Annotated in this window: 101 protein-coding genes and 1 pseudogene (2 of these 102 only partly in view); 41 read left to right on the top strand and 61 right to left on the bottom strand. The window is 67.8% G+C overall.

Translation table 11 applies throughout. The features are described from left to right. From BSY19_RS07515 to BSY19_RS07485, 8 genes are all read right to left on the bottom strand, one after another. Window positions 1-413, bottom strand: partial view of a hypothetical protein gene (locus BSY19_RS07515; protein ID WP_150129528.1) — the 5' portion only. It extends 934 nt beyond the left edge of the window; 413 of the gene's 1,347 nt are visible here — the first part of the coding sequence; the start codon lies at window positions 411-413; its stop codon lies beyond the left edge, outside the window. A 102-nt stretch (window positions 414-515) separates the two neighbouring features. Then, window positions 516-3,857: a DUF499 domain-containing protein gene (locus BSY19_RS07510; protein ID WP_069053609.1), complete on the bottom strand. Its 3,342-nt coding sequence runs from the start codon at window positions 3,855-3,857 to the stop codon at window positions 516-518. A gap of 23 nt (window positions 3,858-3,880) precedes the next feature. Beyond that, window positions 3,881-6,778, bottom strand: coding sequence for a DUF1156 domain-containing protein (locus tag BSY19_RS07505; RefSeq protein WP_069053608.1), 2,898 nt, complete (start codon window positions 6,776-6,778; stop codon window positions 3,881-3,883). Further along, complete coding sequence (locus BSY19_RS27460) at window positions 6,775-7,641, bottom strand: ASCH domain-containing protein (protein ID WP_150129527.1); 867 nt, start codon at window positions 7,639-7,641, stop codon at window positions 6,775-6,777. Before BSY19_RS27460 ends, BSY19_RS07505 begins: the two co-directional genes overlap by 4 nt. Before the next feature lie 38 nt (window positions 7,642-7,679). Continuing rightward, window positions 7,680-11,186: a helicase-related protein gene (locus tag BSY19_RS07500; RefSeq protein WP_069053607.1), complete on the bottom strand. Its 3,507-nt coding sequence runs from the start codon at window positions 11,184-11,186 to the stop codon at window positions 7,680-7,682. Window positions 11,187-11,474: 288 nt separating this feature from the next. Then, entirely contained in the window at window positions 11,475-12,848 is a 1,374-nt protein-coding gene (locus BSY19_RS07495; protein WP_069053606.1) for an acetate and sugar kinases/Hsc70/actin family protein, read from the bottom strand. A 3-nt stretch (window positions 12,849-12,851) separates the two neighbouring features. After that, window positions 12,852-15,839: an SNF2-related protein gene (locus tag BSY19_RS07490; protein ID WP_069053605.1), complete on the bottom strand. Its 2,988-nt coding sequence runs from the start codon at window positions 15,837-15,839 to the stop codon at window positions 12,852-12,854. Between the two features lie 327 nt (window positions 15,840-16,166). Continuing rightward, complete coding sequence (locus BSY19_RS07485; protein WP_069053604.1) at window positions 16,167-17,531, bottom strand: tyrosine-type recombinase/integrase; 1,365 nt, start codon at window positions 17,529-17,531, stop codon at window positions 16,167-16,169. A gap of 488 nt (window positions 17,532-18,019) precedes the next feature. Here BSY19_RS07485 and BSY19_RS27910 point away from each other — a divergent pair, with 488 nt between their 5' ends. The 12 genes from BSY19_RS27910 (at window position 18,020) to BSY19_RS07425 (ending at window position 30,680) form a co-directional block, all read left to right on the top strand. Further along, window positions 18,020-18,178 carry a hypothetical protein gene (locus BSY19_RS27910; protein ID WP_210184411.1) on the top strand — a complete coding sequence of 53 codons (159 nt, stop codon included), beginning with the start codon at window positions 18,020-18,022 and terminating at the stop codon, window positions 18,176-18,178. Window positions 18,179-18,209: 31 nt separating this feature from the next. Continuing rightward, a complete protein-coding gene (locus BSY19_RS07475) occupies window positions 18,210-18,896 on the top strand; it encodes an ankyrin repeat domain-containing protein (protein WP_150129526.1) in 687 nt (228 codons plus the stop codon). A gap of 326 nt (window positions 18,897-19,222) precedes the next feature. Beyond that, complete coding sequence (locus tag BSY19_RS07470; RefSeq protein WP_236840486.1) at window positions 19,223-20,719, top strand: Gfo/Idh/MocA family protein; 1,497 nt, start codon at window positions 19,223-19,225, stop codon at window positions 20,717-20,719. 891 nt (window positions 20,720-21,610) lie between these two features. Next, the gene (locus tag BSY19_RS07465; protein ID WP_083247464.1) at window positions 21,611-23,242 is read left to right on the top strand and encodes an ABC transporter substrate-binding protein; all 1,632 of its coding nucleotides are present in this window, start codon (window positions 21,611-21,613) and stop codon (window positions 23,240-23,242) included. Between the two features lie 99 nt (window positions 23,243-23,341). After that, window positions 23,342-24,766, top strand: a complete 1,425-nt coding sequence (locus BSY19_RS07460) for an Asp-tRNA(Asn)/Glu-tRNA(Gln) amidotransferase GatCAB subunit A (protein WP_069053602.1) — start codon at window positions 23,342-23,344, stop codon at window positions 24,764-24,766. A gap of 37 nt (window positions 24,767-24,803) precedes the next feature. Further along, the gene (locus tag BSY19_RS07455) at window positions 24,804-24,995 is read left to right on the top strand and encodes a hypothetical protein (RefSeq protein ID WP_069053601.1); all 192 of its coding nucleotides are present in this window, start codon (window positions 24,804-24,806) and stop codon (window positions 24,993-24,995) included. An 8-nt stretch (window positions 24,996-25,003) separates the two neighbouring features. Further along, entirely contained in the window at window positions 25,004-26,422 is a 1,419-nt protein-coding gene (locus BSY19_RS07450; protein ID WP_069053600.1) for an amidase, read from the top strand. 33 nt (window positions 26,423-26,455) lie between these two features. Continuing rightward, entirely contained in the window at window positions 26,456-26,644 is a 189-nt protein-coding gene (locus BSY19_RS07445; protein WP_069053599.1) for a hypothetical protein, read from the top strand. A 1-nt stretch (window position 26,645) separates the two neighbouring features. Continuing rightward, window positions 26,646-28,052 carry an amidase gene (locus tag BSY19_RS07440; protein WP_069053598.1) on the top strand — a complete coding sequence of 469 codons (1,407 nt, stop codon included), beginning with the start codon at window positions 26,646-26,648 and terminating at the stop codon, window positions 28,050-28,052. 69 nt (window positions 28,053-28,121) lie between these two features. Then, window positions 28,122-29,000, top strand: coding sequence for a DMT family transporter (locus BSY19_RS07435; protein WP_069053597.1), 879 nt, complete (start codon window positions 28,122-28,124; stop codon window positions 28,998-29,000). A gap of 70 nt (window positions 29,001-29,070) precedes the next feature. Next, window positions 29,071-29,271 carry a hypothetical protein gene (locus BSY19_RS07430; protein WP_069053596.1) on the top strand — a complete coding sequence of 67 codons (201 nt, stop codon included), beginning with the start codon at window positions 29,071-29,073 and terminating at the stop codon, window positions 29,269-29,271. Beyond that, the gene (locus tag BSY19_RS07425; RefSeq protein WP_069053595.1) at window positions 29,271-30,680 is read left to right on the top strand and encodes an amidase; all 1,410 of its coding nucleotides are present in this window, start codon (window positions 29,271-29,273) and stop codon (window positions 30,678-30,680) included. Before BSY19_RS07430 ends, BSY19_RS07425 begins: the two co-directional genes overlap by 1 nt. A gap of 48 nt (window positions 30,681-30,728) precedes the next feature. Here the strand turns inward: BSY19_RS07425 and BSY19_RS07420 are convergent, their stop codons facing one another. The 11 genes from BSY19_RS07420 to BSY19_RS07370 all read right to left on the bottom strand — a co-directional run bounded on the left by BSY19_RS07420 (window position 30,729) and on the right by BSY19_RS07370 (window position 42,391). Next, a complete protein-coding gene (locus BSY19_RS07420; protein WP_069053594.1) occupies window positions 30,729-31,430 on the bottom strand; it encodes a GntR family transcriptional regulator in 702 nt (233 codons plus the stop codon). Window positions 31,431-31,650: 220 nt separating this feature from the next. After that, on the bottom strand, window positions 31,651-32,805 hold the full coding sequence (locus tag BSY19_RS07415) for an AbrB family transcriptional regulator (protein WP_210184410.1): 1,155 nt from the start codon (window positions 32,803-32,805) through the stop codon (window positions 31,651-31,653). Beyond that, complete coding sequence (locus BSY19_RS07410) at window positions 32,802-33,716, bottom strand: DMT family transporter (protein WP_069053593.1); 915 nt, start codon at window positions 33,714-33,716, stop codon at window positions 32,802-32,804. Before BSY19_RS07410 ends, BSY19_RS07415 begins: the two co-directional genes overlap by 4 nt. Before the next feature lie 2 nt (window positions 33,717-33,718). Further along, a complete protein-coding gene (locus BSY19_RS07405; RefSeq protein WP_069053592.1) occupies window positions 33,719-34,720 on the bottom strand; it encodes an asparaginase in 1,002 nt (333 codons plus the stop codon). 33 nt (window positions 34,721-34,753) lie between these two features. Further along, the gene (locus BSY19_RS07400) at window positions 34,754-35,464 is read right to left on the bottom strand and encodes an isochorismatase family protein (RefSeq protein WP_069053591.1); all 711 of its coding nucleotides are present in this window, start codon (window positions 35,462-35,464) and stop codon (window positions 34,754-34,756) included. Window positions 35,465-35,486: 22 nt separating this feature from the next. Next, on the bottom strand, window positions 35,487-36,521 hold the full coding sequence (locus tag BSY19_RS07395) for an ABC transporter ATP-binding protein (protein WP_069053590.1): 1,035 nt from the start codon (window positions 36,519-36,521) through the stop codon (window positions 35,487-35,489). Window positions 36,522-36,531: 10 nt separating this feature from the next. Beyond that, on the bottom strand, window positions 36,532-37,581 hold the full coding sequence (locus BSY19_RS07390; RefSeq protein ID WP_236840556.1) for an ABC transporter ATP-binding protein: 1,050 nt from the start codon (window positions 37,579-37,581) through the stop codon (window positions 36,532-36,534). 119 nt (window positions 37,582-37,700) lie between these two features. Then, window positions 37,701-38,603 (bottom strand): ABC transporter permease, encoded by a 903-nt coding sequence (locus tag BSY19_RS07385; protein ID WP_069053589.1) that lies wholly within the window; start codon window positions 38,601-38,603, stop codon window positions 37,701-37,703. 10 nt (window positions 38,604-38,613) lie between these two features. Beyond that, entirely contained in the window at window positions 38,614-39,570 is a 957-nt protein-coding gene (locus BSY19_RS07380) for an ABC transporter permease (RefSeq protein ID WP_069053588.1), read from the bottom strand. 93 nt (window positions 39,571-39,663) lie between these two features. After that, window positions 39,664-41,280 carry an ABC transporter substrate-binding protein gene (locus tag BSY19_RS07375; protein WP_083247460.1) on the bottom strand — a complete coding sequence of 539 codons (1,617 nt, stop codon included), beginning with the start codon at window positions 41,278-41,280 and terminating at the stop codon, window positions 39,664-39,666. Window positions 41,281-41,683: 403 nt separating this feature from the next. Further along, complete coding sequence (locus BSY19_RS07370; RefSeq protein ID WP_069053587.1) at window positions 41,684-42,391, bottom strand: isochorismatase family protein; 708 nt, start codon at window positions 42,389-42,391, stop codon at window positions 41,684-41,686. 383 nt (window positions 42,392-42,774) lie between these two features. Between BSY19_RS07370 and BSY19_RS07365 the strand changes: the two genes are divergently transcribed. From BSY19_RS07365 to BSY19_RS07345, 5 genes are read left to right on the top strand one after another with little or no spacing between them, the layout of a single operon-like run. Then, entirely contained in the window at window positions 42,775-42,984 is a 210-nt protein-coding gene (locus tag BSY19_RS07365) for a hypothetical protein (RefSeq protein ID WP_069053586.1), read from the top strand. A 1-nt stretch (window position 42,985) separates the two neighbouring features. Further along, window positions 42,986-44,419: an amidase gene (locus BSY19_RS07360; protein ID WP_069053585.1), complete on the top strand. Its 1,434-nt coding sequence runs from the start codon at window positions 42,986-42,988 to the stop codon at window positions 44,417-44,419. Window positions 44,420-44,456: 37 nt separating this feature from the next. Then, complete coding sequence (locus BSY19_RS07355; protein ID WP_069053584.1) at window positions 44,457-45,563, top strand: DMT family transporter; 1,107 nt, start codon at window positions 44,457-44,459, stop codon at window positions 45,561-45,563. Window positions 45,564-45,594: 31 nt separating this feature from the next. After that, the gene (locus BSY19_RS07350) at window positions 45,595-46,548 is read left to right on the top strand and encodes an acetamidase/formamidase family protein (RefSeq protein WP_069053583.1); all 954 of its coding nucleotides are present in this window, start codon (window positions 45,595-45,597) and stop codon (window positions 46,546-46,548) included. Window position 46,549: 1 nt separating this feature from the next. Then, complete coding sequence (locus BSY19_RS07345) at window positions 46,550-47,329, top strand: SDR family NAD(P)-dependent oxidoreductase (protein ID WP_069053582.1); 780 nt, start codon at window positions 46,550-46,552, stop codon at window positions 47,327-47,329. A 24-nt stretch (window positions 47,330-47,353) separates the two neighbouring features. On the opposite strand, the gene BSY19_RS07340 is transcribed toward BSY19_RS07345, so the two are convergent. From BSY19_RS07340 to BSY19_RS07330, 3 genes are all read right to left on the bottom strand, one after another. Then, window positions 47,354-48,265 (bottom strand): aminoglycoside phosphotransferase family protein, encoded by a 912-nt coding sequence (locus BSY19_RS07340; RefSeq protein ID WP_069053581.1) that lies wholly within the window; start codon window positions 48,263-48,265, stop codon window positions 47,354-47,356. 61 nt (window positions 48,266-48,326) lie between these two features. Then, window positions 48,327-49,760 carry an amidase gene (locus BSY19_RS07335; protein WP_069053580.1) on the bottom strand — a complete coding sequence of 478 codons (1,434 nt, stop codon included), beginning with the start codon at window positions 49,758-49,760 and terminating at the stop codon, window positions 48,327-48,329. Then, window positions 49,757-49,963 carry a hypothetical protein gene (locus BSY19_RS07330; protein WP_083247459.1) on the bottom strand — a complete coding sequence of 69 codons (207 nt, stop codon included), beginning with the start codon at window positions 49,961-49,963 and terminating at the stop codon, window positions 49,757-49,759. The genes BSY19_RS07335 and BSY19_RS07330 overlap by 4 nt, the downstream gene beginning before the upstream one ends. A gap of 211 nt (window positions 49,964-50,174) precedes the next feature. Here BSY19_RS07330 and BSY19_RS07325 point away from each other — a divergent pair, with 211 nt between their 5' ends. Next, entirely contained in the window at window positions 50,175-51,077 is a 903-nt protein-coding gene (locus BSY19_RS07325; RefSeq protein ID WP_069053578.1) for an MBL fold metallo-hydrolase, read from the top strand. A 21-nt stretch (window positions 51,078-51,098) separates the two neighbouring features. Here the strand turns inward: BSY19_RS07325 and BSY19_RS07320 are convergent, their stop codons facing one another. The 9 genes from BSY19_RS07320 to soxY form a co-directional block, all read right to left on the bottom strand. Next, the gene (locus tag BSY19_RS07320) at window positions 51,099-51,488 is read right to left on the bottom strand and encodes a c-type cytochrome (protein WP_069053577.1); all 390 of its coding nucleotides are present in this window, start codon (window positions 51,486-51,488) and stop codon (window positions 51,099-51,101) included. A 93-nt stretch (window positions 51,489-51,581) separates the two neighbouring features. After that, window positions 51,582-52,859 (bottom strand): NAD(P)/FAD-dependent oxidoreductase, encoded by a 1,278-nt coding sequence (locus tag BSY19_RS07315; protein ID WP_069053576.1) that lies wholly within the window; start codon window positions 52,857-52,859, stop codon window positions 51,582-51,584. 67 nt (window positions 52,860-52,926) lie between these two features. Then, complete coding sequence (locus tag BSY19_RS07310; RefSeq protein ID WP_069053575.1) at window positions 52,927-53,451, bottom strand: DsrE family protein; 525 nt, start codon at window positions 53,449-53,451, stop codon at window positions 52,927-52,929. Between the two features lie 35 nt (window positions 53,452-53,486). Further along, on the bottom strand, window positions 53,487-53,816 hold the full coding sequence (locus BSY19_RS07305; RefSeq protein WP_083247458.1) for a c-type cytochrome: 330 nt from the start codon (window positions 53,814-53,816) through the stop codon (window positions 53,487-53,489). Continuing rightward, entirely contained in the window at window positions 53,816-54,571 is a 756-nt protein-coding gene (locus BSY19_RS07300) for a c-type cytochrome (RefSeq protein ID WP_069053573.1), read from the bottom strand. The genes BSY19_RS07305 and BSY19_RS07300 overlap by 1 nt, the downstream gene beginning before the upstream one ends. Continuing rightward, the gene (gene soxC, locus BSY19_RS07295; protein ID WP_069053572.1) at window positions 54,555-55,832 is read right to left on the bottom strand and encodes a sulfite dehydrogenase; all 1,278 of its coding nucleotides are present in this window, start codon (window positions 55,830-55,832) and stop codon (window positions 54,555-54,557) included. The genes BSY19_RS07300 and soxC overlap by 17 nt, the downstream gene beginning before the upstream one ends. A gap of 46 nt (window positions 55,833-55,878) precedes the next feature. Further along, window positions 55,879-57,576: a thiosulfohydrolase SoxB gene (gene soxB, locus BSY19_RS07290; RefSeq protein ID WP_069053571.1), complete on the bottom strand. Its 1,698-nt coding sequence runs from the start codon at window positions 57,574-57,576 to the stop codon at window positions 55,879-55,881. Between the two features lie 105 nt (window positions 57,577-57,681). After that, complete coding sequence (gene soxZ / locus BSY19_RS07285) at window positions 57,682-58,011, bottom strand: thiosulfate oxidation carrier complex protein SoxZ (RefSeq protein WP_069053570.1); 330 nt, start codon at window positions 58,009-58,011, stop codon at window positions 57,682-57,684. A gap of 51 nt (window positions 58,012-58,062) precedes the next feature. Continuing rightward, on the bottom strand, window positions 58,063-58,527 hold the full coding sequence (gene soxY, locus BSY19_RS07280; protein WP_069053569.1) for a thiosulfate oxidation carrier protein SoxY: 465 nt from the start codon (window positions 58,525-58,527) through the stop codon (window positions 58,063-58,065). Between the two features lie 175 nt (window positions 58,528-58,702). Between soxY and soxA the strand changes: the two genes are divergently transcribed. Both soxA and soxX read left to right on the top strand, forming a co-directional pair. After that, entirely contained in the window at window positions 58,703-59,536 is an 834-nt protein-coding gene (gene soxA / locus BSY19_RS07275) for a sulfur oxidation c-type cytochrome SoxA (RefSeq protein ID WP_083247457.1), read from the top strand. A gap of 13 nt (window positions 59,537-59,549) precedes the next feature. After that, window positions 59,550-60,164 carry a sulfur oxidation c-type cytochrome SoxX gene (gene soxX, locus BSY19_RS07270; protein ID WP_069053568.1) on the top strand — a complete coding sequence of 205 codons (615 nt, stop codon included), beginning with the start codon at window positions 59,550-59,552 and terminating at the stop codon, window positions 60,162-60,164. Window positions 60,165-60,169: 5 nt separating this feature from the next. On the opposite strand, the gene BSY19_RS07265 is transcribed toward soxX, so the two are convergent. Further along, window positions 60,170-60,739: a SoxW family protein gene (locus BSY19_RS07265; protein WP_069053567.1), complete on the bottom strand. Its 570-nt coding sequence runs from the start codon at window positions 60,737-60,739 to the stop codon at window positions 60,170-60,172. 76 nt (window positions 60,740-60,815) lie between these two features. Here BSY19_RS07265 and BSY19_RS07260 point away from each other — a divergent pair, with 76 nt between their 5' ends. Genes BSY19_RS07260 through BSY19_RS07250 form a run of 3 tightly spaced genes read left to right on the top strand, consistent with a single transcriptional unit; the run spans window position 60,816 to window position 62,709 of the window. Next, window positions 60,816-61,223, top strand: a complete 408-nt coding sequence (locus BSY19_RS07260) for a thioredoxin domain-containing protein (protein WP_069053566.1) — start codon at window positions 60,816-60,818, stop codon at window positions 61,221-61,223. 2 nt (window positions 61,224-61,225) lie between these two features. Beyond that, window positions 61,226-61,603 (top strand): ArsR/SmtB family transcription factor, encoded by a 378-nt coding sequence (locus BSY19_RS07255; RefSeq protein ID WP_069053565.1) that lies wholly within the window; start codon window positions 61,226-61,228, stop codon window positions 61,601-61,603. Between the two features lie 35 nt (window positions 61,604-61,638). Next, window positions 61,639-62,709, top strand: coding sequence for a YeeE/YedE family protein (locus tag BSY19_RS07250; RefSeq protein ID WP_069053564.1), 1,071 nt, complete (start codon window positions 61,639-61,641; stop codon window positions 62,707-62,709). Window positions 62,710-62,721: 12 nt separating this feature from the next. Here BSY19_RS07250 and purU read toward each other — a convergent pair whose 3' ends face one another. The 6 genes from purU to BSY19_RS07220 form a co-directional block, all read right to left on the bottom strand. After that, on the bottom strand, window positions 62,722-63,585 hold the full coding sequence (purU, locus tag BSY19_RS07245) for a formyltetrahydrofolate deformylase (RefSeq protein WP_069053563.1): 864 nt from the start codon (window positions 63,583-63,585) through the stop codon (window positions 62,722-62,724). Between the two features lie 278 nt (window positions 63,586-63,863). Continuing rightward, on the bottom strand, window positions 63,864-64,679 hold the full coding sequence (locus BSY19_RS07240) for an ABC transporter permease (protein WP_069053562.1): 816 nt from the start codon (window positions 64,677-64,679) through the stop codon (window positions 63,864-63,866). Continuing rightward, window positions 64,676-65,581, bottom strand: a complete 906-nt coding sequence (locus BSY19_RS07235) for an ABC transporter permease (protein ID WP_069053561.1) — start codon at window positions 65,579-65,581, stop codon at window positions 64,676-64,678. The genes BSY19_RS07240 and BSY19_RS07235 overlap by 4 nt, the downstream gene beginning before the upstream one ends. Then, window positions 65,578-66,669, bottom strand: coding sequence for an ABC transporter ATP-binding protein (locus tag BSY19_RS07230; protein WP_210184409.1), 1,092 nt, complete (start codon window positions 66,667-66,669; stop codon window positions 65,578-65,580). The genes BSY19_RS07235 and BSY19_RS07230 overlap by 4 nt, the downstream gene beginning before the upstream one ends. After that, the gene (locus BSY19_RS07225) at window positions 66,666-67,709 is read right to left on the bottom strand and encodes an ABC transporter substrate-binding protein (protein WP_069053560.1); all 1,044 of its coding nucleotides are present in this window, start codon (window positions 67,707-67,709) and stop codon (window positions 66,666-66,668) included. The genes BSY19_RS07230 and BSY19_RS07225 overlap by 4 nt, the downstream gene beginning before the upstream one ends. Window positions 67,710-67,851: 142 nt before the next feature. Further along, window positions 67,852-68,667: a DeoR/GlpR family DNA-binding transcription regulator gene (locus tag BSY19_RS07220; protein ID WP_069053559.1), complete on the bottom strand. Its 816-nt coding sequence runs from the start codon at window positions 68,665-68,667 to the stop codon at window positions 67,852-67,854. 111 nt (window positions 68,668-68,778) lie between these two features. Here BSY19_RS07220 and BSY19_RS07215 point away from each other — a divergent pair, with 111 nt between their 5' ends. The 4 genes from BSY19_RS07215 to BSY19_RS07200 all read left to right on the top strand — a co-directional run bounded on the left by BSY19_RS07215 (window position 68,779) and on the right by BSY19_RS07200 (window position 72,277). Then, the gene (locus BSY19_RS07215; protein ID WP_083247456.1) at window positions 68,779-69,912 is read left to right on the top strand and encodes an SIS domain-containing protein; all 1,134 of its coding nucleotides are present in this window, start codon (window positions 68,779-68,781) and stop codon (window positions 69,910-69,912) included. Beyond that, window positions 69,909-70,964 carry a carbohydrate kinase family protein gene (locus tag BSY19_RS07210; RefSeq protein ID WP_069053558.1) on the top strand — a complete coding sequence of 352 codons (1,056 nt, stop codon included), beginning with the start codon at window positions 69,909-69,911 and terminating at the stop codon, window positions 70,962-70,964. Before BSY19_RS07215 ends, BSY19_RS07210 begins: the two co-directional genes overlap by 4 nt. Window positions 70,965-71,008: 44 nt before the next feature. After that, window positions 71,009-71,794 carry a BtpA/SgcQ family protein gene (locus tag BSY19_RS07205; RefSeq protein ID WP_069053557.1) on the top strand — a complete coding sequence of 262 codons (786 nt, stop codon included), beginning with the start codon at window positions 71,009-71,011 and terminating at the stop codon, window positions 71,792-71,794. A 153-nt stretch (window positions 71,795-71,947) separates the two neighbouring features. Then, window positions 71,948-72,277 carry a hypothetical protein gene (locus tag BSY19_RS07200; RefSeq protein ID WP_150129524.1) on the top strand — a complete coding sequence of 110 codons (330 nt, stop codon included), beginning with the start codon at window positions 71,948-71,950 and terminating at the stop codon, window positions 72,275-72,277. A 128-nt stretch (window positions 72,278-72,405) separates the two neighbouring features. Here BSY19_RS07200 and BSY19_RS07195 read toward each other — a convergent pair whose 3' ends face one another. The 4 genes from BSY19_RS07195 to BSY19_RS07180 all read right to left on the bottom strand — a co-directional run bounded on the left by BSY19_RS07195 (window position 72,406) and on the right by BSY19_RS07180 (window position 76,921). After that, on the bottom strand, window positions 72,406-73,155 hold the full coding sequence (locus BSY19_RS07195; RefSeq protein WP_069053555.1) for an amino acid ABC transporter ATP-binding protein: 750 nt from the start codon (window positions 73,153-73,155) through the stop codon (window positions 72,406-72,408). Next, entirely contained in the window at window positions 73,152-74,525 is a 1,374-nt protein-coding gene (locus BSY19_RS07190) for an amino acid ABC transporter permease (protein WP_069053554.1), read from the bottom strand. The genes BSY19_RS07195 and BSY19_RS07190 overlap by 4 nt, the downstream gene beginning before the upstream one ends. Window positions 74,526-74,528: 3 nt before the next feature. Next, window positions 74,529-75,728, bottom strand: coding sequence for an amino acid ABC transporter permease (locus BSY19_RS07185; protein ID WP_083247455.1), 1,200 nt, complete (start codon window positions 75,726-75,728; stop codon window positions 74,529-74,531). 158 nt (window positions 75,729-75,886) lie between these two features. Next, a complete protein-coding gene (locus BSY19_RS07180) occupies window positions 75,887-76,921 on the bottom strand; it encodes an amino acid ABC transporter substrate-binding protein (RefSeq protein ID WP_069056918.1) in 1,035 nt (344 codons plus the stop codon). Window positions 76,922-77,184: 263 nt separating this feature from the next. On the opposite strand from BSY19_RS07180, the gene BSY19_RS07175 reads away from it, so the two are divergent. Together BSY19_RS07175 and BSY19_RS07170 are read left to right on the top strand one after the other, a co-directional pair. Beyond that, complete coding sequence (locus tag BSY19_RS07175; protein WP_069053553.1) at window positions 77,185-77,886, top strand: SDR family oxidoreductase; 702 nt, start codon at window positions 77,185-77,187, stop codon at window positions 77,884-77,886. Between the two features lie 62 nt (window positions 77,887-77,948). After that, window positions 77,949-78,173, top strand: a complete 225-nt coding sequence (locus BSY19_RS07170; protein ID WP_069053552.1) for a DUF2798 domain-containing protein — start codon at window positions 77,949-77,951, stop codon at window positions 78,171-78,173. 9 nt (window positions 78,174-78,182) lie between these two features. Here BSY19_RS07170 and BSY19_RS07165 read toward each other — a convergent pair whose 3' ends face one another. The 5 genes from BSY19_RS07165 to BSY19_RS07145 all read right to left on the bottom strand — a co-directional run bounded on the left by BSY19_RS07165 (window position 78,183) and on the right by BSY19_RS07145 (window position 83,911). Further along, the gene (locus BSY19_RS07165) at window positions 78,183-78,677 is read right to left on the bottom strand and encodes a YHS domain-containing (seleno)protein (protein ID WP_083247453.1); all 495 of its coding nucleotides are present in this window, start codon (window positions 78,675-78,677) and stop codon (window positions 78,183-78,185) included. Between the two features lie 18 nt (window positions 78,678-78,695). Beyond that, on the bottom strand, window positions 78,696-80,078 hold the full coding sequence (locus BSY19_RS07160) for a tetratricopeptide repeat protein (protein ID WP_069053551.1): 1,383 nt from the start codon (window positions 80,076-80,078) through the stop codon (window positions 78,696-78,698). A gap of 77 nt (window positions 80,079-80,155) precedes the next feature. Further along, entirely contained in the window at window positions 80,156-81,343 is a 1,188-nt protein-coding gene (locus BSY19_RS07155) for an OpgC family protein (protein WP_069053550.1), read from the bottom strand. Further along, window positions 81,343-82,986: a thiamine pyrophosphate-binding protein gene (locus BSY19_RS07150; RefSeq protein ID WP_236840485.1), complete on the bottom strand. Its 1,644-nt coding sequence runs from the start codon at window positions 82,984-82,986 to the stop codon at window positions 81,343-81,345. Before BSY19_RS07150 ends, BSY19_RS07155 begins: the two co-directional genes overlap by 1 nt. A gap of 73 nt (window positions 82,987-83,059) precedes the next feature. Beyond that, window positions 83,060-83,911 carry a CE1 family esterase gene (locus tag BSY19_RS07145; RefSeq protein ID WP_069053549.1) on the bottom strand — a complete coding sequence of 284 codons (852 nt, stop codon included), beginning with the start codon at window positions 83,909-83,911 and terminating at the stop codon, window positions 83,060-83,062. Between the two features lie 159 nt (window positions 83,912-84,070). Between BSY19_RS07145 and BSY19_RS07140 the strand changes: the two genes are divergently transcribed. Together BSY19_RS07140 and BSY19_RS07135 are read left to right on the top strand one after the other, a co-directional pair. Further along, window positions 84,071-84,643 (top strand): sigma-70 family RNA polymerase sigma factor, encoded by a 573-nt coding sequence (locus tag BSY19_RS07140; RefSeq protein ID WP_236840484.1) that lies wholly within the window; start codon window positions 84,071-84,073, stop codon window positions 84,641-84,643. Between the two features lie 88 nt (window positions 84,644-84,731). Then, window positions 84,732-85,373 (top strand): NrsF family protein, encoded by a 642-nt coding sequence (locus tag BSY19_RS07135; protein WP_069053548.1) that lies wholly within the window; start codon window positions 84,732-84,734, stop codon window positions 85,371-85,373. A 10-nt stretch (window positions 85,374-85,383) separates the two neighbouring features. On the opposite strand, the gene BSY19_RS07130 is transcribed toward BSY19_RS07135, so the two are convergent. Next, window positions 85,384-86,166 (bottom strand): class I SAM-dependent methyltransferase, encoded by a 783-nt coding sequence (locus BSY19_RS07130; RefSeq protein WP_069053547.1) that lies wholly within the window; start codon window positions 86,164-86,166, stop codon window positions 85,384-85,386. A gap of 257 nt (window positions 86,167-86,423) precedes the next feature. On the opposite strand from BSY19_RS07130, the gene BSY19_RS07125 reads away from it, so the two are divergent. From BSY19_RS07125 to BSY19_RS07115, 3 genes are read left to right on the top strand one after another with little or no spacing between them, the layout of a single operon-like run. Further along, window positions 86,424-87,512, top strand: a complete 1,089-nt coding sequence (locus BSY19_RS07125; RefSeq protein ID WP_236840555.1) for an ABC transporter substrate-binding protein — start codon at window positions 86,424-86,426, stop codon at window positions 87,510-87,512. Next, the gene (locus BSY19_RS07120) at window positions 87,509-88,573 is read left to right on the top strand and encodes a FecCD family ABC transporter permease (RefSeq protein ID WP_236840483.1); all 1,065 of its coding nucleotides are present in this window, start codon (window positions 87,509-87,511) and stop codon (window positions 88,571-88,573) included. Before BSY19_RS07125 ends, BSY19_RS07120 begins: the two co-directional genes overlap by 4 nt. Before the next feature lie 7 nt (window positions 88,574-88,580). Then, window positions 88,581-89,357 (top strand): ABC transporter ATP-binding protein, encoded by a 777-nt coding sequence (locus BSY19_RS07115; RefSeq protein ID WP_069053545.1) that lies wholly within the window; start codon window positions 88,581-88,583, stop codon window positions 89,355-89,357. A gap of 15 nt (window positions 89,358-89,372) precedes the next feature. On the opposite strand, the gene BSY19_RS07110 is transcribed toward BSY19_RS07115, so the two are convergent. The 5 genes and pseudogenes from BSY19_RS07110 to BSY19_RS07090 form a co-directional block, all read right to left on the bottom strand. Beyond that, window positions 89,373-89,777, bottom strand: coding sequence for a DUF983 domain-containing protein (locus BSY19_RS07110; protein ID WP_069053544.1), 405 nt, complete (start codon window positions 89,775-89,777; stop codon window positions 89,373-89,375). A gap of 193 nt (window positions 89,778-89,970) precedes the next feature. Further along, window positions 89,971-91,367 (bottom strand): annotated as a pseudogene (gene lpdA / locus BSY19_RS07105) (dihydrolipoyl dehydrogenase). An 18-nt stretch (window positions 91,368-91,385) separates the two neighbouring features. After that, a complete protein-coding gene (locus BSY19_RS07100) occupies window positions 91,386-92,705 on the bottom strand; it encodes a dihydrolipoamide acetyltransferase family protein (RefSeq protein ID WP_069053543.1) in 1,320 nt (439 codons plus the stop codon). Continuing rightward, on the bottom strand, window positions 92,705-93,721 hold the full coding sequence (locus tag BSY19_RS07095; protein WP_069053542.1) for an alpha-ketoacid dehydrogenase subunit beta: 1,017 nt from the start codon (window positions 93,719-93,721) through the stop codon (window positions 92,705-92,707). The genes BSY19_RS07100 and BSY19_RS07095 overlap by 1 nt, the downstream gene beginning before the upstream one ends. A 4-nt stretch (window positions 93,722-93,725) precedes the next feature. Then, window positions 93,726-94,955 carry a 3-methyl-2-oxobutanoate dehydrogenase (2-methylpropanoyl-transferring) subunit alpha gene (locus tag BSY19_RS07090; RefSeq protein ID WP_069053541.1) on the bottom strand — a complete coding sequence of 410 codons (1,230 nt, stop codon included), beginning with the start codon at window positions 94,953-94,955 and terminating at the stop codon, window positions 93,726-93,728. A gap of 226 nt (window positions 94,956-95,181) precedes the next feature. On the opposite strand from BSY19_RS07090, the gene BSY19_RS07085 reads away from it, so the two are divergent. Further along, complete coding sequence (locus tag BSY19_RS07085; protein ID WP_069053540.1) at window positions 95,182-95,682, top strand: Lrp/AsnC family transcriptional regulator; 501 nt, start codon at window positions 95,182-95,184, stop codon at window positions 95,680-95,682. A 173-nt stretch (window positions 95,683-95,855) separates the two neighbouring features. On the opposite strand, the gene phnN is transcribed toward BSY19_RS07085, so the two are convergent. Further along, a complete protein-coding gene (gene phnN / locus BSY19_RS07080) occupies window positions 95,856-97,910 on the bottom strand; it encodes a phosphonate metabolism protein/1,5-bisphosphokinase (PRPP-forming) PhnN (protein ID WP_069053539.1) in 2,055 nt (684 codons plus the stop codon). A gap of 16 nt (window positions 97,911-97,926) precedes the next feature. Further along, entirely contained in the window at window positions 97,927-98,760 is an 834-nt protein-coding gene (gene nadC, locus BSY19_RS07075) for a carboxylating nicotinate-nucleotide diphosphorylase (protein WP_069053538.1), read from the bottom strand. 449 nt (window positions 98,761-99,209) lie between these two features. Between nadC and BSY19_RS07070 the strand changes: the two genes are divergently transcribed. Further along, complete coding sequence (locus tag BSY19_RS07070) at window positions 99,210-100,193, top strand: TAXI family TRAP transporter solute-binding subunit (RefSeq protein ID WP_069053537.1); 984 nt, start codon at window positions 99,210-99,212, stop codon at window positions 100,191-100,193. 49 nt (window positions 100,194-100,242) lie between these two features. Beyond that, entirely contained in the window at window positions 100,243-102,159 is a 1,917-nt protein-coding gene (locus BSY19_RS07065) for a TRAP transporter permease (RefSeq protein ID WP_083247451.1), read from the top strand. Window positions 102,160-102,167: 8 nt separating this feature from the next. Here BSY19_RS07065 and BSY19_RS07060 read toward each other — a convergent pair whose 3' ends face one another. The 5 genes from BSY19_RS07060 to BSY19_RS07040 form a co-directional block, all read right to left on the bottom strand. After that, window positions 102,168-103,316, bottom strand: coding sequence for a formylglycine-generating enzyme family protein (locus tag BSY19_RS07060; RefSeq protein WP_069053536.1), 1,149 nt, complete (start codon window positions 103,314-103,316; stop codon window positions 102,168-102,170). Then, window positions 103,313-104,503 carry an OmpA family protein gene (locus tag BSY19_RS07055; protein ID WP_150129522.1) on the bottom strand — a complete coding sequence of 397 codons (1,191 nt, stop codon included), beginning with the start codon at window positions 104,501-104,503 and terminating at the stop codon, window positions 103,313-103,315. The genes BSY19_RS07060 and BSY19_RS07055 overlap by 4 nt, the downstream gene beginning before the upstream one ends. Before the next feature lie 210 nt (window positions 104,504-104,713). Continuing rightward, on the bottom strand, window positions 104,714-106,639 hold the full coding sequence (locus BSY19_RS07050; protein WP_069053535.1) for an adenylate/guanylate cyclase domain-containing protein: 1,926 nt from the start codon (window positions 106,637-106,639) through the stop codon (window positions 104,714-104,716). Next, entirely contained in the window at window positions 106,632-107,330 is a 699-nt protein-coding gene (locus BSY19_RS07045) for a Crp/Fnr family transcriptional regulator (RefSeq protein ID WP_069053534.1), read from the bottom strand. Before BSY19_RS07045 ends, BSY19_RS07050 begins: the two co-directional genes overlap by 8 nt. 3 nt (window positions 107,331-107,333) lie before the next feature. Further along, the gene (locus tag BSY19_RS07040; protein WP_083247448.1) at window positions 107,334-107,996 is read right to left on the bottom strand and encodes a FecR family protein; all 663 of its coding nucleotides are present in this window, start codon (window positions 107,994-107,996) and stop codon (window positions 107,334-107,336) included. 243 nt (window positions 107,997-108,239) lie between these two features. Here BSY19_RS07040 and BSY19_RS07035 point away from each other — a divergent pair, with 243 nt between their 5' ends. The 4 genes from BSY19_RS07035 to BSY19_RS07020 all read left to right on the top strand — a co-directional run bounded on the left by BSY19_RS07035 (window position 108,240) and on the right by BSY19_RS07020 (window position 111,623). After that, window positions 108,240-109,070 (top strand): alpha/beta fold hydrolase, encoded by an 831-nt coding sequence (locus BSY19_RS07035; RefSeq protein WP_069053532.1) that lies wholly within the window; start codon window positions 108,240-108,242, stop codon window positions 109,068-109,070. A 117-nt stretch (window positions 109,071-109,187) separates the two neighbouring features. Continuing rightward, window positions 109,188-109,580: a c-type cytochrome gene (locus tag BSY19_RS07030; RefSeq protein WP_069053531.1), complete on the top strand. Its 393-nt coding sequence runs from the start codon at window positions 109,188-109,190 to the stop codon at window positions 109,578-109,580. 136 nt (window positions 109,581-109,716) lie between these two features. Then, window positions 109,717-111,006: an ArgE/DapE family deacylase gene (locus tag BSY19_RS07025; protein ID WP_069053530.1), complete on the top strand. Its 1,290-nt coding sequence runs from the start codon at window positions 109,717-109,719 to the stop codon at window positions 111,004-111,006. 173 nt (window positions 111,007-111,179) lie between these two features. Then, window positions 111,180-111,623, top strand: coding sequence for an NUDIX hydrolase (locus BSY19_RS07020; protein ID WP_069053529.1), 444 nt, complete (start codon window positions 111,180-111,182; stop codon window positions 111,621-111,623). 19 nt (window positions 111,624-111,642) lie between these two features. On the opposite strand, the gene BSY19_RS07015 is transcribed toward BSY19_RS07020, so the two are convergent. Further along, a protein-coding gene (locus BSY19_RS07015) for a Na/Pi cotransporter family protein (RefSeq protein ID WP_069053528.1) crosses the window boundary here: on the bottom strand, window positions 111,643-112,105 show its final stretch. 1,262 nt of this gene lie beyond the right edge of the window; 463 of the gene's 1,725 nt are visible here — the last part of the coding sequence; the start codon falls outside the window, past its right edge; its stop codon occupies window positions 111,643-111,645.

Genomic DNA, 112,105 nt, shown 5'->3' with positions numbered 1-112,105 from the left:
GCGTCGATCGCATTCGAGACAGGCATCAAGTAATCGGGATCAAGATCCCTCACCTCTTCGAGCTTCTCAGCCATTTTCAAGCGCCGAAGGTTGGCGGGAGCGAAATGAAACAGGTCGAAGCCTGAGCGACCCGGCGCCTTAAGCTGGTCGCTGTAAAGCCAGTGCACGCATTCCAGCCGGTACTTGTCCCAATTTTCCCGAACTGTCTCCGCCGTCCGGTAGGCTACCCAGGCGACAGCCATCGGCAGCGTCCAGAATTGCTCCTGCATGGGATCAAAATCATTCGGATCGGGCCGGTACTCGATGGCACGCAGTCCAAGGCGCGCAGCTTCAGCTTCGGCTTCCGCAGGCGACAGCGTTCCCGCGATCACGCATGCGATCAAATCATCCCGCTTGGCGGGGCCGCTCGGCATCGTTCGCCCCTATGCGTGACGCATTGATGAGCGTGCTCGCTTCCATGAATATGCCGCGGTCCAAAAACGCTGCAGCACGAGAAAGCTTGGCGCTCTCACTGTTTAGCTTTCGAAGCCGGTTGATTCAGCTTTGAATTTCAGCTGTCGGGCATTGTCGCGAACAATGCTCACCTCGCCCTCGGCAAACCCGTCGTTGGCTTCTGCCTCGATCTCAAGTGTGAGCTTCACTTTCGCCCCTTGGGTGCGCTGCAGCTCCATGACGACGGCATTGAGGATCGCGTCGAACGATTTCACAGGGCGCACCATATCGAGCTCCACCGAACCGTAGAAACGTCGTGGTTTCGCCGGCGGCGTCGGTCCGGGTTGGTCTGGTGGATGCTGATCCGATTGCGGCTGCTGGCCGGGAGGTGCCTCCGTTTCCGGCCGCGGCGCTGGGGCGCGATCCTGTTTGATCTGCTCTTGCGCTTCAGCTTCTCGAACGATCATGGCGGTCGGCGACGCGAATTCGGGCGGGCTCTTCGCCCAAAGCAGTTTTGAATACCTACCCGCGGCCTCATCGAAGCCGTCTGCATAACCAAACTGCGGATCAAGCTTGCCAACCGCGTCGCGGATGGAGCCTTCCAGGACCACTTTGTCGCGGACCTTCGGCAGATACACATAAGCCGCGAACCAGTCTGCGATCTCGGCGATCGTCAGATGCGGCCGATCATCCGGCCAGATCGGCCTGAGCGAATGCCACAGCCGCTCGGTGCCCAGCTTCTCAAGGACGATGCCATCCGCCTTCGCCTTGTCGTAAACGACGACCGGGATCGCCGCACGATCTCGGGACGAGATCAGGCTATGTTCGAGGTCAAACGGCTTACCCGCAGTTTCGCTCTTCACCGGATAAAGGATGTGGCTCCAGGCTGTGCGGATTGCCTTCGACGCCGACTCTCGATTCGTTTTTGCCTTATCTTTTGCGTCCGCCGCCTGGGCCTGTGTCATCTGCTGTTGAAGCCGACTGTCCTTGTCGATTAACGACCACGCCATGGCCTTGCGCATCACCTCGCGGGCGGTGGCGAGATTTGCTTCATCCGGCGCCACGAACACGAGCGTATTGCGCAGCCGGCGTTGCGAGGCCCGGCAGCGCATCAGCGCTTCGGATACGGCATCGGTCGCGGGCGACTTTGCCGTGCCTTTTCCAGCATGCGCCAGCGCGGGGCTCAGGATCACGAGGGACAGCGATTGCGCCTCATCGATGGTGACCGGATCGTCCGGCGCGGCGAAGACGCGATAGAAGCCGCCCTTGCTGCCCGCGTCCTCGCGAAGCACGTCCGCGATTGCCGCATCGACCTCGTGATCGGGCAGTGCCTTGGCGCGGTCGTCAGCGAGCCGGTTCAGCGTCGGCTGGGTAGAGAACCAATAGCGCCCGGCCTCTTCATAGAGATAAGTGGCCTTTTCGGTGAGCTCACGCAGTGCTTCACCGAAGATCGCCAATTGATCGCCGGGTTCGGCGCAGGCCAGGCGCAGGCCCTGGCCGGTGAGCCCAGCATTCGGTTGTCCCACCAGCGGCGCCGAGCAGATGAAGACGGCCCGTGCAGCACGGGTCGCGGCCCGCAATTGCGAGATTCGTCGCGAGGGGTTCGCTTCCATCCGGTTCGGCAGCGATCCTTCGCCATCAACTTCCTTATCGACCACAGATCCGAATGCCGGGTCGAGAGGATAGAGGACGCTCACCCGCACGCGCTCATGAGCGACAGGCACACGCGCAGGCGTGATCAAAGGATCGCGGATCTGGCCGTGCCACAGCACGCCGACAACGTTCGCCATGAAGCGCAACACGCCGCGCGTCCGCTGGAATTTCTCGAGGCTCGCCCAATCCTTCGAGAGCCGATCGAACAGTTCGGGATGAATCGGATAGGACAGGCGCAGCAGTTCGAGGTAGCGCGCTTCCTTTACTTCGGGCGGGAATTCGGCAGAATTCTTTTTGTAGAGATCGTGGAAAGCTTTGACGGTTTCGTCGCGCGCCTTCTCGCCTTCGGCATCGAGCGGCTGAAACAGGCGCCGTCGGATGATCTCGTAGGTTTCATCACCGGAGGCGGGTAGCCAGGCTGATTGTATGCGGCCGAAGATTTTCTCAAGCCGCAGCAGCGCTGCTTCGCCGCGCGGGCCTCCGGCCTCTGCGTGACTTTCCGGCAGCGAGCCGACGATCAGAATGCCCGGCACCATCTTTGCCGCTTCGGTGAGCGACTGGATGAACGACAGGAAAGCCTCGAAGCGGTCGTCGTCGAGCTGGCGGGCGAACATCGTCAGTTCGTCGAGCAGGATCACGCTCGGCCCGGCGAGCTTGAACACTTCAACCATCAGTTCGGAGCCGGGGCTTGTGCGCGCGGCCTCCGCCTCCGCAACGAGTTTCAATCCGGCATCGCCCGCAACCCGCCAGGCGATATAGCCCCAAAGCGTGTTGACGCGCGGCCCATCCTTCAGGTTCAGCGAAACGTCCGCGCCTTTCGACGAACCGACGAATACGGCCATCTTCGGCTTCGGCAGAGACGACACCCCCGCCCGATCGAGGATTTCGCCGAGGCCCGGCAAGCCGCGCGGATCGCCGCCATCGCGCAGATGCTTCACCAGATGGAAGATTGCGAGCATCGTGTGCGTCTTGCCGCCACCGAAGGCGGTTTGCAGGCCGATCACGGGATCGCCGCCACCGCCGCCGAGGCGTTGGGCGGCGGTCGTCAGAACGCGCTTCAAGCCTTCGGTGAGGAAGGTGATGCTGTAGAATGAGTTGGGCGTCGCGTAGCCTTCGCCGGCGTAACCAGCATCGACCGCGAATAGATCGGCCGCGAACTCCGATTCCTTGAACCGGTTGGCGATGACGTCGGGATGGGGCAGCGCAACCTCGATCCAAGGCTTTAACGCCTTGCCCTGCGCTTCATTCCCACTCAGATCCAGCTGCGCCGATGGTTTCGGCTCTTCAACAAGCTTCGGCTCGCTGGGGGTAGCGGGATCGATCTTGCCAGCCTCAATGCCGGTCGAGCGCTGTGCCGCGTAGACCGCCTTGATCTGATCGATGGTCTCGGAGGGCGCCTTGAGCAGTATCGCGGTTTCCGCGATCGCCCAGAGAAAAGTCAGCGCCTCTGGATCGCTCAGCGGCAGGTTCAGGTGCGATGTTGCATTGCGTGCCTCGAAGACGGTCGAGACGAGACGGCGCGCCTTGTGAACGGTCTTGCGATCAAAACGGGCGCCAAAAACCTCGTTCCAGTTGTCCAAGATGGTCTTGCAGAGGCCGTAGACGTCGAGCGCATCGTTGGGGCCTTGGCCGGCGGATCGGCTGGCATAGTGCAGCCAGCGCAGGCCATGCTTGGCCTTCATATTGGCCTCGACAAAACCGTCGAGGACCGGTCTGAAGACAAAGTCCAGCGTGTCGCGCACCCGCTTGGTGCCTTCGATCTCGTGCGACATGCGTCCCTCGACCTCCGCTTTGCTCACAGCAACGTGCCTTGGACAGGTTCGCTCGAAACCGCCGCCGCAGCGTTAGACGCCAGATCCTCGAGCTTCGGCCACTCCTGGGCGAGTTCGTTATAGATCAGCGCCTCGGCGGCCCAACCCTTCTGCGTGGCGATTTCGAACAAGCGATAAGCGAGCGCCCGGGCCTCTGCAGCCTTCGGCCCCATTTCGGCAACCAGCCGGCCGGCTGCGGTGCTGCCGCCATCCTCGGCGTTCAAGACGCGGGCGGTGTGTTGAGCGCATTCCCAGACGGTGAGGGATTTGTCGCTTGCCGGCGTCCAGCCTCTCGGCAGTTCGTCGCGCGGCGTCAGGGCCGTCTTGCCCTTCAAATCCTTGAACACGCCGGACTCAAAGAGCGCGTTCGTGCCGATGTTCTTCGCGTTGGCAAGGGTTATCAACTCGCCAGAAGCGCGTGCGTCGAAGCCAAAGGTTGCAAACCAGGCAAGCGCGACCTGCGTTTCCGCGTCGAAGGCGGCGTCGAGCTCCTGGTCGATCTCTTCCCAGACGCGGTTGATGAGCGACAACGCCGTCTTCACAGCCATCGCGCTATCGTCGTCTTCTAGAACCTTCGCGTGGCGCGAGAACACACCCATACCGGGGCCGATGACCGATTGCTGCATGTCCACCGGGCCAACACCGGCTTTCCTGATTTTGTCGATTGCGCTAGGCAGTTCGCGCTTCAACTCTCTAATGAATTCAGACTTGATGACGGTTTTGGCGTCATTTGGTCGCTTGCGACAGACTAGGACAACCGAAGACGCAAGCGCGTTTGCGTCCATACTCACCATTCGAGTAGCCATTTCGGTTCGGAGGGGCCAAGTGCCGTCGATAGAAAAACCAGCATCGACTACAGCTTGCAGAAAGGTCGCCCAGCCTGCCGAAGTAACTCCTTCTCGCGTGGCTTCAGCTTGTTTAAACGCATAGTAAAGTGTTTGTGGTTCTGAATCGGAAGCCGACTGGCTGAGTTTCGCGAGCGCTCTACTCATGCCCGTTAAAAAAAACGCCTCCGCTCCGGCCTTTCCACCATGGCGATATGTGCTTGCTATTAGTTCTTCTTCTTTTGGTGTTGTTAGCCTACGAACGGCCTCTGGATGAACTGATTTAAGCGATCTCCGCAGCCAAACGTAAAAGAAATCTGATAGGTCAGCGTATCCGATATTGTCGTAATAAGGAGGGTCTGTTGAAAAGACAAAATTATCGGAGGGATATGTCGCTGCAGCGGCATCCATTACGACGATTGAACCGGGGGTCGTGTTTGTCGAAATAAGGGCATTCACGACCATCTCGTAGCCGGAATCGAAGCTTCCGGTGGCTTCGCCCATTAGGTTTGTCTCCGCGAAGCTCCAGATCATCGCTAGTCCCTGCAAACCGAACGCGTGCTGAGCTTTTGGGCCGACCGGGTTCCATCGTGTGAGGGAGTTTCCTCCCATAACGGATCGGTCGACTGCCAGCGCTAGATAGGTTGCAATTGCATCAGCATATGCATGCGTCCCGAGGCCCCCGTCTTGTAAGCGCGCCTCGGCATCACCGAGTCCAGCTGCGGATGCATCCGCTAGGACCTTCTCTCGAGCATGAGATACCAAGTCACAAAACGTTGTGAGAATGATCAGCTGGCGTGGTGTGAAGTAATCTGCAAATGTAACAAATGAGTAGCGCCGCCCTTGGGCATTGCTCGCGAATGTACCGCGGCACTCCTGCCGAGGGAGATCCAATTCGTCACCATCTGCTGCAAGTTTTTGGGCAGCGTTTTCTGCTGCTCGCTCATGCTCTAGATTTGGAGACAAAAAGTGTCTGGTTCGATTTCCCTCCGCAACTAGCGCCATCAGACGCGTATTCATGCGGCCGGCCTGTGCTTCGGCGTCGATGTATTCGCCGGTCATGGTTGCACCGGTTAGAACGCATCGGAAGGTTGCGCGAGCGGATTTCGTGCCCTCGGCAAGCGCCTTTTCATCGAGCTTGGAGAGAGCCCCCGTTCTTGCCTCGAAGCGCCAACCATCGGGCGCGTTGGCGTCAATGACGGGTGCGACCCAAGATTTCTTCCCTTCCTTGGTTGAAAGCATGAATGACGAGACAAGCGGCACCATAGCACCTTTGGCCGCCGGATCGGGCGAGCGAACGGTGCGCGCCCAAAGCCAGGCGATGACCGTCGCTTCAGAGCCATCGGGGAGTTTCGCTTTTGGATAAAGATGGCCGATGCGCGTTGCGGCCTCATCGCGCATCCACTGCCCGTAGTATCGCACATCCTCGGCAAGACCCTGCGCGCCCTTCCCGTTCCAAGTGCCGCCACGCGCAATCTCAGAGCGGGATTTCGGATTGACCGGAGGCTTGCCGGCGAACTTGGGCGGGATTTCCACCAGCGCCTTACCTATCAGCACCGCGACGGGGTTCAGATCCGACCCATAGGCGCGTAGGCCAAGCCGCTGTGCTTCGAGCGGGATTGATCCGCCGCCCGAGAAGGGGTCATAGACCGGCGGCGCCTTGGTTTGCAGGTAATCGAGGGTCGCCTTGCCGTCACCCCTGGAAGGTGGCTCTTCGCCGAGGCCCCAGGCGACAGAGCGTGCGATCTCCCATCGGGCGGCGTTCAGGATCGTTTCGTTGTTCGAGGCTTCCCACGGCACCATGTCCTCGATGATGCGATGCAGCCGGCGGCGTTCGATATCCTGCGCTTCCTCAGTCGGGAAGCGATCCGGCCAGCTTGAGGGATCGTCCACCAGCTGAGCGAACAGGACCGCGCGGCAAGCTGCCAACGGGCGGCGCGCCCACCAGAGATGCAGCGTCGAAGGGTGACCGTGCCGGATCGACTTTTCCCGCGCCGAGGCGACGTTGATGGCTTCGAGCGGGATCGACACCTCGATGAGTTTCTTGCGAAGGGTCATAACGGGCTCGCTGCCTTCTTCAAGGTGACGTGAAATGATTGAGGTCCTCTGCGTTCGATCATCACCAGGTCACCCGCCTCGGCACCGGTCGCCTTGAAGAACTTTGCAATCGATGTTCGGTCACGGAAAAGCCGATGATTGCTTTTGCCAGGGCGGCCTAGACGATCCGGGCCGGTAATATCCGTGCGGACGGTGCCGACGCCTTCGATGGCTAAATCGAGGAGCAAAGAAGCAATCTGACCCTTGTCGCTGCCACCGACCGCCGCCGCGGGAAAAAACTCCAGGATCGAGCGTAGATAAAAATGGCCGCTGTTGAGGTTTCCTTGAGTGAGCGAGACGCACGCCCAATCCCCGTCAATTCGACTGTCGGGGGTCTCTCTAGTTCGAGAAAGCGGTACCCTTGGCATTTCAGTTCGTGGGCGCAGCGGCACAAGCGGAGCATCAACCGTGGTGACTGGCACGGTCTGACTCTTCGTTTCACTTGGCTGTTGATCCCGAACAGCCCTGCCAACGTCCTCGTCGAGAATGACCCGGCTCTGCGCGCCAGATTTATGGCGATAGGCAACGGGACGGGTCAGAGGTCGCGCGCCCGCCAGAACCCATGGAACCGTATATCCTTCTGTGATCGCCCAAGTCTGTCGCTCGCCTCGGATGCCGTGGAGATGTTCTGTTGCGGCGTAGTCCTCGGGATCGATGGCCGGCAATGATGCAACAAGCTCAGCAACACCGACAACGTGGCCGGACCCCTTCCTGATGAGCCCGACGAGGCCACGGTCGTGATTGGCGGATTTCCGCATTTCCCAGGTTTTTTGGCCGGAAAGGATCATGGAAATCCATGGTTCGTCGATAATGATGGCCTTCACGCCGTCTCCGCACTCAAAAGCAAATGATTCGCGCTGCCCTAGCCGGGCGCGCGGCCGAGGGATAGCAGGTCCGCAACGTTAAAAACCACTGCGGTCTCTGCGAACCCCAATTCTCTTTTGAAAAACTGGCGGACATAGACCGGCTCGCGCACGAAGCCCTCGTCGATCTGAACCACGGCGAGAATGAAGGCCTCAGCGACATTAAGCGACGCGAGCAATTCGTTCTTGGTCAGGATGACGTCCCGTCCATCCGCGTGCCGACCTTTGACCTCGATAAAGCGCAGATGGCCGGTGCGGACATCGCGGCTCTCGATGTCCCAGCCCCTCTTTTCGGCCGACACGTCCCGGGGCTCGTGGCCAAGCGCCCGCTCGGCCGCGAAGACCGCTTCCATCGCCATCCGCTCGGAGACGGCGCGCTGGATCGGGTCTTCGGCAAACCCAGTCGGCTTGCTCGTTGGCTGCGACGGGGCTTTTGCCTTAAGTAGCCCAGCGGGGATCACCAGCGCCGCGCCCTTCAAGACCGGCGGGAGGGCAGAGATCTGGCGTTCTCGGTCCAGTTCGGATTGGCGCCGGTGCAGCCGCTCCACGAGACGCGCCGCTGTCGCTTCCGCGTTCTGGGCGTTGATGCGCTGTTCCTTGCCCGCGCGCTCCTCTTCGCGAAGCCGGGCGGCGCGGGCATCCCAATAATTGATTTCGCGATTGAGGCGGGCGCGCACCTCGCGCTCCACCTTATCGATCTCCGCGATCCGGCGCGTGCGGACCTCGTTCAGATGATCGGGCACCAGCGATCGCACTGCATATCCGAGAGCTTGCGCCTCGACATTCCCGGAAAGCCAAGGCGCAACGATCGTATCGGCTACCGCCACGCGCTCCTCCGGCGTGATTGGCCGGCAATCGAGATAGGGCGCGGGACCGCCATCCGCTGCCGAACCGTCTTCCTTCAAGAACAAGAACTGAAGGCGCTGGGAAATCGCGCGCGGTTCGCCGGAGCGGCCGGTACGCGCATCGCGGATCGCGTGTTCGAGATAGACCAAAAGCTTTGGATCAAGGCTCTCGTCGGTATCGTCTACGAGCACGCCGCCCTGATTGAGCAGCGGCTGGAAGCGTTCGAGGATCACATCGACCAGCGCTTCCAGAAGAGGATGCCCCGGCGCCACCAGTTCGGCCTGCGGCTGGCCGATGATCAGGGATTTCTCGAAGGTGATGCGAGCATAGCGATCCAACACTGGATCGGCGCGCCCAATCAACCGGTCGCGCTCCTTCAGGATCGAGGGCGTGCGCAGGATCTCGAAACGACCCTTTTCGCGCTCGGCTATCCGCCCGCCGAGCATCGTAAAAGCTTCGCGGAAGAACGCGCCGATGAAATGCGGTTGCAGACGGCGGGCGGCGGCGCGCTCCATCTGTTCGCGGATATCGGCGACCGAACTCGGGTTCATGCCCTCGGAGGTCAGCTTGCGTTCGGCGACCAGCTTCTCGATCGTTTCGACATCAACCGCGCCATCGACCTTGCGGAACAGCTCGGCCTTCTTTTCCGGTCGGTCGCCATAGCGGATCGCATCGACGAGCAGATCGCGCAGCGCGTGGCCTTCGAACAATTCGCCAAGCACGTCATAAACCTTGCCGCCGAGCGCCGTACGGGCCTCTTCCAGCTTTTCCAACAGCCGACGATAGACCTCGCCTTCGCGCGTGTTCGCCGCGCAAAGATTCCAAAGATGGCAAACTTCGGTCTGGCCGATGCGATGGATGCGGCCGAAGCGCTGTTCAAGACGGTTCGGGTTCCAGGGCAGATCGTAGTTCACCATCAGATGCGCGCCGCGCTGAAGGTTCACGCCTTCGCCCGCAGCATCATTGGCGATCATCACCCGCACCCGCGGATCGGAATTAAAGGCGGCTATGGCCCCACGCCGTGCTTCGCGCGCGACGCCGCCGTGGATCACGACCACGGCCGACGGATCACCAACCAGCGCGCCGATCTTCTGTTGCAGATATTCGAGCGTGTCCTTCGGCTCGGTGAAAATAAGCACCTTGCGCCGGAGGCCGGTCTTCGCATCGAGCATCAATGGCTCGTCGAGGATCGATTCAAGCTCGCGCCATTTGGCGTCCTGGCCGGACAGCTTCAGACGAAGCGCGCGGTCTTCGAGATCTTTGAGGATCAGGATTTCGGCTTCGAGTTCCGCAAGCGTGGCCGCGGCGGTTGCCTGATCGACAATCTGCTCCTCGGCGTCTTCCGCTTCCGCGCCCGGCACTTCGTCGAGATCGTCGGGATCGTAGCTGGGCAAAGCCGGCGCGTGCGTTAGCGGCGCCGAACCCGTCTGGCGCATCAGCCGCTCTTCGCGCAGCCGGTCTTCAAGACGCCGCCGCCGCCTTTCGAGCGAGCGATGGATTGCGGCCGGAGAAGAGGCAAGGCGCCGCTGAAGGATTTGCAACGCGAACCCGACGTTGGATCGGCGCTTGTCGTCGCCTGAACGATCCGCGCGGTTCATCTCCTCGCGCACATAGGTCGTCACAGCCTGATAGAGATCGGCTTCGACCGGCGACAGAGCGAAGCTTGCGGTATAAGCGCGACGCTCGGGAAAGAGCGGCGTTCCGTCGAAGCGATAGAGTTCTTCTTTCGTGAGCCGCCGCATCATGTCTGACACGTCTGCCTTGTGGACGCCTTCGCGAAAGCGGCCCTCGAAGCGGTCGGCATCGAGCAGGCCCATAAACAGCTGGAAGTCGGCTTCCTTGCCGTTGTGCGGCGTCGCCGACATCAGAAGGAAATTTCGCGTGCGCGTTCCCAGCAGCTTGCCGAGCCTGTGGCGTTGGGTTTCCTTCACTTCGCCGCCGAAATAGGATGCGGCCATGCGATGGGCCTCATCGCAGATGATGAGGTCCCAATCGCCGGCCGCCTCCAGCTTCGCTTTCAAGTCGTCGGATCGCGCTGCCATATCGAGGCGCATGATCAGCCGGCTCTTCTCGACGAAGGGATTACCGGTAACGGATGCCTCGATCTGATCACGGGTGATAAGATCGAAATGCAGGCCGAATTTCTCGGCCATTTCCTCCTGCCATTGTTCGACCAGGCTTCCCGGAGCGACGATCAGGCAGCGCTCAAGATCGCCTCGGATCAGAAGCTCTTTGATCAGGAGGCCGGCCATTACGGTCTTTCCCGCGCCGGGATCGTCCGCCAGCAGGAATCGGAGGGGCTGACGCGGCAACATCTCGCCGTAGACGGCCGTGATTTGGTGCGGCAACGCCTCGATCTGCGACGCGCTTACAGCAAGATATGGATCGAAAAGATGGGCGAGACGAATTCGATAGGCTTCCGACGCCAGCCTCAACAGAGCCGCATCCGCATCGAAGGCATAGGTCTGGCCGGTGGCAATGAACTCGAAGGCGGCCTCTTCGCCTCTGTAGACCAGTCTCTCGCCGATCTGCCCATCGACCCGAAATACCAAATTGACGGCGTCCGGTCCAAATCGAGAGACAGAGACAACTTCAGCTATGCCCCCGGCCCCGAGGCCCTTGAGCCTTGTGCCAGGCTTCATGTCGTCAAAAGCGCCCATGCGATCTACTCCACAGGTTAGATCAGCGAAATGACGCGAGAAAGCAATCGACGGGCAACGTCCACTCCGCCTCAATCACGCTGGAACCCGGTTTCACGCGCAATGTCTCCAACGTCGGCCTTTCGGCACCGGCGATCGCGCTCTCAAAGCCCGAGGACCTCGAAAAGGCACTGCCGCTGATCAAGCGCAGCTACTAGGCTTCGTGATGAGCGCCTCCGCTTCGGGTAGTCGCGCCAATAGTGCTGAAGCGAGGTCTTCTCTTGGCCTTCCCCAACCGGCACGAGAGCCTCATACCGCGTCTTTTGAAGCAGGCGAATCGATGACTTGCCGCCGATCTGGTGGAGGCTCGGCGTTTGGGACGTCGCTAGGCAGCACATATCTGTGGCGCAGTTCCAGGTCGCGGCTGCTAAGCCCGTATGCCACTACAAAGCGTGGATAGTCATCCTCGCTCGAGTCTGGTGGCCGCGGGACGATCCGGATCCGAAACGCGCCGACTAGGCGCTGGTGCATGTCAACGGCTTCGAACGCTTTGGCATACCAATGCGATGCCGCTCCGCCACCGGCCAGCATCACCGGAACGGTCGCATAGGCGCCCTTCCGCATATGCCGATCTAGGTCGGAGGCCCCCAGAGCGACGAAGTCGAGCACCGAGGTCTTCATGGCGGCCCTTGCAATGACCTTGTGCAAGACAAGACCCACCTCCCGCTCTGCGGCAGCTAGGGTCCTATTGTCGGAGGGCGTGAGCATTCCAGAAATGAGGAGCTGCTCCGCCGCCTCAACACCGCTACTCCCAGCGAGCCGCTGGGCAATCGCTACAGTCCCGAGAGGGGCGACCTCCGCTGAGAGAATGGTAACCTGCGGTGTCGGGCTGCGCGCCAGGCGAAACACCGTCCCGTCAAGGGTACCTCCGCCAATGTCGAGAAACGCATAGAGGCCCTCCGGTGCATCCCGGCGCGACGCGATGTGCGAAATGGCTGCCACGAGCTCAGGGGCGACTGAGATCGGCGACTCGCCCCGCTCGATCCGAGTTGGCGCAACGTTACGATAACTCTCCACGAGCTCGCCAAGGGGGCGGGGCGTTGGCTTTTCGCGTTTCCATTCCCAGGCTACCGCGCAAACCTCTTCGAACACCGCCAGATAATGGCTGTCATAGGCCTTAACCGGCACACCGACCTGGGCAGAGGCCTGCAGTGCGCCCCCTTTAGGCAAAAGATTAGCCTCGCCGCATGCTTGCTCCGCGAGACGAAGCACACCTGCGAGATACAGGGCAGCAAGAGCTTTGATCTGATCATACTGTCTTGGTGTGCCTTCGCCGAAAGCGATCTCTCCGCTGCCTGCGAGGCGCATCTTCAGGTATTTGACCCAAGTGGCGTCTGCCGGAGCCCGTAGGTCTGGGGGGTAGGCGCACCCGTCGGCGATGGCTATGCGTGAGGGCAGAAGGCGCTGGCCTGTCGACCCGAGCGCCAGCGTCGTGCGCCTGTCGAGATGCGGCAAATGCGCCGAGACCTTTGTAAACCGGGTGCCAAAGTCGATGCCGAAATGGACTGCGACTAACCTGTTGGGCGCTTCGTCTTTCACTCGCTCGGAGGGATTGGTGGCCTTCAGGTCACCCGTGATAGCACGACGGAGCGCACCGAGCCGATCTTTCCAACTCCCCGACATGCGTTAGCCTTCCACGATGACAAGGCCACCGGCGACAGATCGCCGGGTGGTGCTCGCCTTTGCCGCTTCTTCGAGCTTAGCAAGACGCTGGTCGCGGTCGGCTTCAAGTTTCGCTATCAAGCCTTGGGTCATTTGAGCTGCGCGGCGCCGACGCTCGTCGTCCGAGCGACGCTGGCTTTCGTGCCGTTGCCGCAGCTCTGAAAGTCGCGCTGCAGAACGATCCTGAACCAGGATGCGTCCCTGCTCGAGCCGCCGGGCATTTTCCAGCCGGAAAGCATGCATCTCCGAAAGAAAGAGATCCTCTAGCTCGCGCTCGCAGCTCAGGAAGGCTTCGGTGAGGGTGGGCTTCAAATCGTCAAATTCCGAGAGATCCGCCCGCTTTCCTTGCCGGACGGCAAAGTCGACAAGCCTATCGCCGACGATTGGGTTTAGTCGTTCACCGGTCTCCACGTTCATGACGAAGACCTGCTGACGGATGTCCTGGCGGACGCCCTGGAGCCGCCAATGATCGACTGCGAAGACATACACGCCGGATGGCGCGTCGGTGAAACTGCTCGGTAGCACGATGGCTGCTACAGGCTGCGCGGGTATCGCTTGACCGGTTGCAAGGGAGCGGGCGAAGCCGATAAGCGGATGGGTGATGTCGAGGGTTTCCGGACGCGGATGCCGCTTGATCCGCAGACTCGGCTCGAAGACGACGGCAACCTCGGCGCCAGGCATCTGGAAGCGAGTGCCTCGTTGAGGGCGGGTATGCTCCACGAAGCGGGCGAAGGCGGCGCCGGCGGCTGGACTGAGGGTGATGCGAAAGAGGTTCTTCTCATCCGCATCTTCCTCGAACCGCGATCCCGGATAGGCCTCCAGGAGGACGTCAAGAAGAAAGTCGCGCAAGTCGTCAGGCCGTATCCATCGGCCGGCCTCCCGCCCGGCCTGGATCGAGGATAGAATAAAGTCCATGCTGCCGGCGAGTTCCGGCGCTTGGTCCTCAAGGTGGGCGACCTCCAGCCGGTGCTGCGCGGCGGCCAGCGCGTTCTGCTCAAGGCGCTCCGCCATTTGGCTATCAGAGAGGCCGTCGCGAAAATACTCGATCACGAGATCATCAACCGTCTCGCCCAGAATTTCTTCTATGTCACCAATCGACTCCTCGAAGATCCTGATCCGGTTATAGAGCCGATCGAGGATAGCCTCCTCAATCGTGTCCTCAATTACGAGGCTGACCACCGTGATCTTGTCCGACTTCTGGCCAAGCCGGTCGATACGGCCGATGCGCTGTTCGACCCTCATCGGGTTCCATGGCAGGTCGTAGTTCACGACGACGCGCGAAAACTGCAGATCGATGCCCTCGCTGCCAACCTCGGAGGATAGGAGGATGCTTGGTCCGTTCGGATCAGCGAAGCGTGCGAGTTCCTCATCCTTGGCCTCGCCCATGCCTCCCAGAATCAGTGCAGTCGCGAATCCGCCCTCCCTCAGACGTTTCTCAAGGTAGCGCAGCGTCCCGCGGAAGAAGGAGAAGACGACAAGTTTATCGTTCGGATGGAGCGTAAGCCATCCTTCGATAAAGCGCTGAAAAACCGCGAATTTTGTGTCCTGCGCCTCCATTGACTGCGGAGTACCGACCGGGGCCGGAAGCGTGCGAACCTGAAGGGGGACGATTTCGTCGGGGTCGAGTGGTAGGTCCAACTCTTCGGCGAGTAGACTCGCGGCGCCGGATCCGTCGCGCCAGGCCGCCAAGGTGGCGGCGATCGAGCTGGCAAGCTGGCGCTGCCGGGCGATGAGGACCAGCGTGTTCACAGTGTCCGAGCCGTAGGCTTGGCGACGCAGCGCATCAGTTACGCTATCGTAAATCGCGCGCTCAGCTGCATTCAAGCGAACCTTCAAGATTCTGGGCTCGCGGATCACGCGGTTCTGGATGACATCCCGCTTACGGGTGCGGGTGAGCACTCCAGACAAAAGAGACCGCTCCTCGAGTTCCCGAGCGATCCGCGTCCGCTCCTCATAGCTCGTGAGGTCGGGTGGTGTCTCGCGCCATCCGCCGACAAGCGGGTCGGAGCGGAAGAACCGGCTCTGAGCCATGTCGGATAGCGCTCGAACGAACGCTGGCTGGTCGCACGGTGAGCATCGTAAAGCGTTGAGCGCTCGAGTCACTGCTGAGTTTGCACGCCGCAGGCTCTCGAACGATTCGAGACTCACGAATCGGTCGGGGTCGACGAGCCGCAACAGGTTGAACAGGTTCTCGCTGCCGATCTGAATCGGTGTGGCAGTCAGGAGGACAAGGTGTCCGGCCGCGGCCGCTAGCATCTGCCCAATCTGGTGGTTGGCCGTGTTGGGATTGCGCAGGTAATGTGCTTCATCGACGACGACAAGGTCGAATGGTGCGAACTCGGCACCAGCCTCGTGATCTAGCAGGAAAGCGCCAAGATCGGCGCGAACAGATCGCCGTTCTTCAGACTCCGCCTCGGCGCGACGAGAGCGAATGCTCTCGATTCCAGCAATCGCGCAGAACGCCCGCGTCGGATCTGACGATGCCTCGCGCGCAAGTCCAAGCAGATCACGCGCGCCGACGATTTTTGCGTCGAGAGCGAAGCGCTCGCGCAGCTCCCCCTGCCACTTGTTTCGCAGCGCTGCGGGGCAGACCACAAGGAGGCGACGGGCGCCCACGCGTGCTTGCAACTCGCGCCAGATGTAGAGAGCCTCGATCGTTTTCCCGAGGCCGACTTCGTCGGCAATGAGGATGCGTCCTAAAGTGGAAGCGAGAAATGTGAGGACGGGCTTGAACTGATGCGGGTAAAATGTCGCGTTCCCGGCGCCCATAGAGTACATGACGTCAGTGAGTTCACCTCGGATTTTTTCCGACACCAGCGTTCGAGCAATAGCGCGCGGCTCCGAGAAGCGACCCGCGGCGAAGGCATCATTGCGCTGCTCGTTTATTGGGGTGAGTTCCAGCTCGGCAAGCGGCACCGGCTCCTCCTCGCCGCTCGGATAGAGCACATACACGTACGTAGCCCCGTGATGCCTTCGTGTCCGGCCCGTACTGGTCCCGACCCGCGCTGGATTGTAGATTGAGCGTACCGGGACGCCGGCAGTTTCGACGTTCACCATGTGTGTGCGATCCCCCCGTGTCAGGTTACACTATTGAGTGTTTTTGCCGCACGACACAGTATCAATTCGGCTCAATGTGGCCGTCCAGCGGCTCTTTCACGAGTATGGCGCGAACGGTTCGAACACTTGGCAGAAGCGGTGCCCATCCTGCGGCCGCAGCGCGTCTGAAATGAGCTGCTGACGGACGCCAGAGGCAAGGCGCGGCCGATATCTACGCTTGCTCTATCTCTTGAGGGCAACGATGTTCGATGGCGCCGCGGCATCCGAGCCGAGGGCCGCAGCCAGCGCGCTGCCGATCGCGTCGGCAGCGCGGCGCATGGGATCGGCGTCGAAGTGGCTGTAGCGGTTTGTCGTTTTCACATCCGCATGCCCGAGCAGGCGGCCGACGATCGTCAGGCCCATGCCTGCGGCGGCACCGTGACTGGCATAGGTGTGCCGCAGATCGTGGATGCGGACGCCCTGAAGGCCGGCCGCGCGCAGAACCATCGCCCAGGGACGCTTCAGGTCACTGCGCGCCTTCTTGACGTCGTCACCGGCGATCACGAAATCGCAGCCCTCGATGCGCGGTACGGTCGCCAGCACTTCCAAGGCAGGTGCAGCCAGAACGATGGTCTTCGCTCCCGTCTTGGAATCCGGCAGATGCAGCAGGCCGCGTTCCTGATCGACATGCTGCCATTTCAGATCGAGGATTTCGCGCAGCCGGCACCCTGTCAGGATCAGCAGTCGGATGGCTGCGGCAGCATGCGGGCCGAGCGTCGAACGGCGATCATCCGCGCTTTTCGGCAGGTGCTTTGCGCCCGCTTCTTCGAGCCTCGTCTGCCAGGCGATCCCGGTGCTTTCGGCCTCGCGCAGAGTTGCACCGATACGTTCCAGCTCCGCGATCGACAGAAACCGTGCGCCTTGATTGTCGGCATATTTCGCAACGCCATGAGCGGGATTGTCAGAACGCATGCCGAGCCGGATCGAATAGCTGAAGATGCCGCCGAGCAGGCGGACGGTCCGCGTCGCTGTGCCCTTGCCGCCGGTCACGATCGCCCGCCCGTGCCGCTTCGTCTTGACGTCGACCGCCGTCTTGCCACCGGCGACATCGCGCAGGAACCGCTCGATGTCGACCCGGCTCACATCGCGCACCAGCTTCTTGCCCAAAAGCGGCTTGATGTGCCGCAGGATCCGGCCGCGATCTGACACTAGAGTCGACGCCTTCTTGGGCGCGCCGCGCCTGCTGATGATGTTCCCCCGTTCCGCATCCTCCAGATAGAGATCGCAAAGCTCGGCGACCGTCTTCGCCGCCTTCGCTTCCACCTTGAGAGCAGCGGGGTCCTGGCCGGCGTGAACCTTGGCGAGGATATTTTTTGCCAGAGCCCTCGCTTCGTCCGGCGTCAGCGCACCGGCCTTGCCAAGCGTCATGCGCCGTTTCGAGACGCCCCGCCCGCCAGCGCCGGGCCGGTACTCCACGATCCACGTCATGACGCCGGACGGCATCACCTTCAGGCCGAACCCCTTCAGATCGGTGTCGTACCAGAAGCCGATTGTGCTTCCCGGCTCAATGGTATCGACAGCGCGTTTCGTCAGCTTGATCGCCGGCATGGCTGCCCGCCCCTCACATTTCGAATAGCCACCGAATAGCCACGGGAGAAACATTAAGAGAAGACGCGAGACATCACAAGAAATCGAACCGTCATATTTTCAGTGTGTTATGAGGTTCCAGAAACCACTACCTTTGCGCAGAAAGCTCCGGCCATTGCCCTCCGAAGGCAAAGGTCACACGTTCGAATCGTGTCGGGCGCGCCAATTAACTCCCCGAAATGTCGAGGCTTCTTGTTGTCCTGCTCGAGCGGGAAGCGGATCTTCTGAGCCGGATGGCCGCCGGATAGCGCCCGCTCGCCGTTTCGTGGCGCTGCTGTGGCCCACTCTGCCCAGATGACAGGAGCCCCCTGCAGCGGCCGCGGCCTGATGGGGCGCCCGCGACCACCGCGCGGCGGCAGATGCGGGATGACCTCCCGGAATCCTGGGGGTGAGTGGCCTTGGGCGGTCATTGGAGGTGCACGCCATGGGGCAGGCTGACGGTCGCCTTGATGACCATGACACGGGCACGGCTGAGTGCGACCGGCGTGTTCGTGATGACGGATGCCGACAGCGTCTGCGAACACGGGTCGGCCTTCGCGCACGCCAACCTGCTCGAAAAGGTCCGTATCCAAGCGAAGTTCCCTTGCGGCAGCATCGCAAGCGCCTGATACCTTCGAGTGCCCCACAGGAGACGCCGAGATGATGCGCTGTTTGACCGCCGTGCTGGCGCTGGGCTTGGTGCTGGTCCTCGCCGCCCTGCCGACGTCGGCGCAGACGCCGCCTTCCGCTGCCGACATCGCAGCCTATGACGGCCTGCACGCAGCCGCCTGGACAGGCGATGTCGCCGCCATCGAGAGACTGGTGGCGGCCGGGGCTGCCGTCGACAGACGCGACGGCCAGGGCCGGACCGCCCTTCATATCGCGGCCCATGCCCGGCAGCGCGAGGCGATGCGGACACTGGTGAGGCTAGGGGCCGATCCGCGCGCCCTTGAGGCCCAGCGCTACGACACGGTCACGATCGCCGCCGTGGCAGACGATGCCGAAACGATGCGCGTGGCTCTGGCGATCGGCGCGGATCCCCGGGCGATCACCAGCCCCTATGACGGCACGGCGCTGATTGCCGCCGCTCATCTCGGCCACGACGAGATCGTCAGGATGCTGATCGACGCGGGAGCTCCGCTCGACCATGTCAACAACCTCGCCTGGACCGCGCTGATCGAGGCCGTCATCCTCGGCGATGGGGGCAAACGGCATGAACGCACCGTGAGCCATCTCGTGGCAGCCGGAGCCAGGCGGGACATCGGCGACCGCAACGGCGTCACGCCCCTCGAGATGGCGCGCCAGCGCGGCTATGGCGCGATGGTTCGCATTCTGGAAAGCCGATAGTGGCCGTCACCCACGCTTGCCGAAGGATCAGCCGGCAAACCGGCGCTGTGTGCGGTGTCCGGTGTCAATCACGCAATCGACTTCCGGTCTTGGCGCCAGGCTGATGGGGAGATGCGAGGGCCTGGCCGGCCGCCCCTGGTCGAGCCTTCCTGGTGGTCACGGAGCAATCGGCTCCTTGCAAAGCCATTCAGCGTAGAGGGCGGCTCGGGCGGTCGCGGCCTCGCCTTGATCAGACCGATCGACAATTGCCGACCAGACGACCGAAAACGGCGGGCGTGCCGCATTCGCCCCCTTCTGCGGCGCGTCGGGCGCGCTCGGCATCCGCGATGTCCGGCTCCGGCCGCATTGCGGCGACCCTCGCGTTCAACGCGGCCAGTTCATCTTCGATGCGGCGCAGACGGGCGTGGTCGATGGCGGCAGCATCGTCCTCCAGAGCGGCCAGCGCCTCGCCGCAGGCTCTTGTCGAAAGCCTCCGCCGGCACGAACCGGCGCAGCAGGTTGATGCGTCGCGCCAGCGGTGGAACAGCAGGCTCGCGTTGACGCCGCCGAAGCCGAAGCCGTTCGCCAGGCGATCCCGTGTGTGCTCGTTCCGGCAGAGGGCCAGATGCTCTTTGACAGCCGAGGCGTGCCGATTCCGGGAGGCTGCGAAACCTCTCGATCTGTCGAAGGCTTCAAACCGCGCGATCGAAGCGTGGTCGCGGCGAGCGGCATCTCATCGCCAGTGCGTTGATGCCCGGGCGGGGGCGACGGGGCAGAGGCAGCAGCCTTCTGCTCGTGTGGCGTCCCGAAACCTGCTACCGCCCTTCCCGGCTCAAGGCTGGGACTCTCAGGCGATGCATGACGACACTCTCTCGATCGGGATCATTGGCGCCGGCATCATGGGCGAGCGGCTGCTGAGCGCCATTCTCGATCAGTCTCCCCCGTTGGTGAAGGTCAGCGGTGTCTGGGATCCGGCGCCATCGGCGATGGAGCGCATGGCCACGACATTCCCGCAGGTTCCGCGGCTGACTGACGCCGCCGCGATCATCGCCGCCAGCGACTGCGTCTACATCGCTTCGCCACCGGCGTCCCATCTCGATCATGCCCGCGCCACGATTGCCGCCGGCAAGAGCGTTTTCTGCGAGAAACCTCTGGCGGTCGACGTCGACGAGGCGCGGGCCTTCGTCGAATCCGCCGCAGGCCGAGGGGCCGTCAACTTTCCCTTCGCCTCCTCGCTTGCGGTCGCAACATTTGTGGACTGGATCGCGCAGGGCGCCGTCGGCAAGACCTCGCGCGTGACGATCGAGGTTGCCTTCGCGACCTGGCCGCGCTCCTGGCAGGCCGATGCCGCCGCCTGGCTGGACGGGCGGCAACAGGGCGGCTTCACCCGCGAGGTCGTGTCGCATTTCCTCTACCTGAGCCGTCGGCTGCTGGGCCCGCTGCACGGTCTCTCCGCACGCGCGGCCTTCCCCGAGACCGGCACATCGGAGCGCGCGATCGAAGCCAGGCTGATGGCCGGCGACATCCCGGTCGACCTGACTGGCAGCGTCGGCACAACGGCGAAGGACGACCACAACATCTGGATGCTGGAAGGCGACCGGGGTGCGGTGCGGCTCTGCGACTGGTCGGTCGCCGAGCGCCGCCGGCCCGACGGCACATGGGAACGCGCCGCCGACGCGCTGTCGCAGGTGGAGGCGCGCCCGATCGCGCTCCGGCGCCAGATCGAGGGGGTGGTTCGGCTCACGCGTGGCCAGCCACACCACCTCGCGACCCTCGATGAAGCCTTGAATGTTCAGGAGATCGTCGAGGCCATCCTCGCAGGTGGCGCGACCGCGGCAGAGTGACGTCGCCTCCAGCATGGGTTCAGCGCCGAGTCCGTTTGCTGCGGTTGTGCTGTGCCCCGGCGATGGCCTCCCGATGAGGCCGGAGACCGACGCGAAGGAAGGACCGGACCCTGAAGCGGGCCAGGTTCAGCGAAGAGCAGAACCGGCTCGGCTTCATCTCCGTTTTCCCGCGACGGAGCCTCCTTCAAGCCAAGGGCGCACCAGGGTACCGTCAAAATCATATCGAGACTTCAGATAGATAGGCGTTCTCAGCTTGATCCCGGCTGGCGCGCCATTCCGCGATGGGTTCGCGGATTCCTTCCTCGATTGCCTGAACGCGCCTCGAAGCCCTGCGCCGGGATCGGCCTGCACGGCGGCACGGCTCGCGCGGCGCCCGATCAGCGGGCCTGCCCAAAATCAACTCATGCGACCGAAATTGTATCCATTTTAGGTCAACAGCGGCATCCGAACGCATTCCGCGCGCCGTAGCAGATCCCGCGCCCCTCCAGACCGATTCTGCAGGGCCGTCATGACGGGAGCGGGCAACCGGCCAGGACATCGAGGCATGCCGGCTTCTGCTGGAAAGACGACGCCAAACCGCTCGAAATCTGCAGAAGTACCACGCCAGGGCGCTCAGGAATGATCCGGAGCCCTTCGTTGGGTCCCGAACCAGCACGGGAGGACAGCGTGGCTTCGAGAAAACACGACATAATCCAGCATCGGCGCACCCGCGCGAGCCATGGATGCAATTCTGCGGCACCCACTCTGCGGCGCGCTGTTTCACCGAGTTTTTCTCGGCCGCGCATGGGGCGCTCTCGCTTTATTGCATACAATCAAGCCGCCTTGGCACGCGCATTGCAGAGCCCGGATCAGGCCGCCTCGCGGCTCATCCATCCTGCCCGGAGGTTTCGCATGCGGTTCCCGGCTTCCATCCCAACGCTCCGTTCCCACCTCGCCTGCCGGGTGTCGGCGGCACTTTCCGCGCTCGCCATCGGCGCCACGCTCACGCTGGCGCCCTCCGCCCCGGCGCTCGCCCAGGAAAAGGTCCTGCGCGTCGCGATGACCGCCGGCGACATTCCCGACTGGACCGGCCATCCCGACCAGGGCGCGGAAGGCCAGCGCTTCGTCGGCTTCTCGCTCTATGACAGCTTCCTGAACTGGGACCTGACGCGCTCGGACCGCGAGGCGGTGCCGACCGCGGGGCTCGCCTCGAAATGGTATCCCGATCCCACCAACAACAAGCGCTGGATCTTCGAGCTGCGGCGCGACGTGAAGTTCCACGATGGCTGCCCCTGGAACGCGGAAGCCGCGCTCTGGAACATCGCGCGCATCACCGACGACAAGGTGCCGCAGTTCAATCCCGTCCATTTCGCGCGCAACCGCTCGCGCACGGTCAACGTCGCCGGCGCCGTCAAGATCGACGACTACACCATCGCCGTCGACACCAAGGTCCCGGAGTCGGTCTTCCCCTACAACATGGCCGTCTGGTTTGTGATCTCGAAATGCGCGCTGGAGAAGGCGGGCTATGACTACAAGGTCTTTGCGCTCTCGCCGCAGGGGTCGGGTCCCTACAAGTTCGGCTCGGTCGTGCCGCGCGAGCGGCTCGAGCTGGTGCGCAACGCAGATTACTGGAACCCGGCCCGCACGCCCAAGCACGACCGGATGGTGCTGATCCCGATGCCGGAGGCGACGACGCGGGCCGCGGCTCTGCTCTCGGGCCAGGTCGATTTCATCGAGGCCCCCTCGCCCGACACGCTGCCGCGGCTGAAGGCAGCGGGCATGCGCGTGACGACGCTGACCTATCCGCACAACTGGCACTACCAGTTCAATTTCCAGCGCGGCGCCTTCAAGGACATCAAGGTCCGCCAGGCGGCCAACCATGCGATGGACCGCAAGGAGATGGTCGAGATGCTCGGCGGCATCGCCGAGGCGAGCGAGGCGCTGTTCACCCCGTACCAGGCGATCTACGGCAAGCCGAAGACCTATCCCTACGATCCCAAGAAGGCGACCGCGCTGCTCAAGGAGGCCGGCTGCTACCCCTGCGCCATCACGGTCGGCATCTCGACCTCCGGCTCGGGCCAGATGCAGCCGCTGCCGATGAACGAGCTGGTCAAGGCGCAGCTCGAAGCGGTCGGCTTCCGGGTCAAGTTCGAGGTGCTCGACTGGAACGCCCTGCTCGACCTGTTCTTCAAGGGCTGGGAGCGCGCGCCGACCTATGACGCGATCAATATCTCGCTCGGCTCGGTCGACCCCGTCTCCGGCATGATCAGCCATTTCTCGACCGCGCGACGGGCCCCCGGCGGGCTGAACTGGGGCTGGTTCGAGAACAAGGAGTTCGACGAGCTGGCTGAGAAGGCGATGAACACCTTCGAGCCGGAGAAGTCGCTCGCCATGTTCACGCGGCTGCACGAGATCGTCAGCGAGCAGGCCGGCCGGCTCTTCATCGTCCACGACCTGAACCCGCGGGCGATGTCGCCCAAGGTCAAGGGCTTCGTGCCGGCCCAGAGCTGGATGCAGGACTTCGTGACGATCAGCCTCGACTGATCGTCACCGGCGCGGGGGCGGTCTCCTCCCCGGCCCGCCCCCGCCGCCACCCCTTTGCTCGATCCCGCCGCCCGTCGGCGCCGTCAGGAGGCCCATGCCATGTCCGCTCCGCTGCATTTCATGACCGTCTCAGAACTGGCCAAGGGGATCGCGGCCAGGAGCGTCTCCCCGGTCGAGCTGACGAAGGCGCTGATCGCCCGCGTCGCGGCGCTCGACGGGATGACCCATGCCTTCATCGAGGTGACCGCCGACCTCGCCCTCGCCCAGGCCAAGAAGGCGGAAGCCGAGGTCATGGCCGGGATCAGCCGCGGGCCGCTGCATGGCGTCCCCGTCGGGCTGAAGGACATCATCGACCTCAAGGGCGTGCGCACCACCGCCCATTCGCACCAGCTCATCGACAACTGGGCGACCGACGACGCCTTCGTCACGCAGAAACTGAAGGCGGCGGGCGCCGTCATCCTCGGCAAGCTCGCGACCCATGAATTCGCCATGGGCGGGCCGTCCTTCGACCTGCCCTTCCCGCCGGCGCGAAACCCCTGGAACCTCGCGCATTTCACCGGCGGCTCGTCCTCAGGTTCAGGCGCCGCGGTGGCGGCGGGTTATGTGCCGGCGGCGCTCGGCACCGACACCGGCGGCTCGATCCGCCTGCCGGCCGCCTTCTGCGGCATCGTCGGGATGAAGCCGACCTATGGGCTGGTCTCGCGGCGCGGCGTGCTGCCGCTCTCGCAGAGCCTCGACCATATCGGCCCGATGACCTGGACGGTCGAAGACAACGCCCTCCTCATGAAGGTTCTCGCCGGCCATGACCGGCTCGACCCCGCCAGCGCCGACCGGCCCGATCCGACGCCCGAGGCGCTGCTGGGCGCCGGCGTGAAGGGCCTGCGCGTCGGCTATATCCCCTCGCTCGGGGCGCAGGCGGAGGCCACGGACGAGGTGCAAGGCGCGGTCGCCGGGGTGGCCACGACGCTGGCGAATCTCGGCGCCACGGTCGAGGAGGTGACGCTGCCGCCGCTGGCCGATTTCGCCGCCTGCGGGATGATGATCCTGCTCTCCGAAGCTTTCGCCATCCATGAGCCCAACATCCAGGCGAGGCCGGATCTCTATGGCGAGATCCTGCGCGACCGGCTGCTGCTGGCCGGGCTGATCGACGCCAGCGACTATGTCCAGGCGTTGCGGATGCGCACGGAACTGGTCGCGGCTGTCGCGAAGACGATGGCGCGCTTCGACATCATCGTCTGCGCGGCGACCGCGACGCCCGCCCCGGTCATCACCGAGATCCCGAAATTCGGCCTGTTCAGCAAGCCGCCGCTGACCATCCCCTTCAACGTCACCGGCATGCCCTCGCTGACGATGTGCTGCGGCTTCTCGGCCTCCGGCCTGCCGCTCTCGGTCCAGATCGCCGGCCATGCCTTCGGCGAGGCGACGATCTACCGCGCGGCACAGGCCTATGAGGCCGCGACCGCCTGGCGGGAACGGCGGCCTGCCCTGGAGGCCGCCGCGCCGATGAGCCTCGCCGCCGAATAACCGACCCTCTCCTTTCAGCCGCGTCCCGGAGGCCGCCATGACCGACACGCCCGCCACGCCGATCCCGATCGAGGCCAAGCTCGCCGAATACGGCCTGAAAGTCGGCCCGGAGACGCTGGAGTTCCTGAAAGGAGCGGCCGCCGATCTCGAAGCCGCCGCCCGCAACATCCGCGTCAAGCGCAGCTATCTGCAGGAGCCGGTCCACGCGCTCCGGCTCTGGACCAAATGAGGGCCGCCATGACCGCGCTGCACGATTTGACCATCGCCGAGGCCGCTCCGCTGCTGAAGGCGAAGAAACTCTCCCCGGTCGAACTGACCGCGTCCTACCTTTCCCGGATCGACGCCTTCGACGGGCAGCTCAACGCCTATCTCCGCGTGCTGCCCGAGCAGGCCATGGCGGCCGCGCGCAAGGCGGAGGGCGAGATCATGAAGGGCGGCTACAAGGGGCCGCTGCATGGCGTGCCGATCGGGCTGAAGGACATCTACAACACCAAGGGCATCGCCACGACCGGCCATTCCGCTCTCTACAAGGACCATGTTCCGGAGGAGGACGCGACGACGACGCGGCTTCTGGCGGAGGCCGGCACCATCCTGCTCGGCAAGCTCTCGACCTGGGAGTTCGCGATCGGCGGCACCTCCTTCGACCTGCCCTGGCCGCCGGCAAAGAACCCGTGGAACCTCGCCCATGATCCGGCCGGCTCCTCCTCAGGCTCGGGCGCGGCGATCGCGGCCGGGCTCGCCATGGGCTCGATGGGCACCGACACCGGCGGCTCGATCCGCGGGCCGGCCGCCTGGTGTGGGATTTCCGGCCTGAAGCCGACCTATGGGCTGGTCAGCCGCCGGGGCATCCTGCCGCTCTCCTTCAGCCTCGACCATGGCGGGCCGATGTGCTGGACCAGCGAGGATTGCGCGCTGATGATGGAGGTGCTGGCGCAGCACGACCCGCTCGACCCCGGCAGCGCCGACGTCGCCAAGCCCGATTTCGCCGGCTCCCTCCAGAAGGACGTGAAGGGGCTGCGCATCGGCGTCATCCGGCATTTCTTCGAGAGCGACGCCGAGACCGACCCCGAGATCAAGGCCGGCATCGAGGCGGCGCTGGTGACCTTCCGGGAGCTGGGCTGCGAGGTGGTGGACGTGACGCTCTCGCCGCTGTCGGCCTATGGCGACGCGGCGACGCTGATCTCGCGCTCGGAGGCCTTCGCCTTCCATGAGGAGACGCTGAAGGCGACGCCGGAACTCTATGGCGAACTCGCCCGCCAGCGCATCATGATGGGCGCCTTCGTGCGGGCCTGCGACTATGTCAACGCGCTGCGCGAGCGCGGCCGCCTGATCGCCGAGATCGCGACCGTGTTCGAAACGGTCGACGTGCTGATCTGTCCGACCATGCCAGGCGTCGCACCCAAGCTCGGCGACCTCGGCAACATGATGTCGCGGGCGCGGCCCTCCTTCACCCGCGTCTTCAACCTGACCGGCTCGCCGGCGCTGTCGGTCTGTTCCGGATTCTCGGCGGCGGGGCTGCCCTTGGCCATGCAGATCGTCGGGCGGCCCTTCCAGGACGATCTCGTGCTGCGCGTCGGCAGCGCCTTCGAGAAGGCCACCGCCTTTCGCGACCTGCGCCCGGCACCATGGGCGCAGCAGGCGCTCGCCGCCGAGTGACCCGGTGCCTATCCCCCATTCGTGGAGACGATCATGAGCGAGACCATCTCGACCGAAGCCTTCCAGGTGCTGCTCGACCGGGCCGGCATCCGCGTCAAGCCCGAGCATATGGACGAGATGCGCAGCGCCTACATGCTGCTGCAGGCGATGCGGGAGCGTGTGCGCAAGCCCCGCGGCTACGATGCCGAGCCGGCTCATATTTTTTCACCGGCGGGCCGCTGAGATGACCGGCGATCTCACGCTGCTGACCATCCGCGAGGCCTCGACGCTGATCGCGGAGCGCAAGCTCTCGCCGGTCGAGCTGACGAAGGCCTGCATCGCGCGAACCGAGGCGCTCGACGCGACCTTGAGCACCTATGTCGCCTTCACGCCGGAGCTGGCGCTGGAGGCGGCAGAGGCGGCCGAAGTCGAGATCGGGACAAGCGGGCCGCGCGGCCCGATGCACGGCATCCCGGTCGGGCTGAAGGACATCTACGACACGGCCGGCGTGGCGACGACGGCCCATTCCAACCTGCTGAAGAGTCGCGTGCCGACCGAGGACGCCTTTACCGTGACGAAGCTGCGCGAGAGCGGCGCGGTCATCACCGGCAAGCTCGGGACTTTCGAATTCGCGATCGGCGGCCCCTCCTTCGACCTTTTCACGCTGCCCGCCCGCAACCCCTGGGACCCGGCGCGCACGACAGGCGGCTCCTCGTCCGGCTCGGGCGCGGCAGTCGCGGCCGGGATGGTGCTGGGCGCGACCGGCTCGGACACCGGCGGCTCGATCCGCAGCCCGTCCTCGCTGTGCGGGCTGGCCGGCATCAAGCCGACCTATGGGCTGCTCTCGCGCCGGGGCATCCTGCCGCTGTCGCAATCGCTCGATCATGCCGGGCCGATGTGCTGGACGGTCGAGGATGCGGCGCTGATGCTGCAGGCGATGGCGGGTCATGACCCGCTCGATCCGGCCTGTGCCGATGTGGCCGTCCCAGACTTCACCGAAAAGCTCGACGAAACGGTGAAGGGCAAGACCATCGGCGTGATCCGCCATTTCCACGAGACCGACCATCAGGCGGCGCCGCCCGTGCTGGCGGCGATCGAGCAGGCGATCGCGGTCTACAGATCGCTCGGCTGCGTCATCAAGGAGGTGACGCTGCCGCCGCTGATGGATTTCGCCGCGGTGGGGCTGATCATCATGTCGTCGGAAGCCTTCGCGATCCACGAGGCGGATCTGCGGGCGACGCCGGAGCTCTATGGCGAGATCGCGCGCGACCGGATCAGCATGGGCGGGCTTTTGACCGGCGGCGATTATGTCCAGGCGCTGCGGCGCCGGCAGGAGCTCTGCGCCGCGGTGGCGGAGGCGATGATCGGCATCGACGTGCTGCTGACGGCCGGTTCGCCCTTCCCGGCGCAGCCGATCGACAAGGTGCCGAAATGGCTGATGTACCAGAAGCCCTCGATCACCATGCCCTTCAACGTGACCGGCCTGCCGGCGCTGGCGCTCTGCGCCGGCTACGAGCCGGGAACGGGGCTGCCGGTCGCGATCCAGCTCGTCGGGCACCCCTTCGCCGAGACGACCGTGTTCCAGCTCGGCCACGCCTATGAGCAGGCGACCCAGTGGCGTGCGACCCGGCCGGCCCTGCTCGCCGCCTGATCCTTTGCCGGGCGGCCCGCCGGGGCCGCCCGTCTCCCCCTGCCAGCTCTCCGAGGAACCCGCCCCGCCATGGCCGAGGCCCGCAACACCGTCCAGGCCGGCATCCTCTGGATGATCCTGAGCACGGCCTTCCTGGCGGGTGGCAATTCGCTGGTCCGGCAGATCGCGACCGAGCTGCATCCGTTCCAGATCAGCTTCCTGGCCAATCTGATCATGCTCGTCTTCGTCTGGCCGCAGCTGCGGTCCGAAGCGGGCCTTCCGGACCGGCGCGAGAAGCGCCGGCTCTACGCGATCATGACCGCCGTCGGCTGCGTCTCGAACCTGACCTGGTTTTACGCGCTCGCCCATGTGCCGCTGGCCAAGGCCACGGCGATGACCTTCGCCGCGCCGATCATCGTGACGGCTCTGGCCGGGGTCCTGCTTGGCGAGAGCGTCTCGCGCAGCCGCTGGGCGGCCGTGCTGGTCGGCTTCGTGGGCGTGATGGTGATCTCGCGGCCGGGCTTCGTCGCGCTCGACGCCGGCACGATCGCGCTGATGATCTCGACCCTGTCGATGGCGTCGAGCTATCTGATCTCGAAGCGGCTGACGCAGATCGAGAGCACCAGCCGCATCGTCGCCGTCACCACCCTGATCCCGGTGGTCACCGGCCTGATCCCCGCCGTGCTCTACTGGCGGACGCCGTCCTTCGACATCATGCTGTTCCTGGTGGTGATGGCGGTGGCGATGTTCGTCGGCCGGCTGACGCTGTTCCTGGCCTTGCGCAATGCGCCGGCCTCGACCGTGATGCCCTTCGACTTCGCCCGCCTGCCCTTCATCGCGCTGTTCGCCTGGCTCGCCTACCAGGAGATTCCCGACCGCTGGGCGCTGGTCGGCGCCGCGATCGTGATGGGCGCGACCGTCTTCATCTTCCAGGACGAGCACCGCAAGCGTCGCCAGGTTCCGCTCTAGCCGGAGCCCGGCCCTTCGCCGCCCGCAGGCCTGCGGGCATTCGACCCGCGCCACAGGAGAACCGCCAGCCATGCCGACACCGATCGCATCCGAAGCCGAGATGAGCGCCTTCCTGGCGCGCGCCGGCTTCACCCTGACGCCCGAGCAGGTCGCCGAATATGCCGAGGCCTATGGCTACATCGTCGAGATGTCCGCCCGGATCCGCGGCGAGCGCAGCTACATGGCCGAGCCGGCCCATGTCTTCAGCTTCCCGACCGAGGAGAGCGCCTGATGAGCACGGACATCCTGACCATCAGCGAGGCCGCCGCCCTGATCAAAGCCGGCAAGCTCTCCCCGGTCGAGCTGACCGAGATGTGCCTGGCCCGCATCAAGGCCTTCGAGCCGGAGCTGCACGCCTTCGTCACCGTGACCGAGGACCGCGCCCGGGCCGACGCCAAGAAGGCGGAGGCCGAGATCAAGGCCTCGGGCCCGACATCGCCGCTGCACGGCATCCCGATCGGTCTCAAGGACATCATCGACACCAAGGGCATCCTGACGACCTGCCAGTCCGCCCACAACATCGGCAATATCCCCGAGACCGACGCGACCTGCGCCGCGGCGCTCGATGCCGCCGGCACCGTGCTGGTGGGCAAGCTGACCACGCATGAATTCGCCGATGGCGGCCCGTCCTTCGACCTGCCCTGGCCGCCCTCGCGCAATCCGTGGAATACGCAGCGCTTCACCGCGGGATCCTCGAGCGGCACGGGGGCGGCGGTTGCGGCCGGCCTCGTGCTCGGCGGGCTCGGCACCGATACGGGCGGCTCGATCCGCGGCCCGGCGGCGCTGTGCGGCATCGTCGGCCTCAAGCCGACCTATGGGCTGGTCAGCCGCGCCGGCGTCGCGCCGGCCGCCTATTCGCTCGACCATATCGGCCCGATGGCCTGGACGACGCAGGACTGCGCGCTGATGCTGCAGGCGCTGGCCGGTCACGACCCCGCCGATCCCGCCAGTGCCAACAGGCCGGTGCCCGACTACACCGCCGGGCTCGGCAAGGGGGCCAAGGGGCTGAAAGTGGGTGTGCTCAGCCGCTGGCACGAGACCGACAGGCCGGTCGCTCCCGCGGTCAAGGCCGGCATCGACGCCGCGATTTCGACCTATGAGAGCCTCGGCGCGGAGATCGTCGAGATCAAGCTCTCGGCCATGCAGGAGTACAATGCGGCCGGCTTCTTCATCTCGACGGTCGAGCGCGGCGCGGCCTATGAGCGGATGATGCTGAAGAACCCGGAGAAGTTCGGGCAGCGCTATCGCGACCGCCTGGTCTTCGCCGCGCTCTGCACCGGCATGGACTATGTCCAGGCGCTGCGGCGCCGGCGCGAGCTGATCGCGGAAATGGCGGCGGCGATGGCCGGCGTCGACGTGGTGCTCACCGCCGGCAATCCCGACGAGGCGCCGCCGATCGACCAGGTGCCGCGCTGGGACAATCTCGACAAGCCGAACTTCACCATGGCCTTCAACCTGACGGGGATGCCGGCGATCTGCGTCCCCTCGGGCTTCGGCCCCAATGGCCTGCCGGTTTCGATCCAGCTCGCGGCGCGGCCCTTCGGCGAGGCGGTTCTGCTGCAGGCGGCGCATGCCTTCGAGCAGGCCACGCCCTGGCGGCAGCGGCGGCCGGCCATGCTCGGCCTGGCCGAAGCCGCCTGAGGCGGCTCCCGCGCGGCACGGCCCCGGCCGTGCCGCGACAGCGGCAGGTCAGGCGGCGCGCGCCTTCGTGCCGGCGGCCGGCTTGCGGGTATCCATCTTGCGCCAGTGCTCGATGATGCGCTGGCCCGAGCGATAGACATGCTCCTCGGCGATGCTCTCGGCCCGCACGACCTGCCCGCCGGTGATGGCAGCGAAGATCTGGCTGTGGTCGTCATGGGCGCGCGCCAGCGTTTCCAGGTCGAACCAGCGGAACTTGAGCTGGTTGAGCAGCGGAATAGCGCGGGACTTGCGCAGCATCATCGCGAGATGCGAGTTGCCCGAGGCTTCGATCAGCGTGTTGTGGAAGCGGTCGTTGAGATCGCGCCAGAGATCGGAGACCTCGTCGGTCCAGCTCTCGACTGTCTGCAGTTCCTCACTCTCCGCCAGCACCTTGTGCAGGAGCCCGCGGTGGACGTCCGACAGGCCCTGCTGCGCCACCAGCCGCGCGCAAAGGCCCTCGAGGTTGGCGCGCACGACATAGATGCCCTCAATGTCCTTGGCGGCGAAGGTCTTCACCGCGTAGCCGCTGTTGGGGCGATACTCGAGCAACCCTTCGGCCGCCAGCGTCGAGAGGGCGGCCCGGATCGGCGTGCGCGACACGGCCAGCGCGTCGGCGAGATCGACCTCGTTCAGGCGCGTGCCGCCGGCATAGTCGCCTCCGAGCACGGCTTCCCTGAGCTTGTTGGTGACGGAGACGCCGCGTGTCGCCATGATTGAGTCGTCCTGTCGGAGAGGCGGATGAAGAAGGGGCCCTGCCCGCGGCCCGAGGCTGATCATGCCAGCGGCAGAATCATCTCGATCGTGTACAGCTGGCAGGCAGTTAGGGGCCCGCGACCCGGTCGTCAACGTGATTCAGGGCGCGTTGACGGGAAAGTGTGCATGATAGGCGCTTCAGCGCTTCATTGTATGCAATCTAAACAGCCGTAACGCTTCATTCGGCCGGCATCCCGCGCGGCGCAGGGGACCTGGCCTGCCCCCGGCCGAAACGAGCGATCACCGCATAGACCGGCGCGGCGGCCACCATCACCACAAAGATGCGGATGATGTGGTGGGCGGCGACGAAGGCGACCTCGGCATGGACGGCGAGCGCGATCAGGCTCATCTCGGCGAGCCCGCCCGGGGAGTAGGCGAGGATCAGCGTCATCGCGCGGAAACCGGTGAGCCAGGAGACTAGCGCGGCACAGGCGCCGGTCCAGAACAGCAGGATCGCGGTCGAGCCCAGCGAGAGCAGGATGATGCGCCCGACGGTGCGCGGCGCCGTGCCGGCGAAGCGACAGCCGATGACGACGCCGAGGATCAGCTGGGCCGCATTGACGATCTCGAAGGGTGGCTTGAAGTCGCTCCAGCCCGCGAGATGGACGGCGGCGCTGACCAGCATCGGTCCGAGCAGATATTTCGCGGGCAGGTTCAGCCTGTGGCCGAGGAGGCAGCCGGCCAGCCCGCAGCCGAGCAGCCAGACCTCGGCCGTCGCGGGCGTGGCGAAGACGGAGACGGCGCCAGCCATCCGGTTCAGCGAGACGCCCTCGAGCCACTGGATGGCGAAGGGCAGCGTCATGACGATGAGCAGGATGCGGACCGAATGGACGAGCGCGATGACCTGGCCGTCGCCGCCGCGCTCCTCGCCGATGCTGATCATCTCGACCAGCCCGCCCGGCATGCCGGCGAAATAGGCGGTGGTGCGGTCATAGCCGCCAATGGCGCGGAAATACCAGACCACCGAGCCGCCGCAGAGCGCGATGAAGGCGACGAGCCCGAGCGTGGCCGGCCACCATTGCGGGATGCGCGCCATGAGATCGGGGCTGAAGGCGGCGCCGAGCATGACGCCGATCACCATCGTCATGGGCGGGCGGATCACCGGCGGCGCGGCGACCGGCGCGCGCAGCAGCGCCGCGAGCGTGCAGAACACCATCGGGCCCATCATCCAGGGCAAGGGCAGCGACAGCCGCTGGAACAGCAGGCCGCCCGCCACACCGAGCGCCAGCGCCAGGGCGAAGCGGGGATAGGGGAAGCGGGAGGGTCGCATGGCGGCAAAGCCGGCCCGGACGTCCCGCATCCAGGCTGCGACGGGCGATGTCAGGAGCTTCATGGCGCTTCTTCGAGCCTGACCGGGGCGGGCACCGGCTTGGGGGCCAGATAGACCAGCGCGCTCGCGACGATCACGATCGCCGAGCCGCCGAGGACGAGCAGCGTCGGCACGTCGCCGAACCAGACGAAGCCGACGATCAGCGCCCAGAGCATCTTGGTGTAGGAGAGCGGCGCGATCGTCGCCACCGGCGCATGGAAGAGCGCCCGCGTGGTCAAATACTGGCAGGCGCCCGAGGCCAGGCCGTTGCCGATCAGCAGCGCCCATTGCGCCGGCGTCGGCTGGACCCAGTTGAAGGGCAGGCTCGGGAGGACGAGCAGCGCCGAGCCGGCCAGGGTCCAGAAGGCGATCGACAGCGAGGTTTCGTTGCGCGAGAGGCTGCGCTGCTGGATCAGCGAGAGCGCGCTGAAGACCGTGCCGATGACCGACATGGTCAGCCCGAACAGGCTGCCGCCGCCGCTCGGCTTGACCATCAGCAGCACGCCCCCGAGCCCGAGCAGCAGTGCGAGCCAGCCCAGTCGCGTCACCTTCTCGCCGAGCAGCGGCGCCGAGAGCAGCAGCACGAGGACCGGCTGGAGGAAGGAGATCGCGGTCGCGTCGGCCAGAGGCATGTGGCGATAGGCCACGAAGATGAAGAGCAGCACGGCGGTGAACTGCACGGCCTGCAGCGCCATGCCGGGACGGTTGTGGACTTTCAGCGCGGCAAAGCCCCCGAGCCCGCGCGCCATCAGCAGCAGGGTGACGAGCGCGAAGCCGTTGCGGAAGAAGACGATCTGGTTGACCGCGAAGGTCTCCGCCAGCGCCTTGACGACACCGTTCAGGATCGAGAACAGCGCCAGCCCGACGAGCATCATCACGACGCCGCGTCGCGCGTCGCGCTCCTCCCCCGCCGGCGCCTTCAGGATCACGGTCATCGTCAATAGGTCAGGAAGATGCGTTCGATCTCGGCCGGCTCGGCGCTGACCGTCAGCGCCAGCGCGAGCAGCAGCCGCGCCTTCTGCGGCGTGAGATTGTCGGTGATCAGGAAGCCGCCCTCGCGCAGGCGCTTGCCCTTGAAGGTGCGGCCCGAGCCGGCGCGGGTCGACTGCATCACGACAATGCCGTCCGCAGCGGCCTGTTTCAGCACCTCGAAATCGGCCGGGCCGGCGAAGCCCGGCGCGAAGCCCGCCGAGACGATGCCCTTCGCACCGGCCGCGACGAAGGCGCGCGCCGCCGTGCCGTCCGAGCCGGTATAGGCCAGCACGATGTCGACGCGCGGCAGGGCGTCGAGGGCGCGGATGTCGAACTCCGTGTCGGGCGCCGCCTTCCGCAGCGGCTTGCGGTAGAACACGACGGCATCGCCATCGGCATGGCCGAGCACGCCGAAATCGGGCGAGCGGAAGGTCTGCAGCCTGAAGGTCGAGGTCTTGGATACATCGCGGGCGGCGTGGATCTCGTCGTTCAGCAGGACGAGAACGCCGAGCCCGCGCGCCTGCGGGCAGGCCGCGGTGCGGATCGCATTGGCGAGGTTCATCCCCGCATCGGTCGACAGCGCGCTCGCCGGGCGCTGCGAGCCGACGACGACGACCGGCACCGCCACCTTCACCGTCAGGCTGAGGAAATAGGCCGTCTCCTCCAGCGAGGCGGTGCCGTGCAGGATGACGATGCCGGCGAGGTCGGGATGCTCGGCGACCAGCCGGTCGCAGGTCAGGACGAGCGTCTTCCAGTCCTCGAAGAAGATGTTGGGGCTCGGCACCGCCTTGAACGGAACAGCGATGATCTCGGCGAGCTGAGCGACGTCGGGAAACATCGCCACCAGCGCGTCGGCATGGAGCATCCGTTCATTAGCGCCGTAGTCGAGGATGTCGAAGGGGCCGGTGCCGATGGAACAGATCGTGCCGCCGGTCCCAATGACCGCGACCTTGGGCAAAGCAGGCATATCTCTCTCTGGGTGTCGGGCGCGCGCGCCGGGTTACTCGGCCGCCTCGCGGAAGCGGGCGTTCGTCTCAAGACAGCCGATCAGCATCTGCGTGTCCATGATGTCGCCGAAGGTGAGGTAGAAGGCGATCAGCGAGGCGTTGTGCTCGGCATCGGAATTGGCGGCGTTGCCGTCGGTGACCATGATCGTCCTGAAGTTCAGCATCATGGCGTCGCGGGCGGTCGATTCGCAGCAGACATTGGTCACCGTGCCGGTGATGATCAGCGTGTCATAGCCCTGCGCCCGCAGCCGCGCCTCGAGATCGGACGAGCCCTGGATGAAGGCGCTGAAACGCGTCTTCTGGACGATCTCGTCCTCCGGCCTGACCTCGAGATCGGCCCAGAGCTCGTGGCCGAGCTTGCCTTCCGACATGGATTCGACGCGGGCGCCGCGCCGCTCCGGCCGCGTCAGATCCTCGTGGAAATGCGACCAGGAGGTCAGGCAGGCCTCGTCATGGGTGTTCTTGATCCAGAACACCTTGCCGCCGGTCCGGCGCACGGCGTCGGCGATGAGGTTGACGTTGGGCACGATCTCGCGGGCCGTGTCGCAGAGCGCATGGGCGACGCCCGGCATCATGAAGCCGTTCTGGAGATCGACCACGATCAGCGCCGTGCGGGCGGGATCGAGATCGGCATAAACATGCTCGACGCCGCGGCGGGCGACGACATGCTCGGTGACATAGGCGGGAATCTCGACCTTGTGCATGGCGGGCTCTCTCGTGCGAGTTTCAGGAGGACAGGGCGGGCGAGCCGACCTTGAAGCAGCAGACCGTGCGGTCGGGCGCGGGCGATGTTTCCGGCGGGCTCGCTGCGCGGCAGGCCTCGTCGGCGAATTTACAGCGCGGTGCGAAGGCGCAGCCCGGCGGCAGGCGGCGCATGTCGGGCGGCGAGCCGGGGATCGCCTCGATGTCGACGCCGCGGGCGCTGCCATGGACGGACGAGGCGAGCATGCCGCGGGTATAGGGGTGCTGCGGGTTCATCAGCACGTCGCGCACCGGACCGGATTCGACGACGCGGCCGGCATACATCACCGCGACACGGTCGGCGATCTGGGCGGCGACGCCGAGATCATGGGTGACGAAGATCACGCTCATGCCCATGTCGCGCTGGAGCTTGCGCAGCAGCACCAGCACCTGGATCTGCACGGTCGCGTCGAGCGCGGTCGTCGGCTCGTCGGCCAGCAGGAGCTGCGGCCGGCAGGACAGCGCCATCGCGATCATCGCGCGCTGGCGCAGGCCGCCGGAGAGCTCGTGCGGATAGGCCTTCAGGCGCCGCTCCGGCGAGGGCACCTTGACGAATTCGAGCAATTCCAGCCCGCGCTTCAGCCCGTCGGCATAGGAGCAGCCCTCGTGCTTGACGACCGTCTCGGCGATCTGGTGACCGATCGTGTAGACGGGGTCGAGCGCCGTCATCGGCTCCTGGAAGATCATCGAGATCGTCGAGCCGCGGATCTGCGTCAGCTCCTTGTCGCTGAGCGCCATGATGTCGTGCTCGCCGACGCGCATCCGCCCGCCGATCTTCGTGCGGCCCTTGGGCAGAAGCCGCATCAAGGCGCGCATCGTCACGGATTTGCCGGAGCCGGACTCACCGATGATGCAGAGCACCTCGCCCGGCTGAATGGCGAAGGAGACGCCGTTGACGGCAGCGACCGTCGCCTCGCGGCTGACGAATTTGACCGAGAGATCCTCGACCTCAACCAGCGGCCTGACCGCGGCGAGGGCGACGGGACCGGGAACGGTGGAGGGCGCTGTGGCTGTCGTCATCGGTTCATCCTCACGCGGTGGCGGCCAGCGGGGCGGCGCCGGCCTTCGGCCTGGCGACCAGCACCGGCGCCTTGCCAGCGAGGCTGTGGCCCGAGCCGGGGTTCTGGACGTGGCAGGCGGCGACATGGATGTCGGCGGCGACGGCGCCCTCGAGCCGGGGCGAGGTTTCCGCGCAGACGCTTTCGGCCATCGGGCAGCGGGTGCGGAAGCGGCAGCCCGACGGCGGGTTGATCGGGTTGGGCGGATCGCCGGTCAGCGGCGCCTCATGGACGCGCTCGGCCGGATCGAAGGAGAGCCGCGAGGCCAGGAGCGCACGGGTGTAGGGGTGCTTGGGATGCTCGTAGATCGCATCCACCGGCCCGATCTCGACGATCTCGCCGAGATACATCACCAGCACGCGGTCGGAGATGTACTGCACCACGTCGAGATCGTGGCTGATGAAGACATAGGTGAGGTTGAAGTGGCGCTTGAGCTGGCGCAGCAGGTTCAGGACCTGCGCCTCGACCGATTTGTCGAGCGCCGAGACCGCCTCGTCGAGGATCAGGAGCCGCGGTTCGAGCGCGAGCGCCCGGGCGATGTTGACGCGCTGCTTCTGGCCGCCGGAGAGCTCGTGCGGATAGCGCTGGGCGAAGAGATCGGGCTTGAGGCCGACCTTGGTGAGGAGTTCGCGGGCGATCTCCTTGGCCTTGGCGGGGGGAATGCCATGGACGCGCGGGCCGTAGGCGATCGATTCCTCGACCGGCAGGCGCGGGTTGAGCGAGGAGTAGCTGTCCTGGAACACCATCTGCATGGCGCGCCGGAACTCCTTCATCGTCAGGCCGCGGACGCCACCGATTGACTCGCCGTCGAACAGCACCTCGCCTGCGTCATAGGGAATGAGGTGCATCAGGAGCCGCGCCAGGGTGGACTTGCCGCAGCCGGACTCGCCGACGACGCCGAGCGTCTCGCCCTTGAGCACGGTGAAGGAGACGCCGTCGACGGCCCTGACATGCCCCTGCGTGCGGTTGAGCATCCCTCCCTTGATCGCGAAATGCTTCTTCAGGTCGGAGACGATCAGCATCGGCTGGGAGGGGCCGCCGCGATCGCGGAGGTCTCCCTCCGGGACCGAGGACAGCTGCGGCGGGCGGGCGGTCGGCGCGGGAGTCGTGGACATGGGAGTCGTGGACATGGCGGCCCCTTTCACAGTCTGACGTCCATCGCCTGGCGCAGCCCGTCGCTGACCATGTTGAAGGCGAGTGAGGTGACGAAGATCATCACGCCCGGCAGCGCGCAGACGATCGGGTTGACGTAGATCGACTGGCGCAGGGTCGAGAGCATCAGCCCCCAGTCGGGATGCGGCGGCTCGACGCCGAGGCCGAGGAAGGACAGCCCCGAGGCGATCAGGATCGAGACCGAAACCAGGCCCGAGGCGTAGATGAAGATCGGGCCCAGCACGTTGCCGAGGATGTGGGTGGCGATGATCGAGCGGGTCGAGCCACCCGATGCCCGCGCCGCCTCGACGAAATCGAGCCCGCGCACCTGGGTCGTCGCCGTCTCGGCAATGCGGCAGAGCGGCGGGATGAAGACCAGCGTCAGCGCCACCATGCCGTTCATCATGCCGCCGCCCATGGCGCCGGAGATCGCGACCGCCAGCAGGATCGAGGGGAAGGCGTAGAAGACGTCCATGGTCCGCATGATCGCCATGTTCAGCTTGCCGCCGATGAAGCCGGCGAGGACGCCGAGGAAGCCGCCGATCAGCGTGGCGAAGACCACCGGCACCACGCCCATCAGCAGCGACATGCGCCCGCCATGGATCAGGCGCGAGAGGATGTCGCGGCCGAGCTCGTCGGTGCCGAGATGGAAGTCGCGGAAGCCGACCGGGCGCAGCCGGAAGGCCATCGAGGTCTTGTAGGGGTCCTTCGGCGCGATCCAGGGCGCGAACACGGCCAGCGCCACGATCAGGACGATGACGAGCGCGAAGGCGAGCGTGACGTAGTCGTAGCGCAGGCGGTAGCCGACATTCTGCCAGTAGCCGCGGACCTTGGTGGCCGGGGCCTGTTCCTCTGCGGTGAGGATTCGGGTCGCCGTGGTGAAATCGGTCATGGCCGCCTCCTCAGGAGCGCTTGATGCGCGGGTCGACCGCGGTCTGGAACAGGTCGACGACGAGGTTGGTGAAGACGAAGACGAGGGCGAGGATCAGGATCGTGCCCTGCAGGACCGGGATGTCGCGTGTCAGGATCGCCTTGTTGAGCAGGAAGCCCGTGCCCGGCCAGTTGAAGATGGTCTCGACCAGGATCGAGCCGCCCATCAGGTAGCCGAACTGCAGCCCCATCACGGCCAGGATCTGCGGCATGGCGTTCTTCAGCGCGTGCCGGATGACCGCGAGCTCGCCGAGGCCCTTGGCGCGCAGCGTGTTGACGAAGTCGTTGCCGAGCACCTCCGAGACGGCGGAGCGCGTGGTGCGGGTGATCATGCCGACCGGCACCATGCAGAGCGTGATGATCGGCAGGATCACATGCTTGAAGTGGGACCATTCGAAGAGGTTGAAAGTCTCCGAGCCGCGCGGGCCCATGCCGGTCGCCGGCAGCCAGTTCAGCTCGACCGCGAAGATGATGACCAGCACGATGCCGAGCCAGTAATTCGGGATCGAGACGCCGACGATCGACAGGGCGGTGACGCCGCGATCAACCGCGCTGCCCCGGTAATAGGCCGCCAGCGTGCCGAGCACGAAGGCGATGCTGAAGGCCAGCATCACCGCGCCGAAGGAGAGAAAGATGGTGTTGCCCAGCGCCCGCAGCACCTCGTCGATCACCGGCCGGTTGGACTGGATCGAGACCCCGAGATCACCGACGACGGCGCGCGTCAGCCAGGTCCAGTACTGGACCGGCAGCGGCCGGTCGAAGCCGTAGGTCTTCATGATGAGGTCGACGACCTCCTGGCTGGCATCGGCCGGGAGCAGCATCTGGACGGGGTTGCCGGGCGCCAGGAAGACGAGCGCGAAGCAGAAGACCGTGACGCCGATGGCGATCGGGATCGCGTAGACGATGCGCCTTGCGATGTAGTGCCACATGGAGGTCTCCTTCGGTCGGCTCGGGTCCTGGATCGCTTTGGGCTCGGAGGGGGATGCGGCCCCGACGGGCCGCATCCCGAAGGCAAGGCCGCGTCAGTTCGTGGTGCCGACGGTGATCGGCGTCAGGTCCTGGAACCAGCTCTGGGCCTGGACGAAGCCCTTGACCTTGGGCGAGAGCGCCCGCGGGTTCAGGTCATGGGTGACGAAGAGCATGGCGGCGTCCGCGTTCATGATCTCGTGGACGCGGGTGATCATCGCGTCGCGCTTCGTCTGATCGAAGGTGTTGTAGATCTCCGTGATCAGCTTCTCGATCTCGGGGTTCTCGTAATGGCCCCAGTTGCCGCCGGCCGGCGCCCACTGCTTGCGCATGGCGAAGCGGAAGATGCCGGAGAAGGGATCCTGCGTGGCGCGGCTGACATTGACGGCGTGATAGGCGGGGAACTTCTCGCGGCCCTTGAAGGTGACGTCGAGCAGGGCGTTCCAGTCCATCACCTCGAGCTTGACCTTGAACCCGACCGCCTCGAGCTGCGACTTGACCAGCTCGTTCATCGGCAGCGGCTGCATCTGGCCCGAGCCGGAGGTCGAGATCGCCAGCGTGACCTCGCAAGGAAAGCACTTCGCCTCCTTGAGCAGCGCAGTCGCCTTCTTCTGGTCGAGCTTGTAGAGCACCGGCTTGCCGAAATAGGGCGAGCTCGGCGGCACGGTCGCGTAGCCCTCCTGGGCCAGGCCGTTCAGCATCTCGACCATCTCGCCGCGGTCCATCGCGTAGTTCGCCGCCTGGCGCACGCGCTTGTCCTTGAAGGGGCCGTCGACGAAATTGAACTGGTAGTGCCAGTTGTGCGGGTAGGGCAGCGTGATGACCTGCATGCCCGAAGATTTCAGCCGCGCGATCGTGTCGGGCGAGGGCGCCTCGATGAAATCGACCTGGCCGGAGAGGAGCGCGGCGGCGCGCGTCGTCGCCTCCGGCATCGGCTGCAGCACCAGCCGGTCGTGCTTGGGGATGCGCTTGGGGTTCCAGTAGGTCTCGTTGCGGGTCATCTCCAGCCGTTCGCGCGGGACCAGGCCGGCGAAGCGATAGGGCCCCGTGCCCGAGGGCATCTGGGCGTATTTCTCGTAGGAGCCCGCCTTCTCGAACTGTGCCTTCGAGATCATCATCCAGAAGCTCATCTGGATGTAGAAGAGCGAGTCAGGCTCCTTGGTGATGATCGCGACGGTGTGGTCGTCGATCTTCTCGGCACGGTCGATGTTGACGGTGCGGGTGCGCATCGCCGCGAACTGCTTGGCGTTGAAATGCGGAACCTTCTCGTCGGTGATGCGCGAGATGTTCCAGAGCACGACGTCGGCGTTGAAGTCCGACCCGTCATGGAACTTCACGTCCTTGCGGAGGGTGAAGATCCAGCGCTTGCTGTCCTTGGGGTCGATCTCCCATTTCGTGGCGAGACCCGGCGTCAGCGAGGCCTCGACATCCGAGCGCGAGAGATCCCAGAGAATGAGCGAGTCGTAGAGCGTATAGCCGACGAAACGGTAGCCCTCGAAGCCCTGGTCCGGCTGGCCGGTGACGTCCGGGATGTCGCCCGCCGTCATCGCGACGCGCAGCGTCGTCTGGGCCTGGGCAGGATTGGCAGCCGCGAGCGCTGCCGCGACCACGAGCGAAAAGCCGGCCACGAGGCCAGCGGCGCGATTCCGAGATTTCAGGGCGGTATGAGGCATGCAGGCTCCCTCCGGGATGCGATGAGGTCGTGAGCGGCGTCTCGGATGAATTTTGCAAGGGCCGTGCCAAGCCGGCTCGATTGTGTCCAATCTTCCCATCAGCCTGATCCGGCATTCCACGCCCACCTGACGTGCGGACCTTGGGAGGCGCTGATTTTGGGCGCTGCAACGTCGTTTCAGTGGAAATCGCGAAATCGGGGCGCCGCCACCCAAAGTCGGCGAGGCCTTATTGCACACAATTTCGCCAAGACGGCCCGTGTTCGGGCAATGTCCGCCAGCTTGGCGCTCGCGCCATGCTGCGCTGCACAATGTTTCGCCGCCTCGGCCCGGCGAAGGGGCCGCGCGGCCCGACGAAAGACCGCGCCCTGAAGGGCGCGGCTGGCTCGACAGGCCGCCTCGGCTGTCACTCGGCCGCCTGCAGCACCGTGGCGCCGGCGCCGATCGTCGCGATGACCTCGTCGGTCGACTGGACGTCGCCGAAGAGGGCCAGGATGTTGCCGAGCGTCGCGTTGTGCTCCTCGTCGGTGCGGCAGGCATTGGCGTCGGACACGAAGACGACCTTGTAGTTCAGCATCATCGCGTCGCGCGCGGTCGACTCGCAGCAGACATTGGTGGCGGTGCCGACGATGATCAGCGTATCGACGCCCCGCTCCTGCAATTGCGCATGAAGCGTCGACGAGCCCTCGACGAAGGCGCCGAAGCGTTGCTTCTCGACCGCCCAATCCCCGGGCAGGACCTCCAGCTCCGGATAGATCGCATGGCCGAAGCTGCCGCGCGCGAAGGCGGCGATCATGCGCTGCTTGAAGTCGCCCTTGGTGAAGTTGTCGAACCAGACGCACCAGTCGGCCTGGGTCTCCTCCGTGATCGTGTTCTGGATGTAGACGACGAGGCCGCCGGCGGCCCTGAGCGCCTGCCCGATCCGGTTGACGTTGGGCACGATCTCGCGGGCAAAGGGGATTTCGGCCGGCTGACCCGGCGCCATGAAGCCGTTCTGGAGATCGACCACGATGAGTGCGGTGCGGGCCGGGTCGAGCGCCTCGAACAGCCTGACCTTGCCGCGCCGCTCGACGACGCGCTGGAGAACGTAGTCCGGGATCGCGATGGTGTGCATGGGACGCTCCTGATCGACGGGATGAGGGTCGCGCCGGCTCAGGCCCCGCCTCGGGCCGCGCCGGCGATAGCCCCAGCGCCGCAGCAAAGCCCATGCCAAGATCGATTGATTGTATTCAATGCAGCATTGCCGTCAAAATGGACGCCTCACTCCAGCAAGAGGCGGAAGCGTCGAGACGAGCGGCTTTCGCGCCGAATAAGCCGAGACAGACCCGCCGCTTTATTGGACTCTTGCGCGATTCGCTCTCACGGAATCCCGCAGACCAGCAGGAGAACCGCCGCCGCCTGCGCGCAAGGCGCCAAGCTCTATTGGATACAATGACATGAGAATGGCATGGCGGTTGCATCGACCGGGCCGACAAAAGCGGACCAGGGGACAGGGCGATGAGCGAGACGAGCGCGGCTGATCTGAAGCGCGAACTGGAGGTGCTGCTGCGGCGCGCCGAAGTGGCGGTCCCGGCGGACCGGATGGACGCCGTCCTGGCCGGCTATGGCGACCTCAAGCGCATGTGCGCGCTGCTGCGCCAGCCGCGCACGGCGGCCGCCGAGCCGTCCAACACCTTCTCCCTCGTCACCCTGATGAAGGGGGCCTGACATGTCCGCGACCTTGATCGCCAAACCGCTGCACGAACTCTCCATCGCCGAGGCCGGCGCCGCCCTGCGTGCGGGCGAGGTGACGGCGACCGCGCTCGCGCAGGACGCGCTGGCGCGGATCGCCGCGCTGGACGGCGCCCTGAACAGCTTCATCACCGTCACCGCCGAGCGCGCGCTCACCGATGCCGCAGCCGCCGACGCCGCCTTCAAGGCGGGCATCGACGCGGGCCCGATGCAGGGCGTGCCCTATGCGCTGAAGGACATCTACGACACGGCCGGCATCCGCACGACCTGCCACTCCAAGCTGCTGGTCGACAATGTGCCCGCCGCCGACTCCGTCGTGGCGGCGAAGCTCAACGCCGGCGGCGGCGTGCTGCTCGGCAAGCTCTCGACGCATGAGTTCGCGCTGGGCGGCCCGAGCTTCGACCTGCCGTTTCCGCCGGCACGGAATCCCTGGAACCCCGAGCACATTCCCGGCGGCTCGTCCTCAGGATCGGGCGCGGCGGTGGCGGCGGGGCTGTGCCGCATGGCGATGGGGTCCGACACCGGCGGCTCGATCCGCGGGCCGGCCGCCTATTGCGGCACGGTCGGGCTGAAGCCGACCTATGGGCTGGTGTCGCGGCGCGGCGTCTTCCCGCTCTCCTACACGCTCGACCATTGCGGCCCGCTGAGCTGGACGGTCGAGGACAGCGCGATCACCATGGAGGTCATCGCGGGCCATGATCCGCTCGACCCCGCCAGCGCCGATGTGCCCGCCCCTGACTTCCGCAGCGGGCTCGACGGCGATGTGACCGGTCTCCGGATCGCGCTGCCGCGTCATTTCTTCGCGCAGGCCGAGGGCGTCTCGCCCGAGGTCGTCGCAGCCATCGACAAGGCCGCCGCCCTGCTGGCGAAGGCCGGCGCGATCGTCGAAGAGGTCACGATCCCCGATTACGAGCTGTTCAACGCGGTCGGGCGGGTGATCATGTTCTCGGAGGCCTTCGCCATCCACGAGAAGGACTATCGCGAGCGGCCGCTCGATTTCGGCCGTCTGACCTTCACCCGGATGATCCTGGGGGCGACGCTGAGCGCCGCCGACCTGACCCAGGCCTATCGCCTGCGCCGGGAGCTGGCGGTCGCGGTCAACCATCAGCTGCTCAAGCAGTACGACGCGATCCTCTGCGCCTCGGCGCTGGCGCCGGCCGCACGCTTCGACAGCATGTCGGACGCCTTCCCGCCAAACTGGCCGATCCAGACCATGCCGTTCAACGTGACCGGCAACCCCGCCCTATCGATGCCGGCCGGGTTCTCGGCCTCGGGCCTGCCGCTTTCGGTGCAGATCGTCGGGCGGCCTTTCGACGAGCCGACGGTGCTGCGCATCGGGGCGCAGATCGAGAAGGCGCTGGCCCTGACGGGGCTGAGGCCGACGACAGCCACGCTCAGGCAAGCAGCATGAGGCGTCGGCGCGCCGACGGCCGCGCCCTGGTGGTTCCATGAGCGAGGATGATTCCGGGGCGCGCGCCGTTGCCTTCCTCCCCGACGAGGCGCAGCCGGATCCCGCTCCGGAGCTTGTTACCGTCGAGGCCTCGGCGGACAGCCTCGCGGCCGCCGCTTCGATCCTCGCCGCCAGCGCCCTGCCGGCTGCGGCGAACGCCCTGCCGACGGCGCGACGACGTCCTCTGGAGCGCGCCCGCGGCTGGTGGCTGGCGGCCACGCCCAATCTGCGCGGCTCGCTGTTGATGATCGCCGCCTTCACCGCCTTCGCGGTGATGATGACGCTGATCAAGCTGGCCGGCGGACGCATCCCCCTGCCGCAGATCCTGATCGTCCGGCAGCTGGTGATGACGCTGATCCTGGCAATGGTGGTGGGCCGCGCCCTGCCGCGGATCATGCACACCAGCCGCCCGGGGCTGCAGTTCCTGCGGGGGATGTTCTCGCTCGGCGCCATGCTCTGCGGTTTCACGGCACTGATCCATCTGCCGATGGCGGAGGCGACGGCGCTGGGCTTCGCGCAGGTGCTGTTCGTGACGCTGCTCGCCATCCTCATCCTGCGCGAGGTCGTCGACCGGCGGCGCTGGATCGCCCTGGCGATCGGCTTCGCCGGGGTCTTCGTCATGCTGCGGCCGGGCGGCGAGGCGATGAACGGCTATGCACTGCTCGCCATCCTCGGCGCGCTGTTCGGGGCCGGCATCACCATCTCGGTGCGCGTGCTCGGCCAGTCCGAGCGCACCGAGACGATCCTGTTCTGGCAGGGCGCGGTGGTGCTGATCGCGCTGGGCTTGCCCGCCGTCTTCCTGTGGACGCCGCCGACACCGGCCGAATGGGCGCTGATGGTCGGGATCGGCGTCGTCGGCACGGCCGGGCAATGGCTCGTCACCCGCGCCTACCAGATGGGCGAGGCCTCGGCGCTGGCCCCGCTCGACTTCGTCCGCCTGCTGCTGGCGACGGTGAGCGGCTATCTCGTCTTCGCCGAGCTGCCCAATCTCGTCACCATCGTCGGCGCTGCGTTGGTGGCCGGCGGCACGATCTACACGATGCGCCACAATGCCGGCGCGCGCCGCCTGGCCGCCACGCCGCTGCCGGACAACCCGCCCGCCTGACGCCCCTACCCTCTGACCCGGACGCCAAAGCATGACCCATCACCACCTGAAAGCCAGCGGCGCGACCTGCCATTGGGGCTTTTTTGACGCGGCGCTGAAGCCGAAGCTCGTGATCGCCAGCGGCGACACGGTCACGGTCGATACGGTGACGGGCGCGCCGGAGGTCCACCCCAAGCAGGGCAGCGGCTTCACCACCCCGCCCGAGATCGCCGATGTCCATGCCCATGCCGAGAAGACCCTGCCCGGGCATATCCTGACCGGGCCCATCGCCGTCGAGGGTGCCAAGCCCGGCCATGTGCTGGAGGTGCGGATCGAGGACATCCAGCTCCGGCAGGACTGGGGCTACAATGTCATCCGCCCGCTCGCCGGCACGCTGCAGAGCGATTTCCACGCCACGCGGCTGCTGCACATTCCGCTCGACCTCAACGCCAAGATCGGCAAGCTGCCCTGGGGCCTTGAACTCGAGCTCGCGCCCTTCTTCGGGGTGATGGGCACGGCACCGCCGCCGGCCTGGGGCCGCGTGACCTCGATCGTGCCGCGCGCCTTCGGCGGCAATCTCGACAACAAGGAGATGGTCGCGGGCGCGACGATCTTCCTGCCGGTCTTCGTCGAGGGCGGGCTGTTCTCCTGCGGCGACGGCCATGCGGCGCAGGGCGACGGCGAGGTCTGCGTCACGGCGATCGAAACCGCGCTGCAGGGCCGCTTCACCTTCATCCTGCGCGAGGACCTCGCCTTCACCTATCCGCGGGCGGAGACGCCGACGCATTACCTGACCATGGGCATGGACCCCGATCTCGACCGCTGCGCCGAGATGGCGCTGCGCGACATGATCGTGCTGATCGGCGAGGTGGCCGGCCTCTCGCGCGAGGACGCCTATACGCTGTGCTCGATCGCTGCCGATCTGCGGGTGACGCAGACGGTGAACGGCTCGAAGGGCATCCACTGCATGCTCGCCAAGAAGCTTCTCGCTCCGAAGGCGGCCTGAGATGGATCTGGGTCTGAAGGGGAAGATCGCGCTGATCACCGGCGGCAGCCGCGGCATCGGCAAGGCCACCGCCCTGCTGCTCGCCGGCGAGGGCGCCCGCCTCGCCATCGCCGCGCGTGGGGCGGAGACGCTGGCCGCAACCGCGGCCGAGATCAGGGCCGCAGGCGGCGAGGTTCTCACCATCCAGGCGGATTTCCGCGATCCCGCCGAGTCGGCGCGGGCCGTCGCCGAGACGGTCGCGACCTATGGTGGGCTCGACATCCTGATCGCCAATGCCGGCGGCAGCTTCGGCGAGCGCGAGTTGGCAAACAGCAGCGACGCCGACTGGGACGAGACCTTCCGCTTCAATGTCGGCCATGCGATCGCGGCGCTACGCGAAGCGACGCCCGCGCTCACCCGCAGCGACATCGGCAACGCCGTCTTCGTCGCCTCGATCTCGGGGCGCGCTCCGGCCGCGCGCGGTGCGCAATATGCCGCCGCCAAGGCGGGGCTGATCCATGCCGCGCGCTCGCTGGCCTGGGAGCTGGGGTCCCACGGCATCCGCGTGAACGCGGTCTCACCGGGCTCGACGATCTTCCCCGGCGGGGGCTGGGAAAAGACCAGGACCGAGCGGCCCGAGGATTTCGCCAAGTTCGAGGCGGAGGATTTTCCGGCGAAACGGCTGAGCACCGTCCAGGAGATCGCCGACGCGATCGCCTTCGTCGTCTCGCCGCGCGCCGCGGGCATCAATGCGGCCGACATCCAGGTCGATGGCGGCCAGCGGCGTCCCTCGATCCGCTGAGGGCGGCTCCCGGGCTGGCTCTGATCAGCGAGACCCTTCATCGGCCAGGACCCGCTCGATCGTGCGGCGGGCCATGTCCACGATTCCGGGGTTGGTGTCGCGATAATAGGGCCATGCGATCAGGGCGATCGACAAGGCCCAGCCTTTTCCTCGTGCCCAGCCGGCTTCGTCGCAGGCAAGCTGCGCCCGAAAGATCCGGCGTTCCGAGGCCGAGAAGAGCGTCCAGGCGGGCAGCAGGTCGCAGGCCGGATCGCCGACGCCGAGGCCGCCGAAGTCGATCACCGCGACGAGCGCGCCGTTCCGCAGCAGCAGGTTGCCGGGGTGGAGGTCGCCATGCAGCCAGACGGGCGGTCCGCGCCAGGGCGACGCGGCCAGCGCGGCGTCCCAGGCTCGTGTAACCGCGACGACATCGATGTCGCCGGCGAGGGCTGCGATCGCCTGCCTGACCCGCTCGTCGCGTTCGAGCAGTGGCACGCCGCGCTCGACACCGGCGCTGCCGCTGCGCGGCCCCTCCGACGGGTCGATCGCCTGGAGCGCCTGGATGAAGCGCGCGAGCGTCAGCGCCGCCCCGTTGCGGTCACGTATGCTGCCGCGATGAGCGTCCTCGCCGGGGATCCAGCGGCAGACCGACCAGGCAAACGGATAACCCTCGCCTGGCGGGGCCGTGGCGAGAGGGACGGGAATGGCGAGCGGCAAGTGAGGCGCCAGGCGCGGCAGCCAGTGCTGCTCCTTGTCAAGGAGTGCGGCCGCGGCCGGATAGCGCGGCAGGCGCAGACAGAGGTGCCGGCCGAGCCGAAACATGGCGTTGTCGGTGCCGCTCGAGGCGATGCGCCTCAGGGGCAGGTCGCGCCAGAGCGGAAACCGGCTGGCGACGAGCCGGCCGACGAGAGCGGCGTCGATCTCGGCCTCGTCGGCATGCAGCGTGGCCACGGTCATCACAGGCGGTGCCAGGGCTTGAACCGGCGGCCGCCTGCTGGCGACCGCCGGCGCCAAGCCATCAGGATACGTTCGGCGGGAGGCGGCGGTGCCAGTCGGTATCGCGCTGATAGGCGTCGGCGATCTTGAGTACGCGCGCCTCGGCGAAGGGGCGGCCCTGGATCTGGAAGCCGATCGGCAGGCCGTTGGAATCGAGCCCGCAGGGCACGCTGACCGAGGGCAGGCCGAGATAGTTGATCGGCCGCGTGTTGATCGAGACGTCCTGGAAGGTCTCGATCGCGCCGGGCGTGCCGGCGTCGATGTCGGTCGCCAGCAGCGTCGGCACCTTCATCCGCAGCGTCGGCGTGATGAAGGCGTCGCAGACGCCGAAGACCGCGGCCGCCACCGCCTTCAGGATCGCCCCGCGTCTCGCCAGCGCCTCGAGATAATAGGTGCCGGGAATGCCCTGCGACGGATAGAGCCGGCCGCTGAGATGCACGGCGTAGTCCTGCGGGCGCTCGCGCATCCATTGCGCATGGATCGTGCCGCCCTCGACGCGCGAGACGATGCCGCCATAGGTCGAAACCGCGTCCATATGCGGGATCGTCACCGGAAGGATGACGGCGCCGCGGGCTTCCAACACAGCGACCATGGCGTCGAAGGCGGCCTGCACCTCGGGGTCGATGCCGTCGAAGAAGTAGTTGGTGGGGACGCCGATGCGCATGCCCCGGATGTCGCCGGTCAGCGCCGCCTCGTAGTCCGGCACCGGCTCGGCCGACGAGGTCGGATCTTTCGGATCATGCCCGGCGATCACGCCGAGGAAGCGGGCGGCATCGCGGGCCGTCTGCGTCAGCGGCCCGACATTGTCGGCCGAGAAGGAGAGCGGCATGACGCCATGGCGCGAGACGCGGGTCTGCGTCGCCTTGATGCCGGTGACGCCGCAGATCGCGGCGGGAAGACGGATCGAGCCGCCGGTGTCGGAGCCGAGCGCGCCATAGACCAGCCGCGCCGCAACCGCCGCGCCCGAGCCGGAGGAGGAGCCGCCGGTGCAGTAATCCGTATGCCAGGGATTGCGGCAATGGCCGTAATGCTGGTTGTGGCCGGTCGGATTCTGCGCGAACTCGGCCATGTTCAGCCCGCCGAGCGTCACCGAGCCGGCCTCCTCGAGCCGCTCCATCACGGTCGCGGTATAGGTCGGGCGGAAATCCTTGCGGATGGCGGAGCCGCAGGTCGAGAGCTTGCCGGCCTTGTAGTACATGTCCTTGTGGGCCAGCGGCAGGCCGTGGAGCGGACCCAGCGTCGCGCCCGATTTCCGCTTCTTGTCGAGCGCCTCGGCGGCTTCGAGCGCGGCGGCGCCCTCCAGCCAGATCGCCGAATTGATCGCCTTGTCGACGCGGGTGAAGGCTTCCAGCGCGACGGTGGTGAGTTCGACGGCGGTGACGGAGCCGTCCTTCAGCGCGTCGGCGGCGTCGGTCAGCGAGAGATGCAGGAGCGAGCTTTTCGCGGCGGCGTTCATGGCTGCGGCTCCTTCGTTTCCTGGAGCGCGGCCTCGAAGCTCGACGGCTCGTCCTCGAAGGCGAGCTGCCCGCGCAGCGCGGTGAATCCGGCGATGCTGGCGGCCAGCGCATCGGCCATGATGCCGGCCGCCTCATTGGGCTGTTCAATGCCTGACCAGGTCCGCGCCTGGACGGCCACGATCTCCCGCAGCGGGGTCTGCATGCCTCTCTCCTCTCTCCAGCACATCAAGAACGTCGCAGTATTGTATGCAAACGACGTGCCGAACCCAGCTCAAGTGGCTTCATCATGTCGTTTTGGATACATCTTCGTTGGCACGGTGCGGCGACGGGGTGGTGGACCGGCCGGAGGTGCGCGCTTGCACGACCGTCAAATTTCGATACATTCCTATTTAACAATATAATGGGAGGTTTCGATGCTGGATCGCCGCTGCATGCTCGCCGCCGGAGCGGCCCTGCTCCTGCCGACGGGACGATTCCCCGCATCGGCCCAGGTCGTCGCGAGGATCGGCGCCGACGACGCCGGCGTCACCGTCCTCAGCGATGGCGGCTTCGAGATGCCGGCGGCGATGCTGGCGCGCGACATTGACATCGCGCAGGTTCGGGACGCGGCCAAGGTCGGGGGTCCGCTCACGACCGTGCTCAATGTCACCTGCCTGAAGCGCGGCCAGGACACCATCGTCTTCGACTGCGGCTCGGGCGCGAACTTCCTGCCCGGAACGGGCAAGCTCGCCGCCAGCCTGGAGGCGGCCGGCATCGCGCCCGACAGCGTCACCCATGTGCTCTTCACCCATCTGCACCCGGACCATCTCTGGGGTGCGCTGGACGATTTCGACACACCGCTCTTTCCTAATGCGCGCTGGCTCGCCGGCGCCGAGGAGGTCGGCTACTGGACGAACCCCAAGGTCTATGAGGGTTTGCCGGAGGACCGGCACGCCTTTGCGGCGGGCGCGCAACGGGTGCTGAAGGAACTCGGCGACCGGCTGGAGACGCGCACCCCCGGGCAGGACTGGGCGCCGGGCGTCACCGCCTTTTCCACGGCCGGCCATACGCCGGGCCACGTCTCCTTCGCCTTCAACGATGCGCAGGGGCCGGTTTTCGTGCTCGGCGACGCGCTGACGCATCCGGTGATCTCGTTTGCGCATCCCGACTGGCGGCCGGCCTCCGACCATGACCCCGACAGGGCGGTTGCGACGCGGCGCGCCCTGCTGGAGCGCGCCGTCGCCGAGAAGGCCCGCATCATCGGCTACCATCTGCCGGGCGCGATCGGCCGCGTCGAGAAGCAGGGCGCGGCCTATCGCTTCGTCCAGCCGGCCTGAGGCGCGGCCGGCGACAGGGACTCAGAGCTTCTTGCCGTCCTTGCCGAACTGCTTGAGGAAGGCGGTCAGATCGGCGATTTCCTTCTCGTTCTTGATACCGGCGAAGACCATCTTGGTGCCCGGGATCTTGGCGCGCGGATCCTTGATGTACTCGGCGAAGATCGCCTCGTCCCAGGTCAGGTTCGCCGACTTGTTGGCTGCCGAGTAGCTGTAGCCCTCGACTTCGCCGGTGTGGCGGCCGAAGAGCCCGTTGAGATGGGGGCCGACGCCGTTCTTTGCGGTCTCGCCGACCTGGTGGCAGGCGCGGCACTTGTTCCAGGAGCGCTCGCCGGCCGCGATGTCCTGCGCCGCTGCGGGCGAGGCGGCCGCGAAGGCCGAGGCGACGAGGAGGGCGCGGGTCAGCACGTGCATGAGGTGTCCTTCATCCGACGGAAAAAAAGGGCCGCGCCCCGGGGCGCGGCCAGGGGGTCGCACCGCGCGGGAGGGCACGGTGCGGGGGGACGCTCAGCCGAACATGTCGGCGGTGATGGCGGCATACCAGCCCATGTTCTCGGCCTGGTTTTCCTTGCGCAGCGCGTCGCTCTCGCCCGGCTGCGAGACGAAGGTCTCGGTCGCCGTGATCTTGCCGTCCTTGGGCTCGTAGCGGCCGCCGACCTTGATGGTGTCGTCGGTGTCGACCAGCGACCAGCAGGTGTTGACGTAGCGTGCCGGGAAGGTGCGCGCGCCGGTCAACTCGCCGCGGATCGCCATCGCGGCGACCTTGGCCTGGCTGTTGGCCGAGAAGGCGGATTTGGGCATGTCGCCGGCGATGCAGGCATCACCGAGGACGAAGATATTAGCATCCACGGTGGACTTCATCGTCGCGGCGTCGATGGCGCAATAGCCACCGGCCGGAGCGAGGCCGGCGCTGCGGGCGATCTCGCCGGCCATCTGGGCGGGGATGACGTTGACGAAGGCGCAGTCCTTGTAGGTCTCGAACCCGGTCACGACGGTGTTGGTCTTCGGATCGACCGACTTGATGCCGTCATGCACCTTGGGGCCGAGCCATTCGATCATCCCGCCATAGCGCTTCTCCCAGTCGGCCTGGAAGACGCCCTGCTTGGAGAAGGTCTCCTTCGGATCGAGGATGATGATCTTCGCGTCGGCCTTGCCGGCCTTTTTCAGCGCATGGGCGAACATCGAGGCGCGCTCATAGGGGCCGGGCGGGCAGCGGAACGGGTTGGGCGGAGCGATCATGACGATCAGCCCGCCATTGGGAACCGCGGCGAGCCGCTCCTTGATCAGCTGCGTCTGGCGGCCGGGCTTCCAGCCATGCGGCATGGTCTCCTCGGCGTCCTTCGACCAGCCCGGCACGGAATCGTATTTCAGGTCGATGCCCGGCGAGACCACGAGCCGGTCGTAAGGCAGGCGCTGACCGGTCGAGAGCACGACCTCCTTCCTGTCGCGGTCGATCTGGGTGGCGCGGGCGCGGGCGATCGCGATGCCATGGGTCTTCGCCAGCGCGTCGTAGCGATGGACGATCTCGTCGTACGTCTTGAACCCGCCGACATAGAGGTTGGAATGGAAGCAGGTCTGGTAGGTCTCGTTCTCCTCGACCAGCGTCACGGAGATCCCGCCCTGGCTGTCCTTGGCGAGGTAGCGTGCCGCGGTGGCGCCGCCGGCGCCACCGCCGATGACGACGACGCGCGGCTTGGCCTGGCCGAGGACGGCCGGCGCGCCCAGACCCAGCGTCGCCGCCGCTGACAGGCCCGACAATGTGAATGCACGACGATCGATCTTCATGTCTCTCTCCCGGATTTTTCTTGTTGGTTGTTCGTTCGCTGATGTCCCCGGCGGGCCCTTGGCGGGCCTATCCGATCTTCATGTAGGCGAAGCCCTTGGACTGGAGCGCGGCGACTGTCGCCACGCCCGACGGCACGAAGGAGATGAAGGGGGCGTTGCGCGCCTTGGCCTTGTCGAGCTTGAGGCGGCTGAAGGTGATCTCGCAGAGATGAACCTTGAGCCCGTTCTTCGCGACATCCTCGACCCGCTCGAAGATCTTGGGAACCATGACCTCGTCGCGCCAGGTCGTCTCCTCCAGCGTTTCGAGGAAGAACTTGACGCCCTGGCCATGCGCCACGATCGCCAGTTGCAGCGCGAAGGGGTCTGCGCCGTAGGCGGAATAGTGGTTGGCGATGTTGGTCAGCATCTGGACGAAGCGCGGCGGTTCCCCGAAGTCGCAATGGTAGACGCAGGCGACGTCGGCTTCCTTGCGGAGATCAGCGAGCTTCAGGTCGCGCGGCGCCGCCAGCGCGGGGGCCGCCAGGCCGGCCAGCCCCGCGACGGCCGCAGCCATCACCGTCCGGCGTGACGTCTCGTCGCTTGCGCTGGTCATCTCGACCTCCCTTCGCCTCTCTCCGGAGGCTGGCCTCACCGGGCCGGTTTCAGGCTCTCGTAATAGGCGGCCAAGGCGAGCAACTCCTCGCGGGTCAGGCGGCCCGCGATCGTCTGCATGATCTGGTTCTCGCGATGCTTGTCGCGGTAGGCATCCATCAGCGCGACGAACTGATCGGCCGGATGGCCGACAATGGCCGGGATGCCGCCGACCTGCCGGCCGCTGCTCTGGTGGCAGGCCGTGCATTCGGAGGAGAGATACTCCCCGAGCGCGACGTCGCCGGAGGCCAGAACGGGACCGCCGGACAGCGCGGCCGCGACGGCGACGAAGCTGATCCAGCCGGGCGACTGCCGGGAACTCCGCATCAGTCGACCTTCGGCGCCGATTTCGAATCGGGCGTGACGTCGAGCACCGCGGCGCGCCCCGTGATCTTCACCTCCGGTTTGCAGTTCGTCATGCAGGGCTCCTTGCCCCAGAACGCCTTCTCAGCCGTCTCGCGATCATCGTCGTAGAAGGCGCCGGCATTGGGAAGCTTCACCGACGTGAAGTTCTTGTCCGACAATTCGAAGTCCTCGTCCTTCACGATGTCGTTGAGGAACAGCAGATAGGCCGTCAGCGCGTAGGTGTCGTCGGGGCTCAGCGACTGGGCGTTGCCGAACGGCATGGCGCGGTGAATGTAGTCGTAGACGGTCGAGAGATCCGGCCAGAACGAGCCGATCGTCTTCTCGGGCCGGTCGGCGGTGAGCGTGCCCTGCCCACCCGCCAGCACCGGCCAGCGGCCATTGCCCTGGCCGAACTCGCCATGGCAGCTGGCGCACTGCGCCTGGAAGAGCTCGTCGCCCTGCCGGACCGTGCCCTTGCCCGGCGGCAGACCGACGCCGTCGGGGCGGACGTCGATGTCCCAGGCCTTGATCTCGGCCGGCAGCGCGAGGCGGCCCAACCCGAGCGGCGCGGGCTTCGCCGGGGCGGCAGGCGTGGCTGCCGGCGCCTGGGCGCTGGCGGCCGGGGCCGCCTTCTCCGCCGGAGGCGTTTTGGCGGTCTGGGCGATCAGCGGGCCGGCGCCGATGATGGCGAGAGCGGCCAGGCATGACAGCAGGACGGGCTTAAGCGATCTCGACATTCTCGGTCTCCCCGTTGGGCCGGACATGCCAGGTCTGGATGCCGTTGTTGTGGTAGATGGAGTTGACGCCGCGGACCTTGCGCAGCTCGTCCTTGGTCGGCTGGACATAGCCGGTCGAATCCATGGCGCGGGACTGGATCAGCAGTTCCTGCCCGGCCCAGTCGAAATCGACATAGAAGCGAGTCAGCGACTTCTCGAGCACGGGCCCGTCGATGCGGGCGGACTGCCAGTTCCTGCCGCCGTCTAGCGTGACGTCGACCCGCTTGATCGTGCCGCGGCCCGACCAGGCGAGCCCCGAGAGCACGTTGCGGCCCTTGTGCTTCAGAGGTGCCTGCGGCGAGGGATTCGTCACCACCGACTTGGCGTCCATGATGAAGGTGTAGCGGCGCGAGCGGCCGTCAGCCAGGAGATCGGTGTATTTCGAGGTTTCCTCGCGCGCCTGCCAGGGCTTGTCGCCGGCCTCGATGCGGCGCAGCCACTTCACCCAGATATTGCCCTCCCAACCGGGAACCACGGCCCGCAGCGGGTAGCCCTGCTCGGGGCGCAGCGCCTCGCCATTCATGGCAAAGGCGATCAGCACGTCGTCGAGCGCCTTCTCGACCGGGAGCGAGCGGTTCATGCCCGAGGCGTCGGCGCCCTCCAGCATCAGCCATTTGGCGCTGGGCTTGAGCCCGGCCTCGGCGAGCAGCAGCTTCAGCGGCACGCCCGTATACATGACGTTATGGATCATGCCGTGGGTGAACTGGCAGCCGTTGAGCTGCGCGCCGCGCCACTCCATGCCGGAATTGGCGGCGCATTCGAGAAAGTGCACGTGGTTCTGGCGCGGCATCCGCCGGATGTCTTCCATCGTGAAGACCAGCGGCTTGTCGACCAGGCCATGGATCATGAGCCGATGATTGGCGGGGTTGATCTCGGCGATGCCGCCATGATGGCGCTCGAAGCACAGGCCCGACGGGGTGATGATGCCGTCGAGCTCATGCAGCGGCGTAAAATTCACCGAGGAATCCGGCGAGGCCGTCAGCCAGGAGACGTCACGGCGGACGATGTGCTTCTCGAAGGGCGACGGCGTGCCATAGGGGCGCTTGTCTACGCCCTCGCCGAGATAGCGGTTCCAGTCCTGAACCTCGGTGATCAGCGGATCGGGTTTGGCCTCCTGCGCCCGCAGCGGCAGCGCGGAGGCGGCGAGCCCCGCGCCGGCGAGGCCGGCGGCGCCGAGAAAGCGCCTGCGGTCGAGCGGTTCGGTCTTCGGGTCTGAGCTCATCGGCGGATGTCCCGTGGTTGTGGTGCCCAGGATCGGCGGGGCGCGCTCAGGCGCCGCTGACCTTGACGGCGTCGTTGGGGCGGATGCTGACGGTCTTGCGCGCGGCGACATGGGTGCGGACCACGTCCCAGATCGGCGGGCCTTGCGTGCCTTCGTTGACGCTGGCCCAGCCGGCGACGACATATTTCCGCGCGGCATCGATCGGCTGGCCCGATTTCAGATGCGTCAGGCCGGAGATGCGGCTGCCCATCGGCTTGCCGACGTCGATCGCGTAGCCCATGCCGCCGATGCGGACCATGTCGCCACCGCCCTGGAAATAGGGGTCGGGGTGGAAGATGTTGTCGGCAACGTCCTCGAGGATCTCCTTGAGCTGCGCGCCGGTCATCTCGTTGCGGTAGCAGTTGGGGTAGGTCATCGCCGTGGCGTTGGTGATCGCCTCCCAGGTGATGGCGTCGCCCGGCAGCAGCGTGCCGCCCCAGCGGAAGCCCGGCGACAGCGCGATCTCGGCGTCGCGCTGCTCCAGCATGGCCTCGCAGATCAGATCGTCGAAGGTGCCGTTGAAGTTGCCGCGCCGGTAGAGCAGCGAATCCGTCCGGCCGATTTCCTTCGCGAGATCGGCGGCATAGGGCGCGCGCACCTTTGTGATCAGCGCGGCCATGTCGGCATCGGGGGCGATCGCGTCCGAGAAGACCGGCATCAGCTTGAAGCGGATGTCGGCGAGCTTGCCGTCCCTGGTGGCGATGTCGAGCCGCGAGACGAACTTCCCATGCGAGCCCGAGCCGACGAGCACGGTGTCGCCGACGCGGATCAGGCCCGGCATCGCGTCATGGGTGTGGGCGGTGAGGATGATGTCGAGGCCCTTGACCCGCGAGGCGAGCTTCTTGTCGACGTCGAAGCCGTTATGGGAGAGCAGCACGACCACGGCGGCGCCCTCGCCCCGCGCCTCGTCGACCTGCTTCTGAATCTCCTCCTCGCGGATGCCGAACTCCCAGTCCGGGAACATCCAGCGCGGATTGGCGATGGCCGTGCGCGGCAGCGCCTGGCCGATCACCGCGACCTTGACGCCACCCTTCTCGAAGACCTTGCGCGGCGGGAAGACCGGCTCGTTCCATTCCCGGTCGCGGATGTTCTGGGCGAGGAAGGCGAAGGGTGCGCTCTCGGCGATCTCCTTGACGCGCTCGGCACCGAGCGTGAACTCCCAGTGCCCGACCATGGCGTCGGTCTTCAGGGCCGACATGACGTCGACCATGTCCTGCCCCTTGGTCTGGAGCGAGGACCAGCTGCCCTGCCAGGTGTCGCCGCCGTCGAGCAGCAGCACCTTGTCGTCACCGCGCTCGGCCCTGACGGCCTTGACCAGTGTCGCGACGCGGTCGAGCCCGCCCATCCGGCCATAGGTCTTCGCCAGGGCGACGAAGTCGTCCGAGGTCAGGGCGAAGGCGTCGGCGGAGCCGGCGGCGATCTTGAAATGCGCACGGAACTCGGCGTCGACGAGATGCGGCGGCTGCCCCCTGGCAGGACCGACGCCGAGATTGATCGAGGGCTCGCGGAAATGCAGCGGCATCAGCTGCGCATGGATGTCGGTGACATGCAGGATCGTCAGCGTGCCCAGCGGATCGAAGCGCAGGATGTCGCTCTGCGCCAGCTTCTGCTGTGCCGCCGCCCGCCCGAGCGGGCCGAGTCCGGAGGCTGTCGCAATCGCTGCGGCGGCGGCCGTCGCCTGGAGGAATTCGCGTCTCGTGACCATGATTCACCCTCTGGGCGAACGCCGAGCGCCGCCCACCGGCGATGTCCTCCTGGACATCGCGCGTCGCGTCATCAGGAGTGTCGCCGGCCCGGCGGGCCGGCTCGTTCAGCCGACGGTCAGCTTGTTCTTCGAGCTGTACTCGGAGCCGTCGTCATCCTTCCAGACGAAGGTGAACTCGCCCGACTCGGTCGCCTTGAAGAAAAACGACTGGTAGGGGTTGGCCGAGATCGCCGGGTGCCAGTCGGCGGCGAAGACGGGCTTGCCGTTGAAGCTCGCGCTGAACTTGTTGATGATCTTGCGCGGGATGGTCTTGCCCTGAGCATCCTTGCGCTGGCCCGATTCCATCTCGTGGGAGATCAGGGTCTTGATCTCGATCAGCTCGCCGGCTGCAGCCTTGGCCGGCACGCGCACGCGCGGTGTGGGTTTGGTGGTCATGGCGTTGTCCTCACCTGAAGTCGTTTTTTTGTGGGGCGGGAGCAGCGACGGTCAGCCGCCGCAACCACCGATGGTGACCTTGACGTTGGCCTTGGCCATGTGGAGGGCGCCGTTCGACATCTCGGCGACGCAGACGATGTTCTGCGTCTGGGCGAGGCGCATGCGGGTTGCGGCCGAGGCCTTGCCGCAGGCGGGCGTGAAGCTGTAGCTGACGATGCCGGGCTGCGGATTGCCGTCGGCATAGATGTGGACGGCCTTGACGTAGTCGGCCTCCGTCATCGGGCTTTCGACCTCGACATTGACGGGAACGACGAGACCGTTCTCGGCGATCTCGGGCACGTCGAGCTTGATCTTGCCCTCGCCCAGCGGCTTGTCGCCATAGAGCTTCTTGATCTCCGCCATGACCGCCTTTTCATCGGCGAAGGCGAGGCGCGAGCCGAGAAGCGTCGCGAAAGCGGCGAGCGCGCCGGCCGTGAGGGTGCTGCGGCGGGTCAGGCCCGCGATCGGGGATGGCATCGGCTTCCTCCTTGGAAATGTTCGTGTTCCGCTCTTGACGACGGGGCCGCCACGCGATCATCATTTGCACGTATCGTGATATTGTTTTCTATGAATGTAAAGTCCCTCCGACAGAGAGGGGCGTGCAACGAAGGTCGCAAAACCGCGGCCGCCTGAGGAAACGAAAGGGCAAGGGATGAAGCTCCCCACCATCGGAGCGGCTGTGCTGGCGGCCGCCATGACATTGGCCGCCGGGCACCTGACCGCACAGGCCCCGCCACAGGACGACAGCGAGAAAGAGATCGAGCGCTACCGGCAGATGCTGTCGGACCCGTTCTCGAATCCCGGTTTCCTCGCGGTCGACCGCGGCGAGGTGCTCTGGGCCGAGCCGCGTGGCGCCAAGAAGGCGTCGCTGGAGGCCTGCGATCTCGGCGAGGGACCCGGCAAGCTCGATGGCGCCTTCGCCAAGCTGCCGCGCTATTTCGCCGATGCCGACCGCGTCATGGACACCGAACAGCGCCTGCTCTGGTGCATGGTCACGTTGCAGGGGCTCGACACCGCCGACGTCCTGAAGCGCCGCTTCTCGGGGCCTGGCGTCGCGTCGGACATGGAGGATCTCACCGCCTTCATCGCCAACAAGTCGAGCGGGATGAAAATCCAGCCGCAGCTCAGCCATCCCAAGGAGATCGAGATGGCGGCGGTCGGCGAGGAGCTGTTCTACCGCCGCGGCGGCGTGATGGATTTCTCCTGCGCCACCTGCCACGCCGAGGAAGGCAAGCGCATCCGTCTGCAGGGCCTGCCGAACCTGTCGGTCGCAGGCGCCACGGCGCAGGCGACGATGGCGTCCTGGCCGACCTACCGCGTCTCGCAGAGCGCGCTGCGCACGATGCAGCACCGGCTCTGGGACTGCTACCGCCAGCAGCGCTGGCCGGTGCCCGAATACGGCTCCGACAGCCTGACCGCGCTGACCGTCTTCCTGCAGAAGCAGGCCGCCGGCGGCGAGATCGCCGTGCCTTCGATCAAGCGCTGAGAGGACGGAACCGATGACCAGAACCGCTTTCGCCGCCGCGGCCTGCGCCGCGCTCCTGATCGCCGGCCCGGCGCTGGCGCAGCAGAAGCCGAGCCAGGCCACGATCGAGGCCTATGTCAAATCGACCTTCGGCAAGGCCTCGCCCGAATGGCAGGCCCGCATCACGCCCGACGAGTCGCTCGCTGTCTGCAACACCACACGCAACAACGTCTCCTCCGCGGATTCGGAGGCGATCATCAAGCGCGAACTGGCCAAGGTCACCTATCCGGCCGACGGCAAGCTGCTCGGCGACTGGAAGAAGGGCTATGCGGTGGCCAACAACGGCCGGGGCGGCCAGTTCTCCGATCCGCCGGGCACCGTCGCCGGCGGCAACTGCTTCGCCTGCCACCAGCTCGACCCCAAGGAGGTCAGCTACGGCACGCTCGGCCCCAGCCTCTCGGCCTATGGCAAGGACCGGAAATACGACGCCGAGGCGATGAAGGACGCCTACACCAAGATCTACAATTCGATGGCGGTGGTGCCGTGCTCGAACATGCCGCGCTTCGGCACCAACAAGGTGCTCGACGAGCAGCAGATCAAGGATGTGATGGCCTATCTGTTCGATCCCGAATCGCCGGTGAACAAATAGGCGCTTCAGCCGCCGGCTGGCTTCTTCCCGGGCCAGTCGGCGAAGGCGCCGCGTTCGTAGCCCTTCTCGCGCACGAAGCGGAACCAGGCGAGGAACTCGCGCGGATCGGGCAGGCCCGGCATCCGCGCGACCTCGCGGGCGGCGGGCGCCCTCGCGCCCAGCCCCTCGGCGGTTTCGGGAAAGAACTGGATCGAGGGTGTTCCCTCGATCGCATAGTGCGCGGCGAACGCCTTCTCGCCAGGCTTGCTGCCGTCGAAATCGGTGACCGGGCGCTGGCCGAGAATGTTGAGATGCAGGATCTCGAAATTCTCGCGGATATAGCGCTCCGTCGCCGGGTTGGCGAGATGGACCTCGTGCATCCGGCGGCAGGCCGGGCAGCCCTTGAGACCCCAGAGGATGGCGAAGCGCTTGCCGGCGGCCGTTGCCGCCGCGAGATCGTCGGCGAGGTCGAGGAAGCTCTCGAGATACCAGTCGAGCTTGTAAAGGCCATCCTCACCCAGCGTGGCCCGCGCAGAGGCGGCGCCCGGAAGGGCGACACAGAGGCCGGCGGCGAGGATCGTGCGGCGCGTCTGCATGGCCAAACTCCCGGGCGCGGCAGCAGCCGCCAGCCTGTGACTGGCATAAACATACGAATACGACTATGTTACCGCAATGGGTTTGATCCGTTCTCGCGCATGGGCGCTCCTGGCGTTCCTCGCCCTCCTCTGCGCCGGCCTGGTGCCGGTGGCCGGGGCGGCGGAGCTCGTCATGTTCACACGTGATGGCTGCCCCTGGTGCGCGCGCTTCGAGCGCGAGGTCGCACCCGCCTATCACCTGACGGAAGAAGGCCGGCTGGCGCCCTTGCGGCGCGTCGAGCTCAGGCCCGGCGGGTCCACCCTCGCCGGGCTCGCGGCGCCCGTCATCGCCGCGCCGACCTTCGTGCTGTTCGAGGATGGCCGCGAAACGGGCCGCATCACCGGCTATCAGGGCGACGATGCCTTCTGGGGATTGCTTGGCAAGATGCTTGCTGACGTGCCACAGCCCATTCACCGGAGCGGCACCGCCGCGAGACTGGATTGACCATGAGCGCGATCGTATCAAAGGCTCTCGAAGACGAACTGCGCGACGGCGCGGAGTTCTCCGCCGAACTCGACGTCCTGATGCGCAAGGCCCGCAAGGCGAGCGACTTCCTCAAGGCGCTGTCGCATGAGAACCGCCTGCTGCTGCTGTGCCTGCTCGCCGAGCGAGAGCGGACCGTGACCGAACTCGAGAACATTCTCTCGCTGCGCCAGCCCATGGTGTCGCAGCAGCTGGCGCGACTGCGGCTCGACCAGCTCGTGACGACGCGGCGTGACGGCAAGGCGGTCTACTACAGCCTTGCCAACGACGATGTCCGCCGAATGATCGCGGTGATCTACGACATCTTCTGCGGCCCGCCGAAGCCGCCGGCCGCAGAGTGATGTCGCCGCGCCGCCCACCGCTCCTGCCCTGATCGATGGGGCCGCTGCCCGCCTGGTCGGTCGCACTCGTCGGCATCGCCATCGGCGTGGCCTGCGGCTTCACCGCGCGGCGGGCGCGGCTGTGCTCGTTCGGTGCGATCGAGGACGTCTGGATCGGCGGCGATACGCGTCGGCTGCGGATCTTCGGGCTGGCGCTGGGCGTCGCCCTGCTCGGCACGCAGGCCATGGTCTGGAGCGGGGCGCTCGATCCGGCGCTGACGAACTATGTTCCCACCGCCCTTCCCTGGCTTGCGATCCTGCTCGGATCGACGCTGTTTGGCCTCGGAATGGCGCTGGTGGGCACCTGCGGCTTCGGCTCGCTGATCCGGCTCGGCACCGGCGACCTGCGCAGCCTCATCGTGATGATGGTCTTCGGTGCCACGGCCTATGCGACCCTGCGCGGCATCCTGGCGCCACTGCGCATCGACCGGCTGGAGGCGATCGCCCTGCCCGTGCCCGGCGCCGCCCGGGGAGACCTGCCCTCGCTGCTGGCCTGGCTGGACTTCGGCGATTGGCGACTGGCGATCGTCGTCACCGCAGCCAGCCTGCTCATCCTCGCCGTCGCCCTCGACAGGCGACTGCGCCGCTCGCCGCGCCTGCTGCTGGCGGGCCTGACGCTGGGCCTCGGTGTCGTCGCCGGATGGTGGGCGACGGGGGTGGCCGTCGATGCGTTCTCGCTTCACACCCGCCCCCAGAGCCTGACCTTCGTCTCGCCCGTCGGACGCGCACTCTATGCCGTCCTGACGACGCCCGACGGCCTGCTGGATTTCGGCATCGGCTCGGTCCTTGGCGTCGTGCTCGGCGCGTTCCTGTCGGCGCTGGTCGACCGCGAACTGCGCTGGGAGGCCTTCGACGACCACCATGAAATGCGCCGCCATCTGGTCGGCGCGGTGATGATGGGCGGGGGCGGCATCCTCGCCGGCGGCTGCACGATCGGACAGGGCATCACGGCCGGCTCGATGATGGCGCTGTCCTGGCCGCTGGCGATCTTCGGCATGATGGTCGGTGCGCGGCTGGGCATCGCCTTCCTGATGGAAGGCTCGATCCGCCAGATCTTCCGCCGCTGACCGGGCTTCGCCTCAGTCCGTGAAGATGACGGTCTTGCGGCCGTTGAGCAGGACGCGATCCTCCAGATGATAGCGCACGGCGCGGGCGAGCACGCGCCGCTCGATGTCGCGCCCCTTGCGGACGAGATCGTCGGGCATGTCGCGATGCGAGATGCGCTCGACGTCCTGCTCGATGATCGGGCCCTCGTCGAGATCGGAGGTGACGTAATGGGCGGTGGCGCCGATCAGCTTAACGCCGCGCTCATGCGCCTGGTGATAGGGCTTGGCCCCCTTGAAGCCCGGCAGGAAGGAGTGGTGGATGTTGATGCAGCGGCCGGCCAGTTGGGCGGAGAAGGCATCCGACAGGATCTGCATGTAGCGGGCGAGCACGACCAGGTCGCTGCGCGTCTCCTCGACCAGCCGCCAGATCGCCGCTTCCTGCTCCGCCTTGTTGGCCCGGTCGACCGGCAGGTGATGGAAGGGCAGATCGCCGAGATCGGTCGAGGCGATGTGCTCGCGCGCATGGTTCGAGACCACCGCGGTGATGTCCATCGGCAGTTCGCCGATGCGCCAGCGATAGATCAGGTCGGCCAGGCAATGGTCGAATTTCGAGACCAGCAGCAGCACGCGCTTGCGCTCGGCCGCATCGCGCAGCGAGACGGCCATGGCGAAGCGCGAGGCGAGGTCGTCGATGCGGGTCCCGATCACATCGGGCGAGGCGGCGCCCGGCAGTCGGTCGAAGACGACGCGCATGAAGAAGCGGCCGGTTTCGAGATCGTCGAATTGCTGGGCGTCGCGGATGTTGCAGCCGGCTTCGGCGAGAAGCGTCGAGACGGCGGCGACGATGCCGGGCCGATCGGGGCAGGACAGGGCGAGAATCATCGTGGATGCGGACATGAGGCTGGCCCGCACTGGGCGGGTCCCTGGTCGAACAGATTGCGGGAGAACGGAGGGTGGGGAGCGCGCAACGCGCAGCCTTCAACCTCGGCCGCGTTCAGGCCGTTGCCAACGGGCAAGGCCCGTCCCGTTCCCGCACTTGCTCACCTGCAAGGTCATCGCTCTGCAGCACCCATCACCCGCCCACAACGCCCATGGGCGGGCTCGTCGTCAAGCGCGTTTGGTCGCGGCCGGGCGCCGCAGCGGGCGCCTCGGCGCGATCAAAGCGTTAAGACCGATTACTCGTTGACGCGGTCGAGGCCGATCGTCAGCGAGATCGCGAGCAAGGCGAGCATCGCCAGCATGATCTGCACGCTGGAGACGGCGGCGACCAGCGGCGAGTTGCTGTTCTGGACGATGGCGAGCAGCTCGATCGGCAGCGGCCGGTCGCGATAGCCATGGGTGAAGATCGTCACCGAAAGATTGTCGACGCCCTCGATGAAGGTGAACACGGCACCCGCCAGGATCGCGGGCAGCAGCAGCGGCAGGGTGATGGTTCGGAAGGTCTGCCAGCGGCTGGCACCGAGATTGGCCGACGCCTGTTCCAGCAGCGGATCGAGCCGCTGGAGGCGGGCCATCACGGTGCGCACCATCACGGCCATGACATAGACCGAGAGCGAGACCGACTGCAGCCAGATCGAGGGGCCGATGCCGAGCAGCGCGCCCGAGAACAGCACGGCGACGCCGAGCACGATGCCCGGCACCATATGTGGCACCAGCACGAAGACCGAGAGCGCGGTGGCGCCGCGGAAATCGCCCCGCGCGCAGGCCAGCGCGGTCGGCACGCCGAGCAGAATGCAGAGCGCAGTGACGTAGAGCCCGACCTTGATGCTGGTCCACATCGCATTCACCAGCACGGGCTGGTTGAAGACCTTGACGTACCAGTCGAGCGTGAAGCCCACGGGCGGGAAGCTGATATAGCCGCGCGTGTCGAAGGACATCATCACGACGATGACCGCCGGCAGCAGCAGCAGGGCCAGCGCCAGCACCGCGAGCGCGATGATGAAGCCGATGCCCAGCCGGTCGAGGAGTTCGGCGCGGTCGATCCGCTTCATCGCTGCGCCACCCGTGTCCAGCGCGTCCCGATATGCGTCAGCCAGGCGAAGACCAGCAGGACGGCGAGGCAGGTCGCCATCAGGATCATCGCGGTCACCGCGCCCTTGCTCCATTCGAGCGAGTAGACGACCTGTTCGTAGACCATCGTCGCGGCGTTGAGATAGTTGCCTCCACCTAGGAGCTGCGGCACCACGAAGGTGGTGTAGCTCAGGGTAAACACGAGCGCGGCGCCGGTGCCGAGGCCTGGCACGCTCAGCGGCAGGATGATCGTCCGCAGCGTCGCAAGCCGGCTCGCGCCGAGATTGGCGGACGCCTCCTCGAGCCTGGAATCATGCCGGCTCATCACCGCGATCAGCGGCAGGATCATGATCGGCAGATGGATCTGGACCATGCCGATCAGTACCGCCCAATGCGTGTTGATGATGCGCAGGGGCTGCGAGATCAGCCCGAACTCCATCAGCGTCGCATTCACCACGCCGCGGCCGCCGAGGATGACGATCCAGGCATAGGTCCGGACGATGCCGCTGGTCAGGATCGGCGCGATCGTCAGCACGAGGATGATGCGGCGCACCCAGGGGCCGCCGATCAGGAAGAGATAGGCAACGGGGAAGCCGAGCAGGCTGCAGAAGAAGGTCGTGGTCAGCGCCAGCGTCAGGGAGCGCCGGAAGGTGGTGTGGTAGAGCGGGTCGGCGAGAGCGGTCGTGAGATGACGCAGCGACAATTCCTGCGAGACGATGACACCGCGCGACACCACGATGTCCGAAAAGCCGAGCGAGAGCAGGACGCCGAAGGGAATAACGGCGACCACGACGAGGACGACGATGGCCGGCACGGCCGGCCAGATTCCGCGCCCCGAAAGGAGCTCGTCGACCAGCCGCAGCAGGAGGGGCCGGCGGGTCATGCGCGCGGAAAGGCGATGCAGGCGGCGGGATCGCGCAGGCGCAGGGCCACGCGGTCGCCGACGTCGATGCGGGCCAGGGTCTCGTCGCGCAGCGCCACGACCCGGAGCGAGGCCCCGTCTGAGAGCTCGACCTCGTACTCCATCAGCGCGCCGACATGGCGGCGGAAGCGGACGCTCCCGCGCCAGCCCGCCTGGTCCGCGCCGGCCGGCTCGATCAGGACGTTGTGGGGGCGCAGCATGACGCGGACCTCGCCGTCGAGCGCGGTGGGAACGCTCTGTCCGTCCGGCAGCACGACCCGGCCCTGGCTCGCCAGGCCGTTCCAGAAATTCGAGGCGCCGACGAAATCGGCGACATAGGCGCTGGCGGGGCGGTCGAACACCGCCTCCGGCGTGTCCAGCTGCTCGATCCGGCCGGCGCGCATCACGGCGATGCGGTCCGACATGGTCAGCGCCTCTTCCTGGTCGTGCGTGACGAAGATCGCGGTGATGCCGAGGCGCTTGATCAGCTGGCGCATCTCCATCTGCATGGTGCCGCGCAGCTTGGCATCGAGCGCATTGAAGGGCTCGTCGAGCAGGAGCACGCGCGGCTCCAGCACCAGCACGCGGGCAATCGCGACGCGCTGCTGCTGCCCGCCCGAGAGCTGGGCCGGGTAGCGCTCCTCGAAGCCGGTCAGCGAGACCGTCTGCAGCGCCTGGGCAACGCGACGGCCAATCTCGGCCGCGGGGACGCCACGCATGCGCAGGCCATAGCCGACATTCTTAGCCACGGTGAGATGGGGAAAGAGCGCATAGCTCTGGAAGACAACGCCGACGGACCGGCGGTTGACCGGGACGGGGATCGTATCCCGGCCGTCGATCAGGATCTCGCCCTCGTCGGGCGTCAGGAAGCCGGCGATGCAGCGCAGCAGCGTGGTCTTGCCGCAGCCCGACGAGCCCAGCAACGTCAGGATCTCGCCTTCCTGCGCGACGAGCGAGCAGCGGTCGAGCACGGTGAGGCCCGCGAAGCGCTTGACCGCATCGCGGATCGCCACGACCGGGGCGGCTTCCGCCGTCCCGGTCGCCGGGATGGGCGCAGCCGCGGTGGTCACCCGGCGAACATCCGGTCGAAGGCCTCGACGATCTTGCCGCGGTTGGGCGCGACCTTCGGCCAGTCGACCGACACCATCGACGCGATCTCCTCCGGCGTGGAAGGCAGGAAGGCGGCCGCTCCCGCCGGGGCGACGATGCCCTTCACCGTGGTGCCGAAGTAATAGGGCGGCTGGGCGGCGAAGGTCTGGCTCTCGTTGGTGAGCAGGATGTCGGCGAATTCGTGGATCAGGTCGTTATGGGCGGTGCGGGCGAACTTGACGATCATCGTCGGCAGGATCAGCGGGCCCGGGCCGGTGACCTTGGCGTAGCCGAGCGGCAGGCCGCTGGCGATGGCGATGCCGGTGTTGTCGTGCCAGAGCGGGCAGAGACCGATCTCGCCGCGCTCCAGCATCTGCTGCAGCAGGTTGGGATTGCGCCCGACCAGCGGCTTCAGCTCCTTCCACTTGGCGAGGCCGAAATCGGTGTCGGAATCCGGCCGGCCAAAGGCGGCGGCCGCGATGGCGACGCAGGCGAGGCCGAGATTGGACTGCGGCCGCGAGAGCCCGATCTTGCCGGCATATTCCGGCTTCCAGAGGTCCGCCCAGGTCTTGGGCGGGTTCGGCACCATCTGCTTGTTGTAGGCGATGCCGATGCCGGCATAACTGATCGGAACGCCCATGCCATAGGCGTAGGGCGGGAAGCGCGGGTCGATGTTCTTGGCGTTGGGCACCTTGGCGAGATCGAGCGGCTCGAGCACGCCCTCGTCGACGGCGTTGATGATCGCGGGCGAGCCCATCACGGCGAAATCATAGGGCGAGGCGCCGCGGGAGGCCTTGATCTGCGCGATCGCCTCGGCCGAGAGGCCGCCGATGATGCGCAGCGAGACGCCAGGATACTTCTTGGCGAGGATCTCGCCGGCGCGCTTCAGCGGATCGTCCTGGGCGCTGCCATAGCCGATCATGACCAACTCCCGGGCCTGGGCCCGGAGCACGGAGGGCGAGGCAATCGCGACGCTGCCGGCGGCAGCCCCGAGGAAATGGCGTCGAGACAAAGTCGTCATGGAGGATCTCCCCGGCCTGGCTGCATCGGATCGGTGCCCGCGCGAAAAGCGCAGGCGGCGCTGGTGTCGCTTTCAATTTGCGGACAAACGAAAACAATCGCAAGCATAAAACTTAGCCAGACCCCGCCGATTTTTCGAGCGCTCACGCGATGGTGACCTGAACCCCCGCCGCCTCGAGCGCCTGGATGTCGGCGGCAGCGGCGCCATTGTCGGTGATCAGCAGATCCGCCTGGCCCAACGGGGCGATCCGCGCGCTGCCGACATGGCCGATCTTGCCGTGATCGGCGACGAAGACGACACGGCGGGCCGAGGCCATCATCGCCTTCTTGACCTCCGCCTCCTCCCAGTTGCCGTTGGTGAAGCCGCGGGCGGCATCGACGCCGGCGCAGCAGAGAAAGGCGAGATCGGCGTTGATCTCGCGCAGCAGCGTCGTGCCGAAGGGCGAGATCAGGCTGCTCGCGCGGGCATTGCGCCCGCCGCGCTTGAGGCGCCCGCCGGTGACGATGACGGTCACGCCGGGATGGGCGTGCAGCGCCAGGGCGATGTCGAGCCCGTTGGTCACGACGACGACGTCGGTGAGCGCCTCCGGCAGGGCATGGGCGATGGCGAGCGTGGTTGTGCCGGCGTCGAGAATGACGGTTTCGCCGTCACGGACGAGAGCGGCGGCATGATCGGCGATGCGCTGCTTCTCCTCGGAGAAGGACTGGCTCGGCAGATCGACGGGGCGCTCGAAGCGGGCCGGACGCAGCGCCATGGCGCCGCCGCGGATGCGGCGGATGAGCTGCCGCTTCTCCAGCGCATCGAGATCGGCGCGGATCGTCACGGCGGAGACGCCGAGCTCCTCGGCCAGCGCCGCAACCTCGACCACGCCCTTGCTCGCGAGCTGTTCGATGATGCGCTCGTGGCGCGGCAATGTGCGGCCGCGGGCGAGGTCGGGCAGGGCTTGCGTCTGGGGCATGGCGGGCTTCGATGTCACTTGCGTTACCAGATAAAATGAAGGATATCGAAAGTCCAGATTGCGGTGCCGACGAGCGGACCGCGACCAGACGATCGACAGGACGGGACCAGCATGGCCGACCACATGCAGCAGTTCAAAGCCCTCAAGCGCGAATCCTCGTCGGATGCGCCCGGAGATCCGGAGCGCTTCCGGCGCGTGGAGCTGACGCATACCGAGATGATGGCCCAGGGCGACGCGATGAGCCGCACGCTCGCGACCACCGCGGAGGCGGTCCAGCGCATCGCCAGCGAGATCGCCGCGCAGCCGCTGCGGCGCGTCGTCATCACCGGCTGCGGCGATTCCTGGATCGCCGGCATCGGCGTCAGGCTGGCCTATGAGCGGCTGCTCGGCGTGCCCTGCGAGCCCTATGAGGCCTTCGACCTCGAGCAGTACGGGCTCGACCTCGTCGACGACGGCACGCTGATGATCGGGCTGAGCTCGAGCGGTAACACGGCGCCGGTGAGCGCGAGCCTGAAGGCCACGATCGCGCAGGGCGGCTATGCCGTCGCGCTGACCAACACCGCGACCTCGGCGATGATGCGGGAGTTTCCGTCCGCCCTGCTGATCCAGGCCACGCGCGGCGGCTGGCCGACGCAATCCAGCACCGCCGCCATGGCCCTGCTGATTGCGCTCGCACTGGCGATCGCCAAGGCGAAGGGCCTCGGCGAGGCCAAGGCCCCCGGCCTGGCGGCCGATCTCGCGGCGCTGCCGGCCGTGATGGATGCCGTCGCAACCGGCTTCTACGACAAGGCGAAGGCGCTGGGCGTGGAGCTCGCGCGCAGCGATATGATGCTGCTGGCCGGCGCGGGCCCGCATCTGGCGCCCGCCGCCTTCGGTGCAGCCAAGCTGAAGGAGCTGGCGCCGATCCACGCCATCGCCTTCCCGCTGGAGGAATACCACCATTACCGCACGCAGAAGGCCGGCGACCCTCTCTTCCTGATCGCGCCCGACCAGGCGAGCCGGCAGCGCGCGCTGGAGACCGCCATCGTCGGCAAGGGCGTCGAGGGGCACACCATCGCCCTGGTGCCGGAGGGCGAGACCGATTTCGGCCCCTATTGCGCCCATGTCTGGCATCTGCCGCCGGTGCGGATCGAGCTGGCGCCGCTGGTCTACAGCGTGCCGCTGCATCTGTTCGGCTACCACGTGACCAAGGCGCGCGACGCGCTCGGCCTCGGCGCCCCGCGGCTCGGCGGCCTCGCTGCGTGACGCCGGAGCTCGTCACCGCGGGCGGGCTGACGGTCGATCATGTGATCTCGGCCGACGGGACGGTCGCGCTGGCGCGGGTCGGCGGCAACGGCGCCTATTCCAGCGTCGGCGCCCTGTGCTGGCGCGAGCATGTCGGCCTCGTCAGCGTCGCCGTGGCGAGCTATCCGCGCGAGACGCTGGCGCGACTTCGCGACAACGGCGTCGCGCTCGATGGCGTCGTCATGGTCGATGTCGCGCTCGAGAGCGGCAACTGGTTCATCTACGACGACGAGGGCCACCGCAGCGAGCGGCTGACCAGCCGCCCCGAGGAGCTGGCGCAGGCCGGTTTCCCGACCGACCGGCTGACGCTGCAGCAGGTCGATGACTGGCAGGCGCATCTGCGGCGGCGCGGCGACGGCGGCGAGCTCTCCTATTCGCAGTTCCGCGACACGCATCCGATGGTCGCCGCGCAGGTGCCGGAGCACTATCTGCGCGCCCGCGGGGCCCATTGCGCGCCGAGCCGCCCGGTGGTGCTGGCCGACCTGCTGCCCCTGTTCAACGGGCGCGGCATGGTGGTGACACTCGATGCCGGCTGGCAGCTGGCGGAACTCTCCCTCGACGATCTCTCGCCCTTCCTCGCGCAGGTCGATGCCTTCCTGCCGAGCGAGATCGAGCTCGCCGCGCTCGTCCCCGGCGCGCCGATCGAGCAGGCGCTGGCGCTCGCCGCAGCGCGCTGCCGCGGCACGGCGGCGGTGAAGCTCGGGCCGCGCGGCTGCCTCGTTTGGGACAAGGTGGCCGACGCGCCGGTCGCCGTGCCGGTGATCCCGACCCGTGCCATCGACCCAACGGGCGCGGGCGATTCCTTCTGCGGCGGCTTCCTCGCCGGGCTCGTCGAGACGGGCGATCCCGTCCTTGCGGCCGCCTACGGCGCCGTCTCGGCCTCGCTCATCGTCAGCCGCCATGGCGCCGACGGGGCGCTGCCGATCGACCGCGCCGCCTGCCGCGAAATGTTGGCGCGCCTGACCTCCTCCCTCGCCCGCGCGCCCATGCCGGCCCGACCCTTGTCCGCCTGATCCTTGTCCGCCTGACCCGTCCCTCGCCGCCCAGGAAGCCAGCCTTGACCACGCTCCGCGTCTTCGCCGCCCGCCCCCTCGTCATCGCCGCGCTGCACCTGCCGGATTTCGGCCGGATGCGCGACAAGAGCATGGCCTGGCTGGAAGATTACGTGGCGACCAATGCCCGGGTCTTCGCGCAGGCCGGCGTTCCCTACATCAAGCTGCAGGACCAGACTCGCGAGGCCGGACCGATGGCGGCGAGTTCGCTTGCCATCACCGCCGCGCTCGCCCGCTTCCTGCGGGCCGAGGTGCCCGGTATCGGGCTCGGCATCATCGTCGAGGCGCATGATCCGGTCGCCTCGCTCTCGATCGCCCATGCGGCGGGGGCCGATTTCGTGCGGCTCAAGGTCTTCGTCGGGGCCGCGATGACGGCGCAGGGGCCGCGCACCGGCATGGGCGCGCAGGCGCTCGCCTTCCGCAACGCGCTGGGCCGCGACGACATCGCGATCCTCGCCGACGTGCATGACCGCACCGCCGTGCCGATGTCGTCCGAGACTCCGGAATTCGCCGCCGAATGGGCGCAGAAGACCGGCGCCGACGGGCTGATCCTGACCGGAGCGGACTGGGCGGATTCGCTGTCCCGCATCCGCCGCGCCCGCGAGACGGGCATCAAGCGGCCGATCCTGCTCGGCGGCAGCGTGACGACCGGCAATGTCGGCGAGGCGCTGACCGCCGCCGACGGCGTGATCGTCTCGACGGCCCTGATGCGCAAGGACGCCGCGGCTTCCGACGTGCTGCGCTGGGATCTCGATCTCTGCCGGCGCTTCATGGACGCCGCGCGCGGCTGAAACGGCTCGCCGGCCCGCCGGCCGGATCGGGCGTGCCCACACCGGCCGGCGTTGCCGATGACGGCGATCACCCGCAATGTCGTGGAGCGGGAACGATTCGTCGGGCTCGCGGTTGATCTTCAGCCGCGCAGGCGCGGCGCGAAAGGAATTTTCATGACACGGTCCTCGTTCCTCGCCGGCATCATCGGCGCCCTTGCTCTGGCCGGGATCGGAACGCTCACGCCCGCTTCCGCCACGGAGGCGCTGCCCACCGAGACGGCCCTGCGCCTCGACCTCCAGGAGGCCGACTACAGCATGACCGCCGCCAAGCGGCGCCGGCTCTACATGATGCAGGAAGCGGCGCGGCCGCAGCGTCATGGCGGCGGTGGCTATGGGCGCGGCCCCGTCTACGGCCGAGGCTATGGCCCCAGGCCCGGCTACGGCCCCCGGCCCGGTTATGGGCCGCGTCCGGGCTATGGCTATCGCCGTTACGACCGCTACTGAGGAGCGCTTCGGCCCGGCCTCGCACGGCCCGCCCTGAAGCCTTGACCAGCCATCCTGCCGCCGATGCGCCCTGCGCATCGGCGGCATTGTTCTATCCGTGGCAGCGTTGCCGCGACCTCGTTCAGGCGTCAGAGCACCTGGCTGAGGAACAGCCGCGTCCTGTCGTAGCGCGGCGCGCCGAAGAAGGTCTCGGGCGGCGCCTCCTCGACGATCTCGCCCTGGTCCATGAAGATCACCCGGTCGGCGACCTTGCGGGCGAAGCCCATCTCATGGGTCACCACGACCATGGTCATGCCGCTCTCGGCCAGTTCCACCATCGTGTCGAGCACCTCGTTGATCATCTCGGGATCCAGCGAGGAGGTCGGCTCGTCGAACAGCATGATGCGCGGGCGCGCGCAGAGCGCCCGGGCGATGGCGACGCGCTGCTGCTGGCCGCCGGAGAGCTGCAGCGGATATTTGTCCGCCTGTTCGGGGATGCGCACGCGGGCGAGGAAGGACATGGCGAGGTCCTCGGCCTCCTGCTTTGGCATGTGTCGCACCCAGGTCAGCGCGAAGGTGCAGTTCTCCAGCACGGTCAGGTGCGGGAACAGGTTGAAGGACTGGAAGACCATACCGATCTCGCGCCGGATGGCGTCGTTCTCGCGCACATCCCGGCCGTAGCTGCGGCCATGGATGCGGATCGTCCCCTCCTGATGGCTCTCGAGCTGGTTGATGCAGCGGATCATCGTCGATTTGCCCGAGCCCGACGGCCCGCACACGACGATGCGCTCGCCCTCCTGCACGCGCAGGTCGATATCCTTGAGGACATGGAAGGCGCCGAACCATTTGTTCAGCCCGATCAGTTCGATCGGCGGCGCTCCGGCAACGGCCTCGCTCATCGGCGCTCTCCCGCCGAGAGGCGCTGTTCGAGGTTGAGGCTGTATTGCGACATGCCGAAACACGCGATGAAATAGATCATCGTCACGAAGAAGAAGGGCTCCAGAAACAGCCCGAGCCAGCGCGTGTCCTCGCCGACCGCGCGCGCCATGCTGAGCAGATCGAACAGGCCGATGATCGAGACCAGCGTGGTATCCTTGAACAGGCCGATGAAGTTGCCGACGATGGTCGGGATCATGATCTTCAGCGCCTGCGGCATGATTACCAAGCCGGTCGCCTGCCAGAAGCCCAGCCCCATCGCCGAGGCCGCCTCGTATTGGCCGCGGGGAATCGCCTGCAGGCCGCCGCGGACGACCTCGGCCATATAGGCCGCCGCGAACAGGCAGACGGCGACGATGGCGCGCAGCAGCTGGTTGACCTCGACGCCGACGGGCAGGAACAGCGGCAGCATCGTGTTGAACATGAACAGGATGGTGATCAGCGGTACCGACCGGAACAGCTCGATGAAGGCCGTGGCCAGCAGGCTGATCAGCGGCATCCGCGAGCGCCGCGCCAGCGCCAGGACGATTCCCGCCGGCAGCGAGAAGGCGATGCCGATCCCCGAGATCACCGTCGTCAGGAAGAGCCCACCCCAGAGGCGGGTCTGGACGAGCGACAACGCCATGGCGTGCACCGCGACGAGGGCGACCGCGTAGACGAGAAGCAGCGCGGCGAAGCCGATGCGGCGGCTCGCCTCCTCGCTGCGGCCGGTCGCGCCGAGGGCGCCGACCACGAAACGGGTGAAGCTCAGCCCGGTCGTCATCTCGGTCGCCGTCGTCAGCAGCGCCCAGAGGAAGGCGGCGAGCCCGAGCGCGATCAGGGCGCTCCAGATCGCCCCCTTCTCGCCGCCGAGGAAGAGATAGGACGCCAGCAAGGGAAACAGGAGCACCAGCGACAGGCCGATCTGGACCTTCGAGCGGACGCGCGGCAGCCAGAGCGGCACCGCCCACACCAGGAGGACCAGCGCGGCGAGATTGATCCGCCAGACCTGGTCCTTGGGATAGAGGCCGTAGATCAGATTGGGAATCCAGGCGACGACGCCTGGCCAGCAGGCACCGGAGCGACCGACCTGGTCCAGGCATTCGCGCCGGTTGGAGGCCTCCCAGACGGCATTGCCGACCGCCCAGGTGAGGATCGCATCGAGGAAGGCATAGACGATCCAGAGCCCCAGCAGCGTGACCACGGCGCTGGGAATGCTCGAAAACATGTTCTGGCGGATCCAGCCCTGGATGCCGAGCGTGCTGGCGGGTGCGGCCCGGGCCGGCTTGGGCTTGAAGATCTCGGCGGGCGGCAGGCCGGACGAGGCGGCCATAGAGCTCGAGGTGTTGGCCATCGCTCAGCGCTCCCGGATCAGGATGGCGCGGTTGTAGCGGTTCATCGCCAGCGAGACCGCCAGGCTGACCAGACAATAGAAGCCCATCGTCATCGCCACGATCGGGATGGCGCGGCCGGACTGGTTCAGCGAGGTGTTCATCCAGACGCTGACCAGATCGGGGAAGCCGATCGCGATGGCCAGCGACGAGTTCTTGGTGATGTTGAGATACTGGCTGATCAGCGGCGGAATGATCACCCGCAATGCCTGCGGCAGGATGATCGAGCGCATGGTGCGGCCGGGCGGCACGCCGAGCGCCCTGGCCGCTTCCGTCTGCCCGCGGCTGACCGACTGCACGCCGGAGCGGACATTCTCGCCGATGAAGCAGGAGGTGTAGATCGAGAGCGCGATGATCAGCGCGCAGAAGGAGGGCGGGATGTTGATGCCGCCGACGAAGTTGAACCCGCGCAGCTGCGGCATGTCCCAGGCCAGGGGCGCCCCGGCGACCAACGCCGCCAGCAGGGGCGGCACGACCAGCAGCGCCAGGACCGGAGCGATGACGGGCCTGATCCGGCCGGCCTGCTCGCGCTCGCGGCGGGCGAAGCGCGTCCAGGCAAAGGCACCGGCAATCCCCAGAAGCAGCGCGACGAGAGCAACTGTGAAGCCGCTGTCGACCAGCGGCGCCGGAATGTAGAGCCCGCGATTGTTGAGGAACACGGCATCGAGCCAGCCGACGCTGTCGCGCGGTCGCGGCAGCAGCGTGAAGACGCCGAAATACCAGGCGATGATCTGCAGCAGCAGCGGCGTGTTGCGGAGGATCTCGATGTACCAGCGCGCGACGTTGCGGATGACCCAGTTGCTGGAGAGGCGCGCCAGCCCCACGACGAGGCCGAGCAGGGTCGACAGCACGATCGCGACCACCGCCACCAGCAGGGTGTTGGCGATGCCGACCATGAAGACGCGCAGATAGGTGTCGCCCTCGCGGTAGGGGATCAGCGTGAAGCCGATGCCGAAGCCCGCGGACACGCCGAGGAAATCGAACCCCGCCGACATGTCGCGCTGCGACATGTTCTCGATCGTGTTGCTGACGAGGTACCAGAACAGCAGGACCACGCAGCCGAGCGTCAGCGCCTGATACAGCACCGAGCGGAAGCGGGCATTGTTCAGCAGCGCCATCAGGCGCGCGCCCGGCCCTGCCTGTGCCGTGATGTCGAGAAGGGCCATGGAGACCTCGCGCCGATGGGCTCATGCAACCGCCGAAGGCGGTCTGCGCCGGCAGACGGAAGAGATGATTGCGCGGACAAACCGTCTTCCGCCTGCCCTGGACGGGCGCGGAAGACGGTTGGCCGGTCAGGCTGCGCGTGCGGGAGCAGCCGCCGCGATCACCGGAACGGCATCGGGTAGAGGATGCCGCCCTTGGTCCAGAGGGCGTTCAGCGAGCCGTCGCGCGGGATGTTGACCGGCGTCTTGACGCCGACATTGCGCTCGTAGCTCTCGCCGTAATTGCCGACATGCTTCAGCACCCGGGCCATGAAGTCCTTGGGCAGACCCATTCCCTCGCCGATATTGCCCTCGACGCCGAGCAGGCGGCGGATGTTGGGGTTCGCCGACTTCGCCATCTCGGCGACATTGGCCGAGGTGACGCCGAGTTCCTCGGCCTCGATCATGCCGAACAGCGTCCAGCGGACGATGTCGCCCCAATTGGCGTCGCCATGGCGGACGACCGGACCGAGCGGCTCCTTGGAGATCGTCTCGGGCAGGAGGATGTGCTCGTCGGGCTTGGCCAGCGACGACCGGCGCGAGGCGAGGCTGGACTTGTCGTTGGTGTAGGCGTCGCAACCGCCCGACAGATAGGTCTCGACGAGAACGTTGATGTTCTCGTTGGTGACCGGCTTGAAGGTCATGTTGTTGGCGCGGAAATAGTCGGCCAGGTTGAGCTCCGTCGTCGTGCCGGTCAGCACGCAGACGGTGGCGCCGTTGAGCTCCTTGGCGGATTTGATGTTCGAGGCCTTGGGCACCATGAAGCCCTGGCCGTCGTAGAAATTCACGCCCGCGAATTCGAGGCCGAGCTGGGTGTCGCGCACCGCCGTCCAGGTCGTCGTGCGCGAAAGCACGTCGGACTCGCCGTTGGCGAGCGCGGTGAAGCGCACGGCGGAGGTCACCGACTGGTACTGGACCTTCTTGGGATCGTCGAAGATCGCCGCCGCCAGACCGCGGCAGATGTCGACGTCCATGCCCGACCAGCTGCCGTCGGCGCCCAGCGAGTAGAAGCCCGCCGTCGACGGGCCGACCTGACAGTTGAGGGCGCCCCTCGCCTTGATCTGGGCGAGCGTCGCCTGCGCCGAGGCTTCCATCGACAGGCCGATGGTGGCGGCCGCGAAGGCCAGGAGCGCGGCGGTCTTCCTGAGATTCGGCATCTGCATCGGTCTTCGTTCCCCTGTTTTTTGATTTGTGAAGGCCATTCTGGGTGGCTTTTATCCGAGGCAAGGCTCGTGCCAGCCGCGGCTCGCCGCGGTCGGCGTCTTGGGCATCCGAGGCCGGGCGAGGGCTCCGCTCACTCGCAACAGGCGTATCGGGCGACGCAACGACGTTCCGCCCGGGCCTGCATCCTGACGAGAGCCCCTATCCGCAACGGCAGCCTATTTGCTACAACGAGCGCGAGACAAGCGAGGAGACCGACATGACCAAGAAGGTGGCGATCGTCACGGCGGGCGGCAGCGGCATGGGCGCGGCGACGGCGCGCCGCCTCGCGAAGGACGGCTACGACGTCGCGATCCTCTCCTCATCCGGCAAGGGCGAGGCGCTGGCGCAAGAGTTGGGCGGGCTCGGGGTCACCGGCTCGAACCTCTCCGGCGACAACGTGAAGCGCCTGGTCGACCTCACGATGGAGCGCTGGGGCCGCGTCGACGCGCTGGTCAACAGCGCCGGCCACGGGCCTCGTGGGCCGCTGCTCGAGATCAAGGACGAGGACTGGCAGCGCGGGCTCGACGTCTATTTCCTGAGCGCGTTACGGGCGATCCGGCTGGTGACACCGATCATGCAGGCGCAGAAATCCGGCGCGATCGTCAACATCACCACGGCCTGGGCCTTCGAGCCCGAGGCGATGTTCCCGACCTCGGCGATGGCGCGGGCGGGGCTCGCGACCTTCACCAAGATCTTTGTCGACCAGTATGGCGCCGACAACATCCGCATGAACAACGTCCAGCCGGGCTGGATCGACAGCCTGCCGGCGACGGAGGAGCGGCGCCAGCGCGTGCCGATGCAGCGCTATGGCCGCAGCGACGAGATCGCCGGCACCATCGCCTTCCTGCTGTCGCCGGATGCCGGCTACATCACCGGCCAGAACATCCGCGTCGATGGCGGGCTGACGCGCTCGATCTGACGCGCCATCCCTGGCATGAAAGTGGCTTTCAGTGGCTTCGATCCCACCGCGGAGCCGCAGTCATGGCCATTCCCAGGCGTTACGCACACATCCTCTTCGGCGTGATCCAGGCCGGACTGACCTCGGCCGTCGCCTCGGGCGTTGCCGTCATGGCCGGTCCGGGGGCCGCCCCTGTCCTGCAGCGCTGGCTGTCGGCCTGGTTTCTGTCCTGGGCGATGATGCTGCCCGTGGTGGTCTTCGCGGCGCCGTTCATCCGGCGAGCCGTCGAGGCACTGACGGCCGACTGAGCGCGCGCTTCAACGGATGTCCCGCGCCGTGAGATGCTTCCAGTTCCGGTCGGAGCGCGCCAGATAGGTCCTAGTGTCCTTCGACCAGGTGTCCCGCACGTCGAGATCGTAATTGAGGTAGAGGCGGCCCTCGACGATCGACCAGGCCTCGGGCTCGATCTTCACGAGATAGCCGCGCGAGGTGCCATAGGCGCAGAAGCCGCCATAGGCCGGCTTGTAGCGCTCCGGATCGGCCAGGAAGAGCGCCCGGTTGGCGGCGGTGGCGAAATGCCAGGTGGCGCCGTCATGGCGGACGGCGTGCTCGGGCGAGCCCCGGCGTGGGCCACCATCGCGGAAATAGGCGACGGGGTCATAGCCGCGGATCGCGATGCCTTCCGCCGAGCCCAGCGTGTTCACGGGCTTTCCGGTCATGGCCGGCGCGGCGGCGACGCCCGGCAGGGCCAGGAGCGCGACCAGGGCCAGCAGCCCGCGACGGCCGATCAGCGCGGAGCGGTGAGAGATCATGGCGTCGGCCTCCTGGGGTCAGTGCGCGATGGCGATCGGGATGGCGGAAAGGGCGAGCGCCGCCAGCCCCGTGCGGGCCTTGCCCAGGCGGGCGAGCCGGCGGCTGGCGAAGAGATTGTGCCCGCCGCGGCGCGCCAGCCGCTCGCGCAGCACAGAGGACGCGCGGTCCTGTGCGCCGGAGCGGATCAGGCTCTCGACATAGGCCTGCTCGAAGAGGTCGCGCTGGGCATGGCTGCCGCCGATGGCACCCAGGCCACTCCGCGCGGCGCCCAGCAGGCGTGCGGCCTCGCCATAGTCGCCTTCGTGGAAGGCGATCAGCCCGTGGGCGGCGAGCGCGCCGCTGCGGGCGGCCTCGCGCCGCTCGCCGCTGGCATGGCCGTGTGCGTCGGTGGCAAGCCCCCGCGCGATGGTGCCGGCCGCTCCGTCGCGCCCGGCGCCGAGCAGGGCCAGCGCATAGTGCAGATCGGCGAAGACGAGGCGGCGGTCGTCGATGCGCGCCTCGGCCTTCGTCGCCAGTTCTTCCCAGCGCGAGCCGACATCGACGCCCGCATAATCGAGGCGGGCCAGCAGCGCGGCGCCATTGGCGATGTCACGGTAATCGTCGGTCTGCTCGGCCCGGATGCCCTCGTCATAGAGGCGCAGCACCTCCGCCGTCTCGCCGCGCTCGAGCCGGAACAGGGCGAGATGCCAGGTGATGTGGAAGCGGAAGTTGTTGGCATGGGCCCAGCCCGCGCTGTCGGCCAGCCAGGCGACACCTTCCTCGGTACGTCCCGTCATTTCCAGCACATGAGCGACGGCATGGCGCCCCCAGGCGTCGCGCGGCGCCCATTCGACGGCGCGGCGCCCGGCGGCCTCGGCCTCGCGGTAGAAGCCGCGCTCCTCTAGCGCAAAGGCGTAGCAGCCGAAGACATAGCCGCTCAGCCGGTGCCCGGCCGAGAAATGCGGCACGACCCGGCGCAGGCAGGACAGCATCTCGCCCTGGTCGCCGAGCATGAAGCGGATGCCGTGCGAGAGCTTGAGCGCCAGCACGTCGTGGGGATGCTCGGCCAGTACCGCCTCCAGCGCCTGGGCGGCGCGGCGCGGCCTGTCGTCGAGCCAGAGGCCGAGGGCTTCCACGAACCGCGCTTCGCGCGGCGTCACCGGCCGCTCGGCGCTGGCGCGGCGGGCCTGAGCGAGGCAGTCGCGCGCCGTGCCCAGCAATTCGGGCCGGGCAAGCGAGAGCAGCATCAGCCCCCTGGCGGCATGAGCCAGCGCAAAGCCCGGATCGGCGGCGAGCGTCCGGGCGAGGTGCTCGGGCGCGGACGCGGCATGGGCCAGCACCGCTTCCAGCGTCTCATCCCAGGCGAGCCTGGCTGCATCATTGGCGACGCCGATCCTGTTGCCGCAGAGGTCGAAGAACATGGGGCTCACTCTCGTTTCCGGCGAAGCCCGACCTCGCCGCTCAAAGAGGAGTTCGCAGCGGCGCGATCAACCGCCGTTCAACTTGCTTCACGCAGGCGTGATGGGGCCGTCGCAGGCCTCTCGGCCGGCATCTCGCGCGGCGCGGGCGGCGAGCCGGCCCAGGGCGCGCGCTTGAACCACGCGACGACGCAGGCGACGCCGAGGATGGCGGCGAAGCCCGCGAGGTTGAGCAGGGCGACGGCGAGCCCGTCATGCCCCGCGATCTCCGACGCCGTCCAGGCAAGCCGCGCGAGCACGATGCTCGCGAGGAAGGCCGCGAGCGACTGCCGGCCGATCAGAATCAACAGATGGCCGAGACCGGCGTCGAGCCGATCGCGAACCGGCTCGATCGCGCTCAGCACGAGGTAGGCGAGCGCCAGGAAATGCAGGATCCGCAGCGGGTGGAGGTTGCTCTTCTCCGAGGCCGCCGGGAGCACGAGCTCGCGCAGCTCCCGGCCCGCCGGCCAATGCTCCAGGATGCCCCAGAAGGAGAAGGGGACGGACAGGATCACGAAGACAGCCGCCGCCAGCAGCAGGACGGGCCGGCGCAGCGGCGGCACGGGCAGCCACTTCATCGCGATGAAGAAGCCGATGAAGAAGATCGCCTGCCAGGCGAAGGGATTGAGGAACCAGCCGGCGCCGTTCCAGGGGTTGCCGGGGAGGTTGAGCCCTTCCGTCCAGACCAGGGCATAGAGCAGCGCCACCATCAGGAAGGGCAGCCAGGGGTGAAGCCGCCGCAGTGCGATGGCGAGCGGGATGAGCGCCAGGATGACGAGATACATCGGCAGGATGTCGAGATAGTCGGGCTGCCAGGTCAGCGTGACGAGGCCCAACAGGGCCCTCTCCGGATCCGTCATCAGCGGCGCGAACTGGCGCCCCAGCTCGGCGCTGCCGACCAGCGTGTCGAGCAGCGTGGCGAGCGCCACCAGCGCCACGACGAGGCCGACATGGGCCCAGTAGACCTGCCAGAGGCGCTGCAGGATGCGCGCCGTACCGAGCCACCAGCCCCTCCGGACGAAGGTCGCCCCAAAAGCGAGCGCGCTGGCGAAGCCGGAGCAGAAGACGAAGAGTTCGGCACCGGACGAAAAGCCGAAGCGGGCGGGAATCCAGGCGTTCCAGCTGTTCGCCGGCACATGGGCGACGAAGATGATCAGCATGGTGATGCCGCGAAACAGGTCGAGGCGCTCGTCGCGCGGGCGCTTCGAGGTGGGTGCCGGCGCAGCCATCAGAAGGCCCCCTCATAGGCGGCGGCGTCGATGCGGCAGGCGAGCAGGCTGAAGCCGGGCCGCGCGAAGGCGGCGGCCGCCTCGCGGGCGAGCGTCGCGCGATCTCCCACCGTCGCACCATGGCCGCCGAAGGCGCGCGCGATCGCCGCGAAGTCGCTGAGGCCGAGATCGACACCGGCGCGGGCCAGCCCCATCTGCTTCTGCTTCAACGCGATCAGGCCGAGCGCCTCGTCGACCAGCACGACCACGACGACGGGCACAGCGAGATCGCGCAGCGTCGCGAGTTCGCCCAGCACCATTTCGAGCCCGGCATCACCGACGAAGCAGAGCGTCGGCTGTCCACTGCCCATCGCGGCGCCGGTTGCGAGCGGCAGGGCGCAGCCCATGGTGCAGAGCCCGGTCGACTGCAGCAGGCGGCGCGGCCCGTCGCAGGACCAGAGCTGCGAGAGCAGGATGCGATGGGCGCCCGAATCCGCCGTCGCGACCGTGCCGGATGGGGCGACCGCCCGCAGCGTCTCGAAGACGGCATGCGGGCCCCAGCCGTCGGGGGCCGCGAAGGCGCGGCGGAAGGCGGCGCGGACCGCCGCCGGCTCGCCCCGCTCCCAGACCGGCGCGGGCGAGAGCCGCTCGGCCAGCCGGTTGAGGATCGTGCCGACATGCCCTTCGAGCGTCAGCGTCGCGCGGTGCATGCCATGCGGCAGCGCCTGGGCGACGATGTCGATGACCGGCTTGTCGGCCGGCCAGGGGTTGCGCCAGCCCTGGCGCATCTCGATCGGGTCATAGCCCGCCAGCACGATGAGGTCGGCCGCTTCGATCAGCGGGCGGACCAGCGCGTCGGCCTTTGGCGAGAGGCCGACGCCGCCGATGACGCGCAGATCGTCCTCGGGCAGCAACCCCTTGCCCTTGTAGGTGGTCAGCAGCGGCGCGCCGGTCCGGTCGATCAGCCGGGCGAGGGAGGCGGCGGCGCTCTCGTTGACGAGGTCGAGCCCGGCGAGGACGAGCGGCCGGCGTGCCCCGGCGAGCAGCGCCACCGCGCGGTCGAGATCGGCGGGCACGCCGACAGCCACCGGGGCGGCCGGCGGCGGCGGAAGCGCCGTGGCGGGCGCCTCGGCGACGGCGATGGGCAGGTCGATATGAACCGGGCCCGGCCGGCCGGAGCGGGCGATGGCGAGCGCCTTGTCGACGACCAGCGCCTCGGTGCCGGGCGCGGCGCGGAAGCTCGCCTTGACCAGCGGGCGCAGCACCGCCTGATGGTCGAAGACCTGGTGGGTGTAGCTCTCGGCGAGCGCCTGATCGACGCAGCCGGTGATGAAGATCAGCGGCACCCGGTCCTGCTGGGCATGGGCGACCGCGGTGACGGCGTTGCTGACGCCGGGCCCCAGCGTCGCCACCAGAACGGGCAGCGCGCCCGTGACGTGCCAGAGCCCCTCGGCCATGAAGCCCGCGGCGTTCTCGTGCCGCGCGAGTTCGAAGCGGATGCCCGCGCGCCCGAGTGCATCGACCAGCGCCAGCACCTCGCCGCCGGGGATGCCGAAGGCATGGGTCGCGCCTGCCGCCGCCAGCCTCGCCGCGATGATGTCGGCGCCCGTCAGCGTGGCCGTGCCGGCCGTCATAGGGGCTGGCGGTGGGGTCTGGATCGTCATGCAGGCAACTCCTCGCAGGCGAAGCGCCCAAGCCGGCGATTCAGGATGACAATCGCGGCGGCCCCTCCCGCGGTTACCGCTTCACGGAAAGGTGATCGGCGCGTGGCTCCGGCCCGCCCATCGTCAGCCGCCAGGCCCGCTCGATCCAGGCGGGATCGACGACATGGCCGCCCGCGTGCAGGCAGAGTTCGAAGGGCGTCGTGTTAGCCGCGCTCAGCCGCAGGCAGGAGAGCGCATTCGGCGAGGGGGCAAAATCCGCCACCGTCACCGCCTTCGCCTGCGGATCGAGAATGGCGAGGCTCCTGAAGACATCCCCCTGGCGGAAGCCGCTGCGCAGGGCGCGGCCGGCGAGCGGCACGGTCCCATCCGCCGTGCCATGGGTGTGGATCAGGGCGGGCCGTGGCCCGGTGCAGGAGGCGGGCAACGGCTCCCAGAAGGCACCGGCGACCGGCGCGAAGGCCCGGAAGCGCTCCGGCGTCCGGCAGGCGAGATACCAGACCATCGAGCCGCCCTGCGAGAAGCCGCTCGCCATGATCCGGCGGGAATCGACCGGAAAGCGCGCCGCGACATCGTCGAGCACCCGGCCGACGAAGGCGAATTCGTCGCGGTGCCGGCCCGGCGACCCGGGATAGGACCAGGTGCGCCCGGCGCCGTCGGGCGCGATCAGCGCGATGCCGAGCCGCGTCGCCAGCGCCCGCAGGCCAGGATCGGCTACCGTTTCCTCGGCCGAGCCCTGCCAGCCATGGAAGAACATCAGCGCCGCGAGAGGAGCCGCAGGAGCCGCATCGGGCAGGACCAGCCGGTAATGCCCGCCCTCGACCTGGCAGCCCCGCTCGCCCGGGCAGGCCTCGACCGGATCGGCGCGGCCGGGGCCGGCCAGAACAAGGCCGGCGAGAGCGAGCCAGAGCGGCCAGCGGCTGATCATCGATCGGCTCCATGGCCGGCCCGCCGATCGCCGGCCGCGCCCGAAGCCGACGCTAGCGGCGTTCGGGCGCGACCGCGAGGCTCGCTCGCCGGCTTGTGAGCGGTGGAAAAGCCGTGCAAGGAGAAGGTCTGCCTCCCCGTTCCGGACCCCTCACCGCCCGTGTCGCTCGACGATTTCGAAGCCGTGCTGCACCCCGCCTTCATGGCCGGGCTCGAGGGCGACGCTGCCGCCTATCGCCGCTTTCTCGACCTGATCGGGGGGCGGCTGCGCGGCTTCCTGCGCGGGCATCTGGCGCGGGCCGGTCTCGCCAGCGCCGAGGAGGCAGAGGACGTGCTGCAGGAGACGCTGCTGGCGCTGCATCTGTCGCGCCACACCTACGACCCGGCGGTGCCCGTCTCGGCCTGGGCGCATGCCATCGCCCGCTACAAGCTGATCGACCATCTGCGCCGCTCCGGCCGGCATCGCGGCCATCTGCCGATCGACGACGAGGCGCTCTCCCAGCCGGAACCCGGCGGAGCCGCCAGCGATGCCAGGCTCGATGTCGCGCGCGCTCTCGCCGCCCTGCCGGAACGGACGCGGACGCTGATCGATCGCGTGAAGCTCCAGGGCGGGAGCCTCGCCGAAGCGGCCCAGGCCACCGGCATGACCGAAAACGCCGCCAAGGTCGCGCTGCATCGTGGTCTGAAAGCGATGGCGAAGGTCCTCAGCCGCCGCGGGACGCGGACGCCATGATCTTTCGCCCCCTGAGCCGCGTAACCTTTTCCGCACCGCCGCCGAACTTCCAGACCAGCAGCAGGCCCCCGCAGGTTTCGACAGCGCCATGAAAACCGACGATCTCGTCACCCTTCTCGCCAGCGACACCGGCCCCGTCGAGATGGCGGGCTTCGCCCGCGCGACGGGCCTGACCGCGCTGGCCGGGCTCGCCGCCTGCTCGACGGCCGTCCTGGTGATGGTCGGGCCGCGGCTCGATCTCGCCGCGGCGGCCATGACGCTGCCCGTTCTCGCCAAATTCGCCCTGGGCGCCACCGTGGCCGGGCTCGCGCTCATCGCCTTCCAGCGCAGCCTGCGGCCGGGCCGGGCGGCGGCGGGCGTGCTCACGCTCGTCCTGCTGCCGGTCGCGGCCGTGCTCGCCTGGGCGGTTGCCGTGCTGGTGACCCAGCCGATGCCGGCCTGGCCCGCGCTCATGCTCGGGCAAAGCTGGTCCGCCTGCCTCGTGCTGGTGCCGCTCTATGCGCTGCTGCCGCTGGCCGGGCTGTTCGTCCTGGCCCGGCGCGGCGCGCCGGTGCGCCCGCGCCTGACGGGGATCGCGGCCGGGGTCGGGGCGGCGGGGCTGGCGACGCTCGCCTACGCGCTGCACTGTCCGGAAGACGCCGTGCCCTTCCTCGCCACCTGGTATCCGCTGGCGATGGCCGTGGCCGGGGGGCTCGGGGCGCTCGCCGGACCGCGCTTGCTCCGCTGGTAGCCCCCGCGCCTCAGGGCTTGCGGGCTGAGACGATGAAGCGGTCCTGACTGGCGCGCTCCAGCCGCTGATGCAGCGGCATGAAGCGCCCCTGCGCCCGGTGAATGGCGCGCAGGTCGCGATCAACCGCGACATCGACGAAGCCCGCCTCGGCCAAGAGCCGGGCGATCTCCTCCGGCCGGCAGCCCTTCGCGAAATAGACGCGCGAGACGATGTCGTCATGGGCCGCCTTGTAGGGCGGCGGCGGTTTCGGCGCCGAGACCACGCGGGCGAGCTTCGCCAGCAGCCGCAGGGCCTTGCCGTTGCCGGGGCGCGGATTGGTCATGTCGACATCGACGATGGCGACGCGGCCGCCGGGCTTGAGCACGCGATGCCATTCGCGGAAGGCGGCCGGTGGATCGGGCAGGGTCCAGACGAGATGGCGCGTCGCCACGGCGTCGTAGCTGTCGGAGGCTTCCAGCGTATCCTCGGCATCGCCGGCATAGAGGCGGATCGGCTTGCCGACCGTCTTGGCGCGGGCGCGGGCGAGCATGGGCTCGGACAGGTCGAGCCCGGTGACGGCATAGCCGAGATCGGCCAGCAGCAGGGAGATGACACCGGTGCCGCTGGCGAGGTCGAGCGCCTTGGCGCCGGCCGGCGGGCGGCCGAGATGGCGCGCGAACAGGGCGAGCCAGGCCTGCCGCTCCGCCACGGAGAAAATCTCGTGGCCGGGCATGGTGTCGAAGGTTTCGGACCGCATCGACCAGAAGTCGCGGATTTCGTCCTTGAGGCTGAGATTGTGATGCAGGGTCGTCATGGCCGGCACTTCCGATCCGGGGCTGTCGCCTGCGAAAACCACGGAAACCGGGACGCTGCAAGTCGTTTCGACCGCAACGGCCCTTGTACGGTCGATTACTCGCGAAAACGCTACCACGCTTTTTGTTTGCAATAATTCTAAAAGATAAATCTTGACCCTGTACTGGGTCAGATCTACGAGCCGGCCACTTTTGCCGGAGATCGTCGATGTCCTTCCTTCGCGCCCTGCTCGCTGCCGCTACGGTCGCCGCCTCGCTCATGACCGGCGGCCCGTCCGCCTTCGCCGAGACGGTCACTGTCACCGATGTGCTCGGCCGCAAGGTCGAGGTCGAGGCGCCGGTCCGCCGCGTCATCCTCGGCGAGGGCCGGCAGATGTACGTCGTCGCCGCGCTCGACAAGGAGGACCCGTTCAAGCGCGTCGTCGGCTGGCGCGACGACCTGCCCAAGGCCGATCCCGACAGCTACAAGCAGTATCTCGCCCGCTACCCGCAGATCGCGAAGCTGCCGAGCTTCGGCGGCATGAAGGAAGGCGCCTTCGACATCGAGCAGGCGATCGCGCTCAAGCCGGACGTGCTGCTGCTCAACATCGAGGCCAAGGTCGCCAGCGACGAGGCCAGCCTGGTCGAGAAGCTGGCTTCGGTCGGCATCCCCGTGGTCTATGTGGATTTCCGCGAGAAGCCCTTCCAGAACACCGAGCCGTCGCTGCGGCTGATGGGCAAGCTCTTCGGCCGGGAGAAGGTCGCCGAGGACTTCATCACCTTCCGCGCCGCCGAGATCGCCCGTGTCACCGACCGGCTCGCCAAGGTCCAGGGGCTGAAGCGCCCGCTGGTGATGATGGAGCGGGCCGGCGGCTACAGCGACGATTGCTGCATGTCCTTCGGCAACGAGAATTTCGGCAAGATGGTCGACATCGCCGGCGGCAAGAACTTCGCCTCCGACCTGATCCCGGGCACCTTCGGCACGGTCAATCCCGAGGCGGTCGTCGCCGCCAACCCCGACGTCGTGGTCATCACCGGCGGCAACTGGGGCGCCTATGTGCCGGGCGGGGCCTGGGTCGGCCTGGGGCCGGGCAGCGACCTGATCGAAGCGCGCCGCAAGCTGGCGGGCCTCGCCAGGCGGCCGGCCTTCAGCCAGACCAAGGCGGTGAAGGACGGGCGCGTGCACGCCATCTGGCACCAGTTCTACAACAGCCCCTACCAGTTCGTGGCGATCCAGGAGATCGCGACCTGGCTGCATCCGGAGCTGTTCAAGGACCTCGATGCCGAGGCGACGCTGAAGACGCTGCATGAGCGCTTCCTGCCCCTGCCCTACCAGCCGGGCTACTGGGTCACGGTGGACCGCAAGTGAGCGCGACCGTCGCCGCCGCGGGCCGGCCGGCCGGGATCGCCTATCGCGCGCTGACGCTGCGGCGGCGGCTGATCCTGCTGGCGATGTTCGGCCTGCTGCTGGCGAGCCTCGTCGTCGACCTGATGCTGGGCCCGGCGCGCTACGACGCCGGCCAGGTGCTGGCGACGCTGATGAACCCCTCGGAAGCGCCGGCGGCGCTGCGCGTGGTGATCTGGGACATCCGGCTGCCGGTGGCGCTGATGGCGGTGGTGACCGGGGCTGCGCTCGCGATCGCCGGCGCGCAGATGCAGACGATCCTGAACAACCCGCTGGCCAGCCCCTTCACGCTCGGCATCTCGGCGGCGGCCTCCTTCGGGGCGGCGCTGGCGCTGGTCTTCGGCGTCGCGCTGGTACCCTTCGCGGTCGACTACATCGTGCCGATCAACGCCTTCATCATGGCGATGGGCGCGGCGATGCTGATCCATGTGCTGAGCCAGCAGCGCGGGGTGACGACCGAGACCGTGATCCTGCTCGGCATCGCGCTGGTCTTCACCTTCAACGCGCTGCTCTCGCTGTTGCAGTTCTTCGCCTCCGAGCAGGCGCTGGGCGCGGTCGTGTTCTGGACCATGGGCTCGCTGACCAAGGCGAACTGGCACAAGCTCGGCATCACCACGGCGGTGCTGCTGTTCACCCTGCCCTTCTTCCTGCGCCGGGCCTGGGCGCTGACGACGCTGCGGCTGGGCGACGACAAGGCGGCGAGCTTCGGCATCAATGTCCGCCGCTTACGGCTCGAGATCATGCTGCTGGTCAGCCTGCTCGCCGCCGTGCCGGTCTCCTTCGTCGGGACGATCGGCTTCATCGGGCTCGTCGGCCCCCATATCGCGCGCATGGTGATCGGCGAGGACCAGCGCTTCTTCCTGCCGGCCTCGGCGCTGGCGGGAGCCGCGATCCTCTCGGCCTCCTCGGTGGTGTCGAAGTCGCTGATCCCGGGCCTGATCTTCCCGATCAGCATCGTCACCGCGCTGATCGGGGTGCCGTTCTTCTTCAGCCTGATCATGACGAGCCGGAAACGGTCATGGTGAGGCTCTGATGGTCCAGCTCACCCTCAGCGGCGTCGGCGTCGCCTATGGCAGGCGCCGCGTCCTCAGCGACGTGGACGCCGCCGATCTGCGCGGCGGCGAGGTCGTGGCGCTGATCGGCGCCAATGCCGCCGGCAAATCGAGCCTGTTCCGGCGCATCGCCGGGCTGGCCTCCGGGGACGGCACGGTCAGCCTCGGCGGCACCAGCCGCGTCGCCGGCCGGGCCACGCCGCAATGCTGCTACCTGCCGCAGGATACGGCGGTGAATGCCGTGCTCACGGTCTATGAATCGATCCTGCTCGCGCTCAAGCAGGGCGGCACCTGGTCGGTCAGCGACGAGGAGCTGCGCCGCATCGACAGCGTGCTGCGCGACCTCGAGATCGAGGATCTGGCGTTCCGGGGCCTGGGCGAACTCTCCGGCGGGCAGCGCCAGCTCGTCTCGATCGCGCAGACGCTGGTGCGCGAGCCCGACGTTCTGCTGCTCGACGAGCCGACCAGCGCGCTCGACCTGCACCGGCAGTTCGAGGTTCTCAGCCTGGTGCGCCGGCTGGCGCGCGAGCGCGGCATGCTGGTGCTGATCTCGATCCACGATCTCAACCAGGCGCTGCGCTTCGCCGACCGGGTCATGGTCCTGGCCCATGCGCGGCTCATCGCGATGGGCGACCCGCGCGCCATCGTGACGCCGGCCCTGCTCGATGAGGTCTATGGCGTTCGCGCCCGCGTCGAAACTCTGGCAGGCGGCGAGCCCTATGTGCTGGTCGAGGGGTCGAGCCGGCAGGTGGCGTGAGGCCGGCCCGCTGCTTCAGGCCGGCGGCGGCGGCAGCGGCTCGTCGGCGCGGGCGAGGCGCCCTTCTTCCGCCTTGTGGACATATTGCGCCGCCACCAGCCAGCCCTTGAGCGGCTGCAGGGGCGGGATGCAGGTCAGCAGGATGAGCGGCAGCGTCGTGACCAGATGCACCCAGGTCGGCGGCTGGTAGGCGAGTTCGAGCCAGAGCGGGAAGGCGACCGCGGGAACGCAGACGAACATCATCACGAAGAAGGCTGGACCGTCCGCCGGATCGGCGAAGGAATAGTCCAGGCCGCAGACCTCGCAGGAGGGCCTGATCTTCAGGAAGCCGTCGAAGAGATGGCCCTTGCCGCAGCGCGGGCAGCGGCCGCGCAGGCCGGTCTGCAGCGGCGACAGGGTCGGCCAGTGTTCGCCGGACATCTCATTCTCCCAGACTATGCCGCAAAAATGGGCACTCGCTCGAGATGGGCGCCGTGACCGTCAAAGGCAATCACCGCGCGCGCATCGCCGGGCTGCATCGGCGTTGCCACGCCCCGCACCTCGTCGAAACAACGGGCCATCGCGCCGCATGATCCCTCGCCGCGCGGCGCCGGGACGGTTTGCCGCAGCCGGCTCAGATGTGGATGGCGTGGCCGAGCGCCTTGAGCGCCGCTTCCTGGAAGCCCTCACCCTGCGTCGGATGGGCGTGGATCGTGCCGGCGACATCCTCCAGCGTCGCGCCCATCTCGATCGCCAGGCCGAAGGCGGTCGAGAGTTCCGAGACGCCGGAGCCGACGGCCTGGATGCCGAGCACCAGCCCGTTCTGCGCCTGGGCGACGATGCGGACGAAGCCCAGCTCGCCATCGCGCGTCATGGCCCGGCCATTGGCGGCGAAGGGGAACTGGCCGATCCGGATCTCCTGCCCCGTGCGCCGCGCCTCCTCGGGCGAAAGCCCGACCGAGACGATCTCGGGGTCGGTGAAGCAGATCGCGGGAATCGCGCGCTTGTCCCAGGCGCGCGGCAGGCCGGCGGCGATCTCGGCCACCATCTCGCCCTGCGCCATGGCGCGATGCGCCAGCATCGGCTCGCCGGTGACGTCGCCGATCGCGAAGATGCCGCGCATCGAGGTCTCGCAGCGGTCGTTGATGCGGATGAAGCGGCCGTCCCGATCCAGCACCAGCTCCTCCAGCCCGAGGGCTTCGGTGGCCGGCGCCCGGCCGACGGTGACGAGGATCCTGTCGGCGGCGATGCGGCGCTCCTGCCCGTCCGCCGTCTCGACCCGCAGCGCGTCGCCCGCGGGCGTGGCGCCGCGCGCCTTGGCGCCGAGCAGCACCTCGACGCCGAGGGCGGTCAGCCGCTTGCCGACGGGGGCGGTCAGCTCCGCGTCGTAGAGCGGCAGGATGCGGCCTTTCGCCTCGACGATGGTGACCTTGCTACCCAGCTTGGCGAAGGCGATGCCGAGTTCGAGCCCGATATAGCCGCCGCCGACCACGGCGAGACGCTCCGGGACTTCCGCAAGGGACAGCGCCTCGGTCGAGGAGATCACCGGCCCCCGAAGGGCAGGAAGGGCAATTCGACCGGCCCGGAGCCGGTGGCGATGACGATGCGCTCGGCGCGGATCACCTTCGGGCCGGTCTCGGTCTCGACCACGACGGTCTTGCCATCACGGAAGCGGGCGCGGCCCTGGACGATCTTGACCTTGGCCTTGCGAAGCAGACCGGCGACGCCGTTGTTGAGGCGGCCGACGATGCCGTCCTTCCAGGCGACAGCCTTGGCGAAGTCGAGCGCCGGCGCACCCGCCGTCAGGCCGAAGGGCGTCCTGCCGGCGGCCGCGTGGGCGGCCTTCTCGTATTCCTCGGCGACATGAATCATCGCCTTGGAGGGGATGCAGCCGACATTCAGGCAGGTGCCGCCGAGCTTGCCGGCCTCGACGATGACGGTGTCGAGGCCGAGCTGCCCGGCGCGGATGGCGCAGACATAGCCACCCGGCCCGGCGCCGATGACGAGCAGCTTACAGGTGATCTCGGTCATCATGATGCGGCTCCGCCCTCAGACATCGATGAACAGCGTCGCCGGGTTCTCCAGCAGCTCCTTGAGCCGCTGGACGAAGACGGCCGCGTCCCAGCCGTCGACCACGCGGTGGTCGAAGCTGGAGGACAGGTTCATCATCTTGCGCGGGACGAAGGTGGTGCCGTCCCAGACCGGGCGGATCATCATCTTGTTGACGCCGACGATGGCGACCTCCGGGTGGTTGATCACCGGCGTGGTGGCGATGCCGCCCATGGTGCCCAGCGAGGTGATGGTGATGGTCGAGCCGGTCAGCTCGTCGCGGGTGGCGGTGCCCTGCCGGGCGCGCTCGGCGATGCGGTTGAGCTCCAGCGCGCAGCCGAAGATGTCGCGCGCCTCGGCATGCTTCACCACGGGGACCATCAGCCCGCCCGGCGTCTGCGTGGCGATGCCCAGATGGATGCCGGCATGCTGGCGCACGATGCCCGCCTCGTCGTCATAGAGCGCGTTGAGGTTGGGCTGCTCGGCCAGGGCCTTGACCATGGCGCGCATCAGGAAGGGTAAAAGCGTGAGCTTTGGGCGCTCGGGCGTCGGCTTCCTGTTGAGGACCGCGCGCAGATCCTCCAGCGCCTGGACGTCGACCTCCTCGACGATGGTGATGTGCGGGATGCGCGCCTTCGACAGCGCCATCTTCTCCGCGATCTTGCGCCGGAGGCCGACGACCTTGACCTCGCTGACGGCGGTCTTCTCGGCGAGGCCGGGCTTGCGCTCGGCCTCGGGCCCGCGCAGCAGGAAGGCGTCGAGGTCCTCGTGCAGGATGCGCCCGGCCGGGCCGGTGCCGGCGACCTGGCGCAGATCGATGCCGGCCTCGCGGGCCTTGAGCCGCACAGCGGGAGAGGCCAGAGGCCGTTCGCCCGGCGCGCGCCGCGGCAGGGCCGGAGCGGGAGCAGCGGCACCCGCCAGTGCCTTGGCGGGCCGCGGCACGGTCATCGCGCGCGGCGGTTCCTCGGCCGTCTCGGGCTGACGGGGAGCCGACGCGGCCGGCGCTTGTGCTGCGGGTGCCTCCGCAGTCTGTTCTGGCGCGGCGTCCTCGGCCGGCGCTTCGGTGGCTGCGCCCTCGCCCGCGACCTCGAGCCTGACCAGCGCCGAGCCGATCGCGACCGTGTCGCCGATCTCGGCGCCGATCCAGGTGACCTTGCCGTCGACGGGGGCGGGAATCTCGACGGTCGCCTTGTCGGTCATCACGGCGGCCAGCAAATCATCCTCGCGGATGATGTCGCCGACCTTGACGTGCCATTCGACCAGCTCGGCCTCGGCGATGCCCTCCCCGACATCGGGGAGCTTGACGATGCGCTCGGCCATCAGCGGCTCTCCATGATCTCGCGCAGCGCCTGGCCGACGCGGGCGGGGCCGGGGAAATAGGCCCATTCCTGGGCATGCGGATAAGGCGTGTCCCAGCCCGCCACGCGCCTGACCGGCGCCTCGAGATGGTAGAAGCAGGTCTCCTGGACCAGCGCGGCGAGCTCGGCGCCGAAGCCCGAGGTCAGCGTCGCCTCATGCAGGACCATGCAGCGGCCGGTCTTGGCGACGGAGGCTGTGATGGTGTCGAGGTCGAGCGGGACGAGGGTCCGCAGGTCGATCACCTCCGCGTCGATGCCGGTCTCCTGCGCGACGGCTTCCGCGACATGGACCATGGTGCCGTAGGTGACGATGGTGCAGGCCGACCCCTCGCGGCGGATCGCGGCCTTGCCGAGCGGCAGGACAAAATGCCCCTCGGGCACCTCGCCGAGCTCATGCTTCGACCAGGGCGTGACCGGGCGGTCGTGATGGCCGTCGAAGGGGCCGTTATAGAGACGCTTGGGCTCGAGGAAGATCACCGGGTCGGGATCCTCGATCGCCGCGATCAGCAGGCCCTTGGCGTCATAGGGGTTCGACGGCACCACGGTCTTCAGGCCCGAGACATGGGTGAAGAGGGCTTCGGGGCTCTGGCTGTGGGTCTGGCCGCCGAAGATGCCGCCGCCGGTCGGCATGCGGATCACGATCGGGCAGGTGAAATCGCCATTCGAGCGGTAGCGCAGCCGCGCGGCCTCCGAGACGATCTGGTCATAGGCCGGGTAGACATAGTCGGCGAACTGGATCTCGATGCAGGGCCGCAGGCCATAGGCGGCCATGCCGATCGCGGTGCCGACGATGCCGGCCTCGCTGATCGGAGCGTCGAAGCAGCGGCTGACGCCGTATTTCTGCTGCAGCCCATGGGTGCAGCGGAAGACACCGCCGAAGAAGCCGACGTCCTCGCCATAGACCACGACGTTCTCGTCGCGGGCCATCGAGACATCCATGGCGGAGCGGATCGACTCGATCATCGTCATGCGCGGCATGGCGTCAGACTCCGAGTTGCTGGCGCTGGCGGCGCAGATGCGGCGGCATCTCCGCATAGACGCCCTCGAACATGTCGCGCGCCGAGGGCTTGCCGCCGGAATGCAGCGTGCCGAAGCGCTCGGCCTCCTTCTGCGCCGCGATCACCGTCTCCAGGATCTCGGCCTGCGTCTGCGTATGGCGCTCCTCGCTCCAGGCGCCGATGGCGATCAGATGCTCCTTCAGCCGCAGCAGCGGATCGCCCAGCGGCCAGCCGTCGGATTCCTGCTTGGGGCGATAGGCGGAGGGGTCGTCCGAGGTCGAATGCGCGCCGGCGCGGTAGGTGACGTATTCGACCAGCGTCGGCCCGAGATTGCGGCGGGCGCGCTCGATCGCCCATTGCGCCACGGCATAGGTGGCGAGGTAGTCGTTGCCGTCGACCCGCAGGGCCGGAATGCCGAAGCCGAGGCCTCGCGCCGCGAAGGTGCCGGAGCCGCCGCGCGCGATGCCCTGGAAGGTCGAGATCGCCCACTGGTTGTTGACGACGTTGAGAACGACGGGCGCCTTGTAGGTCGAGGCGAAGACGAGCGCGGCGTGGAAATCCGATTCCGCGGTCGAGCCGTCGCCGACCCAGGCGGCGGCGATGCGGGTGTCGCCCTTGATCGCGGAGGCCATGGCCCAGCCGACGGCCTGGACGAACTGCGTCGCGAGATTGCCGGAGATCGAGAAGAAGCCGTGCTGCTTCGAGGAGTACATGATCGGCAGCTGCCGGCCCTTCAGCGGGTCGCGCTCGTTGGAGTAGATCTGGCACATCATGTCGACGAGCGGGTAGTCGTCGGCGATGAGCAGCCCGGCCTGGCGGTACGTCGGAAAGTTCATGTCGCCGGGCTCGAGCGCGATGCGGAAGGCGCAGCTCACCGCCTCCTCGCCGGTGTGCTGCATGTAGAAAGAGGTCTTGCCCTGGCGCTGGGCCATCTGCATGCGCGCATCGAAGGTGCGCAGCGTCATCATGTGGCGCAGGCCGCGGATGAGGTCGTCCCGGCTGAGATCGGGCACCCAGGGGCCGACCGCCTCGCCCTCGCGGTTCAGCACGCGGATGATCGAATAGGCGAGGTCGCGGATCGCCTTGGGATCGACATCGACGGGCGGCCGCTCGACCGACCCCGCCTGCGGGATCACGACATGGGAGAAGTCCGGCTGCTCGCCCGGGCGGGAGGCCGGCTGCGGCACGTGAAAGCGAAGGGGTGTGTCGGTCATGCGCTCCGTCCCTGATCCGCCGTTTCGTCCGGTCGGCCAGCATTCCGCCGTCCGGCCCGGACGGCAAGCCGTCCGTTTCCGCGGGGCTTGGTCGCGAGCGGCGACGCATCCCTCTTGGCGTCAGGCTAGCGCGGGGCTCGCGGAGATTCCTGTCGAAATCGGTTGCATCCGGAACCGTCTGCGGAAATATCGTCTGCCCAGTAACTTAAAGTCGGGATGATTTTCCGTGATACCACGCAACCGCCGGAGCGATGAACCGGACGCCACCGATCTGCGGATTCTCTCCGCCCTTCAGGAGGACGGCCGCCTGACCGTCAATGCACTCGCCGAGAAGGTCGGGCTCTCGCCCTCGCCCTGCTGGACACGGGTGAAGCGGCTGGAGGAGAGCGGGGCGATCGAGAAATACGTCGCGGTGCTCGACCAGAAGGCGCTGGGCTTCGGCAATGTCGTCTTCGTCGAGATCACGCTCGACAAGCATGACGACAAGATCCTCGACCATTTCGGCGAGGCGCTGACGCGGATTCCGGAGGTGGTCGAGGCCTATCTCGTCACCGGCGAATACGATTACCTCGTCAAGGTCGTGGTCAGCGGCACCGACCATTATGAGCGCTTCCTGCGCGAGACGCTCTACCGCATCCCCGGCATCCGCCAGACGCGCACGACCTTCGGCTTGCGCACGCTGAAGCGCGCGATCTCGATCGACCCGCTGAAGATGCCGAGGCCGTGATCGCAACGCCACCCACCTCCCGCGTCATCCTGGACAAGCCGCGAAGCGGCGCAGGCCGGGATCCATCATAGAGAGCCGTCGCGCCCGATGATGGATCCCGGTCGGCCTGCGGCCGCCCAGGATGACGGTGGTGGGTCAGCATCCTGACATTGAAGCGCTCGTTGCCCTGACGGTCAGGCCAAGACGAACCCCTCATCCGCAGCCGCTAGCGCGACTGCCGCCTCGAGATCGGGCGCCGCCGCGGCGTGGATGGTGAAGAGCCCCTCACCGGCCGTGACGTCGTCGCCGACGGCGCGCAGCAGGTCGATGCCGGCGCTCTTGTCGAAGGGGGCTCCGGCGCGGCGCGCGATGCCGGCGATGCGCCAGCCGTCGATCTCGCTGATCCGCCCGGCGCGGGAGGCGCGCATGGTGTGGGTGAGGGCTGCGGGCTTCGCGACGATGTCGCGGCGTCCCTGGGCGGCAATGATCCCGTCCAAAGCGGCGCGCGCCGCGCCCGAGGCCAGGAGTTCGGCCGCCCGGGCGCGACCCGCTACCGCTGAGCCGATCGCCGGGTCCCAGGCGAGGATTCGGCCGGCGAAGTCGAGCGCCTTCTCGCGCAGATCGGCCGGGGCCTGGGCATCGCCCTCCAGCACCCAGAGCACGTCGCGGACCTCGAGCGCCGGCCCGATGCCGCGGCCGATCGGCCCGGCGCCGCAGGTCGCGACCGCCTCGACCTGCAGGCCGACGGACCGCCCGACGCTCTCGAACAGCGCGCCGAGTTCGCGTGCCTCGGCCTCGCTGTGGAGCTTGGCACGGCGGCCATAGGGCAGGTCGACCACGACATGGGTCGAGCCTGCCGTCAGCTTCTTCGAGATGATCGAGGCGACCGACCAGCGGTTGGAATCGATCCCGAGCGGGCGCGTGATCGCGTTCATCACGTCGTCGACGGCGGAGTGATTGAGGCGGCCGTTCCAGGCGATGCAGGCGCGCGCCTGCGCCACCGTGCGGCGGACGTCGTCCTCCGTCAGGTCGACCCTGGCCAGCACCTCCATCGCATCGGCCGTGCCGGCGGCCGAGGTGATGGCGCGCGAGGAGGTCTTGGGCATGGCCAGCCCATGGGCGGCGACGATCGGCGCGACGATGAGCGTGATGCGGCTGCCGGGGATGCCGCCCATCGAATGCTTGTCGACGACGATCGGCTCGTCCCAGCGCAGCGGCGTCGAGAAGCCGGCTCGCACGCTGGCCAGCGCCGCGACCTCGGCATCGCTGAGCGAGCGCGTCGCGGCGACGAGGAAGGCGGAGATCTCGCCTTCCGGGTAGCGGCCCTCGACGATGTCGCGCAGCAGCATGGCGTAGTCGGCGGCGCCAAGCTCGGCGCCCTGGATCTTGGCGCGCAGCGCGTCGCGGCTGTGCTGCGGCGGGGTGCGTGTCAGCGTGATCTCGCTGCCTTCGGGCAGGCCAAGCTGCGCGAAGGCCTCGCGCGACAGGCCGATCTCATGTGGCTCCAGCAGCCAGCCGGCCTCGACGACGTTGACGCGGGCGCGGATACTGCTTCGCTTTCCTTGCGCGTCGATTGGGCCGGCGACGTCGACCTTGCCCGGCCCGTCGAAATCCGAAACGCCGAGCAGGCTGTCACCAGGCAGATAGGCGATGCTGTCGCGCCAGCCATCGATCGGAACGGGCTTCAGCGACAGGCGGCGGGTGGCGGCGTCGATGGCGGCCAGGAAATGCTCGATGCCCTCTTCGACCGTGCCATCGTTGGAGACCGCGATGGTCTCGATGCCGTCTGGCCATTGCGGCGGCTTGCGGGCGAGGCGCGCGGCGATGTCCTGCGCTGTCTCGCGTCCGCGGGAGGCGAGACGGCGGGCGAGCGTCTCGGGCGAGGCGGTGACGTTGATGATGATCAGCCGCGGCACGGCGCCGGCGAGCGTCTCCAGCACCCCGCGCGAGCCATTGGCGACGATGTGGCGGCCGGCGAGGAGATCGTCCCGCAGCGCGGCGCGCAGCCCGTAGTGCAGCCCATGCGCCTGCCATGAGACGAGAAGACCACCTTTGGCCGCGAGCGCGGCGAAGCCGGCCTCGTCGATCGCCTCGTGGTCCTCCCCGCCGGCATCGGCCGGGCGGGTGATCAGGCGCCGCGCGAAGCCGAAGCGCCCGCCCTGCGCCAGGGCCCGCCGGGCCCCGTCCATCAGCGTATCCTTGCCGGCCCCGCTCGGCCCGACGACGACGAAGAGGATGCCTGGCCGCATGGAGTTCCGGTCGCCTTCAGGCCTCGTCGAGCCCGATGTCCACGGCGGGCGCCGACTGGGTGATCTTGCTGGTCGAGATGTAGTCCACGCCGGTCTCGGCGACGGCGCGGATCGTCTCGTAGCGGATGCCGCCCGACGCTTCCAGCTTGGCGCGGCCGGCGACATAGGCGACCGCCTCCGTCATCTCCGGCACGGGCATGTTGTCGAGCATGATCACGTCGGCTCCGGCGGCGACCGCCTCGCGCACCTGCTCCAGCCGGTCGCACTCGACCTCGAGCTTGGTCAGGACGGGCAGCTTGCGGCGGGCGCGCTCGACCGCCTCGGCGATGCCGCCGCAGACGGCGATGTGATTGTCCTTGATCATCACGCCGTTATCGAGCCCGAGGCGGTGATTCAGCCCGCCGCCGCAGGCGACCGCATGCTTCTCCAGCATGCGCAGGCCGGGCGTGGTCTTGCGGGTATCGATCAACCGGGCGCGCGTGCCCTTGATGATGTCGACATAGCGCGCCGTCTCGGTGGCGATGCCCGAGAGCCGCTGGACGATGTTCAGCGCCGTGCGCTCGGCGGTGAGGATGCCCTGGGCCGGACCCTCGACCAGGATCAGCGTCGCGCCCTTCTCGACGCGGTCGCCATCCGCGGCCTCGACCTTGACCGACAGCCGCGGCTCGTAGCGGGCGAAGACGGCGGCCGCCACGTCGAGCCCCGCGATCACCATCGATTCGCGGGCATTCATGCGGAAGGCGCCGGTTTCCGTCGGCTCGATCATGACCTGGACGGTCAGGTCGCAGGAGCCGATGTCCTCGCTCAGCCAGAGATCGATCAGCCGCTGGGTGGTGAAACGGTCATACATTCTCAGCCCCTGCCCTGTGCCCCGCCAGCGCGTGCGGGCTTCGCCATGGGGAGCGAATAGCACGGATGGCCCGATCCGATGACCGTTTGTGTACCAACGATGCGAAGCGGGCCCGGATGTGTCAAGCAAGGATTGGTCGATGTGTTGCGCCGAGGCCCGGCTTCGCGCAGCAGCCGACGATTTCAGCACGACAATCATAGTTGTCCCGCGCAGGTTGCAAAAATTTGCTGCAGTGCACGCTCCCCGTTTGGGCGATGAGCAGCATTGACAACCCATATGCACACCAACAAACTCCCCATCGTGCTGCGCAAGTCAGCATTCGACAAGGCGGCTTGAAGCCGCCGGGAAACGGCAGCTACGTCAGATCATCCGCCGGCATTATCGGCCGGCGGCCTTCGGTTGGCGGCCCGCTTCCGGGCCGTGTCCGACACGAGGCTGGGAGGGGAACCATGAAGAGACTGGCTTTCACGACGCTCGTCGCGGCCGCGCTGGCAATCGGGGCGTTTCCGGCGGCGGCACAGACCGCACCGGCAAAGAAGATCACCCTGACCGGCGGCTCCGTCGGCGGCGCCTGGAGCGCCATCGGCAACGCCATCGGCGAAACCATCCGACGGGAATCGCCGGGCGCCGCCTTCGGCTATGAGCCGGGGCGCGAGGCCGCGAACATCCAGCTGGTCTCGACCGGCAAGGTCGAGCTCGGCATCGCCCATGCGCAGCTGGTGAAGCGGGCGCAGGCCGGCGAGGAACCCTTCAAGGCGCCGATCACCAATCTGCGCGCCATTGCGCTGATCGACCCGCAGGCGGCGGTGCAGATCCTCGTCCGCGAGGACGCCGGCATCGAGAGCTTCGAGAGCATCCTCGCCGCGAAGAAGCCGGTGCGGATCGCGCTCAACCAGCGCGGCACGCTGATGGCGGTGACCGGCGAAGAGGTGTTCAAGGCCTATGGCATCACGGCCAAGGACATCGAGGGCTGGGGCGGCCGCATCCACCATGTCGATTACAATGCCGGCCTCGAGATGATGAAGAACGGCCAGGTCGACGTCATCATCAACATGCTCGCTTTCCCCTCCGGCCAGATCAACAGCGCGACGCGCGAAATGAAGGTCAAGATGCTCGGCATCTCGCCGGACGCGACCGCCAAGCTCGGCGCCCTGCTCGGCACGGCGCCGATCACCGTGCCGGCGGGGACCTATGCCTTCCAGCCGGCGGCGGTGCCGACGATCACCGGTAGCGTCGTTCTCTTCGCCTCGGCCGAGATGAAGAACGAGGATGCCGCCCTGATCGTCGACGGCATGATCAAGCATTTCGACTATCTGCGGCAGGCGCATGCGATGATGGCCCGGCTCGAGCCGGTCAACCTGACGCAGACCGCGCCGCTGGCGCTCCATCCCGGCGCAGAGGCCGCCTATCGGAAAGCCGGCCTGCTGAAGTGAGGCGCGCATCGTCCCTCCCTTTCCGCCATCGAGAGGACGAGGCGCCACGATGCTCGCCCTGCTGAAGCTGATCGCACCGGGACGATCCCGACAGCTCGGCGCGCCGGAGCAGTGGACGGTGCATGTCGTCGGCTTCGCAGCGGCCGTGCTGCTGATCGCCATCTCCTTCGGCTGGTATGTCAAGCGCGAGATCGCCCTGTTTCTGTTCCTCGGAGCGGTTCTCGCCCTGGCCTTCCTGACGACGACGGCCAACCCGCTGCGGCCGACCGGCCGCTCCTGGTTTGCCTGGGGGTTGGTCGCGCTCTCGATCGCCTCCTGCGGCTACTTCGTGGCGATGCAGCCGGTCCACGAGATGCGGCTGCCGATGATCGACGAACTCTCCACCGCCGACATCGCCGCCTCGATCGTGCTGATCGCGCTGGTGATGGAGGCGACGCGGCGCTGCATCGGGATGATCCTCGTCGTGCTGGTCGCGACCTTCCTCGCCTACGCGATCTTCGGCAGCAAGCTGACCGGCTCCTTCGCCCATCGCGGCTTCAGCACGCAGGAGATCGTCGACCATCTGGTGTTCTCGACCAACGGGCTGTTCGGCCCGGCGCTCGAGGTCGCGGCCTTTCTGGTCGTCGTCTTCGTCGTCTTCGGGGCCTTGCTCGACCGGATCGGCGGCGCCGATTTCTTCTACGACATCGCCAACAGCCTGGTCGGCAAGCAGGTCGGCGGGGCCAGCAAGGTCGCGGTGGTCTCGTCGGGCCTCTACGGATCGATCTCGGGCTCACCGACGGCCGACGTCGTGACCACCGGCTCCTTCAGCATCCCCCTGATGATCAAGACCGGGACAAGCCGGACCTATGCCGGCGCGATCGAATCCGCGGCCTCGACGGGCGGCGCCCTGCTGCCACCGGTGATGGGCTCGGCCGCGTTCCTGATGACGGACTTCACCGGCATTCCCTATGCCACGATCGCGCTGTCGGCCCTCATCCCCGCCCTGCTCTACTACCAGTCGGTGTTTCTTGCGGCGCATTTCAAGGCGCATCGGGACGGGCTTTCGCCGATGTCGGAGGGCGAGACGCCCTCGATCCTGGCCGTGCTGCGGCGCGACTGGGCCTATCTCCTGCCGATCGGGCTTCTGGTCTGGGGCGTGCTGAGCCTGAACCGGCCCGCCTTCGCGGGAGCCATCGCCTGCGCCGCCCTGCTCCCGGTCGCCCTGCTGCGCCATCCCGACCCGGTCCGGCTGGTCAAGACGGTCTTTTTCGGCCTGAGCGACGGCATGCGGGGCATGATCGGCGTCGGCGTGGCCTGCGCCATCGCGGGTCTTGTAGTCGGGACGCTCTCGATGACCGACCTGACGGGCAAGATCAGCTCTGGGCTGTTCCACATGTCCGGCGGCAGCCCGATCCTGACCATTCTCGTCGCCGCCTTCGTCATCATCGTGCTCGGCATGGGCATGCCGACCCCGGCGGTCTACGCGCTCTCGGCGGTGCTGGCGGCGCCGGCCCTGATCGCGCTGGGCATCGCGGTGCTGCCGGCGCATCTCTTCATCGTCTACATCGCCTCGATGTCCGCGATCACGCCGCCGGTCGCGGTCGCGGCCTTCGCGGCGGCCTCGATCGCGAAAGCCAATCCGGTGATGATCGCCGTCGTCGCCTGCCGGATCGCGATGGTCGCGTTCATCCTGCCCTTCGTTTTCATCTATCAGCCGTCGCTGCTGATGATCGGACCGGTCTGGCAGACGGTCCTGTCCGTCGCGGCGGTGGCACTGGGCGTCATCGCCCTCAACGCCGCGATCGAGGGCTATCTGTTCTCCCGCCTCGGCCTGGCCGCCCGCGTGCTGCTGGGGGCGGGCGGGATCGGGCTCTTCCTGCCCTTCGCGGTGACGCAACTGGCGGGGCTGGCGCTGCTCGCGGCCACGGCCGTCTGGCTCTGGGTCACGCGCGCGCCGGGTCCGCGCGCGGCCCGCGCCAGCTGAGGCGGCCCTCAGTTGCCGAGATCGCGGGCGACGCGGAAGCCCGCGACCTGATCACGGATGCCGGGCTCGCTGACGATCCGGGAATCCAGCCGCCGCGCCGTCGGCGGATCGGCCCAGGAGCCGCCCCGCAGGATGCGGCCCTCCTCCTCGCGGCAGATCGGCGGCGGGAACGGCTGACCGGGCACGGAGGGGTCGGGCGGGCAGGTGTCGACCCATTCCCAGAGATTGCCGCTGAGATCCGAGAGGCCCCAGGGGCTGGCCGCGAAGCTGCCGACGGGCGCGGTGGTGCGGAAGCCGTCACGGCAGGGCGCCACGGTCCAGGAGGGCATCGCCTGCTTGGCGGTCTCGTCGGCGCCGTTGCCGATCGCGCAGAGGCGCGCGGGATCGGCCATGTCCTTCGCCGAGGCGGCGGCGACATGGTGCCATTCGGGGTCGGTCAGCAGGCGGTAGCGCTGGCCGGTGCGCTTCGACAGCCAGGCGAGATAGGCCTTGGCGTCGCCATGGCTGACGCAGGCGACCGGGTCGCTGTCGGTCTGCGGAAAGCCCGGGTCCTGCCAGGACAGGGTGGGATCGAGCTTCCAGACCGGCGCGCGGACATGGCAGCCGAGTTCGACGACATGGCCGGACTGCTGCACGAAGACGCGGTACTGCGCCCGGGTGACCTCGAAGCGGCCCACCGCGAAAGGTTGCGGCAGCGCGACCTCGACTTGGCGCGGCGTCGCGCCGGTCGAGAGCTGCATGCGGACATCGCCGTCAGGCACCAGGACGAGCTCCGGGCAATCGGCGCAATCGCGAAAGCTCTCGCCCGAACCCGGCTTGACCCAGAGCCGCTTGCCGTCGGCCGCGAGATCGACATAGCCCAGAGCGGCGAGCCGTGCCGTCACCCGGCGCTTGTCGACCCCCGCCGCGAGCAGTTCGAGCAGGGCCGCCCGGTCCGTGGTGGCAGCGATCCGCGCCACCATCTCGGCGGCAGGGTCCCACGGCGGCGCCAGCGGGGTGAGCTTCAGGGTGGGGCCGGTAGAGGCCGATCCCGACGGCGGCGGCGCCTGCGACAGGGCCGCGACCGGCAGGACAAGGCTCAGCGCGCCCAGTGCCGCGCCGAAGGCGGCCCGCCGACCGGCGGGCCGCCGCGCGGATACGGGGGCCGCGGCGCTCATGCGCAGGGCGCGGTCTTGAATTCGACGCGGCGGTCGACCGCCGTGCTGGCGTCGTCGCGCGGCAGGCCGACCAGCGCCTCGCGAAAGCCAACGCCGGAGGGGCGCAGCCGCTGCGACATGCCCGGCGCCGCCGCGGCCATGAGCGCCACGATGCGCTCGGCGCGCTCGCGCGAGAGCCTGTCGTTCAGCGCCTCGGGCCCGGTGCGGCTGGCATGGCCGACCACATCGAGGCAGACGCCGGCCTTGGTCGCCCGCGCCGAGATCTCGCGCAGCCAGGCCGGGTAGCTGGCCGAGAGCTTGCGGTCGGCATTGAAGGCGGTGGAGTTCGGCTCGAACAGGAACTTCACCCCGAGTTGGCCGAGGGCGAAGCCGCGCTCGACCATTCGGCCGAAGGTCTGGTCGGCCTCGCTGGTCTCGCCCAGCGCCGCATAGGAGAGGTAGAGGCCGTTGAGCACACGCAGCTGGTCGCCGCCCGGCTGGGCCTGGGCCTCGCGATAGAGATCGCGGGCGCGACGGTGGTCTCCGGCCTCATAGGCGGCGCCGGCCTCGCGGATGCGGGCGGCGGCGCCGAGCTGGTCGATATAGGCGGGCGAGACGGGCGTGCCGGGCTGCGACTTCTGGCAGGCCTCGATATAAGCGCGGGTCGCCGCGTCCAGACCCCAGACCGGCGTGTCGGCATAGGAGGCCGCCGGGGCGATGTCGACATTGCCGACGGTCGAGCGCGCGACGCTGCGGGCATAGACCGTCTTGGCCTCGCGCTCGACCAGGGCGAAGCAGATCCAGAAGGCGTCGCGATCGCCGCCGGGCTGGCCGGCATTGTTGATGGTGTTGAAGGTTCCGATGAAGACGAAGCGGGCCTTGGCGACGTTGTCGGGCGTGAAGGCCAGGATCTTCACATGCGGATAGCGCTCCGCCACCAGCTCGGCGATGCGCCGATCGAAGCCGCGCGTCGCCGCCGACTGGATGCCGGTGACGCCGTCGATCAGCGGATCGATGACGACGGTGACCTCGCCGGCGCTCGCCGGAAGCTTGGCGAAGAGGTCCGTCGCGGCCTTCATGAAGGCCTGCTCGAGCGGCACCAGCGCGGGGGCCCGCGCGGCGGCGACGGGCTGGGCGATGGCGGCCGGCGCGCTGCCGACCGTGGCGAGCGCGAGCATGACGGCGGTGGTGACGGTACGCAGGGACATCAGGCGGCTCCGGCAAGGCCTGTCGCCGCCCTGCTCCTCAGCCGGATTGCGACGAAGGTCGATCGAGTGCTGAACCATAGCGTCATCTCCTTTTCCCGAGCAATCCTTCCTGCTCCGGAAGGATCGGTGTGAGGAGAGATTGCAGCAGCCGCACCGCCATGACTGTCTCCGGCGGAACAGCCCCGTGCCAGACGCTGCGGCAGCCGGGACTCAGGCCGGCGTGGACACTGCGACGGCCCCGACCCCGCGCAGCTCGACCGTGCCGAGCGGGCGCAGCCGCGCCGGGTCGCAGCGGCTCGCCGCGACGGGGCCGACGCAGATCGACGAGCCGAGCTCCTTGTTGAGCGCCTCGAGCCGCGCCGCCATGTTCACCGCCTCGCCATGGGCGGTGTAGTCGAGCTTGGCGCCGACGCCGACGTCGCCGACGATGGCGATGCCGGTTTCCAGCCCTTGCCGCGTGCGACCGAGCCCGATCTTGGCCGCCAGACCGACGGCACGGTACGCCTCCGTCCAGTCGAGGATCGCGACCGCGCAGGCGAGCGCGCGCCGCGGATGCTCCCCGAGGTCGAGCGGCGCGTTGAAGAGGGCGTGGACGGCGTCGCCGACGAGCTTGTCGACCATGCCGCCATGCTCGCCGACGATCCGGGTGACACCCTCGAAATAGCCGTCGAGCACCGCCACGAGCTGCTCGGGACCGGCCTCGCGGGTGGTCTGCGTGAACCCCTCGATATCGGTGAAGAGCGCCGTGACCTCGCGTCGCTCACCCGTCAGCTTGAGGCTGCCGGGATCGGCGACGATCCGCTCGACCACGCCGGGCGCCAGATGCTGCTCGAAACGGCGGCGCAACCGCGCCTCGCGCCAGCGCGATTCCGAGAAGGCCGTCAGCGAGGTCGCGAGAAAGGCCAGGGTCGCGGCGGCCATCGGCAGGCGCGGGTCGATCAGCCGATCGCCTGCCGCCAGGCCCGCCGCGCCGGCCGCCACGAGCGCGAGCCCGCCGACCAGCGCGACGGCGGCGACAGCGGGGCGAAGCGCGCGCGCCAGCGTGACCGCGGCTACCGTGGCGAGCAGCGCGAGCGCCCATTCGGCGCCGGCAGCCCAGCCCGGCCGCAGCGGCATCACGCCGGTCGCGATCTGGCGCACCGCCTGGGCGTGGAGCAGCGACGAGGGCGTCAGCGGGTCGCGGGCACTCGCCCGCAGCGCGCCCAGTTCGGGCGCGACGCCGCCGATGAAGACGATGGCGCCCGCCAGAGTGGCGGGATCGGCCCCGCCCCGCAGCAGGTCCGATGCGCGCATGACGGGGACCGCGGGCCCGGCCGGCACCAGTCGCAGGAGGCCGTCCGGCGGCAACGGTCGCGTCGTCTCGCCGATGGTCAGCCGCAGCGGATCGGCGGAGAGCAGATAGCCCGAGGCGCCGGCGGCCAGACGCATGGCCTCGAGCGCCAACCCGGGGTGCATCGCGTCCCCGACCGCGACGAAGAGCGGGACACGGCGAACGAGCCCGTCATCGTCTCCCGGCAGGGACAGCGTCCCGGCGCCGGCCGCGGCCATGGCCAGGGTCGCGGGCGGCGCGCTCGCCCCCTGTTCGCGCCACAGCGCGGGGACGGCAGTCCCCTCGCGCGCCAGCACGGGGACGTCGGCGACGGCATCGCGACCACGGGGGTCGAGCACCCAGCCGAGCACGACCGGCCCGGCGGCGAGGGCGTCTGCGAGCAGACCGTCACCATCCTCCAGAGTCGGCGCCAGCGCGGCGAGTGCGGCATTCCCGGTCTCGGCGGCGAGCCGGCGGGCCAGAGCGGCGGGGGAGCGCGTATCCTCGCCCGCCAGGAGGAGATCGAGAGCGACGGCCGCGGGCTTGGCCGCGCTGACCGCCCCGACCAGCCGCGCCAGCGTCTCGCGCCGCCAGGGCCAGGGACCGATCGCCTCGAGGCTCGCCGCGTCGATGGCGACGATGGCGAGCTTCGGCGCCGGTGGATGGGTGCGCCAGTCGGCGACCTGCGCCAGCATCAGATCGAAGATCTGCTCGCGCTGCGTCTCGCGCCAGGAGGCGGGGGCGAGGAAGACGAACAGAATGACCACGAGGCCGGCCAGGCCACCCGCGGCGACGGGCCGCGACAGCCGCAGCCTTCTCTCAGCCATCGGCCATTCCGGCGCAGGCCGCCAGCCGGTCGGGATCGCAGAAGAGCCGGTCGGCCGTGCGGCGGATCGCGCCCGCCTGTTCGAGCGAACCGAGCGCCGCATTGACCTTCGGCCGGCTGGCGCCCAGCAGCTGCGCCAGCTCGCCCTGCGAGAACGCCATGTCGAGCGGAACCCGCTTGCCCGGCGCCGCCCGGCGGCCGGCGAGCCCGACCAGGAGGAAGCGGGCCAGCCTGACCTCGATCGAATACAGCGCGATGCCCTCGAGCTGGTCGGTGGTCTGGCGCAGCCGGCGGCAGAGGAATGCGATGATCCCGGTCGCCAGCTCCGGATGGCGCGCCATCAACTGCTCGAGCGCGGCGCGGCGCAGGCCATAGGCGAGGACGGGCGTCATCGCCACGGCGTCGGCGCTGCGCGGACCGCCGTCGAGCAGGGCGATCTCGCCCAGCAGATCGCCCCGGGCCGCGTGGCGCACGCTGAGTTCGCGGCCATCCTCGGTCGTCACGGCCAGCCGCACGCGCCCTTCGGCGACGAGCAGCAGTCGATCTCCGGCATCGCCGCGGGCAAACAGCATCTGCCCCTGGTCGCAGCGCTGCTCGCGAAACGCGGCGGCACAATCCTGAAGAGCCTCGGCGGAGAGGCCCGAGAAGAAGCCGGCCTCGGCCAGCAGCGCCGCGATCGAGCCCGGCTCCATCGCTCAGGCGACCTGGGCCAGTGCCGCGGCGATGCGCGCCTCGCCCCAGCGTCGTGCCGGGGTGGGCGCGGCCCCGCGGCGGGCGATGTCGGTGCCCTCGCCAGCCGCCAGCAGGACCTCACGGCCGGCTGCCCGCACGGCCACCTCGCCGCGCTCGACAAAGACGCCGAAGACGCCGTTGCTCGGCCCGGCGAAGAAGCGCGTGCCGCGCACGGCGATCAGGCCATAGGAGGAGCGGATCCGGATGCGACCGGCTTCGCTGCCGGGAGCCTTGTCGACCAGCAGCGCACCCGCCCCGAGCGTGATGGTGCCGCCGGCATCGACGATGAAGCGGTCGATGGTGATGCGCGCCTTCTCGCCCAGGCGCAGCTCGGTCGCGCGGCCGAGCCGGAAGCCGGCGCGGGCGTCCTCGCCCGTCTCGACCCGGTCGCCGACGAAGACGGGGCCGTCGGTCGCGAGCCTGCGACGGGTCTCCCGGAGCTCGGCCATGGCGTCCCCGCGCAGATCCGTCACCATCCCGGCGGCCGGGGCGCGATCCCCCGTGGCCTGGGCCAGGGCCGGCAGCGGCAGGCCGCCCAGGCCGAGCAGCATGGCCACCCGCACCAGGGCGCGCCGGTCCAGCGCACCGTCACCCGGACCGACCACTCCATCGTCACTCGCAGCCATGCTCGTCGCCTTCGTTCGCCCGGACGCAGTTGCCCATGATCGACGGCACGCGGTCAAGCGATGCGCGCGGGATGGCGCCGATCCTTCTTCGGTCGCTCGAGAGCGCTGCACGGTTCAAGCGACACCGCCCTGCGCCGACTGCGTCTCTCCCCTGCCGCTGCGACCATGGCGGCACCCCGCCGCCTGCGTCATCCTTGGCGCAAGTCCGGGCCGCAGCGCACCGGCGTCGAAGGAGGTTGCCCCATGAACCCACAGCCGAGCGACCGGCCCGTGCCGGCCCAGTTCGACGCGCGGACGGCCGATGGCGCCGTGCTGCGCGTCTTTGCCGAGGGCCGGGGCCGACCGCTGCTGCTGGTGACCGGCCTCGGCGGAACCGCCGGCTTCTGGGCGAGCATCTCCGAGACGCTGGCGCGGTCCTTCCGCGTGCTGCGCTTCGACCAGCGCGGACTCGCCGCCAGCACGCGCGGCAAAGCGCCTTGCAGCATCGAGACGCTGGCCCAGGACTGCGTGAGCGTGCTCGACGAGGCCGGTATCGAGCAGGCAGTGGTGCTCGGCCACTCGACCGGGGGCTGCATCGCGTTGTCGCTCGCGCAGCTCGCACCGGGGCGCGTCGAGGGGCTGATCCTGAGTGGGAGCTGGTTGAAGCCGAGCCGCTACATGGCCGCCTATTTCGGCGCACGCCGCGATATCCTCGGGAGCCATCCCCAGGCTTATGCCGCGACGTCCGTGCTCTGCGCCTATCCTCCGGCCTGGATCGAGGCGAACTGGCACATCTACGAGGCGGCCCTGGCCGCGGCGCCGCTGACGGTGCAGCAGCAGTCGGTGATGGCCGAGCGCATCGACGCGCTGCTCGCCTTCGACGGGACCGCGCAGGCCGCCGCACTCGCCCTGCCGGTGCTCGTGCTCGGCGCCCGCGACGACATGGTCGTGCCCGCCTTCCTGCAGGAGGATCTGGCGGCGGCACTGCCCGGCTGCGCCAAGACCATGCTCGACTCCGGCGGGCATCTCTTCCCGATTTCGCGGCCGGACGCCTTCACCTCGACGGTGGCCGACTGGATCGGCCGGCTGGACTGACGCGGAACCGGAACGGGGCGCGGCGAATTAGCCCCTAGGCAGCCTCTCTCTTTGGATTATGCCAATCCGAGGGACGGCCGCTCGCCGATCCCGCGCCTTAACGCCAAGGACCTTCGCATGACCGCCATTCGCCTCGCCCTGCTGGCCGCCCTGTTCGCCCCCGCCCTCGCCGCGCCCGCAACGGCCCAGGACGTCGCCGCCGGCGAGCGCTCCTGGAACAAGTGCCGCGCCTGCCACCAGATCGGCGAGACCGCCAAGAACATCGTCGGTCCGCAGCTCAACGGGCTGTTCGGGCGCCAGGCCGGCACGGTCGAGGGCTACAGCTATTCGGTCGCCAACAAGAACTCCGGCATCACCTGGGACGAGGCGGTCTTCGCCGAGTACATCAAGGACCCGCGCGCCAAGATCCCGGGCACCAAGATGGTCTTCGCCGGCATCAAGAACGAGAAGGAAATCGCCGATCTGACGGCCTTCCTCAAGCAGTTCGACAAGGACGGCAAGAAGCTCTGAGCCGCCCCTTCCGGACGGCGACCGGGGGCGGCGCGGTGCCAGCGCGTTGGCGGCATCGCACCCCCTCGACGGCGTGGGTTGACGCGGTCTCTGGAAGGCCCCGAACTCGGCGCTCCCTCGCGACGGAGCCCCGCCCATGCCTCTCGCCCCCGCCCTGCGTGACAGGATCCTCGCCTCGGTCGAGGCCGGCTTCGCCGAGCAGATCGCCTTCACGCAGGAACTGATCCGCTTTCCCTCGCTGCGGGGTGAAGAACATGCCTGCCAGGACTTCGTCTTCCGGGCGCTGAAGGAGCGTGGTTTCACGCTGGACCGCTTCAAGATGGACGAGGCGGCGATCAAGGCCCATCCCGGCGGCGGACCATTCTCGGAGCATCATTCCGATGCGCCGATCGTGGTCGGCATCCACCATCCGCGCGTGGAGACTGGGCGCTCGCTCATCCTGCAGGCGCATGTCGACGTGGTGCCGACCGGCCCGGTCGATCAGTGGACCCATGCGCCCTTCGATCCCGTGATCGAGGGCGACTGGCTCTACGGCCGCGGCAGCGCCGACATGAAGGCCGGCCACGGCGCCAATTTCGCCTGCCTCGACGCGCTTCGGCGGATCGGGCTGCAGCCGGCGGCGACGCTCTATCTGGAATCGGTGGTCGAGGAGGAATCGACCGGCAATGGCGCGCTGATGACGCATCTGCGCGGCTATCGTGCGCAGGCCGCACTGATTCCCGAGCCGGAATACGAGATGCTGTGCCGCGCCAATGCCGGCGTGATCTGGTTCCAGTTCGAGGTGCGCGGCGTGCCCGTGCATGTGCGCGAGATGGGGGCCGGCGCCAATGCGATCGACGCCGCCTACCGGGTGATCGCCGCGCTGCGCAGGCTCGAGGAGGAGCTCAACGCCGAGAAGGCCGGGCGCGCGCATTTCGAGGACCAGGCCCACCCGATCAACCTGAACATCGGCAAGATCGAGGGCGGCGACTGGGCCTCCTCCGTGCCGTGCTGGTGCCGCGTCGATTGCCGCGTCGGGCTCTATCCCGGCGTCACGGCGCCGGAGATCGCCCAGCGCATCGAGGACTGCATCCGCACCGCCTCCCGCGCCGACAGCTTCCTCGCCAACAACCCGCCCAAGGTGACCTTCAACGGCTTCTGGGCCGAGGGTTATGTGCTCGAGCCCGGCAGCGAGGCGGAGGCCGTGCTCGGCCGGGCGCATGAGGCGGCTCTGGGCAAGCCGCTGCAATCCTTCATGACGCCGGCCTATCTCGATGCCCGCGTGCATGCGCTCTACGACAAGATACCGGCGCTCTGCTACGGGCCGATGGGCGAGAACATCCACGCTTTCGACGAGCGGGTGAGCCTCGCCTCGGTCAAGCGCATCACCGGCGCCATGGCCCTGTTCGTCGCCGAATGGTGCGGGGTCGAGCCCCTCTCCGCCTGAGCGACGTCTGCGACGCAGCCGCCTCTTGTTTCATCCGGCCCAGCCCCCAAATGCGTCAGAGCGACATATGGAATATGCTTTCCATATGAGCGCGTTGGCGCAATATTTGAACCATCGAGGCGGCGGGCCGAATCAGCCGCAGCCGCCCTTAGGGGCGAGGGCAGCAGCGACCGATGAAGAAGAAGAAGGGCCTTCCCGGCACGATCCGGTCGCAGATCGCGGCCATGCCGATCCGGCGCCTGCCGGGGGGCGGCCTGGAGGTTCTGCTCGTCACATCGCGCACCACCCGCCGCTGGATCGTCCCCAAGGGCTGGCCGATCAAGGGGTTGACCGATCCGGAGGCGGCGGCGCGCGAGGCCTATGAGGAGGCCGGCGTCGTCGGCCACATCGTCAAGGAACCCGCGGGGCGCTACAGCTACTGGAAGCGCATGTCCGACCATTTCGTGCTGTGCGAAGTGACGCTGTTCCTGCTGGACGTCGAGCGGCAGCTGCCGACCTGGGCGGAACAGGGCCAGCGCGAGAGCCGGTGGTTCAGCCCCGAGGATGCCGCCGACCTCGTCGACGAGCCGGAACTCGCCTCGGCGATCCGCAACGTCAGCCTCGCCTCCGCGGCCTGACCGCCCGAGGCGCCCGGCCTCACCGGCCCGTCTGGGGCGCCGGCAGCAGCGCATCGCGCTCCTGCCTCGCGCGACCCTCCTTGCTCTCCATCAGCCGGCTTTCGCGCAGGACATTGGCGCCCTCCAGGATCGGATAGCCGATCGAGGCGACATGGCCGTGGATGCGCTTGAGATCGCGGATGATGTCGAGATGGATGGCGCTGGTCTCGATCGATTCCGGCCGCCCGTCGCGCAGCCGCTCGAAATGGCTTTCGGTGGCCCGGCGCTCGGCCTCCCGCATCGTCGCCTTCTCGGCGAAGAGCTGGCGCGCGAGGGCGAGGTCGCGGGTCGCGAAGACGTTGAGCGCCAGCCCGAGCCCCGCGGCGACGCGCTGGTGGAAGTCGCGGATCTCCGCCAGCCCCTCGGGCGAGAAGGAGTAGCGCTTGCGGATCTTCTTCTCGGCCAGCTCGCGCAGATTCTTGTCGATGATGTCGCCGATATGC

The organism is Bosea sp. RAC05, from assembly GCF_001713455.1.
GTDB lineage: Bacteria > Pseudomonadota > Alphaproteobacteria > Rhizobiales > Beijerinckiaceae > Allobosea.
This window is presented reverse-complemented; position numbering and strand designations above follow the sequence as displayed.

Excerpts from the sequence above, each read along its gene's own strand:
- nadC (WP_069053538.1), bottom strand. The coding sequence starts at position 98,760 with ATGTATGACCGTTTCACCACCCAGCGGCTGATCGATCTCTGGCTGAGC.
- BSY19_RS07425 (WP_069053595.1), top strand. The coding sequence starts at position 29,271 with ATGAGCACGGACATCCTGACCATCAGCGAGGCCGCCGCCCTGATCAAA.
- BSY19_RS07165 (WP_083247453.1), bottom strand. The coding sequence starts at position 78,677 with ATGATCTCTCACCGCTCCGCGCTGATCGGCCGTCGCGGGCTGCTGGCC.
- soxY (WP_069053569.1), bottom strand. The coding sequence starts at position 58,527 with ATGCCATCCCCGATCGCGGGCCTGACCCGCCGCAGCACCCTCACGGCC.
- BSY19_RS07305 (WP_083247458.1), bottom strand. The coding sequence starts at position 53,816 with ATGCGGAGTTCCCGGCAGTCGCCCGGCTGGATCAGCTTCGTCGCCGTC.
- BSY19_RS07495 (WP_069053606.1), bottom strand. The coding sequence starts at position 12,848 with ATGTCGGGGAGTTGGAAAGATCGGCTCGGTGCGCTCCGTCGTGCTATC.
- BSY19_RS07100 (WP_069053543.1), bottom strand. The coding sequence starts at position 92,705 with ATGGCCGAGCGCATCGTCAAGCTCCCCGATGTCGGGGAGGGCATCGCC.
- BSY19_RS07045 (WP_069053534.1), bottom strand. The coding sequence starts at position 107,330 with ATGGAGCCGGGCTCGATCGCGGCGCTGCTGGCCGAGGCCGGCTTCTTC.
- BSY19_RS07035 (WP_069053532.1), top strand. The coding sequence starts at position 108,240 with ATGAACCCACAGCCGAGCGACCGGCCCGTGCCGGCCCAGTTCGACGCG.
- BSY19_RS07190 (WP_069053554.1), bottom strand. The coding sequence starts at position 74,525 with ATGGCCAACACCTCGAGCTCTATGGCCGCCTCGTCCGGCCTGCCGCCC.
- BSY19_RS07095 (WP_069053542.1), bottom strand. The coding sequence starts at position 93,721 with ATGCCGCGCATGACGATGATCGAGTCGATCCGCTCCGCCATGGATGTC.
- BSY19_RS07160 (WP_069053551.1), bottom strand. The coding sequence starts at position 80,078 with ATGTTCTTCGACCTCTGCGGCAACAGGATCGGCGTCGCCAATGATGCA.
- BSY19_RS07375 (WP_083247460.1), bottom strand. The coding sequence starts at position 41,280 with ATGCCTCATACCGCCCTGAAATCTCGGAATCGCGCCGCTGGCCTCGTG.
- BSY19_RS07145 (WP_069053549.1), bottom strand. The coding sequence starts at position 83,911 with ATGATCAGCCGCTGGCCGCTCTGGCTCGCTCTCGCCGGCCTTGTTCTG.
- BSY19_RS07340 (WP_069053581.1), bottom strand. The coding sequence starts at position 48,265 with ATGACCGTGGCCACGCTGCATGCCGACGAGGCCGAGATCGACGCCGCT.
- BSY19_RS07350 (WP_069053583.1), top strand. The coding sequence starts at position 45,595 with ATGACCCATCACCACCTGAAAGCCAGCGGCGCGACCTGCCATTGGGGC.
- BSY19_RS07175 (WP_069053553.1), top strand. The coding sequence starts at position 77,185 with ATGACCAAGAAGGTGGCGATCGTCACGGCGGGCGGCAGCGGCATGGGC.
- BSY19_RS07330 (WP_083247459.1), bottom strand. The coding sequence starts at position 49,963 with ATGCAGACCCCGCTGCGGGAGATCGTGGCCGTCCAGGCGCGGACCTGG.
- BSY19_RS07510 (WP_069053609.1), bottom strand. The coding sequence starts at position 3,857 with ATGTCGCACGAGATCGAAGGCACCAAGCGGGTGCGCGACACGCTGGAC.
- BSY19_RS07060 (WP_069053536.1), bottom strand. The coding sequence starts at position 103,316 with ATGAGCGCCGCGGCCCCCGTATCCGCGCGGCGGCCCGCCGGTCGGCGG.
- BSY19_RS07365 (WP_069053586.1), top strand. The coding sequence starts at position 42,775 with ATGAGCGAGACGAGCGCGGCTGATCTGAAGCGCGAACTGGAGGTGCTG.
- BSY19_RS07430 (WP_069053596.1), top strand. The coding sequence starts at position 29,071 with ATGCCGACACCGATCGCATCCGAAGCCGAGATGAGCGCCTTCCTGGCG.
- BSY19_RS07450 (WP_069053600.1), top strand. The coding sequence starts at position 25,004 with ATGACCGCGCTGCACGATTTGACCATCGCCGAGGCCGCTCCGCTGCTG.
- BSY19_RS07125 (WP_236840555.1), top strand. The coding sequence starts at position 86,424 with ATGACCGGCGGCCCGTCCGCCTTCGCCGAGACGGTCACTGTCACCGAT.
- BSY19_RS07185 (WP_083247455.1), bottom strand. The coding sequence starts at position 75,728 with ATGGCCCTTCTCGACATCACGGCACAGGCAGGGCCGGGCGCGCGCCTG.
- BSY19_RS07050 (WP_069053535.1), bottom strand. The coding sequence starts at position 106,639 with ATGGCTGAGAGAAGGCTGCGGCTGTCGCGGCCCGTCGCCGCGGGTGGC.
- BSY19_RS07360 (WP_069053585.1), top strand. The coding sequence starts at position 42,986 with ATGTCCGCGACCTTGATCGCCAAACCGCTGCACGAACTCTCCATCGCC.
- BSY19_RS07215 (WP_083247456.1), top strand. The coding sequence starts at position 68,779 with ATGGCCGACCACATGCAGCAGTTCAAAGCCCTCAAGCGCGAATCCTCG.
- BSY19_RS07020 (WP_069053529.1), top strand. The coding sequence starts at position 111,180 with ATGAAGAAGAAGAAGGGCCTTCCCGGCACGATCCGGTCGCAGATCGCG.
- BSY19_RS07505 (WP_069053608.1), bottom strand. The coding sequence starts at position 6,778 with ATGACCCTTCGCAAGAAACTCATCGAGGTGTCGATCCCGCTCGAAGCC.
- BSY19_RS07440 (WP_069053598.1), top strand. The coding sequence starts at position 26,646 with ATGACCGGCGATCTCACGCTGCTGACCATCCGCGAGGCCTCGACGCTG.
- BSY19_RS07335 (WP_069053580.1), bottom strand. The coding sequence starts at position 49,760 with ATGAACGCCGCCGCGAAAAGCTCGCTCCTGCATCTCTCGCTGACCGAC.
- BSY19_RS07040 (WP_083247448.1), bottom strand. The coding sequence starts at position 107,996 with ATGGCTGCGAGTGACGATGGAGTGGTCGGTCCGGGTGACGGTGCGCTG.
- BSY19_RS07220 (WP_069053559.1), bottom strand. The coding sequence starts at position 68,667 with ATGCCCCAGACGCAAGCCCTGCCCGACCTCGCCCGCGGCCGCACATTG.
- BSY19_RS07470 (WP_236840486.1), top strand. The coding sequence starts at position 19,223 with ATGTCCGGCTCCGGCCGCATTGCGGCGACCCTCGCGTTCAACGCGGCC.
- BSY19_RS07155 (WP_069053550.1), bottom strand. The coding sequence starts at position 81,343 with ATGGCTGCGCCGGCACCCACCTCGAAGCGCCCGCGCGACGAGCGCCTC.
- BSY19_RS07405 (WP_069053592.1), bottom strand. The coding sequence starts at position 34,720 with ATGCCTGCTTTGCCCAAGGTCGCGGTCATTGGGACCGGCGGCACGATC.
- BSY19_RS07130 (WP_069053547.1), bottom strand. The coding sequence starts at position 86,166 with ATGACGACCCTGCATCACAATCTCAGCCTCAAGGACGAAATCCGCGAC.
- BSY19_RS07500 (WP_069053607.1), bottom strand. The coding sequence starts at position 11,186 with ATGGGCGCTTTTGACGACATGAAGCCTGGCACAAGGCTCAAGGGCCTC.
- BSY19_RS07455 (WP_069053601.1), top strand. The coding sequence starts at position 24,804 with ATGACCGACACGCCCGCCACGCCGATCCCGATCGAGGCCAAGCTCGCC.
- BSY19_RS07325 (WP_069053578.1), top strand. The coding sequence starts at position 50,175 with ATGCTGGATCGCCGCTGCATGCTCGCCGCCGGAGCGGCCCTGCTCCTG.
- BSY19_RS07460 (WP_069053602.1), top strand. The coding sequence starts at position 23,342 with ATGTCCGCTCCGCTGCATTTCATGACCGTCTCAGAACTGGCCAAGGGG.
- BSY19_RS07345 (WP_069053582.1), top strand. The coding sequence starts at position 46,550 with ATGGATCTGGGTCTGAAGGGGAAGATCGCGCTGATCACCGGCGGCAGC.
- BSY19_RS07415 (WP_210184410.1), bottom strand. The coding sequence starts at position 32,805 with ATGAAGCTCCTGACATCGCCCGTCGCAGCCTGGATGCGGGACGTCCGG.
- soxB (WP_069053571.1), bottom strand. The coding sequence starts at position 57,576 with ATGGTCACGAGACGCGAATTCCTCCAGGCGACGGCCGCCGCCGCAGCG.
- BSY19_RS07265 (WP_069053567.1), bottom strand. The coding sequence starts at position 60,739 with ATGCAGACGCGCCGCACGATCCTCGCCGCCGGCCTCTGTGTCGCCCTT.
- BSY19_RS27910 (WP_210184411.1), top strand. The coding sequence starts at position 18,020 with ATGACCATGACACGGGCACGGCTGAGTGCGACCGGCGTGTTCGTGATG.
- BSY19_RS07435 (WP_069053597.1), top strand. The coding sequence starts at position 28,122 with ATGGCCGAGGCCCGCAACACCGTCCAGGCCGGCATCCTCTGGATGATC.
- BSY19_RS07380 (WP_069053588.1), bottom strand. The coding sequence starts at position 39,570 with ATGTGGCACTACATCGCAAGGCGCATCGTCTACGCGATCCCGATCGCC.
- BSY19_RS07310 (WP_069053575.1), bottom strand. The coding sequence starts at position 53,451 with ATGACCAGCGCAAGCGACGAGACGTCACGCCGGACGGTGATGGCTGCG.
- BSY19_RS07420 (WP_069053594.1), bottom strand. The coding sequence starts at position 31,430 with ATGGCGACACGCGGCGTCTCCGTCACCAACAAGCTCAGGGAAGCCGTG.
- BSY19_RS07235 (WP_069053561.1), bottom strand. The coding sequence starts at position 65,581 with ATGACCCGCCGGCCCCTCCTGCTGCGGCTGGTCGACGAGCTCCTTTCG.
- BSY19_RS07410 (WP_069053593.1), bottom strand. The coding sequence starts at position 33,716 with ATGACCGTGATCCTGAAGGCGCCGGCGGGGGAGGAGCGCGACGCGCGA.
- purU (WP_069053563.1), bottom strand. The coding sequence starts at position 63,585 with ATGTCCGCATCCACGATGATTCTCGCCCTGTCCTGCCCCGATCGGCCC.
- BSY19_RS07320 (WP_069053577.1), bottom strand. The coding sequence starts at position 51,488 with ATGCACGTGCTGACCCGCGCCCTCCTCGTCGCCTCGGCCTTCGCGGCC.
- BSY19_RS07070 (WP_069053537.1), top strand. The coding sequence starts at position 99,210 with ATGAAGAGACTGGCTTTCACGACGCTCGTCGCGGCCGCGCTGGCAATC.
- BSY19_RS07370 (WP_069053587.1), bottom strand. The coding sequence starts at position 42,391 with ATGCACACCATCGCGATCCCGGACTACGTTCTCCAGCGCGTCGTCGAG.
- BSY19_RS07065 (WP_083247451.1), top strand. The coding sequence starts at position 100,243 with ATGCTCGCCCTGCTGAAGCTGATCGCACCGGGACGATCCCGACAGCTC.
- BSY19_RS07115 (WP_069053545.1), top strand. The coding sequence starts at position 88,581 with ATGGTCCAGCTCACCCTCAGCGGCGTCGGCGTCGCCTATGGCAGGCGC.
- BSY19_RS07200 (WP_150129524.1), top strand. The coding sequence starts at position 71,948 with ATGACACGGTCCTCGTTCCTCGCCGGCATCATCGGCGCCCTTGCTCTG.
- BSY19_RS07135 (WP_069053548.1), top strand. The coding sequence starts at position 84,732 with ATGAAAACCGACGATCTCGTCACCCTTCTCGCCAGCGACACCGGCCCC.
- BSY19_RS07445 (WP_069053599.1), top strand. The coding sequence starts at position 26,456 with ATGAGCGAGACCATCTCGACCGAAGCCTTCCAGGTGCTGCTCGACCGG.
- BSY19_RS07090 (WP_069053541.1), bottom strand. The coding sequence starts at position 94,955 with ATGACCGACACACCCCTTCGCTTTCACGTGCCGCAGCCGGCCTCCCGC.
- soxZ (WP_069053570.1), bottom strand. The coding sequence starts at position 58,011 with ATGACCACCAAACCCACACCGCGCGTGCGCGTGCCGGCCAAGGCTGCA.
- soxA (WP_083247457.1), top strand. The coding sequence starts at position 58,703 with ATGAAGCTCCCCACCATCGGAGCGGCTGTGCTGGCGGCCGCCATGACA.
- BSY19_RS07025 (WP_069053530.1), top strand. The coding sequence starts at position 109,717 with ATGCCTCTCGCCCCCGCCCTGCGTGACAGGATCCTCGCCTCGGTCGAG.
- BSY19_RS07170 (WP_069053552.1), top strand. The coding sequence starts at position 77,949 with ATGGCCATTCCCAGGCGTTACGCACACATCCTCTTCGGCGTGATCCAG.
- BSY19_RS07390 (WP_236840556.1), bottom strand. The coding sequence starts at position 37,581 with ATGCTGATCGTCTCCGACCTGAAGAAGCATTTCGCGATCAAGGGAGGG.
- soxX (WP_069053568.1), top strand. The coding sequence starts at position 59,550 with ATGACCAGAACCGCTTTCGCCGCCGCGGCCTGCGCCGCGCTCCTGATC.
- BSY19_RS07465 (WP_083247464.1), top strand. The coding sequence starts at position 21,611 with ATGCGGTTCCCGGCTTCCATCCCAACGCTCCGTTCCCACCTCGCCTGC.
- BSY19_RS07250 (WP_069053564.1), top strand. The coding sequence starts at position 61,639 with ATGGGGCCGCTGCCCGCCTGGTCGGTCGCACTCGTCGGCATCGCCATC.
- BSY19_RS07400 (WP_069053591.1), bottom strand. The coding sequence starts at position 35,464 with ATGCACAAGGTCGAGATTCCCGCCTATGTCACCGAGCATGTCGTCGCC.
- BSY19_RS07150 (WP_236840485.1), bottom strand. The coding sequence starts at position 82,986 with ATGACGATCCAGACCCCACCGCCAGCCCCTATGACGGCCGGCACGGCC.
- BSY19_RS07300 (WP_069053573.1), bottom strand. The coding sequence starts at position 54,571 with ATGTCGAGATCGCTTAAGCCCGTCCTGCTGTCATGCCTGGCCGCTCTC.
- BSY19_RS07180 (WP_069056918.1), bottom strand. The coding sequence starts at position 76,921 with ATGCCGAATCTCAGGAAGACCGCCGCGCTCCTGGCCTTCGCGGCCGCC.
- BSY19_RS07395 (WP_069053590.1), bottom strand. The coding sequence starts at position 36,521 with ATGACGACAGCCACAGCGCCCTCCACCGTTCCCGGTCCCGTCGCCCTC.
- BSY19_RS07195 (WP_069053555.1), bottom strand. The coding sequence starts at position 73,155 with ATGAGCGAGGCCGTTGCCGGAGCGCCGCCGATCGAACTGATCGGGCTG.
- soxC (WP_069053572.1), bottom strand. The coding sequence starts at position 55,832 with ATGAGCTCAGACCCGAAGACCGAACCGCTCGACCGCAGGCGCTTTCTC.
- BSY19_RS07055 (WP_150129522.1), bottom strand. The coding sequence starts at position 104,503 with ATGTCCCTGCGTACCGTCACCACCGCCGTCATGCTCGCGCTCGCCACG.
- BSY19_RS07240 (WP_069053562.1), bottom strand. The coding sequence starts at position 64,679 with ATGAAGCGGATCGACCGCGCCGAACTCCTCGACCGGCTGGGCATCGGC.
- BSY19_RS07385 (WP_069053589.1), bottom strand. The coding sequence starts at position 38,603 with ATGACCGATTTCACCACGGCGACCCGAATCCTCACCGCAGAGGAACAG.
- BSY19_RS07255 (WP_069053565.1), top strand. The coding sequence starts at position 61,226 with ATGAGCGCGATCGTATCAAAGGCTCTCGAAGACGAACTGCGCGACGGC.
- BSY19_RS07355 (WP_069053584.1), top strand. The coding sequence starts at position 44,457 with ATGAGCGAGGATGATTCCGGGGCGCGCGCCGTTGCCTTCCTCCCCGAC.
- BSY19_RS07030 (WP_069053531.1), top strand. The coding sequence starts at position 109,188 with ATGACCGCCATTCGCCTCGCCCTGCTGGCCGCCCTGTTCGCCCCCGCC.
- BSY19_RS07225 (WP_069053560.1), bottom strand. The coding sequence starts at position 67,709 with ATGACGACTTTGTCTCGACGCCATTTCCTCGGGGCTGCCGCCGGCAGC.
- BSY19_RS07485 (WP_069053604.1), bottom strand. The coding sequence starts at position 17,531 with ATGCCGGCGATCAAGCTGACGAAACGCGCTGTCGATACCATTGAGCCG.
- BSY19_RS07260 (WP_069053566.1), top strand. The coding sequence starts at position 60,816 with ATGGGTTTGATCCGTTCTCGCGCATGGGCGCTCCTGGCGTTCCTCGCC.
- BSY19_RS07475 (WP_150129526.1), top strand. The coding sequence starts at position 18,210 with ATGATGCGCTGTTTGACCGCCGTGCTGGCGCTGGGCTTGGTGCTGGTC.
- phnN (WP_069053539.1), bottom strand. The coding sequence starts at position 97,910 with ATGCGGCCAGGCATCCTCTTCGTCGTCGTCGGGCCGAGCGGGGCCGGC.
- BSY19_RS07315 (WP_069053576.1), bottom strand. The coding sequence starts at position 52,859 with ATGAAGATCGATCGTCGTGCATTCACATTGTCGGGCCTGTCAGCGGCG.
- BSY19_RS07110 (WP_069053544.1), bottom strand. The coding sequence starts at position 89,777 with ATGTCCGGCGAACACTGGCCGACCCTGTCGCCGCTGCAGACCGGCCTG.